The sequence below is a fragment of the Erwinia psidii genome, from assembly GCF_003846135.1.
GTDB lineage: Bacteria > Pseudomonadota > Gammaproteobacteria > Enterobacterales > Enterobacteriaceae > Erwinia > Erwinia psidii.
Window position 1 is genome coordinate 57,672 of sequence record NZ_RHHM01000002.1, and the last position, 115,343, is coordinate 173,014.

112 protein-coding genes and 2 pseudogenes (1 of these 114 only partly in view) are annotated in these 115,343 nt (G+C 54.1%); 68 read left to right on the top strand and 46 right to left on the bottom strand.

Annotated elements, in window-relative coordinates; all coding sequences use genetic code 11:
- From cyoB to EB241_RS02925, 5 genes are all read left to right on the top strand, one after another.
- Positions 1-911, top strand: partial view of a cytochrome o ubiquinol oxidase subunit I gene (cyoB, locus tag EB241_RS02905; protein WP_124231726.1) — the final stretch only. It extends 1,081 nt beyond the left edge of the window; the window shows 911 of its 1,992 coding nt (coding positions 1,082-1,992); the start codon falls outside the window, past its left edge; its stop codon occupies positions 909-911.
- Positions 901-1,515: a cytochrome o ubiquinol oxidase subunit III gene (locus tag EB241_RS02910; RefSeq protein ID WP_124231727.1), complete on the top strand. Its 615-nt coding sequence runs from the start codon at positions 901-903 to the stop codon at positions 1,513-1,515. Before cyoB ends, EB241_RS02910 begins: the two co-directional genes overlap by 11 nt.
- Positions 1,515-1,844 (top strand): cytochrome o ubiquinol oxidase subunit IV, encoded by a 330-nt coding sequence (locus EB241_RS02915; RefSeq protein ID WP_016190676.1) that lies wholly within the window; start codon positions 1,515-1,517, stop codon positions 1,842-1,844. Before EB241_RS02910 ends, EB241_RS02915 begins: the two co-directional genes overlap by 1 nt.
- Positions 1,845-1,858: 14 nt before the next feature.
- Positions 1,859-2,746 carry a heme o synthase gene (cyoE, locus tag EB241_RS02920; RefSeq protein ID WP_124231728.1) on the top strand — a complete coding sequence of 296 codons (888 nt, stop codon included), beginning with the start codon at positions 1,859-1,861 and terminating at the stop codon, positions 2,744-2,746.
- Positions 2,747-2,872: 126 nt separating this feature from the next.
- A complete protein-coding gene (locus EB241_RS02925) occupies positions 2,873-4,234 on the top strand; it encodes an MFS transporter (RefSeq protein WP_124231729.1) in 1,362 nt (453 codons plus the stop codon).
- Between the two features lie 77 nt (positions 4,235-4,311).
- On the opposite strand, the gene EB241_RS02930 is transcribed toward EB241_RS02925, so the two are convergent.
- Positions 4,312-5,250 carry a LysR family transcriptional regulator gene (locus EB241_RS02930; protein ID WP_124231730.1) on the bottom strand — a complete coding sequence of 313 codons (939 nt, stop codon included), beginning with the start codon at positions 5,248-5,250 and terminating at the stop codon, positions 4,312-4,314.
- Positions 5,251-5,378: 128 nt separating this feature from the next.
- Here EB241_RS02930 and hpxD point away from each other — a divergent pair, with 128 nt between their 5' ends.
- The gene (gene hpxD, locus EB241_RS02935) at positions 5,379-6,410 is read left to right on the top strand and encodes a molybdenum cofactor-independent xanthine hydroxylase subunit HpxD (protein WP_124231731.1); all 1,032 of its coding nucleotides are present in this window, start codon (positions 5,379-5,381) and stop codon (positions 6,408-6,410) included.
- 11 nt (positions 6,411-6,421) lie between these two features.
- Positions 6,422-7,390, top strand: coding sequence for a PDR/VanB family oxidoreductase (locus tag EB241_RS02940; protein ID WP_124231732.1), 969 nt, complete (start codon positions 6,422-6,424; stop codon positions 7,388-7,390).
- 4 nt (positions 7,391-7,394) lie between these two features.
- On the opposite strand, the gene EB241_RS02945 is transcribed toward EB241_RS02940, so the two are convergent.
- Genes EB241_RS02945 through EB241_RS02955 form a run of 3 tightly spaced genes read right to left on the bottom strand, consistent with a single transcriptional unit; the run spans position 7,395 to position 9,287 of the window.
- Positions 7,395-7,901: a DUF1543 domain-containing protein gene (locus EB241_RS02945; protein ID WP_124231733.1), complete on the bottom strand. Its 507-nt coding sequence runs from the start codon at positions 7,899-7,901 to the stop codon at positions 7,395-7,397.
- A gap of 13 nt (positions 7,902-7,914) precedes the next feature.
- Positions 7,915-8,556, bottom strand: a complete 642-nt coding sequence (locus EB241_RS02950; RefSeq protein WP_124231734.1) for a LysE family translocator — start codon at positions 8,554-8,556, stop codon at positions 7,915-7,917.
- Entirely contained in the window at positions 8,553-9,287 is a 735-nt protein-coding gene (locus EB241_RS02955) for a YqcI/YcgG family protein (protein WP_233592523.1), read from the bottom strand. The genes EB241_RS02950 and EB241_RS02955 overlap by 4 nt, the downstream gene beginning before the upstream one ends.
- A gap of 165 nt (positions 9,288-9,452) precedes the next feature.
- Here EB241_RS02955 and EB241_RS02960 point away from each other — a divergent pair, with 165 nt between their 5' ends.
- The 4 genes from EB241_RS02960 (at position 9,453) to EB241_RS02975 (ending at position 13,045) form a co-directional block, all read left to right on the top strand.
- Positions 9,453-10,358, top strand: a complete 906-nt coding sequence (locus EB241_RS02960; RefSeq protein ID WP_124231736.1) for a LysR substrate-binding domain-containing protein — start codon at positions 9,453-9,455, stop codon at positions 10,356-10,358.
- Positions 10,359-10,603: 245 nt separating this feature from the next.
- Entirely contained in the window at positions 10,604-11,947 is a 1,344-nt protein-coding gene (gene hutW / locus EB241_RS02965) for a heme anaerobic degradation radical SAM methyltransferase ChuW/HutW (RefSeq protein WP_124231737.1), read from the top strand.
- Positions 11,928-12,422: a heme utilization cystosolic carrier protein HutX gene (gene hutX, locus EB241_RS02970; protein WP_124231738.1), complete on the top strand. Its 495-nt coding sequence runs from the start codon at positions 11,928-11,930 to the stop codon at positions 12,420-12,422. Before hutW ends, hutX begins: the two co-directional genes overlap by 20 nt.
- Positions 12,422-13,045 carry an NAD(P)-binding oxidoreductase gene (locus EB241_RS02975; protein WP_124231739.1) on the top strand — a complete coding sequence of 208 codons (624 nt, stop codon included), beginning with the start codon at positions 12,422-12,424 and terminating at the stop codon, positions 13,043-13,045. Before hutX ends, EB241_RS02975 begins: the two co-directional genes overlap by 1 nt.
- A gap of 80 nt (positions 13,046-13,125) precedes the next feature.
- Here EB241_RS02975 and EB241_RS02980 read toward each other — a convergent pair whose 3' ends face one another.
- Positions 13,126-13,617 carry a YajQ family cyclic di-GMP-binding protein gene (locus EB241_RS02980; RefSeq protein WP_124231740.1) on the bottom strand — a complete coding sequence of 164 codons (492 nt, stop codon included), beginning with the start codon at positions 13,615-13,617 and terminating at the stop codon, positions 13,126-13,128.
- A 165-nt stretch (positions 13,618-13,782) separates the two neighbouring features.
- On the opposite strand from EB241_RS02980, the gene panE reads away from it, so the two are divergent.
- Positions 13,783-14,703: a 2-dehydropantoate 2-reductase gene (panE, locus tag EB241_RS02985; RefSeq protein WP_124231741.1), complete on the top strand. Its 921-nt coding sequence runs from the start codon at positions 13,783-13,785 to the stop codon at positions 14,701-14,703.
- Positions 14,663-15,262, top strand: coding sequence for a protein deglycase YajL (gene yajL / locus EB241_RS02990; protein ID WP_199737303.1), 600 nt, complete (start codon positions 14,663-14,665; stop codon positions 15,260-15,262). Before panE ends, yajL begins: the two co-directional genes overlap by 41 nt.
- A gap of 8 nt (positions 15,263-15,270) precedes the next feature.
- Here yajL and EB241_RS02995 read toward each other — a convergent pair whose 3' ends face one another.
- The 3 genes from EB241_RS02995 to thiI form a co-directional block, all read right to left on the bottom strand.
- Positions 15,271-15,606: a nuclear transport factor 2 family protein gene (locus EB241_RS02995; protein WP_124231742.1), complete on the bottom strand. Its 336-nt coding sequence runs from the start codon at positions 15,604-15,606 to the stop codon at positions 15,271-15,273.
- Positions 15,607-15,676: 70 nt separating this feature from the next.
- Positions 15,677-15,874: a hypothetical protein gene (locus EB241_RS03000; protein ID WP_124231743.1), complete on the bottom strand. Its 198-nt coding sequence runs from the start codon at positions 15,872-15,874 to the stop codon at positions 15,677-15,679.
- Entirely contained in the window at positions 15,834-17,282 is a 1,449-nt protein-coding gene (gene thiI / locus EB241_RS03005; protein WP_124231744.1) for a tRNA uracil 4-sulfurtransferase ThiI, read from the bottom strand. The genes EB241_RS03000 and thiI overlap by 41 nt, the downstream gene beginning before the upstream one ends.
- 334 nt (positions 17,283-17,616) lie before the next feature.
- Here thiI and xseB point away from each other — a divergent pair, with 334 nt between their 5' ends.
- The 4 genes from xseB (at position 17,617) to EB241_RS03025 (ending at position 21,716) form a co-directional block, all read left to right on the top strand.
- Positions 17,617-17,859, top strand: coding sequence for an exodeoxyribonuclease VII small subunit (gene xseB, locus EB241_RS03010; RefSeq protein ID WP_124232018.1), 243 nt, complete (start codon positions 17,617-17,619; stop codon positions 17,857-17,859).
- The gene (gene ispA / locus EB241_RS03015) at positions 17,859-18,758 is read left to right on the top strand and encodes a (2E,6E)-farnesyl diphosphate synthase (protein WP_124231745.1); all 900 of its coding nucleotides are present in this window, start codon (positions 17,859-17,861) and stop codon (positions 18,756-18,758) included. Before xseB ends, ispA begins: the two co-directional genes overlap by 1 nt.
- A gap of 19 nt (positions 18,759-18,777) precedes the next feature.
- Positions 18,778-20,643: a 1-deoxy-D-xylulose-5-phosphate synthase gene (gene dxs / locus EB241_RS03020; protein WP_124231746.1), complete on the top strand. Its 1,866-nt coding sequence runs from the start codon at positions 18,778-18,780 to the stop codon at positions 20,641-20,643.
- Positions 20,644-20,741: 98 nt separating this feature from the next.
- The gene (locus EB241_RS03025) at positions 20,742-21,716 is read left to right on the top strand and encodes an aldo/keto reductase (protein WP_124231747.1); all 975 of its coding nucleotides are present in this window, start codon (positions 20,742-20,744) and stop codon (positions 21,714-21,716) included.
- Between the two features lie 45 nt (positions 21,717-21,761).
- On the opposite strand, the gene pgpA is transcribed toward EB241_RS03025, so the two are convergent.
- The 6 genes from pgpA to nrdR form a co-directional block, all read right to left on the bottom strand.
- Positions 21,762-22,301, bottom strand: a complete 540-nt coding sequence (gene pgpA / locus EB241_RS03030; RefSeq protein ID WP_124231748.1) for a phosphatidylglycerophosphatase A — start codon at positions 22,299-22,301, stop codon at positions 21,762-21,764.
- A complete protein-coding gene (gene thiL, locus EB241_RS03035) occupies positions 22,246-23,220 on the bottom strand; it encodes a thiamine-phosphate kinase (RefSeq protein ID WP_124231749.1) in 975 nt (324 codons plus the stop codon). The genes pgpA and thiL overlap by 56 nt, the downstream gene beginning before the upstream one ends.
- Before the next feature lie 55 nt (positions 23,221-23,275).
- On the bottom strand, positions 23,276-23,695 hold the full coding sequence (nusB, locus tag EB241_RS03040) for a transcription antitermination factor NusB (RefSeq protein WP_124231750.1): 420 nt from the start codon (positions 23,693-23,695) through the stop codon (positions 23,276-23,278).
- 16 nt (positions 23,696-23,711) lie between these two features.
- On the bottom strand, positions 23,712-24,182 hold the full coding sequence (gene ribH, locus EB241_RS03045; RefSeq protein ID WP_124231751.1) for a 6,7-dimethyl-8-ribityllumazine synthase: 471 nt from the start codon (positions 24,180-24,182) through the stop codon (positions 23,712-23,714).
- A gap of 110 nt (positions 24,183-24,292) precedes the next feature.
- Positions 24,293-25,396, bottom strand: coding sequence for a bifunctional diaminohydroxyphosphoribosylaminopyrimidine deaminase/5-amino-6-(5-phosphoribosylamino)uracil reductase RibD (gene ribD / locus EB241_RS03050; protein WP_124231752.1), 1,104 nt, complete (start codon positions 25,394-25,396; stop codon positions 24,293-24,295).
- A gap of 3 nt (positions 25,397-25,399) precedes the next feature.
- Positions 25,400-25,849 (bottom strand): transcriptional regulator NrdR, encoded by a 450-nt coding sequence (nrdR, locus tag EB241_RS03055; protein ID WP_124231753.1) that lies wholly within the window; start codon positions 25,847-25,849, stop codon positions 25,400-25,402.
- A gap of 235 nt (positions 25,850-26,084) precedes the next feature.
- Between nrdR and EB241_RS03060 the strand changes: the two genes are divergently transcribed.
- From EB241_RS03060 to EB241_RS03080, 5 genes are all read left to right on the top strand, one after another.
- Complete coding sequence (locus EB241_RS03060; protein WP_124231754.1) at positions 26,085-26,642, top strand: DUF3251 domain-containing protein; 558 nt, start codon at positions 26,085-26,087, stop codon at positions 26,640-26,642.
- A gap of 537 nt (positions 26,643-27,179) precedes the next feature.
- The gene (locus EB241_RS03065) at positions 27,180-28,415 is read left to right on the top strand and encodes a hypothetical protein (protein WP_124231755.1); all 1,236 of its coding nucleotides are present in this window, start codon (positions 27,180-27,182) and stop codon (positions 28,413-28,415) included.
- A gap of 26 nt (positions 28,416-28,441) precedes the next feature.
- Positions 28,442-29,527 (top strand): HBL/NHE enterotoxin family protein, encoded by a 1,086-nt coding sequence (locus EB241_RS03070; protein WP_124232019.1) that lies wholly within the window; start codon positions 28,442-28,444, stop codon positions 29,525-29,527.
- A complete protein-coding gene (locus EB241_RS03075; protein WP_199737297.1) occupies positions 29,481-30,392 on the top strand; it encodes a hypothetical protein in 912 nt (303 codons plus the stop codon). Before EB241_RS03070 ends, EB241_RS03075 begins: the two co-directional genes overlap by 47 nt.
- Positions 30,393-30,417: 25 nt before the next feature.
- A complete protein-coding gene (locus EB241_RS03080) occupies positions 30,418-30,633 on the top strand; it encodes a hypothetical protein (protein ID WP_233592524.1) in 216 nt (71 codons plus the stop codon).
- Between the two features lie 43 nt (positions 30,634-30,676).
- On the opposite strand, the gene secF is transcribed toward EB241_RS03080, so the two are convergent.
- The 5 genes from secF to queA form a co-directional block, all read right to left on the bottom strand.
- Complete coding sequence (gene secF / locus EB241_RS03085) at positions 30,677-31,645, bottom strand: protein translocase subunit SecF (RefSeq protein ID WP_124231757.1); 969 nt, start codon at positions 31,643-31,645, stop codon at positions 30,677-30,679.
- 10 nt (positions 31,646-31,655) lie between these two features.
- Positions 31,656-33,503 carry a protein translocase subunit SecD gene (gene secD / locus EB241_RS03090; RefSeq protein WP_124231758.1) on the bottom strand — a complete coding sequence of 616 codons (1,848 nt, stop codon included), beginning with the start codon at positions 33,501-33,503 and terminating at the stop codon, positions 31,656-31,658.
- Positions 33,504-33,530: 27 nt separating this feature from the next.
- Positions 33,531-33,863, bottom strand: coding sequence for a preprotein translocase subunit YajC (gene yajC / locus EB241_RS03095; protein ID WP_124231759.1), 333 nt, complete (start codon positions 33,861-33,863; stop codon positions 33,531-33,533).
- 24 nt (positions 33,864-33,887) lie between these two features.
- A complete protein-coding gene (tgt, locus tag EB241_RS03100; RefSeq protein ID WP_124231760.1) occupies positions 33,888-35,012 on the bottom strand; it encodes a tRNA guanosine(34) transglycosylase Tgt in 1,125 nt (374 codons plus the stop codon).
- Positions 35,013-35,168: 156 nt separating this feature from the next.
- Positions 35,169-36,260, bottom strand: a complete 1,092-nt coding sequence (gene queA / locus EB241_RS03105; RefSeq protein ID WP_124231761.1) for a tRNA preQ1(34) S-adenosylmethionine ribosyltransferase-isomerase QueA — start codon at positions 36,258-36,260, stop codon at positions 35,169-35,171.
- Positions 36,261-36,428: 168 nt separating this feature from the next.
- On the opposite strand from queA, the gene EB241_RS03110 reads away from it, so the two are divergent.
- From EB241_RS03110 to EB241_RS03130, 6 genes are all read left to right on the top strand, one after another.
- Positions 36,429-37,010, top strand: coding sequence for an ACP phosphodiesterase (locus EB241_RS03110; protein ID WP_124231762.1), 582 nt, complete (start codon positions 36,429-36,431; stop codon positions 37,008-37,010).
- 191 nt (positions 37,011-37,201) lie between these two features.
- Positions 37,202-37,804, top strand: a complete 603-nt coding sequence (locus tag EB241_RS03115) for a peroxiredoxin C (RefSeq protein ID WP_124231763.1) — start codon at positions 37,202-37,204, stop codon at positions 37,802-37,804.
- Between the two features lie 439 nt (positions 37,805-38,243).
- Positions 38,244-39,503: a histidine-type phosphatase gene (locus tag EB241_RS03120; RefSeq protein WP_124232021.1), complete on the top strand. Its 1,260-nt coding sequence runs from the start codon at positions 38,244-38,246 to the stop codon at positions 39,501-39,503.
- 279 nt (positions 39,504-39,782) lie between these two features.
- Positions 39,783-39,911 carry a hypothetical protein gene (locus EB241_RS21735; protein ID WP_267442995.1) on the top strand — a complete coding sequence of 43 codons (129 nt, stop codon included), beginning with the start codon at positions 39,783-39,785 and terminating at the stop codon, positions 39,909-39,911.
- 49 nt (positions 39,912-39,960) lie between these two features.
- A complete protein-coding gene (locus tag EB241_RS03125) occupies positions 39,961-48,567 on the top strand; it encodes a hemagglutinin repeat-containing protein (RefSeq protein WP_407644248.1) in 8,607 nt (2,868 codons plus the stop codon).
- Positions 48,554-48,811, top strand: coding sequence for a hypothetical protein (locus tag EB241_RS03130; RefSeq protein ID WP_124231764.1), 258 nt, complete (start codon positions 48,554-48,556; stop codon positions 48,809-48,811). The genes EB241_RS03125 and EB241_RS03130 overlap by 14 nt, the downstream gene beginning before the upstream one ends.
- Positions 48,812-48,903: 92 nt before the next feature.
- Here EB241_RS03130 and EB241_RS03135 read toward each other — a convergent pair whose 3' ends face one another.
- Positions 48,904-49,275: a SymE family type I addiction module toxin gene (locus EB241_RS03135; RefSeq protein WP_124231765.1), complete on the bottom strand. Its 372-nt coding sequence runs from the start codon at positions 49,273-49,275 to the stop codon at positions 48,904-48,906.
- A gap of 82 nt (positions 49,276-49,357) precedes the next feature.
- Positions 49,358-49,783, bottom strand: a complete 426-nt coding sequence (locus tag EB241_RS03140) for a helix-turn-helix domain-containing protein (RefSeq protein WP_233592526.1) — start codon at positions 49,781-49,783, stop codon at positions 49,358-49,360.
- A 112-nt stretch (positions 49,784-49,895) separates the two neighbouring features.
- On the opposite strand from EB241_RS03140, the gene EB241_RS21845 reads away from it, so the two are divergent.
- The 4 genes from EB241_RS21845 to EB241_RS03160 all read left to right on the top strand — a co-directional run bounded on the left by EB241_RS21845 (position 49,896) and on the right by EB241_RS03160 (position 53,653).
- Positions 49,896-51,602 carry a CHC2 zinc finger domain-containing protein gene (locus tag EB241_RS21845; RefSeq protein ID WP_199737298.1) on the top strand — a complete coding sequence of 569 codons (1,707 nt, stop codon included), beginning with the start codon at positions 49,896-49,898 and terminating at the stop codon, positions 51,600-51,602.
- Positions 51,589-51,846, top strand: a complete 258-nt coding sequence (locus tag EB241_RS03150) for a hypothetical protein (RefSeq protein ID WP_124231766.1) — start codon at positions 51,589-51,591, stop codon at positions 51,844-51,846. Before EB241_RS21845 ends, EB241_RS03150 begins: the two co-directional genes overlap by 14 nt.
- A 111-nt stretch (positions 51,847-51,957) precedes the next feature.
- A complete protein-coding gene (locus tag EB241_RS03155) occupies positions 51,958-53,436 on the top strand; it encodes a VENN motif pre-toxin domain-containing protein (RefSeq protein ID WP_407644249.1) in 1,479 nt (492 codons plus the stop codon).
- Complete coding sequence (locus tag EB241_RS03160) at positions 53,423-53,653, top strand: hypothetical protein (protein WP_124231767.1); 231 nt, start codon at positions 53,423-53,425, stop codon at positions 53,651-53,653. Before EB241_RS03155 ends, EB241_RS03160 begins: the two co-directional genes overlap by 14 nt.
- A gap of 67 nt (positions 53,654-53,720) precedes the next feature.
- On the opposite strand, the gene EB241_RS03165 is transcribed toward EB241_RS03160, so the two are convergent.
- Positions 53,721-53,936 carry a SymE family type I addiction module toxin gene (locus tag EB241_RS03165; RefSeq protein WP_233592527.1) on the bottom strand — a complete coding sequence of 72 codons (216 nt, stop codon included), beginning with the start codon at positions 53,934-53,936 and terminating at the stop codon, positions 53,721-53,723.
- A 5-nt stretch (positions 53,937-53,941) separates the two neighbouring features.
- Here EB241_RS03165 and EB241_RS03170 point away from each other — a divergent pair.
- The 5 genes and pseudogenes from EB241_RS03170 to EB241_RS03190 all read left to right on the top strand — a co-directional run.
- Positions 53,942-54,898, top strand: a pseudogene (locus EB241_RS03170) (VENN motif pre-toxin domain-containing protein); the annotation flags it as partial.
- A 352-nt stretch (positions 54,899-55,250) separates the two neighbouring features.
- A pseudogene (locus EB241_RS03175) lies at positions 55,251-58,067 on the top strand (toprim domain-containing protein); the annotation flags it as partial.
- Positions 58,060-59,073, top strand: a complete 1,014-nt coding sequence (gene xerC / locus EB241_RS03180) for a site-specific tyrosine recombinase XerC (RefSeq protein WP_124231770.1) — start codon at positions 58,060-58,062, stop codon at positions 59,071-59,073. The pseudogene EB241_RS03175 and the gene xerC, both read left to right, overlap by 8 nt.
- Before the next feature lie 46 nt (positions 59,074-59,119).
- On the top strand, positions 59,120-59,380 hold the full coding sequence (locus EB241_RS03185; RefSeq protein WP_124231771.1) for a type II toxin-antitoxin system ParD family antitoxin: 261 nt from the start codon (positions 59,120-59,122) through the stop codon (positions 59,378-59,380).
- Positions 59,380-59,709, top strand: coding sequence for a type II toxin-antitoxin system RelE/ParE family toxin (locus EB241_RS03190; protein WP_124231772.1), 330 nt, complete (start codon positions 59,380-59,382; stop codon positions 59,707-59,709). Before EB241_RS03185 ends, EB241_RS03190 begins: the two co-directional genes overlap by 1 nt.
- Before the next feature lie 213 nt (positions 59,710-59,922).
- Here EB241_RS03190 and EB241_RS21850 read toward each other — a convergent pair whose 3' ends face one another.
- Entirely contained in the window at positions 59,923-60,144 is a 222-nt protein-coding gene (locus tag EB241_RS21850) for a SymE family type I addiction module toxin (RefSeq protein ID WP_324129213.1), read from the bottom strand.
- A gap of 34 nt (positions 60,145-60,178) precedes the next feature.
- On the opposite strand from EB241_RS21850, the gene EB241_RS03200 reads away from it, so the two are divergent.
- Positions 60,179-60,364: a hemagglutinin repeat-containing protein gene (locus tag EB241_RS03200; RefSeq protein WP_233592528.1), complete on the top strand. Its 186-nt coding sequence runs from the start codon at positions 60,179-60,181 to the stop codon at positions 60,362-60,364.
- Positions 60,365-60,615: 251 nt separating this feature from the next.
- A complete protein-coding gene (locus EB241_RS03205; protein ID WP_124231774.1) occupies positions 60,616-61,188 on the top strand; it encodes an Ail/Lom family outer membrane beta-barrel protein in 573 nt (190 codons plus the stop codon).
- Positions 61,189-61,241: 53 nt separating this feature from the next.
- Here EB241_RS03205 and proY read toward each other — a convergent pair whose 3' ends face one another.
- From proY to EB241_RS03220, 3 genes are all read right to left on the bottom strand, one after another.
- A complete protein-coding gene (gene proY, locus EB241_RS03210; RefSeq protein WP_124231775.1) occupies positions 61,242-62,597 on the bottom strand; it encodes a proline-specific permease ProY in 1,356 nt (451 codons plus the stop codon).
- Positions 62,598-62,649: 52 nt separating this feature from the next.
- On the bottom strand, positions 62,650-63,972 hold the full coding sequence (gene brnQ / locus EB241_RS03215) for a branched-chain amino acid transport system II carrier protein (RefSeq protein ID WP_124231776.1): 1,323 nt from the start codon (positions 63,970-63,972) through the stop codon (positions 62,650-62,652).
- Positions 63,973-64,370: 398 nt separating this feature from the next.
- Positions 64,371-65,474, bottom strand: coding sequence for a cobalamin-independent methionine synthase II family protein (locus tag EB241_RS03220; protein WP_124231777.1), 1,104 nt, complete (start codon positions 65,472-65,474; stop codon positions 64,371-64,373).
- 267 nt (positions 65,475-65,741) lie between these two features.
- On the opposite strand from EB241_RS03220, the gene EB241_RS03225 reads away from it, so the two are divergent.
- Entirely contained in the window at positions 65,742-66,188 is a 447-nt protein-coding gene (locus EB241_RS03225; protein ID WP_124231778.1) for an ASCH domain-containing protein, read from the top strand.
- Here the strand turns inward: EB241_RS03225 and phoR are convergent.
- Entirely contained in the window at positions 66,165-67,478 is a 1,314-nt protein-coding gene (phoR, locus tag EB241_RS03230) for a phosphate regulon sensor histidine kinase PhoR (protein WP_124231779.1), read from the bottom strand. The two genes, EB241_RS03225 and phoR, sit on opposite strands and share 24 nt — an antisense overlap.
- Before the next feature lie 23 nt (positions 67,479-67,501).
- Positions 67,502-68,191: a phosphate response regulator transcription factor PhoB gene (gene phoB, locus EB241_RS03235; RefSeq protein WP_124231780.1), complete on the bottom strand. Its 690-nt coding sequence runs from the start codon at positions 68,189-68,191 to the stop codon at positions 67,502-67,504.
- A gap of 186 nt (positions 68,192-68,377) precedes the next feature.
- Between phoB and sbcD the strand changes: the two genes are divergently transcribed.
- Positions 68,378-69,601, top strand: coding sequence for an exonuclease subunit SbcD (gene sbcD / locus EB241_RS03245; protein WP_124231782.1), 1,224 nt, complete (start codon positions 68,378-68,380; stop codon positions 69,599-69,601).
- Complete coding sequence (locus tag EB241_RS03250) at positions 69,598-73,272, top strand: AAA family ATPase (protein WP_124231783.1); 3,675 nt, start codon at positions 69,598-69,600, stop codon at positions 73,270-73,272. The genes sbcD and EB241_RS03250 overlap by 4 nt, the downstream gene beginning before the upstream one ends.
- Before the next feature lie 70 nt (positions 73,273-73,342).
- Here EB241_RS03250 and EB241_RS03255 read toward each other — a convergent pair whose 3' ends face one another.
- From EB241_RS03255 to EB241_RS03265, 3 genes are read right to left on the bottom strand one after another with little or no spacing between them, the layout of a single operon-like run.
- A complete protein-coding gene (locus EB241_RS03255) occupies positions 73,343-73,996 on the bottom strand; it encodes a DUF799 domain-containing protein (RefSeq protein ID WP_124231784.1) in 654 nt (217 codons plus the stop codon).
- Positions 73,996-74,349, bottom strand: a complete 354-nt coding sequence (locus EB241_RS03260) for a DUF4810 domain-containing protein (RefSeq protein WP_124231785.1) — start codon at positions 74,347-74,349, stop codon at positions 73,996-73,998. Before EB241_RS03260 ends, EB241_RS03255 begins: the two co-directional genes overlap by 1 nt.
- A 15-nt stretch (positions 74,350-74,364) precedes the next feature.
- On the bottom strand, positions 74,365-75,042 hold the full coding sequence (locus EB241_RS03265) for a CsgG/HfaB family protein (protein WP_124231786.1): 678 nt from the start codon (positions 75,040-75,042) through the stop codon (positions 74,365-74,367).
- A gap of 248 nt (positions 75,043-75,290) precedes the next feature.
- Here EB241_RS03265 and EB241_RS03270 point away from each other — a divergent pair, with 248 nt between their 5' ends.
- Positions 75,291-75,710, top strand: coding sequence for a cell envelope integrity TolA C-terminal domain-containing protein (locus tag EB241_RS03270; protein WP_124231787.1), 420 nt, complete (start codon positions 75,291-75,293; stop codon positions 75,708-75,710).
- A gap of 165 nt (positions 75,711-75,875) precedes the next feature.
- Here the strand turns inward: EB241_RS03270 and qhpR are convergent, their stop codons facing one another.
- Positions 75,876-76,943 (bottom strand): AraC-like transcriptional regulator QhpR, encoded by a 1,068-nt coding sequence (gene qhpR / locus EB241_RS03275; protein ID WP_124231788.1) that lies wholly within the window; start codon positions 76,941-76,943, stop codon positions 75,876-75,878.
- Positions 76,944-76,998: 55 nt separating this feature from the next.
- The gene (locus EB241_RS03280) at positions 76,999-78,003 is read right to left on the bottom strand and encodes a phosphotransferase enzyme family protein (RefSeq protein WP_124231789.1); all 1,005 of its coding nucleotides are present in this window, start codon (positions 78,001-78,003) and stop codon (positions 76,999-77,001) included.
- Positions 78,004-78,241: 238 nt separating this feature from the next.
- On the opposite strand from EB241_RS03280, the gene eat reads away from it, so the two are divergent.
- Positions 78,242-79,609, top strand: a complete 1,368-nt coding sequence (gene eat, locus EB241_RS03285) for an ethanolamine permease (RefSeq protein ID WP_124231790.1) — start codon at positions 78,242-78,244, stop codon at positions 79,607-79,609.
- A gap of 132 nt (positions 79,610-79,741) precedes the next feature.
- On the opposite strand, the gene mak is transcribed toward eat, so the two are convergent.
- A complete protein-coding gene (gene mak / locus EB241_RS03290; protein WP_124231791.1) occupies positions 79,742-80,644 on the bottom strand; it encodes a fructokinase in 903 nt (300 codons plus the stop codon).
- A 142-nt stretch (positions 80,645-80,786) separates the two neighbouring features.
- Here mak and rdgC point away from each other — a divergent pair, with 142 nt between their 5' ends.
- Positions 80,787-81,698 (top strand): recombination-associated protein RdgC, encoded by a 912-nt coding sequence (gene rdgC / locus EB241_RS03295; protein WP_124231792.1) that lies wholly within the window; start codon positions 80,787-80,789, stop codon positions 81,696-81,698.
- A 37-nt stretch (positions 81,699-81,735) separates the two neighbouring features.
- Here rdgC and ppnP read toward each other — a convergent pair whose 3' ends face one another.
- From ppnP to aroL, 4 genes are all read right to left on the bottom strand, one after another.
- Complete coding sequence (gene ppnP, locus EB241_RS03300) at positions 81,736-82,026, bottom strand: pyrimidine/purine nucleoside phosphorylase (RefSeq protein WP_124231793.1); 291 nt, start codon at positions 82,024-82,026, stop codon at positions 81,736-81,738.
- A gap of 201 nt (positions 82,027-82,227) precedes the next feature.
- Complete coding sequence (locus EB241_RS03305; protein WP_124231794.1) at positions 82,228-82,893, bottom strand: AroM family protein; 666 nt, start codon at positions 82,891-82,893, stop codon at positions 82,228-82,230.
- Positions 82,894-83,207: 314 nt separating this feature from the next.
- A complete protein-coding gene (locus EB241_RS03310) occupies positions 83,208-83,399 on the bottom strand; it encodes a YaiA family protein (protein ID WP_124231795.1) in 192 nt (63 codons plus the stop codon).
- Positions 83,400-83,552: 153 nt separating this feature from the next.
- Entirely contained in the window at positions 83,553-84,077 is a 525-nt protein-coding gene (gene aroL, locus EB241_RS03315) for a shikimate kinase AroL (RefSeq protein ID WP_124231796.1), read from the bottom strand.
- 304 nt (positions 84,078-84,381) lie between these two features.
- Here aroL and EB241_RS03320 point away from each other — a divergent pair, with 304 nt between their 5' ends.
- On the top strand, positions 84,382-85,077 hold the full coding sequence (locus EB241_RS03320; RefSeq protein ID WP_124231797.1) for a DUF2076 domain-containing protein: 696 nt from the start codon (positions 84,382-84,384) through the stop codon (positions 85,075-85,077).
- Between the two features lie 66 nt (positions 85,078-85,143).
- Here the strand turns inward: EB241_RS03320 and EB241_RS03325 are convergent, their stop codons facing one another.
- The gene (locus tag EB241_RS03325) at positions 85,144-85,599 is read right to left on the bottom strand and encodes a YaiI/YqxD family protein (RefSeq protein WP_124231798.1); all 456 of its coding nucleotides are present in this window, start codon (positions 85,597-85,599) and stop codon (positions 85,144-85,146) included.
- A 488-nt stretch (positions 85,600-86,087) separates the two neighbouring features.
- Between EB241_RS03325 and proC the strand changes: the two genes are divergently transcribed.
- Entirely contained in the window at positions 86,088-86,897 is an 810-nt protein-coding gene (gene proC, locus EB241_RS03330) for a pyrroline-5-carboxylate reductase (RefSeq protein ID WP_124231799.1), read from the top strand.
- A 98-nt stretch (positions 86,898-86,995) separates the two neighbouring features.
- Here proC and iraP read toward each other — a convergent pair whose 3' ends face one another.
- Entirely contained in the window at positions 86,996-87,256 is a 261-nt protein-coding gene (gene iraP, locus EB241_RS03335; RefSeq protein WP_124231800.1) for an anti-adapter protein IraP, read from the bottom strand.
- 438 nt (positions 87,257-87,694) lie between these two features.
- On the opposite strand from iraP, the gene EB241_RS03340 reads away from it, so the two are divergent.
- On the top strand, positions 87,695-88,084 hold the full coding sequence (locus tag EB241_RS03340) for an asparagine synthase-related protein (protein ID WP_233592535.1): 390 nt from the start codon (positions 87,695-87,697) through the stop codon (positions 88,082-88,084).
- A gap of 422 nt (positions 88,085-88,506) precedes the next feature.
- On the opposite strand, the gene EB241_RS21035 is transcribed toward EB241_RS03340, so the two are convergent.
- Positions 88,507-88,656, bottom strand: a complete 150-nt coding sequence (locus EB241_RS21035) for a hypothetical protein (RefSeq protein ID WP_199737299.1) — start codon at positions 88,654-88,656, stop codon at positions 88,507-88,509.
- A 266-nt stretch (positions 88,657-88,922) separates the two neighbouring features.
- Here EB241_RS21035 and EB241_RS03345 point away from each other — a divergent pair, with 266 nt between their 5' ends.
- Positions 88,923-91,997, top strand: a complete 3,075-nt coding sequence (locus EB241_RS03345) for a beta-galactosidase (protein ID WP_124231801.1) — start codon at positions 88,923-88,925, stop codon at positions 91,995-91,997.
- A gap of 235 nt (positions 91,998-92,232) precedes the next feature.
- Here the strand turns inward: EB241_RS03345 and cspE are convergent, their stop codons facing one another.
- Entirely contained in the window at positions 92,233-92,445 is a 213-nt protein-coding gene (gene cspE, locus EB241_RS03350; RefSeq protein ID WP_013200976.1) for a transcription antiterminator/RNA stability regulator CspE, read from the bottom strand.
- Between the two features lie 331 nt (positions 92,446-92,776).
- On the opposite strand from cspE, the gene EB241_RS03355 reads away from it, so the two are divergent.
- The 7 genes from EB241_RS03355 to EB241_RS03385 all read left to right on the top strand — a co-directional run bounded on the left by EB241_RS03355 (position 92,777) and on the right by EB241_RS03385 (position 99,493).
- Positions 92,777-93,448: a MarC family NAAT transporter gene (locus tag EB241_RS03355; RefSeq protein WP_124231802.1), complete on the top strand. Its 672-nt coding sequence runs from the start codon at positions 92,777-92,779 to the stop codon at positions 93,446-93,448.
- A 244-nt stretch (positions 93,449-93,692) separates the two neighbouring features.
- Positions 93,693-93,941, top strand: coding sequence for a biofilm development regulator YmgB/AriR family protein (locus EB241_RS03360; RefSeq protein WP_124231803.1), 249 nt, complete (start codon positions 93,693-93,695; stop codon positions 93,939-93,941).
- Between the two features lie 584 nt (positions 93,942-94,525).
- Positions 94,526-96,094, top strand: a complete 1,569-nt coding sequence (locus tag EB241_RS03365) for an ABC transporter substrate-binding protein (protein WP_124231804.1) — start codon at positions 94,526-94,528, stop codon at positions 96,092-96,094.
- Entirely contained in the window at positions 96,094-97,146 is a 1,053-nt protein-coding gene (locus EB241_RS03370) for an ABC transporter permease (protein ID WP_124231805.1), read from the top strand. The genes EB241_RS03365 and EB241_RS03370 overlap by 1 nt, the downstream gene beginning before the upstream one ends.
- Positions 97,143-97,997, top strand: a complete 855-nt coding sequence (locus tag EB241_RS03375) for an ABC transporter permease (RefSeq protein ID WP_124231806.1) — start codon at positions 97,143-97,145, stop codon at positions 97,995-97,997. The genes EB241_RS03370 and EB241_RS03375 overlap by 4 nt, the downstream gene beginning before the upstream one ends.
- Positions 97,957-98,835 (top strand): ABC transporter ATP-binding protein, encoded by an 879-nt coding sequence (locus EB241_RS03380; protein WP_407644250.1) that lies wholly within the window; start codon positions 97,957-97,959, stop codon positions 98,833-98,835. The genes EB241_RS03375 and EB241_RS03380 overlap by 41 nt, the downstream gene beginning before the upstream one ends.
- Positions 98,828-99,493: an ABC transporter ATP-binding protein gene (locus EB241_RS03385; RefSeq protein WP_124232027.1), complete on the top strand. Its 666-nt coding sequence runs from the start codon at positions 98,828-98,830 to the stop codon at positions 99,491-99,493. The genes EB241_RS03380 and EB241_RS03385 overlap by 8 nt, the downstream gene beginning before the upstream one ends.
- 78 nt (positions 99,494-99,571) lie before the next feature.
- Here EB241_RS03385 and EB241_RS03390 read toward each other — a convergent pair whose 3' ends face one another.
- The 3 genes from EB241_RS03390 to EB241_RS03400 all read right to left on the bottom strand — a co-directional run bounded on the left by EB241_RS03390 (position 99,572) and on the right by EB241_RS03400 (position 102,048).
- Positions 99,572-99,766 carry a hypothetical protein gene (locus EB241_RS03390; protein WP_034933676.1) on the bottom strand — a complete coding sequence of 65 codons (195 nt, stop codon included), beginning with the start codon at positions 99,764-99,766 and terminating at the stop codon, positions 99,572-99,574.
- A 244-nt stretch (positions 99,767-100,010) separates the two neighbouring features.
- Positions 100,011-101,042 carry a methionine synthase gene (locus EB241_RS03395; protein WP_124231808.1) on the bottom strand — a complete coding sequence of 344 codons (1,032 nt, stop codon included), beginning with the start codon at positions 101,040-101,042 and terminating at the stop codon, positions 100,011-100,013.
- A 28-nt stretch (positions 101,043-101,070) separates the two neighbouring features.
- Positions 101,071-102,048 carry a DUF1852 domain-containing protein gene (locus tag EB241_RS03400; RefSeq protein ID WP_124231809.1) on the bottom strand — a complete coding sequence of 326 codons (978 nt, stop codon included), beginning with the start codon at positions 102,046-102,048 and terminating at the stop codon, positions 101,071-101,073.
- Between the two features lie 1,170 nt (positions 102,049-103,218).
- Here EB241_RS03400 and EB241_RS03410 point away from each other — a divergent pair.
- The 12 genes from EB241_RS03410 (at position 103,219) to phnP (ending at position 113,442) form a co-directional block, all read left to right on the top strand.
- Positions 103,219-104,103: an NAD(P)-dependent oxidoreductase gene (locus EB241_RS03410; protein WP_124231811.1), complete on the top strand. Its 885-nt coding sequence runs from the start codon at positions 103,219-103,221 to the stop codon at positions 104,101-104,103.
- A 25-nt stretch (positions 104,104-104,128) separates the two neighbouring features.
- A complete protein-coding gene (gene aepX, locus EB241_RS03415) occupies positions 104,129-105,040 on the top strand; it encodes a phosphoenolpyruvate mutase (RefSeq protein WP_124231812.1) in 912 nt (303 codons plus the stop codon).
- 179 nt (positions 105,041-105,219) lie between these two features.
- A complete protein-coding gene (gene aepY / locus EB241_RS03420) occupies positions 105,220-106,368 on the top strand; it encodes a phosphonopyruvate decarboxylase (RefSeq protein WP_124231813.1) in 1,149 nt (382 codons plus the stop codon).
- Positions 106,369-106,467: 99 nt separating this feature from the next.
- Complete coding sequence (gene phnG, locus EB241_RS03425; RefSeq protein WP_124231814.1) at positions 106,468-106,923, top strand: phosphonate C-P lyase system protein PhnG; 456 nt, start codon at positions 106,468-106,470, stop codon at positions 106,921-106,923.
- Positions 106,923-107,504 carry a phosphonate C-P lyase system protein PhnH gene (phnH, locus tag EB241_RS03430; RefSeq protein WP_124231815.1) on the top strand — a complete coding sequence of 194 codons (582 nt, stop codon included), beginning with the start codon at positions 106,923-106,925 and terminating at the stop codon, positions 107,502-107,504. The genes phnG and phnH overlap by 1 nt, the downstream gene beginning before the upstream one ends.
- The gene (locus tag EB241_RS03435) at positions 107,504-108,592 is read left to right on the top strand and encodes a carbon-phosphorus lyase complex subunit PhnI (protein WP_124231816.1); all 1,089 of its coding nucleotides are present in this window, start codon (positions 107,504-107,506) and stop codon (positions 108,590-108,592) included. The genes phnH and EB241_RS03435 overlap by 1 nt, the downstream gene beginning before the upstream one ends.
- The gene (locus tag EB241_RS03440; RefSeq protein ID WP_124231817.1) at positions 108,585-109,433 is read left to right on the top strand and encodes an alpha-D-ribose 1-methylphosphonate 5-phosphate C-P-lyase PhnJ; all 849 of its coding nucleotides are present in this window, start codon (positions 108,585-108,587) and stop codon (positions 109,431-109,433) included. The genes EB241_RS03435 and EB241_RS03440 overlap by 8 nt, the downstream gene beginning before the upstream one ends.
- Positions 109,430-110,218: a phosphonate C-P lyase system protein PhnK gene (gene phnK / locus EB241_RS03445; protein WP_124231818.1), complete on the top strand. Its 789-nt coding sequence runs from the start codon at positions 109,430-109,432 to the stop codon at positions 110,216-110,218. The genes EB241_RS03440 and phnK overlap by 4 nt, the downstream gene beginning before the upstream one ends.
- Before the next feature lie 29 nt (positions 110,219-110,247).
- Entirely contained in the window at positions 110,248-110,982 is a 735-nt protein-coding gene (gene phnL / locus EB241_RS03450) for a phosphonate C-P lyase system protein PhnL (RefSeq protein ID WP_124231819.1), read from the top strand.
- Positions 110,969-112,105, top strand: a complete 1,137-nt coding sequence (gene phnM, locus EB241_RS03455) for an alpha-D-ribose 1-methylphosphonate 5-triphosphate diphosphatase (protein WP_124231820.1) — start codon at positions 110,969-110,971, stop codon at positions 112,103-112,105. The genes phnL and phnM overlap by 14 nt, the downstream gene beginning before the upstream one ends.
- Position 112,106: 1 nt before the next feature.
- Positions 112,107-112,673: a ribose 1,5-bisphosphokinase gene (gene phnN / locus EB241_RS03460; RefSeq protein WP_124231821.1), complete on the top strand. Its 567-nt coding sequence runs from the start codon at positions 112,107-112,109 to the stop codon at positions 112,671-112,673.
- Between the two features lie 4 nt (positions 112,674-112,677).
- Complete coding sequence (phnP, locus tag EB241_RS03465; protein ID WP_124231822.1) at positions 112,678-113,442, top strand: phosphonate metabolism protein PhnP; 765 nt, start codon at positions 112,678-112,680, stop codon at positions 113,440-113,442.
- 424 nt (positions 113,443-113,866) lie between these two features.
- Here phnP and EB241_RS03470 read toward each other — a convergent pair whose 3' ends face one another.
- Positions 113,867-114,769 carry a LysR family transcriptional regulator gene (locus EB241_RS03470; RefSeq protein ID WP_124231823.1) on the bottom strand — a complete coding sequence of 301 codons (903 nt, stop codon included), beginning with the start codon at positions 114,767-114,769 and terminating at the stop codon, positions 113,867-113,869.
- Between the last annotated feature and the right edge of the window lie 574 nt (positions 114,770-115,343).

Below are 115,343 nucleotides of genomic sequence, written 5' to 3' on the forward strand. Positions count from 1 at the left end.
TTAAAATCTTTAACTGGTTGTTCACTATGTATCAGGGGCGCATCCAGATGCACTCCGCTATGCTGTGGACCGTAGGCTTTCTGGTCACCTTCTCCGTAGGGGGAATGACAGGCGTTCTGCTGGCGGTTCCAGGTGCTGACTTCGTGTTACACAACAGCCTGTTTTTGATTGCTCACTTCCATAACGTAATTATCGGTGGTGTGGTATTCGGTTGTTTTGCGGGCGTGACCTACTGGTTTCCGAAAGCATTTGGCTTTTGCCTGAATGAAAAATGGGGCATCCGCGCTTTCTGGTTCTGGATTATCGGCTTCTTTGTTGCCTTTATGCCACTGTACGCACTTGGCTTTATGGGCATGACCCGTCGCCTGAGTCAGAATATCGACCCGCAGTTCCATCCGTTGCTGGTGGTAGCTGCCTGTGGTGCGGCACTGATTGCCTGTGGTGTACTTTGCCAGCTTATCCAGTTCTGGGTTTCTGTCCGCGACCGTGAACAACTGCGCGATTTGACAGGCGATCCATGGGGTGGCCGTACCCTGGAGTGGGCAACCTCTTCACCACCGCCATTCTATAACTTTGCTGAAGTGCCCGTTGTTAACGAGCGTGATGCATTCTGGGAAATGAAAGAAAAAGGCGAAGCTTATAAGCGTCCTGCGAACTATGCTGAGATTCATATGCCGAAGAACAGCGGTGCAGGTGTGGTTATTGGCGCATTCAGCCTGGTATTCGGTTTCGCCGCTATCTGGCATATCTGGTGGCTGGTCGGTCTGTCGTTCCTTGGCATGATCGTCTCCTGGATAATTAAGAGCTTTGATCAGGACGTTGATTACTACGTTCCCGTTGCCGAAATCGAAAAAATCGAGAATCAGCACTTTGACGAAATTAGCAAAGCAGGTCTGAAAAATGTCAACTGAAACTCTGACTAAGCACCACGACGCCCATGCGGAGCATGGGCATCACGATGCAGGCGCCAACAAAGTTTTTGGCTTCTGGATCTACCTGATGAGCGACTGCATTATCTTCGCTACACTGTTTGCCACCTATGGTGTAATGGTTAACAACACGGCAGGCGGTCCGGCAGGTAAAGATATTTTTGAACTGCCGTTCGTGCTGGTTGAGACCGCGCTGCTGTTGCTGAGCTCAATCACTTACGGTTTTGCTGTCATCAACATGAATAAAGGCAGCAAAGGTGCGGTGACCGGCTGGCTGGCGCTGACTTTCCTGTTTGGTCTGGGCTTTATCGGCATGGAACTCTATGAGTTCCATCACCTGATTATGGAAGGTTTCGGCCCACAGCGTAGTGGTTTCCTGTCGGCATTCTTTACGCTGGTAGGTACACACGGTCTGCACGTCACCTCCGGTCTTGTCTGGATGGCCGTTCTGATGTATCAGATTAGTCGTCACGGCCTGACTGAAACCAACCGCACTCGCGTCATGTGCCTGAGCCTGTTCTGGCACTTCCTCGATGTGGTCTGGATCTGCGTATTCACCATTGTCTATCTGATGGGAGCCATGTAATGAGTCATTCTGTTAACCAACATGGTGCATCACACGGTAGCGTGAAGTCTTATATGATCGGCTTTATTCTGTCGATTATTCTGACCGCAATCCCTTTCTGGATGGTCATGGACGGCACGGCTTCTAAAGCGACCATCCTCGGTGTGGTGCTGGTGTGTGCGGTGGTTCAGGTGCTGGTTCACCTGGTCTACTTCCTGCACCTTAACACCTCTTCTGAAGAGAGATGGAATCTGGTGGCAATTGTCTTTGCTGCCATAATCATCTTGATAGTTGTTGTTGGCTCGCTATGGATCATGTGGAACCTCAACTACAACATGATGGCCAACTAACTGAGCTACCTGTGATGATAAAGCAATACCTGCAAGTAACTAAACCAGGCATTATTTTCGGAAATTTAATTTCTGTCATTGGGGGATTTTTGCTGGCGTCTAAAGGCAGCATTAACTATTCCCTGTTTCTCACCACCTTAGTCGGTGTCTCGCTGGTGGTCGCATCGGGTTGTGTTTACAACAACTTTATCGATCGTGACATCGACAAAAAAATGGAGAGGACCAGGAATCGGGTGCTGGTTCAGGGCCTGATCTCTCCCACCGCTTCTCTGGTTTATGCCACCGTACTGGGTATTGCTGGCTTCGCGTTACTGTATCTGGGTGCCAATCCGCTGGCCATGTGGCTGGCGGTAATGGGTTTCGTGGTTTATGTCGGTATTTACAGCCTGTACATGAAACGCAAATCGGTTTACGGCACACTGATTGGCAGCCTTTCAGGCGCGGCACCACCGGTGATTGGTTACTGTGCGGTGTCCGGTCAGTTTGATGCAGGCGCATTCATTCTGCTGGCGATCTTCAGCCTGTGGCAGATGCCGCACTCCTATGCCATTGCTATTTTCCGCTTTAAAGATTATCAGGCGGCAAATATCCCGGTCCTGCCGGTGGTAAAAGGTATTTCCGTGGCAAAAAATCATATTACGCTCTACATTCTGGCGTTTATGATTGCCACGCTGATGCTGACGCTGGTGGGCTATGCGGGCTACAAATATCTGGTCGTGGCTGCGGCGGTCAGCGTGTGGTGGCTGGGAATGGCGCTTTCGGGATACAAGACGCAAAACGATCGCGTCTGGGCCAGAAAGCTATTTGTCTTCTCAATTGTTGCCATAACCGCACTGAGCGTGATGATGTCGGTTGATTTTATGACACCGGGCTCAAAAGATCTGCTGACTTACGTCTGGTAACCCAAATCTCTCAACAAGGGCGCGATTATCGCGCCCTTTCTTTTTGTTACGACTGTTTAATAAGAAGTATTTTACCCATCCAGCCCTGCCCCTTAAAATACCAGCAGCAGATAAACTGAGGTTGTAATGAACGATAACAAAATGACTCCGGTCGAGCTGCGTGCGACATGGGGTTTGGGAACGGTATTCTCCCTGCGTATGCTGGGTATGTTTATGGTCCTACCCGTACTGACCACGTATGGCATGGCTTTACAGGGGGCAAGTGAAGCACTGATCGGACTTGCCATTGGTATCTATGGTTTAGCACAGGCGGTATTTCAAATCCCTTTCGGCCTGTTGTCGGACAGAATCGGCCGTAAGCCGTTGATCGTAGCTGGGCTACTGGTTTTTGTGCTGGGCAGCGTAATTGCCGCCTGTACCGACTCTATTTGGGGTGTGATCCTCGGGCGAGCCCTGCAAGGTTCAGGCGCCATTGCCGCCGCCGTGATGGCCTTGATCTCAGACCTCACTCGCGAACAAAACCGCACCAAAGCGATGGCATTCATCGGCATCAGCTTTGGTATCACCTTTGCGCTGGCTATGGTGCTTGGCCCGATCATCACCCATACACTTGGCCTGCACGCGCTGTTCTGGATGATTGCGCTACTGGCCACCAGCGGTATTATTATCACGCTGGTGGTGGTCCCCTCCACGACGGATCATGTCCTTAACCGCGAATCAGGTATGGTAAAAGGCAGCATTAAAGATGTGCTGACCAACAGCAGGCTGGTAAAGCTCAACGTTGGCATCCTGTGCCTGCACGTGCTGTTGATGTCCAGTTTTGTGGCACTGCCCGGCGAATTTGAACAGGCTGGTTTTCCGGCGGAGCAACACTGGAAGGTTTACCTGGTCACCATGTTGATTGCCTTTGGCAGCGTGGTGCCATTTATCATATACGCGGAAGTGAAACGCCAGATGAAGCGGGTTTTTATCTGCTGTGTGGCGCTGATGTTGGTTGCAGAAGTCGTCCTGTGGGGCGCGGGCAATCACTTCTGGACGCTGGTGGTGGGCGTGCAGCTGTTTTTTATTGGCTTTAATCTGATGGAGGCAATCCTGCCTTCGCTGGTCAGCAAGGAGTCTCCTGCCGGTTACAAAGGCACCGCGATGGGATTGTACTCCACCAGTCAGTTTATTGGCGTGGCCATTGGTGGCAGCCTTGGCGGCTGGATCTTTGGTCATTTTGATGCCCAGTGCGTATTTCTGATCGGCGCGATTATTGCGGCAGGCTGGCTGGTGGTCAGCATGACCATGCAGGAACCGCCCTACGTCAGTAGCCTTCGGCTCGTCCTCAAGGACAACACCGACAGCAATAAACTGGAAAAGCGTTTAAAATCCCAGCCCGGCGTTGCCGCCGTATTTATCGTGCCAGAAGAAAAAAGCGCCTACATAAAAATTGACAGCAAAGTCACCAGCCGCCCTGAACTGGAAGCGCTGGTCGCCAGCAGCTGAAACCTGAAACGCCACAGACTTCCCGGTCTGTGGCCGTATCGCCCTGCCCCTCTTTTGTCAGTAACCATAAGGTGATGTCACTTTAAGCAATTAACATCGTCGTTCTTCGCCTTACGGTCGAGGGCCTCAATGATTCCACACAGACGCTGAATAACATGCTGGGCAGCGCGTGATAACTGGCGCGAAGGTGCCGTACACAGGGCCAGCGTCAGGGGGCGTAACAGGTTATTTTTCAGCGGCACAAAGCTCAGTTGCTCGCTTCGGACGTCCGCCATGACATCCAGCCAGCTCATGATGCAAATGCCTGCCCCCTGGATAACCAGATTGCGGATCAGGCTGATATCGTTGCAGGAGATGAAGTTTTCCGGGAACTGACCTGACCGCTGGTATAGCGAGATAACCCGCTCATGAACCACCAGCGACGCCTGAGGAATAATATGCCGTTCTCTGTTGAGCTGCCCCAGCGTCAGGCTTTCCCTGGTACTGAGGGGATGCCCGCTCGGCAGGATCACCCCCATCTCCAGTTCAGCAAATGCCAGTACCTCCAGTCCACTCACCGCGCCGGGATCGAGTATCAGTCCAAAATCAACCTCTGAATCACGTATCATTCGGCAGATGGTTGAACTGTTCTCCACTGCCAGTTTTAACGTCAGCCATTCATTCTCACAGGCGACCATTGCCAGCTCCTCGGCAACCTTACCTTCTGTCAATGCCTGCACCAGACCGGCACTAACCTGACCCCGTTTCAGTCCCTGGATATCGTCAAAACGTTGCCTGGTGACGCTGAACTCCCGTTGCCAGCGGACCAAATCGTAGTAAAGCAGCTCTCCGGCAGTGGTCATGCGCATCCCTTCCGGCAGACGTTCAAACAGCGCAATGGCAAAACTTTCTTCCGCCTGCAAAATCTGCCGGTTAATGGCGGAGGCGGAAACATGCAGCTTTTCTGCAGCCTTACGCAAACTGCCAGAGCGCGCGACTTCAACAAAATAGGCAGCAAAACGGGAAAACGGCGTCATAACGTACCTGTCTCTTTTTTTGCAACACATTAGTGAATTAATGATGATGGATTAGAACAGATTAAAGCATTAACAATATCCCGACAAACATAAAGGCAAACGCCGTAAGTCAACGACAGGGCATTTTTATGAACACCATCACTCCTCCCGCACACTGTACTTTTGAGCCTGACGACTGGTTGCGCCTTGCACAGCAATGGCATCCGGTGGCCCGTTCATCAGATATCAGCAATGCACCTGTAAAGGCGGTTCTGCTTGATGAGCAAATGGTGGTTTATCGCCTCAATGAAAACGTCGTGGTGGCGCGTGATGTTTGCCCCCATCGTGGCGTGCCATTAACGCTTGGCTTCCATGATGAAGAAGGCATTGTCTGTCCTTATCACGGACTCCGCTTCGGTGAGGGAGGTAAATGTAACCGCATCCCGTCCAGTCCCGGACAGCCCATCCCCGCCAAACTTAATCTGACCACTTACCAGGTTGAAGAACGCTTCGGTCTGGTCTGGGTGTGCATGGCACCTAACGCGCAAAACCCTGCCGCTCTGCCGCGTATGCCTCACTGGACCGACAGCGGCTTTCAACAAATCAACTGTCCCGGATTTGATGTTAATGGTTTTGCCGGACGCCAGGTTGAAGGGTTTCTTGATGTGGCCCATTTTGCCTGGATACATACGGAAACCTTTGCCGATGCCAATAATCAGGAAGTTCCTCCTTACAACCCGGTGGAAAAAGAATTTGGCTTCGAGGTCGACTACTGGAGCACGGTGGGGAACTATCCCGCCAGCGTTGAGCACCGTGCACCAGAGGGTTTCCAGTGGTTGCGCCATTTCGAAATGCACCTTCCCTTCACCGCCACCCTAACCATTCATTTTCCGGGTGATTCCCGCCTGGTGATCATGAACGCCGCATCGCCCGTATCAGCGAGGAAGACACGCATGTTCGCCCCCATTGCCCGCAATTTTGATCTGCACGTTCCCATAGAAGAGGTACATGCTTTCAATCAGCGCGTATTTGAAGAAGACCGTCTGATGGTAGAAACGCAGATGCCAGAGCGATTACCTCTGGACCTGACGCTTGAGGCCCATATCCCCGCCGACCGCAGTTCGATTGCCTATCGCAGAAGCCTGAAGCGTATGGGTTTTGGTGAATTTTTCCTGGTCTGAAGGAGATGACGATGACTACGCTGTTAAACGTGGTGGTTGATGGTATCTGGCGTCAGGGTCGTCACAACCTGGCGATTAATCTGGTGGCGGAAAACGGACAAGCGTTGCCGGAGTGGCAACCCGGAGCGCACATCGATCTCCATTTACCGGATAACAGGGTGCGGCAATATTCACTGACCGGTCGGGGTAACACATCCCACCAGTATCAAATCTGTGTCGCCCATGATAAGCAATCGCGTGGCGGTTCACGCTGGATACATGAAGTATTACGTCCGGGTCACACCCTTAACATTTCTGCCCCACGAAATCTGTTTCAGCTGAAGCGCGCCGATAAAGTTGTTCTGCTCGCGGCCGGAATTGGTATCACGCCTTTATATGCCATGGCCGAAGCACTGGAAGCCAGCGGCGTCCCGTTTGTTTTGCATTACTATATTAAACATCATGACGATGCCGCTTTTCTTCAGCCCCTTTCCAGAGTGCTGCAACACGGCATTTGCAAAATCTGGTCCAGCAGCGAAGGGCAAAGCCCACGCACGCACATTGCCGATGAGTTGAAAAGCCCGTCAGAACAGAATCACCTCTATTTGTGCGGCCCGGAAGGATTTATGTCACAAATGACAGAAACAGCCTGTCGCGCTGGCTGGCTGGCCGAAAATATTCACACCGAAGCCTTCAAACCTCCGGCTGTGGCAGAGGGACTTAGCGACAATAACAGCTTCACCGTCACCCTGGCGTCCACTGGCCAACAGTGGATCGTTCCGGCAGAAAAATCGATTGCCCATGTACTGAAAGAAAACGGGGTGGATGTGCCTCTTTCCTGTGAGATGGGCATGTGTGGTGCCTGTCTGACCGGCGTTAAGCAGGGGATGGTGGATCATCGTGATACCGTACAGTCGGATCGCGAAAAAAATGCAGAGCAGCAACAGATTGCCCTGTGCTGCTCGCGAAGTCTGTCAGCAAATCTGGTGATTGATCTGTGAGATATCAGCGCCCAATAGGCTGATAGCCCTGCCACTCCGGCGTAAAGGGGGTGCCGTTTTCACAAGGAGTAAGGTGGACATACAGTCCCCCCACCTTCTCCAGTAGCAGGCAGTCATCCACCTCTTTGAGATTATCTTTGTGCTGTTGCTGCGCACCGTTCAACAGGCTGGCCAGGCCACGTGCTTTCGCTTCCTTCGCATCCTTTGCCACAAAGAAATCGAAGGCGTGTAATTCTGCCAGACTTGATGGATGATAGGCACCCGCGTTGACAAACCAGAGTCGCCTGTCGGTGTGGTCTGGCGCTACGTCGCAAAGGCTGATGTTGAAACCATCAGCCCAGGTCAGTCTGGCGTAACCATCAATATGCAGCTTGTCCGCATCGCCAAACCAGGCTTCACGAAGCGCCGGCCAGGCATCTTCTGGTTTCCTGGCAGCGACAAACTGAATGTCGTGAACTTCAATATTCGATTTCCCGGCGTTGCCACCGAGGTAAAAAATATACAAATGCATGTCCACTTCCTGTTCAGAGGGGGCCTTTCGCAATAATCTCAGCTATTGCCAGCACATTATATATTACCCCACCCAGCGCAATACCCAGTAAAACCAGGGAAGAGATCAGTTCAATCGTTTTGCCATAACGGGAAGGCATCCAGCGTTTCACCGTAAGAATGTACAACGTGAGGATGGCAAAATCGAAGAAAATCCAGACCACACACAGCGTCATAATACTGGTGCTGAAGTCACGCGTTACCGCGATGAACTGCGGAAAGAAAGCGATGAAGAACAGAATGTCTTTAGGATTGGCAATCCCGGTCATAAAGCCTTTCAGGAAGCCACCGCGATGACTTGCCGGCACCTTCATCCCTGCGTCGCCTTTACCCGGCGCTGGCAACAAGCTCTGAAGCGCGGCATGGCCGATATAGAGTGACCCGGCAACGCCCGTCAGGTAGAGCCACAGTGGCGAAAGCGAGACCACCCCTTTCAGCGTTAGCGTAGCCAGTGCAATCAATACCAGCGATGCGCCATTGGTGCCGACCGCCGTAGCAAAAGCGCTACGGTATCCGTAGCGGGCTGCGGTTCCCGTAATCAGGGCAACCACCGGTCCCGGCGTCAGCAGTAACATCATCACCGAAAGTATATATGCGCCCAAAAGAGTCAGATTCATCGCGATTTTTTTTCCTTATGTATGTGGAGTGGGCAGCCTGAAAAACTGGCCGAACCGGGTTCATTCAACTGATACTGTTTCCATTCGAGGCTGTCTTTATCGCCATAAAAACCCAGCTCGGCGGGAACATGGCCATGATTGTAATCACTGACTCTTGCGCGGATTTTCTCACGGATCCTGATACCTTTCGGATCGCGCTGGCTGGCAAGAATGTCGAAATGGGGTCGGGGATTAATGACAAACACCACTCTTTTGCCCAGATTACGACTGCGTAAACGAATGTGACCTGGGCAACTGATATTGATAAACAATTCAGTGCCGCCAAAACAAAACGACCAGGCGCTGTCACCGGGCGAACCGGGAATATGCTCCGGCCAGGGGTGAGGATCGTGGTCATGCAACATCTGTAGCTGCTGCCATGCAAACCGATGGGCCTGGGCCAGAGAGGAAAATTCGCTTTGCTCAAAAATCACGATCAGTGGGCTGTAGAGGCGCTCCTCTTCCGGCAAGCTCTGAGTACGCCGGACGAACAGATCCATCACCGAAAGCATCTCACTGGTGGTTTGCTGCTGGCTGATAAAGCCAAACAGGAGCGATTCCGATTTCCATGCGTGACGGGCGAAAAGACAGGGAAAATGGCGTTCTTCCAGCCTGGCGGCAATATCGCTAAAGCCATCAAGCTTCCAGCCATAACGCACGGCCGGGTGGGCTGTGTCTCTGTGTAACATCATCAAATCGGACTGCCTGAGTATTATCCCGTTACTGAGTAACCTGTCTCCCATCTCGTTTCTCTTTTAAAGCCTGATTGCCGCACGGGATTATTCATTTACGGACAGGTATTGAAAAACGGATAAAACTCGCGCTTAATGTGATTAAAAATCACAATGAGAAAAATAATGTCACTTCCACCACTCTATGCATTGCGAGCTTTTGAAGCTGCGGCCAGACTTGGCTCATTCAGTAAAGCAGGAGATTTACTCAACGTTACACCTGGCGCTATCAGCCGGCATATTCGTACGCTGGAAGCCTGGTTTGACTGCGAACTTTTCCGACGAAACGGCCCGCGCATTATCGTCACCGATGCCGGTCGCGTATTGGCGAATCAACTCACCGAAGGTTTTTTTTGTATAGAACGGGCCTGCTTTGCATTTCGCAGTAATAACCATAATCTGCGTCTCAAAGCGCCATCCACGCTGACCATGCGCTGGCTGCTGGATGTGCTGAATGCTTTTCGTGAAAACAACCCAACGCCGCATATTGAAATCACCAGCGTCTGGATGGACACCGATGTGGTGGACTTCAGCTTTGAGCCTTACGATTGTGCCATTCTGTTGGGAAACGGTAACTTCGGCGAAACAGCAGCAAGCAGCCTGCTGTTTGATGAATGGCTCATTCCGGTTTGCACACCGAAGCTCAAAACTGCCGCACAGACCAACCTGGCGGAATGTGAGCTGATCCATCCTTCACCTGACCGGCGTGACTGGCGAAGATGGCTGAAAAAAACCGCCAAATATCCGGGACTTAACCTCTCAGGGGGGAAAGTCTTTGACACCCTTGAACAGGGGAATCTTGCGGCTATCAGTGGCCATGGTATTTCTGTCGGGGACCTGCTGCTCAGTCTGGAAGCAATCAACAGCGGGCTGCTTTCCCTTCCCTTCGAAGAGGCCGTTGCCACAGGCGACGGTTACTATCTGGTCTGGCCGGTAAACTCACCACGGCTAAGAAATATTGAGCTGCTTTTTGACTGGCTTAAAAAATCGGTGCCTTTATTACCGCAAAAAGGGATCCTTTATAAGGACTGATTTGCAGGAAAACCGCTCCACTCAGGTCGGAATGCCCTGAAGAGGCGGTTTTTCGGGAGCCGCCTTTCCTCCCTCCTCCGGGTATACCGCCGTTTTACTGCGCACAACCGTATGAACAGTCTGAACTTATCCTCTTTCCTTCACCATTCTTGACTTAAATCATCGCAGCCACCGGACGCTTTGATAAATGATAATGATTATCTTTTAAAGCGTTCTATTCTACGCCTGCCTCATGGAAAAGGACTATGCCGATAGATTTAACCCCCTGGTTTGCACAGGCTGGCGTTCAGGCCTTTGCTGCACGTCGCGCGGCAATGCCGTGGCGTAACACCACACCACTACCCGCTGAAGCCGTTCAACCTGCCTGGCAAAAACTGTTACAACAACCCTCACCACCGCGTAAACGGCTGGTCTATCTTCACGTACCGTTCTGCGATACACGCTGTACTTTTTGCGGCTTTTATCAAAATAAGTTTCAACCTGATGAGGCTGAAAAATACGTCCGCTACCTGCTTCGGGAAATCGACATGGAGGCAGACAGCACGTTACATCAGTCCGCACCGATACATGCTGTGTATTTTGGCGGTGGTACTCCAACGTCACTTTCGGCACAGAGCCTGCACCACATCATCAGCCGACTGCGCACCAGACTGCCCCTGGCCCCGGATTGTGAAATTACCATTGAAGGACGCATACTTAACTTCGACGATGAGCGCATTGATGCCTGCCTTGATGCCGGTGCCAATCGTTTTTCCATCGGTATCCAGACGTTTGACAGCCGTATTCGTAAGCGAATGGCACGCACCTCTGATCGTCAGCAATCGGTGAGTTTTCTTGAGAAACTCTGTCGCCGCGACCGGGCTGCGATCGTGTGCGATCTGATGTTCGGCCTGCCCGGCCAGACAGCAGAAAGCTGGCAACAGGATCTTGAAACGGTCAGGGATATCGGCCTGGATGGTGTGGATCTCTATGCCCTGAACCTGCTACCCAGCACGCCGCTGGCAAAAGCTGTCGAAAACCAACGCACCGCACTACCGGATGTCAGCGAACGCCGCGAGCTTTATCTTCAGGGGGCTGCGTTACTGGCCGACTACGGCTGGCGACAGTTAAGCAACAGCCACTGGGCCAGAACCACCAGAGAGCGCAACATGTATAATCTGCTGATCAAGCAGGGTGCCGACTGCCTGGCGCTGGGTGCCGGCGCGGGAGGGAACCTGAAAGGTCAGGCGTATATGATGCATCGCCAGTTGGACAGCTACTACCGCATGCTGGACAGTGGTCATAAGCCTATCGGTATGATGACCTCCGAAGCACAGCAGCCACAATGGTGGCGGCACGCATTGCAGGGAGGAATTGAAGCCGGGCGTCTGGACCTGACCGCACTCACCCCGGAGGCAAATCAACTCCAGCCCCTGATCGATCAGTGGTATCAGTCAGGACTGCTCACGAACAATACGCTGTGCCTGCGCCTCACCGACAGTGGCCGTTTCTGGGCCAATAATCTGATGCAGTCACTGGCAGAAATCCTTATGCAGCTCACCGCAACCCCATCCGAAAAAGGAAGTCACTATGCAACCCACCCTCTCTGAATTTATGCAAACCAGCCCGGACATCATGCTGGAAGAGATTGCCCGGCGCTATGACGTCAGCCTGCAAATGGTCATTGAAGCGCTACCGGCGAAAACCCTGATTGACGGTAAGCATTTTGATGCCGTCTGGGACAGCGTTACCCGCTGGGGAGAAGTGACAACCCTGGTGAATAACCAGGATATCATTCTGGAGTTCCACGGAGACCTCCCTCCGGGACGTTACGGCCACGGCTATTTTAACCTGCATGGAAAACAAGGGCTGAGCGGCCATATTCGCGCCAACCACTGCCAGCGAATCGCTTTTGTTGAGCGTCCTTTTATGGGAATGGCAACCGCGTCAGTCATCTTCCTCAACGCGACCGGAGAGGCTATGCTGAAAGTCTTTGTCGGTCGTGACAGCCATCGTCAGCTGCTGACCGATCAGCTCACGGCTTTCCGCCAGCTGGCGGAAAGCCTGCAACAGGGAGAAAACTAATGGCAACGTGGCTTATTCTGGGCGCTGCCCGTGGCACTGGCGCCGAACTGGTGAACTACGCGGTTGCCCATCAACAGCCGGTGGTGGTGTTGGTGCGTAAGCAGGAGGATGCAGAGAGACTGGCTGCCTGTAACCATGTGCAGGCTTTTGTCGGGGATGCCTGCGATGTCAGAAGCGTGATACAGGCCTGCGAAGCCGCCGGCCCGGATGCCGTTATTATTTCCACTTTAGGCGGTGGCGGTCAGGATTACACCGCTCACCGTAATGTCATTGACTGTGCAGAACTGACAGGAATAACCCGGATGCTGATGGTCACCTCGCTTGGCTGCGGTGACAGCTGGCCAACACTGTCTGAGCGGGCCAAACGCGCCTTTGGCCAGGCGGTCAGGGAAAAATCGCTGGCGGAAAGTTGGCTGCAAACCAGTCGCCTGGCATGGACTATTATCCGCCCCGGCGGTTTGTTAAATGGCGAGGCCACCGGCAAAGGCCAGCTGAGGCAAAACGCAGAAGTTCACGGCCTGATACGCCGTGCAGATGTGGCGTTGGCCATTGTGGCGCTGGTGGCACAACCGCTGAATAACCAGATCTACAGTCTGGTTGAACCTGGATTAACCGCCGGATAACGCCCGCAATCCGGGAAGCAATAATAGCGTCAGGTGCTAAGGTTGCAAAAAAACAGGGCGAAAACACTCGCCCTGTCTGATTAATCACGGAAATTTTTAAACTGAAAAGGCTGGCCAAGATTGCCGCCACGCACCAGTGCCATCGCCCCCTGCAAATCATCACGCGACTTACCTGTCACCCGAACCTCTTCACCCTGGATTTGCGACTGCACTTTCAGCTTGCTGTCTTTGATAAGCTTTACCAGTTTCTTCGCCACATCGGTTGGGATGCCTTTTTTCAGTTGCGCATCAACAGCCCAGGTTTTACCGCTGTGTTCTATCTCTTCGGGAACCTCCAGCGCTCCCCCCTCAATACCGCGCTTGAGCAGCTTTTCGCGCAGAATATCCACCAGCTGTTTCACCTGGAAATCGGACTCGCTTAATACCTTTATTGACTCATTCTTCTCATTAAGCTCGTAGCTGGCCGTAACGTTGCGAAAGTCGAAACGGCTCGACACTTCGCGGTTGGCATTCTCAACGGCATTTTTCACTTCCTGCATGTCAATTTCTGAAACAATATCGAAAGATGGCATGGTCCTGTTCTCCTGATCCTAAAGTAGCAGGCATAATACCGACTTAGCAGGCTTAAAAAAACCACCCGTGTGGAAGGCTATAATGGCAAGAGTAGCCAACCACAGCGAACAGCAGTCAACTGACGGCAACGCAAAATAATCTCAACCGGTATGCGGAGAGGATGAATGAAGATTACCGTCTTAGGATGCGGTGCTTTAGGGCAAATCTGGCTGGCAGCCCTTGATGCCCAGGGACATGAGGTTCAGGGCTGGCTGCGAGTGCCGCAGTCCCGGTGCCGGGTGAATGTGATCACGCCAGAGGGCGCATCCATCAACAAGACCTTCATTGCTAACGATTCAGCATTTCTCAGGCAGAGCAATTTGTTGCTGGTGACGCTGAAAGCCTGGCAGGTCTCTGAAGCGGTGAAAAATATACAGTCGGTGCTGCCAGAGTCGTGTCCGGTTCTGCTGGTGCATAATGGCATGGGCACGCTGGAAGAACTGAAATCACTCAGGCAGCCACTGCTGCACGGCATTACCACTCACGCAGCCAGACGCGACGGCACGCTGGTTGTACACGTGGCTGGCGGCATCACCCACATTGGCCCCGCTTCGCCAGACGGGGCGAGTCTCAGTTCGCTGGCAGAAGTGCTGCAACAGGCCCTGCCCGATGTGGCATGGCATAATAACGTTGCGTCTGCCGCCTGGCAGAAACTGGCGGTAAACTGCGTAATCAATCCACTGACGGTGAAGTATGACTGCCTCAATGGCGAACTGCTCGAGCACCAACAGGAAGTGACGCTGTTGTGTAACGAAGTTGCCACCGTAATGGAGCGGGAAGGCCAGCATACGTCACGTAAAGCGTTACTGGCCTACGTGATGGATGTCATTCATACCACCGCCGCCAATACCTCGTCGATGTTGCAGGATATTCGCGCCGGACGACGCACCGAAATAGACTACATTACCGGCTATGTTATCCGTCGTGCGCGGGCACAGGGCCTGACCACGCCGGAGAACAACCGGCTTTATGAACTGATTAAGCATAAGGAACAAAATGATGGGCGTGAACGCATCGGTACTGGTTTGCCTGGCCGCTGGCAGTGAAGAAATGGAAGCCGTCACCATTATCGATCTGCTGGTGCGGGGAGGCTTATCGGTCACTACCGCCAGCGTAACTGAAGATGGCAGTACGGAGATTTGCTGTTCACGCGGCGTGAGGCTGCTGGCCGACGCACCACTGATTGAGGTGGCGGATAATGATTTCGCGGCCATTGTGCTGCCTGGCGGTCTGAAAGGTGCTGAAGCCTTCCGTGACAGCCCGCTGCTGGTGGAAACGGTTCGTCAGTTTCACCTCTCCGGGCGTATTGTGGCGGCGATCTGTGCCGCTGCCGGTACCGTACTGGTGCCGCACGATCTGTTTCCCGTCGGCAATATGACCGGATTTCCTGGCCTTAAGGAAACTATCCCCGACGCAAAATGGATGGACAAGCGGGTGGTATGGGACCCACGGGTCAATCTGCTCACCAGCCAGGGGCCGGGGACAGCCATCGACTTTGCCCTGAAACTGATCGATCTGCTGGCAGGAAAAGAGAAAGCCCACCATGTCGCCAGCCAGTTGGTGCTGGCTGCCGGTATTTTTGATTACCGCGAATGGGTGGAATAAGGCGACCGCTAAGGAAAATAAAACCAGGCGGTGGCAATAAGATTATCTTTCACTTCAAAGACCGCAACACTTTCCAGCGGTTCAGGGGACAGACCATAAATAAGCTCGTGATCGAAAACCTTATTTCCCAGAACAATTCTTGAGAGAAGCTCGGCCCGGAGTTCAGGATTATTAAAACGATGATTGAGGTAAAACGCGCGTAACGAAGCCTTACCCGTCGTTGAGGGTGATTCAGCAGGCATTCGGTATCCTTTGAAATCATCCGTGAAACATGACAAAAAGGCGTCAATATCATGGGCATTGTATGCTGCAAACTGCGCCTTAACCGGTATATCTGCTGACATGGCAACCTCAAGAGAATAAATAAAAATTCATTTTACGAGTATATATATTCAAAGCTACCAGGCAAGATCTTCATGCCACACTAACGGTTTTGCCACCGTTCACCACCGCACCCTGTTGGATACCGGTCTTACCGGACAGCAAAACGCGCTTATGGGGTATCTTACGCTGGGCTAAGGCAGGGACGTTGAGGGCAGGAAAAAAAGGGCGGCGGGCGCCGCCCTCTGGTTTATGGACGGTAAACTTTAACGTTGGTAAAGCCTTGCTCATGCAGATACAACGCCTGCAAACGGCTCATCACGCCGCGATCGCAGTAAAGCAGCCAGCTTCTACTCTGATCGAGATTGCCAAACTGGCTGCTGAGTTTATAAAACGGCAGGCATTTTACCGCAACGCCGTCCAGCGACAGCGGACGGTCTTCCTGCTCGTCGGGTGAGCGGATATCCAGCACCACGTCGTTGTCACTGAAAGAAACCACGGTTTCCACCTCCACCACTTCCTGCTGCGTCTCCTCAGCAATCTGGCGGATATCAACGTTGGTCGCTTCCGCCACAACACGCTCAAGGATGGCGAAATCGAAATGCTGCTCTTCCGCTTCAATTTTGGCTTTCACTGCCTTAACGGTTGGGCTTTTGGAGATCACACCACAGTATTCCGGCATGGTACGGGCAAAATCTTCTGTACCAATTTCCCGTGCAATATTGATGATGTGCTCTTTATCATGAGAAATCAGCGGACGCAGGATCAGCGTATCCGAAGCATTGTCAATCAGCCGCAGGTTGGTCAGCGTCTGACTGGAAACCTGACCAAGCGCCTCACCGGTGACTATCGCCTGCACGCCATAGCGTTCAGCGATGGTTGACGCCGCACGGACCATCATCCGCTTCAGCACCACGCCCATCTGGCCGTCTTCCACTTTTTCAAGGATCTCGCCTACCACTGGCTCAAAATTAACCGCCACAAAACGAACTTTGTGCGAACGGCCAAAACGCTGCCATAAGTAGTGAGCTACCTGACGCACGCCAATTTCATGCGCCGCACCGCCAAGATTAAAGAAACAGTAATGTACGCGGCAGCCACGGCGGATCAACATATAGCTGGACACCCCGGAATCGAAACCACCAGAAATTAGCGACAACACTTCTTCCTGGGTCCCAATCGGAAAACCACCGATACCGGCAAAGCGTCCGGTCACCAGCAGCAACCGCTCGTCATCAATCTCCAGATTAACCGTCACCTCAGGATGATTCAGCTTCACCTTTGCGTTGGCAACATGCTGGTTAAGCCCACCGCCCACATAGCGCTCGACATCCTGCGAGCTGAAATCATGACTGCCACGTCGTTTTACGCGAACACAGAAGGTTTTCCCTGCAATCCTGTCCCGATTCAGCTCAAGCGTTTGTTCAAAGATATGGTGGATATCGGTGTAAACACGGTCTTCGACTGCCAGAACGTGGTGAATGCCTGGAATACGGGTCAGCTCATCGACAATATTGCGGCGCTGACTTTCGTCTTTGGCACGGACCTCAATATGGTCCCAGTGCCGTACCACGGCTAACGCATCATCGTACTGTTTCAGCACGTTGCGAATATTCGTGGTGAGAATTTTAATAAAGCGCAGACGAACGGACTGACTTTTAATGGTAATTTCGGGAAATAACTTGATAATAAACTTCATGGTGACACTGGCTCAAAAGGCAATAAAGTGCTGAAAATTCGGCACTCAGAGAGTAAAATCGTCGTGGTCAACCGGCTTGTCGAATGCAAGCAGTCGGACAACACGGGCGACAGTAAGGCAGCCTGGCGTATTTATGCCCGGATGTTCACCCAGCAAAGTTCCGGTATGTATGCACACTTCAGACAGGCAGAGTGCATCAGGCACGCAAGTGTATCACAGCTCTGCGGCAACTGCTTCTTCATCTGTAAATGGCACCATTATTTTGCTAAACAATTTGAGTCAGCTACCATGAGCGTTTCATGGTGAAAAAAAAATGACTGAGCCGATAGCCATTATGCCGAAAAAAGCCGAACAGCCTGCCAGCTTTGAAACCTCGCTTCAACAGCTGGAGCAAATAGTATCGCGTCTGGAAAGTGGTGATTTACCGCTGGAAGAGGCGCTCAGTGAATTTGAACGTGGGGTGCAGCTTGCCCGTCTGGGACAGCAAAAATTACAGCAGGCGGAACAGCGCGTGCAAATTCTGCTCAGTGATGACAAAGATGCCTGTCTGAAGCCTTTCACCCCGGAAAACGACTGATGGATTTTTGCGATCTCCTTACCGCGCATCACGCGCGGGTGAACCAGGCTTTGCAACATTTTATTGCACCGCTACCGTTTCAGAGTTCTCCTCTGGTCAACGCGATGGAATATGGTGCATTGTTGGGCGGTAAGCGACTGCGTCCCTTTTTGGTCTATGCCACTGGAGAGATGCTCCATGCTGACAGTAGCGCTCTGGATGCGCCTGCCGCGGCGGTCGAATGCATCCATGCTTATTCGCTTATTCACGATGATTTACCCGCCATGGATGATGACAGCCTTCGTCGCGGTCAGCCTACCTGTCATATTAAATTTGGCGAGGACACGGCTGTTCTCGCTGGAGACGCCTTGCAGACGCTGGCCTTTACCATCCTGGCTGATACCCCAATGCCTGGCGTGGGAGCGTCTGACAGAATTGCGATGATCTCAGAGCTGGCAAAGGCCAGCGGCGTCGCTGGCATGTGTGGCGGCCAGGCGCTGGACCTGGCAGCAGAAGGTCGTCAGGTGGATCTGAGCGCACTGGAACAGATTCATCGCCATAAAACCGGCGCGTTGATCCGTGCCGCGGTGAGATTAGGGGCGCTGGCAGCCGGTAGTCGTGGTGGTGAGGCAATGCCTGCGCTGGATCGCTACGCGGATGCCATCGGTCTTGCCTTTCAGGTACAGGACGACATTCTCGATGTGGTGGGTGACACCGCCGTTATCGGCAAGCGACAGGGAGCCGATCAGCAATTAGGAAAAAGCACCTATCCGGCGCTGTTAGGGCTTGAGGGTGCACGGGCGAAAGCCCAGGATCTGCACCAGGAAGCATTAAGCGCTCTTGAAACACTTGCTTCGCAATCCTTTAACACTGCATCATTACAGTTGCTTGCAAGTTACATAATTGAACGTAATAAATAACGCCCACAATGAGTCTCTGATGAGTTTTGATAATACAAAATATCCGGTGCTGGCCCAGGCGAGTTCGGTACAAGAATTACGTACGCTTTCCAAAGAAAGCCTGCCAAAACTCTGTGACGAGTTGCGCCAGTATTTACTCGACAGCGTCAGCCGTTCAAGCGGCCATTTTGCTTCCGGGTTGGGAGTGGTGGAGCTGACTGTCGCACTGCATTACGTTTACAATACCCCTTTCGATCATCTGATATGGGACGTGGGCCATCAGGCTTATCCCCATAAAATCCTGACCGGGCGCCGCGACCGTATTGGTACCATTCGTCAAAAAAATGGCCTGCATGCTTTCCCCTGGCGGGATGAAAGTGAATATGACGTACTGAACGTTGGCCACTCATCCACCTCAATCAGTGCCGGTCTGGGTCTGGCCGTGGCGGCGCAAAAAGAAGACAAAGGACGTCGCACCGCCTGCGTGATTGGTGACGGCGCAATCACTGCGGGTATGGCCTTTGAGGCGATGAACCACGCAGGCGATATTAAGCCGGACATCCTGGTGATACTTAACGACAATGAGATGTCGATTTCCGAAAACGTCGGCGCACTCAATAATCGCCTGGCACAAATCCTGTCCGGTAAGACCTATTCCCGGCTGCGCGAAGGTGGGAAAAAAGTGCTGACCAACCTGCCGCCGATTAAAGAGCTGGTCAAACGCACAGAAGAACACCTGAAAGGCATGGTGGCACCCGGTACGCTGTTCGAAGAACTGGGCTTTAACTATATCGGACCGGTTGACGGCCACGATGTACTGTCACTGGTGCACACCCTGAGCAACATGCGCCAACTGAAAGGCCCACAGTTCCTGCACATCATGACCCGCAAGGGCAAAGGCTACGCACCGGCAGAAAAGGATCCTATCAGCTGGCATGCCGTACCTAAATTTGATCCCGCCAGTGGCCTGTTGCCGAAAGCGGCTGAAAGCCTGCCCAGCTATTCGAAAATCTTTGGTCAGTGGCTGAGCGAAACCGCCAAAAACGATCCTAAACTCATGGCGATCACGCCAGCGATGCGTGAAGGTTCTGGCATGGTCAGCTTTTCCCGCGATTATCCCCAGCAGTATTTCGACGTGGCGATTGCAGAACAACATGCGGTGACCTTCGCTGCGGGTCTCGCTATCGGTGGCTATAAGCCCGTTGTGGCGATCTATTCCACCTTTCTGCAACGTGCTTATGATCAGCTGATCCACGATGTGGCGATCCAGAAACTGCCGGTGCTGTTCGCCATCGATCGCGGCGGGATCGTGGGGGCTGACGGTCAGACGCATCAGGGCGCCTTTGATATCGCCTTCCTGCGCTGTATTCCTACCATGATTATCATGACGCCAAGCGATGAAAACGAATGCCGACAGATGTTATACACCGGCTATCACCACCACCACGGACCAAGTGCGGTGCGCTATCCACGAGGCACCGGCACGGGAGCAGAGCTGACGCCGCTGGCCATGTTGCCGCTGGGCAAAGCGGTAGTGAAACGCCAGGGGGAAAAGCTGGCGATCCTTAACTTTGGTACGCTCCTGCCGGAAGCGACGAGCGCGGCCGAATCGCTGAACGCGACGCTGGTGGATATGCGCTTTGTTAAGCCACTGGACGAAACGCTGATCCTGACCCTCGCCGCCAGCCATGACGCCCTGATTACGCTGGAAGAAGGGACAATCAAAGGAGGGGCAGGAAGTGGGGTGATTGAGCTGCTGATGGCAAAACGTCGTTGTGTACCGGTATTGAATATCGGCCTGCCGGATGAGTTCATTCCGCAGGGCACGCAGGGAGAGATTCGCCATGACTACCAGCTGGATGCCGAAGGCATAAAGCAACAAATCAGCCGCTGGCTGGCCCAGTAATTCCGCACCATGCTCCCCGTTTGGGGAGCCTTTCACCTGCTATGCTTAACGGACATATAACCGGCTGATATGTAATTGGCCGACCAGCAGGAGCCTGCATGAAAACCATCAAATTAGGCAACACCGACCTGACCGTTTCCCGCCTCTGCCTGGGTTGCATGACCTACGGTGAACCCGTGCGCGGTAACCATGCCTGGACGCTGCCGGAAGAAAGCAGCAGGCCTTTGATCAAACAGGCGCTGGCTGCCGGGATCAATTTTTTCGACACGGCGAACAGTTATTCCGACGGCAGCAGCGAGGAGATCGTTGGCCGGGCGCTGAAAGCGTATGCCCGACGGGATGAGATTGTGGTGGCCACCAAAGTTTATTTCCCGATGAGTAACCTGTCCGGCGGCCTGTCACGCGCCACTATCCTGCAATCCATTGATGACAGCCTGACCCGTCTGGGGATGGACTATGTTGATTTACTTCAGATCCACCGCTGGGACTATGACACGCCGCTGGAAGAAACGCTCGAAGCCCTGCATGACGTGGTGAAATCCGGCAAGGCCCGTTACATCGGTGCATCCTCCATGTATGCATGGCAGTTTGCCAAAGCCCTCTACACAGCCGATCGCTACGGCTGGACGCGATTTGTCACCATGCAGGATCAGTACAATCTGATCCAGCGTGAAGAGGAGCGCGAAATGCACCCGCTTTGCCAGGCAGAAAACATTGCCGTGCTGCCCTGGAGTCCGCTGGCGCGGGGACGGTTAACACGTCCGTGGGGCGAAACCACGGCCCGTTCCGTCTCCGACGAGTTTGGCCGCACGCTTTATAACAATATGGAAGAGAACGACAGCGCGATTGCTCAGCGCGTGGCAACCATCGCAGAAGATAAAGGTATCAGCCGGGCACAGGTTGCCCTCTCATGGCTACTGGCTAAGCCAGCCGTCACCGCGCCTGTTATTGGCGCATCGCGGGCTGAACAGCTGGATGATTTGGTCAAATCGGTGCAGGTCACACTGACTGAGGAAGAGATTGCCGAGCTGGAAAGCGTTTATCAGCCACACCCCGTGGTTGGCTTCGCATAACCGGCTGAGGACATGGCGCGGACAGCAGCGCCATGCCCGTGCGGGCTAAATAAACAGATAATGGCCGGCGGTATAAAGGATGCCGGCGGAAATAATCCCGGCAACGATATCATCAACCATGATCCCCATACCGCCATGAACGTTGCGATCAAACCAACGGATTGGCCAGGGTTTCCACATATCCAGAATGCGGAAAATCACAAATCCCGCTAATACCCACTGCCAGCGGTTTACCGGGATCGCCATCAGCGTAATCCACATACCGATAAACTCATCCCAGACAATACAGCCATGATCGTGTACCCCCATATCCTTCGCGGTGCGGTGGCAAAGATAAACACCGATACAGATGCCGAACATCACCACCAGGGAATAGACATCCGGCGGCAACCCTGTCATCAGATACCAGAACGGAATCGACGCCAGTGAGCCAACGGTGCCGGGCAGATAAGGGCTTAAACCACTACCGAAACCGGTTGCCAGCAAATGCCAGGGATTACTCATTTTCAGGCGACGTTTCGCCACATCGTTATTTGCCGGCAAAATGATCGAATCCCTGCATCGTGTTCTCCACGGGTTTGCCATTCTTTAACAACACCAGGCCCTCGCTTTGCGGCGCAATCTGCCCCACGCAGGTAAAGGGCACACCAGAGTTACCCAAAGCCACATCCAGTGCGCCCCGGTTAATCTCAGGCACGGTAAAGCAGAGTTCGTAATCTTCACCACCGCTCAGCGCCCAGCATAACGCCCGATCGGGCTCAAAGTGCTTTAGCACCTCTGACAAAGGCAACGCCTCAAGGTTGAGGCGTGCGCCGCAGCCGCTGGCAGACAGAATATGACCAATATCTGAAATCAACCCGTCAGAGATATCGATAGCAGAACTGGCGAGATCGCGCAGTGCCTGGCCCTGCAACACCCGTGGCATCGGACGCAGGTGACGTTTGATCAATGCTTCATGGACTGACGGATCGTTAATTTTAATGCGGTGCTGTAACAACGCCAGACCGGCAGCACTGTCTCCCAGTGTGCCGGTGACATAAATCCAGTCGCCAGGACGGGCACCGGAACGTTTCAGCGCCCTGCCCTGTGGCACCAGACCATGTATGCCGAGCGTCATACTCAGCGGTCCACGCGTGGTATCACCACCGATCAGCTGCATATTATAATAGTCGAGCAGCTCAAACAGGCTGTCACTGAACGCCTTCAGCCAGGGTTCATCCACCGCGGGTAGCGTCAGCGCAAGGGTCAGCCACGCCGGATCGGCTCCCATTGCAGCCAGATCGCTCAGATTAACCGCCAGCGCTTTGTAGCCGAGATCGGCCGGATGGATATCACGCAGAAAATGGACACCTTCCACCAGCGTATCGGTACTGATCGCCAGGGTCTGCTTTTCCGGCAAGCTCAGTAATGCGCAGTCATCGCCGATGCCTTTTTCCACATCGCGACGGGAACTGGTCACACGGTCAAAATACCGGGAGATCAGTTCGAATTCGCCACAGGCCATACACGTTATTCCGGGTCTGAAAATGAATGAGGCCGGTTAAACCGGCCTGGCAGGATTACTTTCTGTTGGGACGTATTTGCGGTGCGGCTTTATCCAGTACGCCATTGACAAACTTATGGCTGTCTTCAGCACCAAATACTTTCGCCAGCTCAATCCCTTCGTTAATGGCGACTTTATAGGGAACATCGGCACGCTTGCTCAGCTCATACAAAGACAGGCGCAGAACGGCTTTTTCTACCTGACCCAGCTCATCCAACTGGCGGGAGAGGTAAGGCTTCATCAGACCATCCAGATACGCGCTGTGGGTTGCAACGCCGCTCAGCAGCTCACGGAAATAGCTGATATCGACATCTTTGACATCTTGCTCCGCCAGAAACTGGTATTCGACATCTGCGATGTCGTTATTAGACAACTGCCAGGAGTAAAGCGCCTGGACAGCACATTCACGGGCGCGGCGACGAGCAGCAGGTTTCACGACATTCCCCTTAAGATCAGGCTTTAACAGCTTTCAGTACGTTAATCATTTCAAGTGCGGTAAGAGCAGCTTCCGCCCCTTTATTACCCGCTTTCGTTCCGGCACGTTCAATGGCTTGCTCGATGTTTTCCGTGGTCAGCACACCAAATGCAACCGGTATGTCGCTGGTCATGGCGACACTGGCCAGACCAGAGCTGGCTTCACCTGCGACGTATTCAAAGTGTGCCGTACCACCACGGATCACCGTTCCCAGCGCCACAACCGCATCATGTTTACCCGCTTTTGCCAGAGCACGTGCCGTGACAGGCATTTCATAGGCACCCGGCACCCAGACCACGGTGATATTTTCATCTTTCACCTGGCCGATGCGCTTTAATGCATCAATGGCACCGCTCAACAAACTGTCGTTAATAAAGTTGTTGAAACGGGCGATAACAATGGCCACGCGCGCATCAGGAGTGGCAACAGCAGCTTCAATCACGTTCATAATTTTCCTTTCAGGATTCGGTTATGGCCCGCAGGGGGGCGGATTCTATCACATTTATAAACGATCTGCCTGCCAGATTACGCCGACGTCCGGGCGATATTTTTTCGCTGTTATTCCGGGGTCAGGGTAAGGCGCACGTCCGGCCCTACCTGACGAACATCGCTAAACGTAAACCGAGGGGCTTTCGCCAGCTGTTCCAGTCCGGGCAGATGGCACAATCCGTGCGCCGCGTCGCCAAGCAGCTTAGGGGCCAGGTAGAGAATTAACTCGTCGACCATGCCCGTCATCAACAGCGCGCCCGCCAGCGTTGCGCCGGCCTCAACCCATACGCTGTTGATCTGCCGCTGTCCGAGCAGCAGCATCAGCGAGACTAAATCAGCCCGCTGATTGTGTTGTGGCAGAGCAAGTTGCTGCACATTATCCGGCCAGGGGAGTCCATCGGGCTGCTGACGGGCCAGCCAGGTTTCTCCGGGCTGATGAATCAGGCGGTGCTGTGGTGTCACCCGGTTATGGCTGTCAATCACCACCCGCACCGGCTGACGCAAAGGTTCCCGCGGGCAGGCAATTTGCGTGTCGCTGTTTAACTCATTCCAGCGTACCGTCAACGACGGATCGTCGGCCAGCACGGTGGCACTGGTGGTGAGAATAGCCGAACTTTGCGCCCTCAGTCGCTGAACATCACGCCGGGCTTCAGGTGAGGTGATCCACTGACTTTCACCACTCGCCATTGCCGTGCGCCCGTCCAACGACGCCGCCATTTTAAGCTGAAGCCAGGGAAAACCGGTGCGCATACGTTTGAGAAAACCACGGTTCAGCGCCTCGGCTTCCTGCATCATCAGCCCGTGACTGACATCGATGCCAGCCTGTTGCAAACGGTACAGGCCGCGCCCTGCCACCTGCGGGTTGGGGTCTGGCATCGCGGCGACCACCCGGCTAATGCCTGCGGCAATTAATGCCTCGCAGCAGGGCGGTGTGCGTCCGTGGTGGCTGCAAGGCTCCAGTGTGACATAGGCTGTGGCCCCCTGCGCTCTGTCACCCGCCATGCGCAACGCATGAATTTCAGCGTGAGGTTCACCGGCGCGCAGATGATAGCCTTCCCCGACCATGTTGCCGTCACGAACAATGACACAGCCGACCTGAGGATTTGGCATGGTGGTAAAGCGCCCACGACGGGCCAGTTCGAGTGCGCGAGCCATCCAGATTTCATCTTGCATGGTTCAGTCCTGTAATCTGGCGATCTCTTCGCCAAATTCACGAATATCCTCAAAGCTGCGATAAACCGAGGCGAAGCGAATATAGGCCACCTTATCCAGCTTTTTCAGCTCGTCCATCACCAGATTGCCGATCATTTTACTGGTCACTTCACGCTCGCCGGTGGAGCGGAGCTGCGTTTTAATATGACTGAGGGCATTTTCCACATCATCCGAATTGACAGGCCGCTTCTCCAGCGCTTTCAGCATACCGCTGCATAATTTGTCTTCGTTAAAGGGTTCACGAATGTCGTTGCTTTTGACCACCCTGGGCATGACCAGTTCTGCCACTTCAAAGGTGGTGAAACGTTCATGGCAAAGCAGGCACTGACGACGGCGGCGCACCGAGGTGCCTTCCCCCACCAGACGGGAATCGATCACTTTGGTATCCACAGCGGAACAGAACGGGCAATGCATGATGTTTCCTGACAGTGCTGGAAATGGGTATACAGTGTAACGCGAAGTCACTGTTAACAAAATAACGGGCTGGCCATTTGATGACTCCCCACAGAGAAATACGACGGTGCTTTTGCTTCAGAGGGTTACAGCAATTCAGACAAATACACTATGATATGCCGTCCTGAAGCCTTTTCATGTATAGCCGGGACCCGTTTACCTTTATCTGTCATCGTTTGCAAGGAGCTGACTGGTAATGACCAGAGTAAGAATAAGAAAAAATCTGTTGCTGTCTGTCGCGCTGCTGGCCGGTTGCGCTTCGCCCCCGCAGCAGGTTGACATGGACAAACTGCATAATCAGATAGGTCAGTTAAAGAGTGAAATGCAGCAACTGACCGTGCAGACCACCGCACTGCATCAGCAAAACATGCTTAACTCGAATTCCACTGAAGGTGCATGGCTGCTCCCCGCCGCTGACACGCCGGTCCTGCTAAACAGTGCAGTCGGTGAGATTCGCCTGTCTCTCAGTCAGATTACCGCCAGTGACCGCGGGAGCCAGGCAACGCTGAAAATCCGATCCGTTGCGGCAACCGCGCTTCCTGCGTTTACCGCTCAGGTTGAATGGGGTGAATGCGATCCCACAACGGGTAAACCACTTCAGATAAATAAACAGCGTCAGATCGTCCGTGCTGACAGCACACTGCAACCGCAAAGCGAGATAGCGATACCGCTTCTGCTCAGCAACACCACGCCAGAACAGACAGGCTATCTTCGCGTGCAGGGTATTACTATGGTTGCACGTCCCCAGCGCTGAAATTTTGCTTACCATGCATGGGCGAAAAGGGGGGACTGCTCCCCCTTATCCGGCCACTCACAGTGCCGAACGGATATTATTTTCGAACGACGCCTGCAAATCTGGTTACGTTAAAAATTTTTATCACACCGCAGCTTTCATTAGAAAACTTTAATGCACATCAAAACACCCCGAAAAAATAACTGATTAAAATCATAACATTATTTATCAATAAACAATCAATATCACATTTTTATTGAAATTTACTCGCAACATCCTTGCCAGTCACACCATTTAACATTAACATCATTAACGTATCAGAGACGCACATTCTTTAATTATCCACTATCTCCTTTTGAGGGAGTTATAATGTCTCATTGCATCCATTTTTTTTATCAGTTGATTATTTCTCAGCGCAACAATAGCGCCGTTGGCACTTTTTATTTAATCGCTGCACCTACTTAATTAGCAATTCTGACTGGCATTTTTATGCACGGTTTATTACCGCGTAGAATTTGCTGCCTTAAATTAACTTATCCTCATAAAACATGGTGAATCATGGTGACTTCTGTTTCCCTAAATTTAGGCGATCAGGGTTTACTTACCCAGTCCCTGTCTTTATCTTCGTCGGCTTTATTACAACAAAGCTACGGCAATCTTTTACTTACCCAGCAATCTTTCGACGCTGGTAATATGGATGCGGGTCTGGCAACCAAAATTGCCGCCTATCAGCGACAGATGTACAGTCAGGCGGGTTATTTTAATCAGCAAAGCCTTCCAGCAATTATCAATATGATGTTATTTGGTTCTAATTTTTCGGCACTGGTTAATGCCTTTAACTCTATTTTTTTATCAAAGAGTGATGACGAAATAGTAAGCCAACTCAGCCAGCTCAACAGACAGCTGGAGTCGCTCTCCGACCAGGCGCAAAGCTATGGTGTGATTGCTCAGTCACTGAACAGCAAGCTCCAGGTTGCATGGAGCTCTCTGGCTCCCCTGATGAAAAACTATCAGGCGCAGCTGGATCTGGCAGAAAAAACATTGAGTAAAGAGGCTGTCCAGTGGGCCGACACCATCAAAACACTCAATACCACCATTGCCGCTAACATCCAGAGTATCGTTAGCGAAGGCAATAAGGCGGGCGATGGGGTTAAATTGCTGGCCAAGGGAATTATTACCTCTTTACAGGTTGATAATAATACCGATAACGGCACTGATAAAAACCCAGATAAAGATGCTGGAAAAGATGCGGATAAAAAAGAGGACCCTTCAACCGAAGCGGAAAAGAGTGAAGACGGCAGCGAAACGGAAAGTAAACCGCAGGAGAACAGCGGTAGCGGAACGGATAAACCTGAAACGCCTTACAACGATGAATCAGTGGAATATATGATTTCCGGGATTACGGCGATTTCGTCCGGCACACAAGGCTCAAGTCAGGCGGCAAAAGATTTAATTGCCAATACGGAAAAAGTGGCCAAAGCGTATCAGGCCCTGGCTAAAACAAATTCCGTGCTGGCAGTGGCTAAATCGATTAATGCGCAAAACCAGTTATTTGTTGAAAATTACACTGGCGTTGCACAGGCAGCGGCAACCTTCCCGAAAATATGGAATGACATTGCCGCTGCCTATCAGGATTGCGTGACTCAGGTAAATAACCTGAAGAGCGAAGATGATATATGGCAATTTAAACGCGCACTGGCAAAAGATACGTTGCAGTGGCAATTACTTTCGCAACAAATCGACAGCATCAAAACTGTTTACGCAGGCAACGGCACGCTTCCTGACGCCTTCTGATTAACCATCACTTACAGGTATTTATGATGACCACAGCAACCGATGTTTCAATGGATACAAGCATGTCCGGCCAGGCGTCACAGGCACTGCAAATTCAGAACTACTGTAATAGTGTCAGGCAGCAGATCCCGGTGGATTTCAGTCAGTTTCCTAATCTGGCAAACATCCAGACTGAAATAAATGATGGGCTGAGTACCGCCAAGGATCATGCGAATAATTATCTGGACACCATCCAGCCGCAAATCATCACCAATATCAGCAATATCTCAAACTATTTTGCTCTACAGAATGCGGTACCCGCCACTTTACCGGTTGGCTCAACCAAAGAGCAGTGGTTAAGCACCCTCAGTATGATGAGAGATCAGGCAACGGAATATCAGGGGCTGTCAGTCAGCACCAAAGGGATGCTGGTGAAACTTAACGGTGATCTGGTCATCGATTCGCGCAGTTTCCAGAAAATCGTCGTTGACCTCAACACCCAGGTAAACGGCGATAATGGCGTGCTGGAACAGCTGAACAGCGATATTGACAGTATTAACTCGGCTATCGATGGGGCTATCGCCGGTATTGTGGTGGGGGGCCTACTGGTCATTGGCGGCGCATTCGTTACCGCCATTGGTGCCGTCGCAGACTTTGTTACCGCCGGAACCTCAACGCCGGTTGTTATTGGCGGAGTGGCAATGGTGGTCGCCGGTGCAGCGGGTATTACCGCCGGATCGATTGTGCTGCACAACTCACTGAATGCCCGTGAAGATCTTTATCAGAAACGCAGCTCGCTGAAGAGTGAAGTGCTGACCGCCACCCAGATTGGCAATGGCTATAAAGGGCTGCAAAATCAGGCGCAAAACGCGGTGAATGCGGCCACTCAGATGGCCAATGCCTGGGACTCACTCACCAGCGATTTGGGCAGCCTGATCCTCGATCTGAATAAAGGTATTACCAGCGGTGACGCTATTCGCCAACTGTGGCTGACGGCCGCGGACACCACGGTGAAAACCATCATTACCGACGTGAACATTATCAAAGGTCAGATGGCAGGCGTCAGCCCCATGAGCGTACCGCAAAATGTCACGCTGGCCAGCTTTATTAATCAGCTGGCTACTGCGGCCTGATGTTGCAGCCAGAGGCGGGTTTCTTCACCCGCCTCTCTCCCCCTTCCCTTACGGAGATCGTCCCGTGGAAAATGGCATGTTGTCACAGGCTATTATTAATATTGAACAGTTGAAAAACACCCTTAACGGCTTCAGCGGGTTGCCAGCACAAGCGGTTGAAATTCAGCAGAACACCTCAGCGATGTTGAATGATCTTCTGCCGACGTTGCAGGGAATGCAAAAACAGGTGCTGACAACAGGCCAGACGTTACAAACGCAGTTAAATCAGCAGCTGGCAACACTTAACACTGAAACACCGGAACAACTCCGTGCGGCTATTTCACAGTTGCAGGAAGAAGTTTCGCAGGCGGCACAACCGGCCAGTCAGGCACTGACAGCCGCCAACGCCGCTAATAACAAAGTCACTCAGAACAACCTCGCGCTGCAACAGATCGATGTCTCACTGCAAAACGACATCGCCGGACTGCAATCCAACCTGTCTGGCGCTACTCAGGAGCTGGACGCACTGAACAAACAGAAATATTACTGGCTGGCACTGGGTATTCTTGGCGTGCCTGGACTTATCGCCATGGCGGTCGAGCTGAACCAGGCGCAAAACAAGGTTAACGACCTTCAGGGCCAGGTTAACCAGATCCAGCAACAGATCCAGAGCCAGCAGGGATTTTCGACGCAAATCAAATCACTTTCCGCCAACTTCAGCACCGCCGTCGATAAACTGAGCGGGCTGGACAATACCATCAACTTCCTTAAAGGCGATATGGGCAATATCTCCCAGGATATTGGCACTGCGTCACAACAACAGCTACAGCTGTTTTTTACCGCCGCCTTAATGGAAGTCAACACCTTGGTTAACGACGCATCCTGAAGAGAGAATTCCCATGGCAAAATACATGACTCAATCAATGAGTTCCGGCACCTTACCCAGGGTCACTTACTACCGGGCTCAGTCGCAGCCACATGTTTCCCACGCGGAATCCGGTAAGTTCACCGCAGACGCGATAGCAAAATACGCCGCCGACCATCATATCGCCGTTGACGCAGTGGAAAAGGGAAGCTTCAAAAGTAACCAGGGGGTGCCCACCGGGGGCCAGACTGAGGAAATCTGACGGATAAAAAAAGGGCCGCATTCGCGGCCCTTCAGAGGTCAACCTAAGGCAAAATCGAGGGCTGATCGGCCCCTTCTTTTTCAACCTTCTGCTGCAACAGATGTTCGCGTTTCATCCCCAGCTTCAGCGCCAGCGCAGAAGCGACGTAGATAGATGAGATGGTCCCAATCGATACACCAATCAGCATCGTTAATGAGAAACCTTTCAGCAACGCCCCGCCGAAGATAAACAGCATCAACACCACCACCAGCGTGGTGGCAGACGTCATGATGGTACGGCTCAACGTCTGCGTCAGTGAGACGTTGAAGATTTCGTAAGGCGTACCGCGGCGGATCTTGCGGAAATTCTCACGAATACGGTCCGAAACCACAATACTGTCGTTCAGGGAGTAACCGATGACCGACATCAGCGACGCGATAATGGTCAAATCAATCTCTATATGGAACAGAGACAGAACGCCCATGGTGATAATCACGTCGTGCGCCAGTGCCAACACCGCGCCTAACGCCAGTCGCCATTCAAAGCGGAAACCAACGTAAATCAGAATAGCAATCAGCGCTGCCAGCAACGCCATACTGCCGGTCTGAGCCAGATCGCTGCCCACGCTGGGCCCGACAAACTCAATACGCTTCACGGTGGCATTTTGCTGGCTGACCTGGTTAATGGTGGAAACCACCTTATTGCCCAGTTCCTGGCCTGCATCGCCCTCGTGAGGCGACAGACGCACCAGCACATCCCGGCTGCTGCCGAAGTTCTGGATTTGTGGGTCGACAAAGCCGGATTTCTGCAACGCAGCGCGCAGGTTTTCCAGCTCGGCGGGTTTCTCCAGGGTAATTTCAATCACCGTACCGCCGGTGAAATCCAGACCCCAGTTAAACCCTTTCATGCCCATTATTACAAACGAGGCAATCAGCAACAGCCCCGAGAGGGTAAAGGCCACTTTATCCCAGCGCATAAAGTCATAGACTTTGCGCCCGTAGTTCAGTTGTTCAACGCTATAGTCCTGTGCCACAACGCACCCCTCAGATAGACAGCTTGTTGACGCGTTTGCCGCCGTACAACAGATTGACGATGGCGCGTGTACCGACAATGGCGGTAAACATCGATGTTGCCACACCAATAGCCGTGGTGATGGCGAAACCTTTAATGGAGCCGGTTCCAACGGCGTAGAGGATCACCGCCGTGATAAGCGTGGTGACGTTGGCATCGACAATACTGGAAAACGCACCGTTGTACCCTTCATGAATCGCCTGTTGAACAGAACGTCCGTTCTTCAGCTCTTCCTTGATACGTTCGTTAATCAGTACGTTAGCATCGACAGCCACCGCCAGCGTCAGCACGATACCGGCAATACCAGGCATGGTCAGCGTCGCCCCCGGTAACAGAGACATAATGCCAACAATCAGCACCAGGTTAGCCACCAGCGCCGTCGTGGCAATGACCCCAAACTTACGATAGTAAACCACCATAAACAGAATCGAGGCGATAAGCCCCCACAGGCAGGCTTCCAGACCCTGAGTGATGTTCTGCTGGCCCATGGTTGGACCAATGGTACGCTCCTCAACAATCTGGATCGGCGCAATAAGCGCACCGGCACGCAGCAGCAGAGACAGCTGACGTGCTTCGGTTGGATTGCTGATACCGGTAATACGGAAGCTGTTACCCAGTCGGGACTGGATATTGGCCACGTTAATCACCTCTTCCTGCTTCGCCAGAATCGCCCGGCCATTGGCATCTTTCTTACCGCTGTCTTTGTACTCCACAAACAGGGTTGCCATTGGCTTACCGATATTGTCCTTGGTGAAGTTGGACATGATATTACCGCCAGCGCTGTCCAGCGAGATGTTGACCTGCGCCTGGTTGTACTCATCCTGGCTCGAAGTGGAATCCGTAATATGATCGCCGGTGAGGATCACCCGCTTGTACAGCACCACAGGCTGACCATCACGGGTGTTTTTCACTTCCGAGTCGCCAGGCACACGGCCATTAACCGCGGCGGTAGTATCCACAGAGGTATTCACCAGACGGAATTCAAGCGTTGCCGTCGCCCCCAGGATCTCCTTCGCCCGCGCCGTATCCTGAATGCCCGGCAGCTCAACCACAATGCGGTCAGATCCCTGACGCTGCACCAGAGGTTCCGCCACACCCAGCTGGTTAACACGATTACGCAGAATATTAATATTTTGCTGCACCGCGTATTCACGGGCTTCACTCAGACGGTCATCGCTCATGACGGCACGCAAAAGATTGCTGCCACTGCTGCTGATGACCAGTTCACGGTGACGCGACGTCAGCCAGGCCGACGCATCGTCACGCGCCTGGCCGTCGCGAAAGCGAATTTCCAGACCGTAGTTATCCGTTTTGCGCACGTTGGTGTAAGGAATATTTTTGTCACGCAGATCGCTTCTGAGGCTGTCAATATTCTGCTCCTGAAGCTTGCCCAGTGCGGTATCCATATCCACTTCCATCAGGAAGTGAACACCGCCACGCAGATCGAGACCCAGTTTCATCGGCTCTGCGGACAACATGGCCAACCAGGCAGGCGTCGCGGGCGCGAGGTTCAGCGCAACAACAAAATTTTCCCCCAGCACCCTGGTCAGGGCATCACGGGCGCGCAATTGCACATCGCCGTTGGCAAAACGCGCCAGAATGGCACCATTTTCCAGCGCGATAGATTTGCTCTGAATGTTTTCTTGTTTTAATGCTTCCTGGATGTGGCCCAGCGTCTGCTCACTGACGGCGCTTCCACGCGCGCCAGTGACCTGAACGGCCGGATCCTCACCATAGAGGTTAGGAAGTGCATACAACAGGCCGACGACCAGGACGACCATCAGCATGATGTACTTCCACAAAGGATAACGGTTTAACACGGCAGTTCCCTTAGGGAAAACAGAAAATTACAGCGCCTTCATTGTACCTTTCGGCAGAACGGCAGCCACGAAATCACGTTTTACCACCACTTCCGTGGTTTCATTCAGCGCGATAGCCACGTAACCGGTTTCCGCGACTTTGGTCACCCGACCAACCAGACCGCCGGTGGTTAACACTTCATCGCCTTTGGAGATGGAATCCATCAGCTTTTTGTGATCTTTTGCACGCTTTTGCTGTGGACGCAGGATCATAAAATAAAAAATCAGGCCAAACACCACCAGCATAATGACCAGTGAATATGGGCTTGACTGTGCCGGTGCTCCCGCGGCCGCCACTGCGTCAGAAATGAACAAGCTCATTAATTTTCCCTCATTGTTTAATTATCAGACGTTTAGCGGCGGAACCGCCTTCCCCGTCCGGTCATAGAATTCGCTAACAAAGTGCTCTAATCTACCCGCTTCGATGGCCTGGCGCAAAGCCGCCATCAGACGCTGGTAATAGCGCAGATTGTGGATAGTATTCAGACGCGCGCCCAGTATTTCGTTGCAGCGATCCAGATGATGCAGGTAGGCACGGCTGTAATGGCGACAGGTGTAGCAATCACAGTCAGCATCGAGCGGGGACGTGTCATCTTTATACCTGGCGTTACGGATTTTCACCACGCCGTCAGTGACAAACAGATGGCCGTTACGCGCATTGCGGGTTGGCATTACACAATCGAACATGTCAATTCCGCGCCGAACCCCCTCAACCAGATCTTCCGGCTTACCAACGCCCATCAGATAGCGTGGTTTGTCCTGCGGGATCTGCGGACAGACATGCTCCAGAATACGGTGCATATCTTCTTTTGGCTCCCCGACTGCCAGCCCGCCCACAGCGTAACCATCGAAACCAATCTCTACCAGTCCTTTTACCGAGACATCGCGCAAATCTTCGTAAACACCGCCCTGGATAATGCCGAACAGCGCATTTTTATTACCCAGCGCATCGAAACGATCGCGGCTACGCTGTGCCCAGCGCAATGACATTTCCATTGAGCGTTTGGCATAATCCCAGTCCGCCGGATAGGGCGTACATTCGTCAAAGATCATCACAATATCGGAACCGAGATCGAACTGGATCTCCATTGATTTTTCCGGGTCGAGAAAAATCGCATCGCCGTTGATCGGATTACGAAAATGTACGCCAGCTTCGGTGATCTTACGGATATCGCCGAGGCTGAACACCTGGAACCCGCCGGAATCGGTCAGAATCGGCCCCTTCCACTGCATAAAGTCATGCAGATCGCCATGCAATTTCATGATTTCCTGGCCGGGACGCAGCCACAGATGAAAAGTGTTGCCAAGAATAATCTGTGCGCCGGTCTCCTGCACTTCTTCTGGCGTCATGCCTTTGACCGTGCCGTAAGTGCCCACGGGCATAAAGGCCGGGGTTTCCACCACGCCACGCTCAAAGACCAGACGACCACGGCGTGCGCGCCCGTCGGTAGTATCTAATTCAAACTTCACATTGCCTCCACCAGAGAAACAGTCTGATGATTGATAAAATGTGGCGCATTCTAACAACCATGTCAGTCGCTACACAAGCCAGCCTGCGAGACCCGCGTCGATCAACACGGAACGGTTTATGCTTTGTTATGGCAATACGCTGACCGTTTCTGTCATTTACTCATGACGGGCAGAAAGCGATGTGCCCACCGGCTCATTCACCGCGTCAGGATTGCGGGTGATAAACATTGCGTCGCCGTAGCTGAAGAAACGGTAGCGTTCGGCGACCGCCTGCCGGTAAGCCCGCATCGTATTACGGTAACCGGCAAACGCCGATACCAGCATAATCAGCGTCGATTCCGGCAGGTGAAAATTAGTCACCAGCGCATCGATCACCTGATACCGGTAGCCGGGATAGATAAAAATTTTGGTGTCACCGAAGAACGGTGCAATCAACGCCTCACCGGCAGCCTGGGCGGCGCTTTCCAGCGAACGGACGGAGGTCGTTCCCACCGCGACCACACGATTACCGCGCGCTTTACACGCCAGCACCGCCTCCACCACATCCTGCGGCACCTCAGCGTATTCAGCATGCATAATGTGGTCTTCAATGCTGTCCACCCGCACCGGCTGGAAGGTGCCCGCGCCCACGTGCAGGGTGACAAAAGCGGTTTCAATCCCTTTATCACGCAGCGCGTCCAGCAGCGGCTGGTCAAAATGCAGGCCGGCGGTAGGGGCCGCCACCGCGCCGGGGCGCTGGCTGTAAACCGTCTGATAGAGTTCACGGTCAGAGGCTTCATCAGGCCTGTCAATATAAGGGGGCAACGGCATATGGCCCACCGCATTGAGGATATCCAGCACCGCACGTTGATCGTCAAAACGCAGCTCAAACAGCGCATCGTGGCGGGCGACCATCGTGGCCTTTACGCTCTCATCGTCGCCAAGCAGCAGCTCCGATCCGGGCTTAGGCGCTTTCGATGCCCGCACATGCGCCAGCACCCGGCAATCGTCAAGCACACGTTCGACCAGTACTTCAATTTTGCCGCCGCTGACTTTGCGGCCAAACACGCGTGCCGGGATCACCCGCGTATTATTAAACACCAGCAAATCACCCGGAGTGAGAAAATCCAGCAGATCCGTGAACACGCCATGCGTCAGCTCACCATCCGCACCGTTCAGGGAGAGCAAGCGACATCCGCTACGCTGGGCCTGTGGATAGTGGGCAATCAAAGATTCGGGTAACTCAAAAGAAAAATCAGCAACGCGCATGGTCATTCACTGTCAGGGAAATCAGGGCGCGTATTCTAGCTGAAAACCGCTCATATCTGAACCACCTCATCACCGACGGTGCCGAATATCAGCCTGTGCATGGCGAGAGGCATAAATTTACCCTGACCGGATGTGCTGGCAACGGAGTAAACCGATATACTTCCCATTATGAATTTTCTCGCTCACTTACATCTCGCCACGCTGGCTGGCAGCTCTCTGACGGGTAACCTGATGGCTGACTACGTTCGCGGCAATCCCCACGGCATGTGGCCGGAGCAGATTGCACAAGGCATTCAACTGCACCGCCGCATTGATGCGATGACGGATTCACTGCCAGAAGTACGGGCGGCACGGGCGTTATTTCGTGGGCAAACCTGGCGTGTTGCCCCTATTGCGCTGGACATTATCTGGGATCATTTCCTCGCTTTACAGTGGAATACCATCCAGCCGGAAATATCCTTGCCAGTTTTTCTGGCAGATTGCCATTCTGTGATCCACCGCGAATTGCACACCACCCCGCCGCGCTTCAGAACGCTTAATGAACACTTATGGACCGAACGCTGGATGGAAAAATACGCCGATGTGGACTGGCTGAAAAAGGTATTCAGCGGCATTGCCAGCCGCCGTCCACGGCTGGCCGCGTTGACAGAATCACATCAGGATTTCACCGATAACTATCAGAACTTAAGTGAAATTTTCTGGCAGTTCTATCCCACCATGATGAAACAGGCCGTCCGCCGACAGCTATAAAAGCTACAGCCCGTTTTGTTATTGCCATCAACCGGGTAAGGCTAATAACATCAGTGCTGCTGTCGGTTTTGCTGCGCTTTCATAGATGTAACCTATCTGAACAATCGGCAACGCAGGCTGGTTCAGGTATCAACATCACCCGTATACTCAGGTTCTTGTTTTTTTATCTAACTACTATTACAGGAGTGAATATGGTCCTGGTAACCCGTCAAGCCCCTGATTTTACCGCCGCAGCCGTGCTGGGCAATGGTGAAATCGTTGAAAACTTCAACTTTAAAAAACACACCGCTGGTAAAGCCACCGTTGTGTTCTTTTGGCCAATGGACTTCACTTTCGTCTGTCCTTCAGAACTGATTGCTTTCGACAAGCGTTATGAAGAATTCCAGAAGCGCGGTGTGGAAGTGGTGGGCGTTTCTTTCGACTCAGAATTCGTTCACAACGCATGGCGTAAAACCCCTATTGATAAAGGCGGCATTGGCGAAGTGAAATACGCTATGGTTGCTGATATCAAGCGTGAGATCCAGAAGTCATGGGGCATCGAACACCCGGAAGCGGGCGTTGCCCTGCGCGGTTCATTCCTGGTTGATCAGGCCGGTGTGGTTCGCCATCAGGTGGTTAACGATCTGCCGCTGGGCCGTAACATTGACGAAATGCTGCGTATGGTTGATGCGCTGCAATTCCACGAAAAACACGGTGAAGTGTGCCCGGCACAGTGGGAAAAAGGCAAAGAAGGTATGGGCGCGTCGCCGGATGGCGTGGCAAAATACCTGTCTGAAAACGCCGCTAAACTGTAATTTCCCTTCAGGTAAAACTGAAACGCTCGCACCAGCGCTGGGTAACAGATATCCCGTTACCGTTGATCTGGCGAGCTAATCAGGAGCGACATCCCGTGTCGCTCGTTTTTCTGTCAGCGGGGTGTGTCGCAGGACATCCCCCGCCGCTCTCAGACAACGACCCAGCCAGTCCACCTGATGCCTCACAGGCACAGGCAATCCCTCATTTTTTTCCGGCAGTCACAACACCATCATTGTCAGCCTGCAGCTCTTATGCACCAACATCAAGCCCCCACTGACACGTTCACTTTTACCGTTACGCACACCTCCGGCTGCTGCATCGCATAACGTTGAATAAGGCATTCTGATGGGCTTTTCTTTGCGCCGCGAAGCGCACCAGGGCATGCTGGACACTCTCTTATTTCGCAGTGCGCCAGCTAAAACGGCGCAAAGGGTACCCATGCGTGAATTTAGCAAAGGTTTACTGCTACTGATCCTGGCCCTCTCCGGCCAGCTGGCGTACGCGCAACATTACACCCTTGAAAAAGTGGTGGAGGTCAGCCGTCACGGTGTCCGGCCGCCCTCCCCTGATAACCGTCAGATGATCGAGTCCGGCTCAGGACGTCGTTGGGCAGACTGGCTGACCGCCGACGGTGAGCTGACCGGGCACGGCTACACCGCCGCCTGGCTGAAAAGCCGCTATGAAAGCCAGCGCTACCGCCAGCTTGATTTGCTAAAACAGGGCTGTCCGGGCAGTGGCGATGTCTACATTCGCGCCAGCCCGCTACAGCGCACCAGAGCAACGGCAAAAGCCCTGGCCGACGCTGCTTTTCCGGGCTGTGAGGTGACCATCCATGCCGAAGGGCAAGCCGACCCGCTTTTCCAGTACCCGGAAGGGAAAGCCACGCCAGACGCAGCAGAGATCAACCGCCAGCAGGCCATTCAGGCTGCGGGCGGCTCTCCGGCAAAGCAACAGCAACGGCTACAGCCGCAGATCGCCGCGCTGAAGCAGGCAGTGTGCCAGCCAGAAAAGCCCTGCCCGGCGTTTAGCCAGCCGTGGCAGCTGATGGTCTGGTCAAATGGCACCATTGGCATCCAGGGGCTGGATACGCTGGCAGCGATGGCGGAAACTATCCGGCTGGAATACAGCGAAAACCAACCGCTCTCTCAGGTTGCGTTTGGCCATGTCCGTTCGGCAGAAGACGTTGCCAGACTACTGCCGTTACTGAGCGTCAAATATGATGACAGCAACGATTTACCAGGCCCGGCGCAACGCGGCGCGTCCGTGCTGATGGATCAGATCGCCAAAGCGCTACAGCAGGGCCTCACCCTGCGGCAAAATGCCCCACCTGACGTGCGCTGGCTGTTATATGTCGCGCACGATATTAATATTGCCTGGTTGCGCACCCTGCTTGGTTTTCACTGGCAACAGGGGTTGTATCCACCGGGCAATATTCCGCCCGGCGGTAGCCTGGTTTTCGAACGCTGGCGCAACGATCGGCAGCAACATTTTATCCGCATCTATTTTCAGGCGCAGAGCCTCGATCAGCTCCGGCGTCTGACGCCGCTCAGTGAGCGTCAGCCGCCACTGGTAACAGAATTCCACTTTCCCGGCTGCCAGCAAACGACCGCAGGCACCCTGTGCCCCTATCACCTCACCCTGCAACGTATCAGGCAGCATATTATTCCGCCCACCGTGCCGGTGAGCTATCCGCCATAATGGCAACCTGCCGGGCGCTCAGATTTATCAGAGCGCCCGGCAGGAAAGTATTTCATTTACAAAAATAATTTATTCAATTAACACAATAAGATAAATCGCAAAAATAATGAATTTCGTATTGATCGGGTAAAAAAGGTAACTTAGTATGTCTCGCGTCCGGCGTTAAACCACATAAATTACCCTGTTTTTTTGCAAGTTATCGTTAATCGGCAAAACGGCGCACAGCAACCAGAAAAATAACTATCTAAATTTAATCAATTTAATGACAAGGATTTGTCAATGTCAGCTGCTCATCCTGTTCGATTCGGTGACACCACAACGTCTTTCCCGCAGATCAACGCTCCTGTACGGCACCGTGCCGTCTCTGGCAAACGCCAAAACGGCGCATCCACCGGCAACCTCAACTGAAATAACGGTCATGTTTAGCAGGGAATAAATAACCAAAGGAAGCAACGCAGTGAACAGGATGTTATACCGTATTATTTTTAACAAAGTTCGTGGCATGCTGATGGTCGTGGCCGACATTACCCGCGCCTGTTCAGGTTCGCCTTCCTGCGCTATCTGCCCACGCCCTTCACGCCTGGTCGGCAAAATCAGCGCCATCAGCTTCAGTCTGTGGCTGGCAACAGGTGCGATACAAACGGTCCGGGCGTCGATTGTCGCGGACCTTTCCGCTCCCGGTAACCAGCAACCCACCATTATCCAGTCGGCGAATGGCACCCCCCTGGTGAATATTCAAACCCCCTCCGCCGGAGGCGTATCCCGCAACGTCTACAGCCAGTTTGATATTGACCAGAAAGGCGCGATCCTCAATAACGCCAATACCAACACCAGCACCCAATCTGTCGGCATGGTTGCCGCAAACCCCTGGCTGGCTGGGGGGCAGGCAAAAATAATTCTGAACGAGGTCAACGCCCGCGATCCCAGTAAACTCAACGGTTTTATCGAGGTCGCCGGGCAAAAAGCCCAGGTGATTATCGCCAACCCGTCCGGGATAACCTGCGACGGCTGCGGCTTTATCAATGCCAGTCGCGCTACCCTGACCACCGGCGCGGTACAAATGCAGAATGGCAGCATCACCGGCTATCGGGTGGACAACGGCGACATCATCATCAGTGGCAGCGGCCTTGACAGCTCGCGTCAGGAACACACCGACATCATCGCCCGTGCAGTCAAAATTAACGCCGCCCTTCATGCCAAAGATCTTAATATCACCACCGGACGCAACCAGGTGGATGCGCTGCACCAGCAGATCACCGCGCTGGAAGAAAATGGTGGCGCAACGCCACAGTTCTCCCTCGACGTCTCGCAGCTTGGCGGCATGTACGCCGGTAAAATCCGCCTCAGAGGCACCGAAAACGGCGTGGGCGTCCATAATGCCGGAAACATCAATGCCGCCGCCGGTGACGTAGCGATCGACGCCAATGGCATCCTTGGCAACAGCGGCAGCATCACCGCCTCGGAAAACCTGCGGCTGGACTCTCAGGGCCAGTTGGACAACAGCGGCAAGCTGTACGCTGCCGCCAACACCGCTATCACCGTCGCCGGGATGTTGAGTAACAACGGTATGATTGCCGCAGGCAACGATACCTCACTGAGCGCGGCCTCCGTGGTAAGCAGCTCAGCCGCCGCACTGGGTGCCGGTATCAACAGTGACGGCACGCCGGGTGCCGCCGGTAATCTGACCGTCACCAGTCAGCAGGCGGTGGGCATTCGCGGTCAGGCCATTGCGGCAGGCGATCTGGCGGTAACCGGCACCGCACTGGATCTCAGCGGCAGCCAGACCGTTGGCAACAGCATCCTGCTTCAGGCTGACGCAGGCAGCGTCAACACCACAAAAGCCACCGTGGTGGCCACGCGGCAGCTGACCGTCTCAGCCCGCGATACCATCGGCAACGATGGCGGCATCCTCCAGGCAGAAAAACTGACGCTGAACGCACGCGCCCTCTCCAGTCAGCAGGGCCAGATCCGACAATCCGGCACTGACGATCTGCAGCTGTCGTTCGCCGATGGCCTGAATAACACCGGCGGAGAAATTGCCAGCAACGGCCGGAACCTGACGCTGGACACCTCAGTATTCAGTCATCAGCAGGGTTCATTGCTGCACACTGGCAATGGTGAACTGAACATTTCCGGCAAAGCGATCGACAGCATGGCCGGATTGCTGTTGAGCAAAGGTCGCCTGCATTTGAACGCCGGAGCGCTGGTTCTCGATGACGCAGTGGTGCAGGCGGAACAGCTGTCGGTAACGGCGGATTCCCTTTCTCACCGTCGTGGCAACACCTTGCAAACCGGAAACGGCGATCTCTCCCTCACCATCGGCGGCATACTGGATAATCAGCAAGGCCAGATTGCGGCTAACGGCAACATTCTGCTGACCGCGGCAGGCCTGAATAATCAGCAGGGCAAACTGATTGCCGCGCAGAGCGGCGCGTTACGGGTCAAAACCCAGCAACGGCTTAACAATCAGCAGGGGGTGATGGCCGCCGCGGGAGATCTGTCACTGCACGGGAATGGCCTGAACAACGCGGCAGGGCTGCTCCAGTCCGGGGCGGATATGGCGCTGGCGGTATCGCATGGCAGCCTTGATAACCGTGACAGCGGCAGTGACGGCGGTATTGTCAGCAAAGGGTCACTGGCGATTGAAGGTGGCAATGCTGATAATACCGACGGCTTTATTGCGGCCGTCGGCGAGGCCTCACTGAACCTACAGAACCTCACCAACCAGCGGGGCACGCTGGCAGGCGACGCGGGCCTGAGCCTCACCACTGGCGCAGTGGACAACCGGTCCGGCCTTGTTCAGGCGGCAACCCACCTCAGCCTCAATACCCAGGGCAATACGCTGACCAACTCCGGTGGCCTGTTCAGCGCGGGCCAGACGTTGCGGCTACTGACCGGCGTACTGCTCAATTCGTCAGGACGGGTAATCAGCGCTGGCACACTGTATCTCAGCACCCAGCAGCAGTTGCTGGATAATAGCGGCGGCACCCTCAGCGTATCCGGCGAGGCGCAGCTGGACAGCGGAACGCTGTTAAACGTCGGTGGGCAGATACAGATAGTGGGAGACGCGCGCATCGACACAGGCGGCGCCACGCTGGATAACACCGCCGGGCTGATCCGGGGAGGTGAAAGCCTGTCGCTCACCGCCGCTCTGCTGAACAATCGCGATACCCTGAGCGATAATCGCGGCATTGAGGGCCAGTCGGTTACCCTCACCAGTGCATCGGTCGACAACGCAGGCGGGGCAATCAGGGCCAACGACCCGCTCAGTATCAGCAGCAGCACCCTGAATAACAGCGGCGGCCTGATCTCATCAGCGGCCAGGCTGGATGTCCACGGCGGTAACGCACTGACGTTCACCAACACCGCAGGCACGCTGATTGGCGGAAGTGCGCTGAACCTGAGCGCGTATTCGCTGAGTGGTGATGGCCGGGTGCTGTCGCAGGATGCCATGCGGCTGGCGCTGCAACAGACTTTTTTCAATCAGGGCGACGTTATCGCCAATGGCGATATGCATTTCACCACCGCCGGCGAGCTGGTAAATCAGGCACGGATTAGCGCCGGGGGCGAACTTAACCTGTATGCCACGGCGCTGGATAATCAGCACCAGGCGGACATCAGCGCCGGAGAAAATCACCTGTGGATCACCGGCAGCCTGACCAACCGGGGCCTGATTGATGGCGGCCTGACGCACATTTCCTCATCGGTACTGACCAACACGGGCACAGGGCGCATTTATGGCGATCGTGTCGCGCTGCAAACCACCACCCTGAACAACCTTGCGGAGAACGGCACTGCCGCAACCATTGCGGCCCGCCAACGCCTGGATATCGGCGCCGGGGTTATCAATAACATCGGTCACGGGCTGCTTTACAGCACCGGCGATATTGCCATTGGCGGGACACTTGACGCCAGCTGGCAGGCCAGTGACAGCGCATCGGTTTTCAACAACCACAGCGCCACGCTGGAGTCCGGCGGGAATATGACGCTCAATATCGGCGAGATTAACAACATTAATGACCACCTTGTCACTGAAGAGGTGGTGGTTGAGCAGTCTTATCATCACGAGGCGGTACTGAAAGGCCACACCACCCGCTTTAACTGGGACGACATCGATTTCAGCTATAAAAACAAATACGGCGTTCGGGATGCGATCATGCCGGACGGCACGCGCGACAACACGTTCTACGAATACAGGTACCAACGCACCATCACCGAAACGCAGGTCACAGAGAGCGATCCGGGGCAAATCATGGCAGGCGAAAATCTGACCATCAACAGTCACCGGCTAAACAACCACGACAGCCGTATCGTCGCCGGTGGCCTGCTTGGCGGCATCATTGGCGAGCTGAATAATATCGCCACGCTGGGTAAACGGGTGATCGCCGACATCGGCACCCAGGTTCGCTGGTATGCCAAAAAATCCAGCAACAACGGCGGTGGCACCACGACGTCGCAGGGTAAGGACAGCAGCAAATACACCCCGGCGGACGTTATTCAGACGGTGGACCTGCAAACTCTGGTATGGCAGGAAAATGCCCCCCTCAGCGGCGGCGAAACCACGATTACCGATCGCCGGGTTTCAGGAACAGAAGCCATTATCATCGCTGCCGGTACTGTCACCGCAGATACCGGGCAAACGCCGGTGACACCGCCATCAGGGCAGCTGGTTCAGCTCGTTCTGCCGGACAATGATGGCGATACCGTCATAAAGATGATCGTCCCCGATACCCGACTGCCGGACAGTAGCCTTTACCTGGTGCATCCCGCCAGCGACGCGACGTTCCTGATTGAAACCGATCCCCGCTTTACCGACAAAAAGCAGTGGCTGGGCAGCGATTATATGCAGGATCGGTTCACCCAGGACCCGAACAACGTGCTGAAACGTCTGGGCGATGGCTTTTACGAACAGCAACTGATTCGCCAGCAGGTGGTGGCGCTCACCGGCAACCGTTATCTCAGCGGCTACGACAGTGATGAAGCGCAGTTCCTGGCGCTGATGCAGTCCGGGGTCGCCTTCGGCAAAGATTACAACCTGACCCTTGGCGTGGCACTCTCCGCTGAACAGATGGCGTTGTTGACCAGCGACATGATCTGGCTGGTAAAACAAACCGTCACCCTGCCCGATGGCACCACGCAGGAGGTACTGGTACCCCAGCTTTATGCCCGTGTCAAAGCCGACGCTCCGGACGGCAGCGGCGCACTGCTGGCGGGCAACAGCGTTGCGCTCAGCGTCAGTCAGGATCTGACCAACAGCGGACATATCAGCGGCCGCGAGGTGACGCAGCTGACGGCAGATAACCTGAACAACAGCGGTTTTATCGCTGGCGACACCGTCGATATCCGGGCGCGTACCGATATCAATAATATCGGTGGAACGCTGCTGGGCAACAGCAGCCTGCTGGCGATGGCTGGCCGGGATATCAACAGCACCAGCACCCTGAGCGGCAGTCCGGCCAGCCTCACCCTCGATCGCCCGGCGGGGATCTACGTGCAGAACGACAACGGCACCCTGGATCTGCGGGCGATAAATAACATCAGCCTCACCGCCACACAGCTCAGCAACGCCGGTGAAGGCGGCCAGACCCGCATCATCGCCGGAAACGATCTGAACCTGAATACCGTCACCACCACCCACAGCGAAAGCGCCCGCTGGGGGAAAGGTAACGATCGCACCCTGACGCAACGCAGCGAAACTGGCACACAGATCACCGCTAATGGCGACATATTGCTGTCGGCAGGCCACGACCTGAATGCCAGAGCGGTCACGGTCAGTGCCGCCGACGCGTTGACCGTGACCGCAGGCAATGACATTAATATCCTCAGCGGTGACGCCTCATACCATCTGACAGAGAACAGTCATCAGAGCAGCAGCGGACTGCTGTCGAAAAAATCGGTGACCACCCACGATGAGGTGCAGTCCCACTATGCAATAAGCAGTCATTTCGATGGCGACAGCGTGATGATGCAGGCAGGCCACGACCTTAATCTCACCGCAGGCAACGTGGCAGGCACCAACAACGTGGCGCTGGCGGCCGGCAATAACCTGACCATCGGCACGGCGGAGGAAACCCTCCTTGAAAATCACCGCCGCCGGGAGACGAAAAGTGGGCTGTCCGGCACCGGCGGCATTGGCGTGACCCTGGGCAGCAGCGCGCTGAAAATCACCGATGAAGGGGCGACCCACAGCAGCCTGGGCAGCACCGTCGGCAGCGCACAGGGTAACCTGAGCCTGAGCGCCGGTAACAGCCTGACGGTTAAAGGCGCTGACCTGCTCGCCGGCCGTGACCTGAGCCTTACCGGCAGCGAGGTAAACATCCTGGCGGCAGAGAACCACAGCAGCCAGACCCATACCGTGGAGCAGAAGCAGAGTGGCATCACCCTCGCCCTTTCCGGCACGGTGGGCAGCAGCATTAACGCAGCCGTGACAACCGCTAACGAGGCAGGCAACGAAAGCAATGACCGGCTGGCCGCGCTGAAGGGCATAAAAGCCGCGCTGACCGGCGTTCAGGCTTACCAGGGCGCGCAGCTGGCCGAAGCAGGCGGCAGCGAAGGCAGCATGGCGGGGGTCAACCTCTCCTGGGGCAGCCAGTCATCCACATCCAGCCAGACCGCCACCCGCACACAACACGAGGGCAGCACCCTCACCGCCGGCAACAACCTGACCATTAACGCCACCGGCACCGATATCAATGTGCAGGGCAGCCAGATTCAGGCCGGTAACGATGCCAGCCTGAGTGCCGCACGGGACGTGAATCTGGTGTCGTCCGAAGACAGCCACACTCTGGACGGGAAAAATGAGAGCCACGGCAGCTCCGTTGGCGTGGGCATTAACTTCGGTCAGGGGGCGAATGGCCTGTCGCTAAACGCCAGTGCCAATAAAGGCAAAGGCGCTGAAACCGGCAACGGCAACAGTCATGTTGAGACCACCGTTAACGCCGGTAACCATCTGACCCTCAGCAGCGGCCGCGACACCACGCTGACCGGTGCGCAGGTCGGCGGCGAGACGGTCCGGCTTGACGTGGGTCGCAATCTCACCCTCTCCAGCCAGCAGGACAGCGATAACTACGACTCGAAGCAGCAGAATGTCAGCGCGGGCGGCAGTGTGAGCATGAGCGGCGGCAGCGGTTCAGTCAACCTGAGCCGGGACAAAATGCACAGTACTTACGAGAGTGTGCAGGAGCAAACGGGTATCTTCGCTGGTAAGGGTGGCTTTGCTGTCTCGGTGGGTGAACATACCCAGCTCAGCGGCGCGGTTATCGGCTCGACGGCAACGGCAGAGAAGAATAAACTCGACACAGGCACAATCGGTTTTAGCGATATCCACAACCGTGCAGAATACGAGGTTGAGCACCAGAGCGTGGGCATCAGCACGGGCGGTAGCGTGGGCGCTCAGTTTGAAAGCAACCTGATGAGCAACGTGCTGGCCGGCGTCAGCGGCAGTGACAGCGCCGCTTCCACCACCCGGTCTGCCGTGAGCGACGGCACAATCACCGTCCGCGACCGGGAGAAGCAGCAACATGATGTTGCAGAGCTGAGCCGCGACGTTGAGGGTGCGAATCCGGGCCTCGCGGTCATCTTTGATAAGGAGAAAGAGCAGCAGCGGCTGAAGGCCGCGCAGCTGATAGCGGAGATTGGCGGCAAGGCAATGGATATTGCGCGGACGGAGGGCCAGATAGCCGGTGAGAAGGCGAAGAAAGACCCACAGTCGCTGGCCGCAGCTAAAGAGGCGCTGGCAGGCAAAGGTAATCTGAACCCGACCGCCGACCAGATAGCGGAGCAGGCGTACAACACGGCAATGGCCCCTTACGGTACGGGAAGCGCACTCCAGCAGGGACTCCAGGCGGCCACGGCGGCGATACAGGGGCTGGCCGGTGGCAATATCGGTCAGGCTATCAGCGGCGCGGCAGCGCCGTATATCGCCGGCATTATCGGCAGCAGCGGACTGGATGATGCCGGTAAGGTTCTGGCCCATGCTGCGGTTAACGCGGCACTGGCAGCAGCCCAGGGCAACAGTGCCCTGGTCGGTGCGGCCGGTGCGGCCACGGCAGAAATGGCCGGGATGATCGCGCTGGAGGTCTATGGCAAAAGCGCTGGCGAGCTGAGCGAAACCGAGAAGCAGACGGTCAGCGCACTGGCAACGCTGGCGGCGGGCCTGGCGGGCGGCCTGACTGGTGACAGTACGGCGGATACCGTGGCCGCTGCACAGGCCGGGAAGACGACCGTGACCAATAATCTCCTTGGGGCTACCTCCTCCGACAAACTCGACAAAGCCGTTGAGAAAATCAGACAGGGTGACAAATCCCTCGCCGCGGCGAATGAGCTGATTAAGCTGGAAAACGCCGACAAACGCAGTGATGCCCTGGTGGATAAATTCACCCGCGACCCGTCGCAAATGAGCAGCACCGAACAGGCCGAGCTGGCGGGTTATCTGCGGGTGTATGCGTCTGAGATGGAAAAGGAATATGGTGCAGCCGTGTCGCAGGAACTGGTTAAAGGACTGCTGTCCGGGCAGGATTATATCAAACGTAATCCTGACTCAGAGGCGATGGCCAGCGCTCAGCAAATATTAAATACCTGGGGCTATCATAAATCGAATGCCAGTATCGGGGACTCTGCGCTGATATTTGGGAGCAGTGTGTTGGGCACCACGATAAAAGAAGGGATGGCGCTTAATGCGGCAATCGGCGTGGGAGTTAATACGGTATCTCAGTTGTCAGGAAATGATCCGTTCAGTTATGTGGATGCGATTATGGCCGGGGTAACAGCGGCTGCTACAACAGGAAAAGGCATTCTTCCTTCAGCTGGCATCAATATGGGTGGCGCTGCAATCGGAAGCGGAATTAAAGGAGAAGATCCTACCAACTCAGTCATTGGCGCTGGCTTCGGTAGTGCAGCTGGTAGCATTGGCGGCAAGGTAATTACTGATAAAGCGGCAGGCATAGTTAAAGATACTACAGCAGATTTAACAGGCGCTGTTGGTGGTTCCATTATAAGTGAAGTATTCGGTAACGGAACAAAAGAGTTGCTTGATCAGGCAGGTGAAAAAGATGAAAAGAAATAAAATTACCCAATTATTTGTACTTATTGGGTGTAACGTCTTTATCTTTTTTATCCTTGTTTTTTTAGGGCGATTGCTGGCTACAGCTTTTGTATATTTTAAAGTTGGTTCTTTCTTATTTGACTGGAAAGAAACTATGCTGCTCTCGCTAAAAAAAGGCTTTGTTATCGGCTTAACTCTTGGAGTAGGTCTCTGGATAAAAGCCCGGCTACAAGAGCACAAGCACAGTAAAAAAACAGACCAGTAAGCTGACAAATCCCAGCCCTGCGGCTGGGATTTTACTTTATAACCAGTCGGTTACCTCAAATCGGCCACCATTCCACTTACCTGCCGCGCCGGTCACTCACCCGGCGCAACCTTCCCCAGCCCTTCCCGTATCAACAATGCACTGACCAGCGTACAAAGCTCCTGCCGGGCCTTGTCGGGCAGGGCTTCGGTACGGTTCAGCATCTCGCGGGTTAACGGGATCTGCGGCGACTTCGGCTTCGTGGTGATCACCAGACAGTCCTTCATCACCCGCACATCAACCGGCGTGTCCGTCTCAAACCCTGCCTCTTGCAGCCAGTTACCCCTGAGGTTAATGCTGGGACAGCGGCTGTAACAGGTGGTCATATCATTACGATCCGCGTGACGGATGCTGGTATATCCCACCTTCAGCTGCCGTAATCCTTTGGAAATACTCGCTTCTGGCTTAGTATCGTGTTCAGCCATGATCAACTCCTGCTTAGTTGGTTGTGGTCAGCGGGCTGTCGGTGTTGGTAGCACCTTCATCCCGCGCTAAAAATCCTTTCGTTTAACAGCTCGTCTCCTGCTGCTGTGCCTGTGCAATCACAGCATCCAGCATCTCCGAAACCATCTTCTGCCGGGCCTTCGGTAACTGGCCGATAACCTCAATCTGCTGCTCCAGTCGCGAAGCCGGACCACGCTTGCGTGGTGTGCGCTCAGCTTCTTCTCCCAGCAACCCTTCCAGAGAAACCGAAAGTAACTTCGCCACAGCAGGAAGTGCGGATATCTGTATCCGCCGTCTGCCAGCTTCCCAGGACTGCACCGCCTGCTGGGAAACATCAAGCGCCTGCGCCATCTGTGCCTGTGTCATGCCGGAAGCCTTACGGAGTTCTGTCATACGCTTACCCAGCGCGGCCATAAATATCTGTTCTTCTGTGGAAACGGGAGCGGCCATCGTCTTTTTTACCAGTATTGTTCGTGACTGAATGACCATAATCTACCTCCTGTTTTACATCTTACTGTTGTTCATACTACTAACTGTAGTATATTGTTGTCGAGTTATTTTTATACAAACCCTATTGACAGGTCTTTGCAGGAGGCAGGGAATGGGCAACGGACGCATGACCCCGGCAGAGCTGGAACAGCTGAAGCGCAACGTGTCGCTGGTTGAGGTAGCGCAGTCGCAGGGCCGCAAACTGCGTAAGCAGGGAAAGGACTTCGTGACCCTCTGCCCGTTCCACCGGGAGAAAACGCCTTCCTGCGTGATCAGCCCGGCCAGAAACCTGTATCACTGCTTCGGCTGCAACGCGGGCGGGTCGGTGCTGGACTGGCTGCAACACACTGAACGGCTGACTTACCCGCAGACCCTGGTTCGCCTGCGCGATCTGGCCGGATCTTCCTCTTCGCTGCCTCCTGCATCCGGCACCATGCCTGCCGCTTCCTCACGATCTGCTTCAGTCTCCGTTGCACCATCCCCTTCTTCGTCGCCTGCCCGTCAGATCCTGACCGACCTGGATGATGACGGTCAGGCGCTGCTGTACCAGGTGACGGACTGGTATCACCGCAATCTGCTGAACAGCCCGGAAACCCTGGCATGGCTGGAAAAACGGGGGCTGAACCATCCGGATCTGGTCAGTCACTTCCGGCTGGGGTTCGCCGGGGCGCACGGCGTGGCGGGCGCGTTACCCTCGCCGCACTCAAAAGAGGGGAAAGCGTTACGTTCCCGGTTAACGGCGCTGGGCGTGATCCGCGAAAGCAACCGTCAGGACCACTTCCGGGGCTGTCTTACCGTGCCGGTTACCGGCTGGGCTGAATGTCATGACCCGGCGTCGCGCGGGCGGGTGTTGCAGGTGTACGGGCGGCGCACCATGCCGGATCATCAGATAAAAAAAGGCTCGGCCAGACACCTTTACCTTCCGTCGCCGCTGTGTGGCGTCTGGAATGAAGCCGCGCTGGTCGCTGCTTCTGAGGTGATCCTGTGCGAGGCGCTGATCGACGCGATGACCTTCTGGTGTGCCGGTTATCGTAACGTGATCGCGGCTTACGGGGTGAACGGCTTCACCGCGTCACATCTGGCGGCGTTGCAGTATCACGGCGTGAAGCGGGTAATGATCGCCTTCGATCGCGATGAGGCCGGGGATCGGGGTGCGGAAACGGTGGCCGCCGAGCTGGCGGGCTATCTGCGGGTGTATGCTGCGGAGATGGAAAAAGAATACGGTACAGCCGTGTCGCAGGAACTGGTTAAAGGTCTGCTGTCCGGGCAGGATTATATAAAACGTAATCCCGACTCGGAGGCGATGGCCAGCGCTCAGAAAATAATGAATACCTGGGGCTATCATAAATCGAATGCCAGTATTGGAGATGCGCCGTTGATATTTGGCAGCAGCGTATTAGGCACCACGATAAAAGAAGGAATGGCGTTAAATGCGGCGATTGGTGTGGGGGTTAATGCCGGTGTTCAGCTCAGCGGAAATGATCCGTTCAGTTATGTGGATGTGATTATGGCGGGCGTGACAGCAGCAGCCACGACGGGTAAAGGGATCATAACCTCAGCCCCTATCAATATGGGCGGTGCTGCGGTTAGTAGCGGGATTAAAGGAGAGAATCCGGTCAACTCTGTGGCTGGAGCGGCGGCTGGTACTGTTGTTGGTGGTATAGGAGGCGAAATAATAAAAGGGGCCGCCTCAAAACTTGGAAAAGACGCCATATCTGATTTAACTGGTGCGGTTCTTGGTGGTTATATCAGTGAGAAAACAGGAAATGCTGTAAAAGACCACCTCGATGAAAAGGATGATGCCAATGCTAAAAAATAATTTTTTTAGCCTAATCAAACTGATATTGAGTTGCCTGATTTTATTTTTAATTGCTGATGTTGTATCTGAACTCCTTGCATCATCGATTATATATTTCAAAAAAGGCTTTTTCCCGTTCAGTTGGAGTGATGTATTTGCCTCTTTCTTTAAGTCTGGATATGTCGGTGGCCTTATTCTAGGCATTGGGATCTGGATAAAAATCAAGGTAAGGGAAAGAAATGAAAGTAAAAAATACATTAAATAAACTCATGAACCCCAGCCCTTAGCCGCTGGGGTTTTTTGTCTGTTACTCGACCAGCTGATAGGTGAGATAGGTGTTCAGGTCGGGGATATCGCGAGGACACAGGGTCAGATAGTGGCGACCAAAGCCGCCAATGAGAAAATGTCCGGAGCCACCCAGAGCGACCGCGACAAAGCCTTGGCTGACCTGAAAAAGCAGGACCCGACGAAGCAGTACAGCGACGAGGATGTCAACAAACAGGTTTACAATAACTTCTACAACCAGGCGTTTACAGAGAGCAGGTTCGGGACGGGCGGCAAGGTTCAGCAGGCTATCCAGGCGGCTACCGCTGCGGTGCAGGGGCTGGCGGGCGGTGACCTGGCAAAAGCGATAGCCGGAGGTTCAGCACCTTATATTGCCAGCGTTATCGGCAACAGCGGCTTTGATGATACAGGGAAGGTACTGGCCCATGCGGCGGTCAATGCAGCACTGGCAGCGGCAAAGGGTAACAGTGCGTTGGTTGGTGCGACAGGCGCGGCCACGGCAGAGCTGACCGGGATGATCGCCGTAAATGCCTACGGTAAACCGGTCAGCGAACTGAGTGAAACCGAGAAGCAGACGGTCAGTGCGCTGGCCACGCTGGCGGCGGGCCTGGCAGGTGGTCTGGCCGGAGACAGCGCGGCGGATGTGGTGGCTGGCGCGCAGGCGGGTAAAACAACAGTTGAATCCAACTATTTAAGCTCGAAAGAAGCCCGGCAGCTTGATAAAGAGATGCAGGACTGTAAGGCATCAGGCGGTGACTGCGGTAAAGTTGCTGAGAAATACATTGAAATCAGCAACAAGAATAGCAAAGAACTGGTTGAAGCCTGTACCGGTGGCGGGGTTGCCTGTGTAACCTGGCAGGAACTGATACAAGGAGCCACGAATGTAGCGAATGATGCCCACCCGTCACAAATCCGGCTGGATGAAAAACTGAAAGATCCAAGTGCGGCAGCACTGGTTAATTATCTCAATGGAACTGATCTGAAATTCCTGGAGGATAATATAACCACAGGTGACCGGGTATTATCGGTAATAAGCGATCCAACCTCCTGGCCGGTGGCAATAATGAGTGGAAAAGCAATCATTACCAATGCGGTGAATAATACCAAAGAACAGCTTATTGCTGTGGGTGTTAGTACCGGATTGGGTGCAGGTATTCAATATGGCACAACAGGCGAAGTAAAACTGTCGGATGTAATTGGGATGGGAGTTATCAGTGCTGTCACAGCCGGTAAGGGTTATAACCCAACGGTGACCTGGAATGCGGCAGGTGGTTATTATCAGGCTGAAATTAGTGGTGACGATCCGTTCATGGCGGCATTAGTGAGCAAGGCGGGTGCTTCTGCTGGTTATGCAGTAGGTAACGTTATCAAAGTACCAATGGATAAGGTTCTTAATCCAGTATCAAAGCAATATGAATGGGTTCCAACAGGGGTTTGGACAATAACCAGACCAGCACCACAAACCTCTGTACCATCAATCATGGGTAATTTAGGAGATACTTTTGTTTCAGGATTAACCGGTGATGTTTTACAGAAAACTATATCTGGGGATAAAAATGAAACTAAATAGCCCCAAAAAACCGATATCGGCATTGTTTTTTATGTGCTTCCTAATGTGTATAGCATTAATTTTTTTAGGGATTTTTTCATATCTTTTAAAAGGATGGCTTGTTTGGGATTTTAATAAACCTTTCCCTTTTGGAAAAGCAGAGATCGTTACGATCCTAAAAATCAGCCTGCTGGGTATTCCTACCGGTCTGGTCTTCTGGATATTCGATGTTCGTTAATCTGTACCACTGCTGAAATATCCCGGCCACTGAGCCGGGATTTTTACTTTATAACCAGCCTGTTACCTCAAATCGACCGCCACTCCACCGTTCCCTCCGGGATCTTGCGTGGCCGCTTCTGCGGCGTGGCAACCAGGTCAATAAACGCCGCTATCTCCCGCTGTTTACGGTCAGACAGCTTCTTACAGACCCGCTTCAGGGTGGTGACAACTTCCGGTTCAGGGGGTGGTTCCGGCTGCGGCTCCTGCGCGGCCAGTATCAGACAGCCCGGTAAAACCCTCACCTCCAGCGCCGTACCTGGCAGAGCAAATCCACAAAATGGCACGGACGCAAAATAGCGAAGCCAATCTGATGGCCCATGCGGTGGTGGGTGCGGTAACGTCTTACGCGGCAGGAAACAGCGCATTAGCAGGCGCCTCCGGCGCGGTGATGGGCGAGTTTATCGCGCAGCAGATGTATCCGGGGATCCCGCGCGATCAACTCAGCGAGGCTCAGAAACAGACTGTCAGCGCACTGGCAACACTGGCGGCAGGCCTTGCGGGCGGCGTGACCGGAGGCAGCACGGCGGATGCTGTGGCGGGCGCGCTGGCCGGGAAGAATTCTTCCAATAACAACAATCTTGGCGGTCTGGGCAGTTACGACCAGGCGGCAGCCTCTCTGGGGACCTCTATGATCGAGGCCGGAGCGACAGCGGAAGAAATCAGCGCGGCGCTGAGTAAGAATGCGAAAGGCGATTTGCCTGCCAACCAGAACCCGGCAACCGGCTTATTAACAGCGTGGGGTGCAGGTGCGACCACGGTTGTGGCACCTGTTCTGTTGCCAGCTACAGCAACAGCGGGAAGTGTCATCGGGGCAGGTGCAATTGGTGGTTCCGCAAATGTCTTTAACCAGCTGAACAGCAGCGACCCTTTCAGTGCCACCGATGCGCTTATCGCGACTGGAGTCAGTGCCTTAACACAAGGTAAAGGGTTCTGGTTCACTGAAGTTGCGAGTGTTACGGGTGCTTATGCGGGAGCTAAATTACAGGGGAAAGATTCTACAGCTCCGATGATCGGTGCAGGCTTGGGAACTCTTGGAGGCGCTACGATAGGAAAAGGTGTGGAGCGATTACAAACTACAGTTCCTCAGTTTAATATCCCTAAACTCACAGGAGCTGTGGCTGAATCTGCTGGTTCTGAATATCTTGGAAGCTCCGCACAGAACCTGGCCGAAAAGGTTAAACAGAAATTAGAGAAGGGACAATGATGTCAAGTAATAGATTTAAGTTGCTGTTATTAATAACTATTTATTGGGTAGTTGGCCTTTTCATTATTCTTGTAGGCGGTCAATTACTTATATCCTTAGCCTCATATTTTTTGGTTGGAGATTTTGATTTTGATAGGAATAATCTAATCAGAGGAACTGAAATATCAGTCGGATGTGGAATTATTATTGGTATAGGACAGTGTCTTATGTCGAAAGAGAAACCAGCACCACCATCTAAGCATTCCTGATGATCTTAAATATCCCGGCCAAACCTGGGCCGGGATCTCTTTACCCACCAATCACTCCTCAGCCAGCCGGATGATCAACTGCCCGTGTTCAACCACCACCTTAACCGCCTGCCCGCCAGACGCTTACCGATCTGGATGATGACGGCCAGGCGCTGCTGCATCAGGTGGTGAACTGGTATCACCAGAACCTGCTGAACAGCCCCGATGCGCTGGCCTGGCTGGAGAAGCGCGGGCTTAATCATCCCGAACTGGTCAGCCACTTTAAGCTGGGGTTCGCCGGGGCGCATGGTGTGGCCGGAGCGCTGCCCTCGCCTTACTGCAAAGAGGGCAAGGCGTTACGCACACGCTTAAAACAGCTGGGCGTGATCCGTGAATCCAACCGTCAGGATCACTTCCGTGGCTGCCTGATGGTGCCGGTGACGGGCTGGTCAGAGAGTTACAATCCGGCACAACGTGGCCGGGTGTTGCAGCTCTACGGGCGGCGCACGATGGCCGATCACATGATATTAAAAGGCTCGGCAAAGCATCTTTACTTACCCTCACCGTTGGCCGGGATCTGGAATGAAGGAGCGCTGAAAGCCTCTTCTGAAGTGATCCTGTGTGAAGCACTGATCGACGCCATGACCTTCTGGTGTGCCGGGTTCCGCAACGTGATCAGCGCTTACGGGGTGAACGGCTTCACGCCCGACCAACTGGCGGCGTTGCAGTATCACGGAGTCAAAAAGGTGATGATCGCCTTTGATCGGGACGAGGCCGGGGATCGGGGTGCGGAAACGGTGGCTGAAGCGTTGAGCGGCGCGGGGATCGACGCCTGGCGGGTACGCTTCCCGGCCGGACTGGATGCGAATACTTACGCGGTGAAAAGCGGCAATGCGGAAAGTGCGCTGGGCCTGGCGCTGGAGCAGGCGATCAGAATGGCAGCGGCCACATCCGGCAGCGCAGACGCCCGGCTGCAAAGCGACCCTGCTGTTACATCCGAAACCGTGACCGGCAGCAATGAAATTATCCCTTCCTTAGCTGCCGGACAGGATGTCCCAATGTCGCGGGCGCAGGGATGCGCAGGAGCGACCGCCCGACCGGCCCCACAGGCGGCTTCTCAGCCCGCTGCAACCTCCCTTATCGCCTGCGAAACCACGCCCGCCGGTGAGCTGCTGTTACGCTCCGGCCCGCGCGTGTAGCGGGTGCGTGGCTGGCAGAAGAACACGCTGTCAGAAGTGATGAAGGTTAACGTGCAGGTGCTGGACGAGAGTACTGGCGCGTTCCACGTGGACAGCTTCGACATGTATCACGCGAAGCAGCGGCAGGCGTTCGTGAGCGGTGCGGCTAACGAGCTGGCCTGTGAGCTGAGCGTGATAAAGCGCGAGTGTGGCCGCCTGCTGTTATGTCTGGAGCAGCAGCAGGACGAACAGCGCCGCTCAGCGGAGGCGGAGCAGGCAACCGGCACGGTGACGGTCTCCGGTGACGACGAAGCGGCGGCCCTGGCACTGCTGAAATCCCCGGACCTGGCAGAACGCATCGTGGCGGACCTGGCCGCCTGTGGCGTGGTCGGCGAGTCGGCCAACCTGTTGACCGGCTATCTGGCGGCCACCTCGCGCAGGCTGGATAAACCGCTGGCGGTGTTAATCCAGTCTTCCAGTGTTGCCGGGAAAAGCTCGCTGATGGATGCGGTGCTGTCGCTGATACCGGAAGAGGAGCGGATACAGTACAGCGCGATGACCGGGCAGAGCCTCTACTACCTGGGCGAGACCTCGCTTCAGCATAAAATCCTGGCGATAGCGGAGGAAGAAGGTGTGCGTCAGGCGGCCTACGCGCTGAAGCTGTTGCAGTCGGACGGTGAGCTGAAGATAGCCTCAACCGGCAAGGACGAGCAGTCCGGCGAACTGGTGACGCGGGAATATAAGGTTCAGGGGCCGGTAATGCTGATGCTGACCACCACGGCCAGCGATGTTGATGAAGAGCTGCTGAACCGCTGCCTGGTGCTGACGGTGAACGAGTCGCGGGAACAGACCGAGGCGATACATGCGCTGCAACGTAAGAGCCAGACGCTGGCCGGGCTGCTGGCGCAGAGTGAGAAGCAGTATCTGACCCGGCTGCATCAGAACGCGCAGCGGCTGTTACGCCCGCTGAGGGTAGTCAATCCGTATGCGGAGCGGCTGACCTTCCTGTCGGACAAAACCCGCACCCGGCGCGACCATATGAAATATCTCACCCTTATCCAGTCGGTGGCGCTGCTGCACCAGTACCAGCGGGAGGTGAAGCGGGCTGAACACCGGGGGTCTGTTATCGAATATATCGAGGTGCAGCCGTCCGATATCCGGCTGGCCAACCGGCTGGCGCATGAGGTGCTGGGGAGAACGCTGGACGAGATGCCGCCGCAGACGCGGAAACTGTTAATCCTGCTGCGGGAGATGGTCGCCGGGCTGGCCGCGTCGCAGAACTGCCAGCCGTCAGAGGTGCGCTTCACCCGGCGAGACGTGCGGGAGCGGCTTCACTGGGGCGACACGCAGTTAAAGGTCCATCTGGCGCGGCTGCTGGAGATGGAATACCTGCTGCTGCACCGGCGCGGCCTGACGTATGAATATGCGCTGTTATGGGACGGCGGCGACGGCGAAGAGGCGCACCTGTGCGGGCTGCTGGAGGTGGACGGCGCGGAAACACTGGCGACCACTGACAAAGGCGATACGTCCCGGTCGGGGTCTGAATCTGACCGGTCGGAGGAAACGGGCCAGCAGTCGGCCCCCGGTTGGGATGCGGTCGGTGCCCAGCCGGGCAGTGAAAAAGCCGCTTCAGGCCAGACAGCAGAAGGCCTGGCGGCTGAAGCGGTCGGGACTGATGAAAACGCAGTAATCAGGGGCAAAAGAAAAGAGGAGCAACCACCTTTACCTTCGTTAACACCACAGGGAGGAACCACGCATGGGTAAACGTGACAAGCGGCGGCAGGCGCCGGAACCAGTCGGAGACGTCCTTGATAAACGGGCGTTCTGGCCGCGACTGATGCAGTATCAGCGACTGGAAGAAGCCCGGCATACTTCAGCGCGGACCTTACAGACACGGCTGGAGTGCTTAACAGATTTTATCCACTGGTGTGTCGAGCGCGGGTTGCGACAGCCCGCAGAGGTGACACGCCCGGTACTGGAGCAATATCAGCGCACGCTGTTCCTGTACCGCAAGGCCAATGGTGCCCCGTTATCGGTACGCAGCCAGCGGAGCCGACTTGGCTCAGTGCAGGGCTGGTTCCGCTGGCAGATGCGGCAGGGGCTGCTGCTGAGCAATCCGGCGGCTGACCTGCTGTTGCCGAAGGAGCCGTATAAGCTGCCAAAGGACGTGCTCAGTGCAGAAGAGGCGGAGCGTGTGATGGCGGTGGCAGATGTAAGCACGGCGGCGGGACTGCGGGACCGGGCGCTGCTGGAGCTGCTCTACAGTACCGGTATGCGCCGGATGGAAATCTGCGGGCTGGATATCTGGAGCGTCAGCCAGGAGCGCGGCACCGTGACCATCCGCCAGGGTAAAGGCCGTAAGGAGCGCATCGTACCGGTGGGTGCGCGGGCGCTGGGCTGGGTGGCCCGCTACCTTGCAGAAGGCCGTGATGCGCTGTGCCGGGGAAAACGCAGTGATGCGTTGTTCCTGGCGAATGATGGCGAGGGGTTCAGTCCGGGCGGGCTGACGCACCACATTGGCCGCTATGTCAGGCAGTCCGGGGTGAGAGAAAGCGGGAGCTGTCACCTGTTCCGGCACACGATGGCAACGCTGATGCTGGAGAACGGCGCGGACACGCGCTGGATACAGGCAATGCTGGGCCACAGCAGGCTGGAAACCACCCAAATCTACACGCGGGTCAGCATCCGGGCGTTGAAGGAGATCCATACGGCAACGCACCCGGCAGAACAGCGGGACAGGTCTGAAGTTGATAATAAAGAGCAAGCCTGAAATACTAACAGTTATTAACTGATAGTAATCCAGCAGGAGAAACATCATGCCAACCAGCGTGGCACTCAGCCCCTACTTCGAAGCGTTCATCCGTGAGCAGATCGAAAGCGGACGCTATAACAACACCAGTGAGGTTATCCGTGCCGGACTGCGGGCACTGGAAGAACGGGAACAGCAGATGAAACTTGAAACGCTGCAAAAGGCGGTCAGTGCAGGTATAAACAGTGGAGAAAGCCGGAACGCTGAAGAGGTGTTCGGTCGTCTGTCGCGTAAATACCGGCGTATGGCCGAAGGTGGTAAAGCGTAATGAAACTGGGTATATCACCACTGGCAGAGCAGGATATGGAAGCCATAGGTGACTATATCGCGCAGGATAATCCGGTACGGGCGGTGAGCTTCACTGAAGAGCTGTACCAACAGTGCCTGCTGATAGCAGAGTCACCCGTTATCTACAGAGAGAGGCCGGAGCTGGGTCAGAGCGTCAGAAGTTGCGCTTACGGGCGTTATCTCATCGTGTTCAGAGTGCTTGATGCAGAAGTGCGTATAGAAAGGCTGCTGCACGGCTCGCGGGATATTATCAGTCTGTTCGCGGAGCCGGACGGAGCAGCGGAGCAGTCGAAATGGCCGCTGAGTTAGCCGGTTCCCTGTGAGTTGAGTTGTTCGTGCACGGCAGAGCGCGGCGTCCATGCCGCGATCTGCCTTCATCGCGTTCAGTGCCACGCGGGGTAAATGGCCGGGCAGCGGTGCGACATCGCACAATATAATAGCGATGTGCCCGCTGCCCGGCCATTCAACATAATGTGGCATTATACGCAGCCGTCCCGTGTGGTCACGAAGCCCGGCCCGCCCTCAGCGTGCGGGCCGTCTTCGTATAATATGCATTATGTCTTGCGCCCCGCTCACACAGCACCTCAACCTTCTTCCTGTGCCCAAACCCCAAATCCCCATCCAGTGGCCCTTAAGCGTAATCGACGGCGACAGCTGAAACTTCCTCGAATCGCGGATATAACCCACGGTATAACGTAGGGCTTTGGTTGAAACCTGTTCTGACTTATGATGTTGCGCAGCCATAATTCGCTACCTCGCGTAGTTGCATCTGAGCAGCGTGGTTGGTGCCAACCTCTCCTGGGGCAGCCAGTCATCCACATCCAGCCAGACCGCCACCCGCACCCAATGCGAGGGCAGCACCCTGACCGCCAGCAACAACCTGACCATTAAGGCCACCGGCACCGATATCAACGTGCAGAGCAACCAGAAACAGGCCGACAATGATAATTCCGCAATGCATTAACAACCCGCTCATATTTTTAAATAAAAAATCAAAAAAGAAAAAAACTGACAAATAAAAAATATCCCTCATTAAGGCTAAAAGTGGCAAAAGTATTATTGCGTGACACATATCACTTCTTTCGGGTTAATACATTCAAAATATTATTAATATCTTTAGAATAACACCTGCTTTTTCGCTGTAATTTTTATTTTAAAAGTAACAATAAATTTACCATGACTACACAAATGGTCATTAAAATTAAGGATGATATAATGAAAAATATTTTTATCAGCGCTTTTTTACTTTCCTCGGCAGCATTTTCCCCACTGGCTTTAGCTGATAACCATACGGTTTCACTTGGCTACGCACAGAGTAAACTTCAGGCTCTTAATACTCAATTAAAAGGGGTCAACTTAAAATATCGCTATGAGTGGGATTCACCACTTAGCGTTATTGGATCAATGAGCTATTTAAACGGTAACAGTAGCCATTACGGTGATTCCGGTTCAGGAAGCGATGATATTGATATTCATGCAAAAACCAAAGTTTATTCACTTTCAGCGGGTCCGGCCTGGCGATTTAATGACTACCTCAGCGTTTACGGTCTGGTGGGAATAAACCATACCAAAGCTGACGAAAATTATGTCTGGAAGCGTAATTATGTCGCCTTCCTCAGAGAAAGTTACAAAGGAAACGATACCTCTTTCATGTATGGTGCCGGAGTACAAATTAATCCTGTCGATAATATCGCCATTGATATTGGCTATGAAGGAACCCGCACAAAATTTCCTGGCGGAAACTTCGCTATTAATGGCTTTAACATCGGTGTCGGTTATCGTTTCTGATAAAAATAAGCACAATAAAAAAGCCGGATTATTCCGGCTTTTTTATTGTGCGGTCAGGCACCGGCTTTCTTACGTACAAACGCCCAGCTGGCAGTCAGCAACACCAGCCAGCCGGCGCCCACATAAAGTGACACACGGGTATCCGGGAACCAGCCAATCAGGCCGATAATAAAGAACAGAAACAAAATGCCAACGATCGCGGTGAAGGTTCCGCCCGGCATGGCAAATTTCAGGGATGTTGTCTGCTCGAGACTGAGGCCGCGACGGAAACCAATCTGCGCGAACAGGATCATAATCCACACCCAGACCGTGGCAAATGTTGCCAGTGACGCAATCACCAGGAACACTTTTCCCGGCATCAGGTAGTTGAGATAAACCGCCACCAGCATGGCGGTCATCATCACCAGCGTGGTTACCCATGGAACGCCGCGCCGCGAAACGGCCGCGAATACTTTTGGCGCATGCCCCTGCTCTGCCATTCCGTGCAGCATACGCCCTACGCCGAACACATCGCTGTTAATGGCCGACAGCGATGCGGTGATCACCACAAAATTCAGTACCGCGGCGGCGGCGGCAATGCCCATATGCTGGAAGGTCAGCACAAAGGGACTGCCCTGAGTGCCCACCTGATCCCACGGGTAGATCGACATAATAACGAACAGGGTGCCCACGTAGAACACCAGAATACGCAGAGGAACGGTGTTGATGGCACGCGGAATGGAAACCGCCGGATCTTTCGCCTCACCGGCGGTGATACCAATAATTTCGATACCGCCATAGGCAAACATCACTATCTGCAACGACAGCACCATCCCCATCACACCGTGCGCGAAGAAACCGCCATTGCGCCACAGGTTACTGATGCCGGTCGGCTGCCCTCCGTTACCGATCCCCCAGACAATAATGCCGATCCCCGCGATAATCATGATAATAATGGTGGCAACTTTAAACAGCGACAGCCAGAACTCCACTTCACCAAACACTTTCACGGTAGCCATATTGATCGCGCCAATGATCAACACCACGCTCAGCACCCATATCCAGTGCGGCACATCCGGGAACCAGACGCCCATATAGATGCCAAATGCGGTGACATCGGCAATCGCGACAATCAGAATTTCAAAGCAGTATGTCCAGCCGGTGATATAACCGGCCAGCGGACCAAGGTAATCCTGAGCATAGCGCGAGAAGGAACTGGCCTGAGGGTTATTAACCGACATTTCACCCAGCGCCCGCATAATAATATAAGCAATGGCACCACCGATGATGTAGGCAAGGATCACGCTGGGTCCGGCCATTTTCATTGCATCAGCCGAGCCGTAAAACAGCCCGGTACCAATAGCCGATCCCAACGCCATAAAGCGAATATGACGGGTACTCAGTCCTTTTTTGAGTTTATTTTCAGTCATTTTTCCGTCTTCATAATCTCTGTTTTTCCTGCCGGAAACGCTATCACATTATTTATTGCTGTGGGACGCCAACCTGCGGCTGACCCATCGCGCGGTCATAAATCGCCACCAGCACCAACATTGCCAGCGATGGCGGTACCCATGCCAGCCCCTGATCCGCCAGCGGTAAATGCGCGGTAAAATCAGGCAGAAACGCCGCAAAGTGCGTGGTTTTAACCGCATCTATAATGCCAGCGAGCAGGCTGACCAGCATGGTTGGCGCAACAATGCGGCTGCTTTTTTTCCACCAGCCCAGGGTAAAGCTCAACAAAACCAGCACGATGCACGGCGGATAAATCGCAGTCAGCACCGGAACAGAAAACTGGATCAGATGGCTCAAACCCAGATTAGAAACCAGCATTGAAAACAGGCCCAGAATAAACACCAGCTGGCGATAGCTGAGCGGCAGATACTGTTCAAAAAACTCAGCACAGGCACAGGTCAGTCCCACTGCCGTGACGATACAGGCGACGAAGATGAGCACGGCAAGGAAAAGGCTGCCCATACTGCCAAAGGTCTGCTGTACATAAGCGTGCAGGATCGTCGCCCCGTTGGCGCTCTGCGCGGCGATTGAGGCGCTTTGCGAACCCAGTTTAAACAACGTCAGGTAGACCAGCGTCAGACCAATACCGGCAATCAGGCCGGCAATAATGGTGTAGCGGGTAAGTAAAGCCGACTCGCTAACGCCACGGGAACGTGCCGTGTTGACAATCACAATGCCAAACACCAGCGCGCCCAGCGTATCCATGGTCAGATAGCCATTAACAAAACCGCTGGTAAACGCGGCATGTTGATACGCCCCGGTCGCCGGGGCAATCTCGCCAGCAGGCCACATCAGTGCGGCAGTTCCCAACACCGCCAGCGCCACAATCTTCAGTGGTGCAAGAAAGTGGCCGACGGTATCCAGCAGTTTGCCAGGATAAAGAGAGATGCCTATCACCAGCACAAAGTAGACCAGACTGTAGATAAACAGAGGCAGCGGACTCTCACCGGTGAGAGGCGCAATGCCAACTTCGAACGACACGGTGGCGGTACGCGGCGTGGCAAATAACGGTCCAACGGCGAGATAGCAGACCGTCGCCAGCACCATTCCCGCCACCTTGCCAACAGGAGAACTGAGTGCATCAATACCACCGCCCACGCGGGCCAGCGCAATAACGGTGATCACCGGCAGTCCTACGGCAGTAATCAGAAAGCCCAGTGCGGCAACCCAGACGTGCTCACCAGACTGAATACCCACCATTGGCGGGAAGATAATGTTACCGGCACCGACAAACAGGGCAAATGTCATAAAGCCCAGTGCGATGATATCTTTGAAGGTTAAACGATTAGTCATAAGCCGAGAATTAGCCTGTTACGGGTGTTGGTGAAATCGTCATATCAGCATTGTCCCCTTGTCTGCACGAAACGTTGACGCCCGGCCGGTGGCAGAGAGCAATCTTCTGGTCAGATGCCGTATATCAGCGGATTTGCGCTGATTACGATCTTTTTTCAGGGGGAAACGAAAAAACGGCGCTAAGTAAACCGTTAATAGCGGAGAAAGACAAGACAGGATCGGTAATGCAGCACAATATAGCGCAAAAAACACTACAGCCAGTTTATCACTTTGGTTTAATCGCCGTAGCCATCAGAAGATATGTATTTTTTTTGCGCACTTCAGGAAAGATATGTGCAAAAACACGTTGCTGTATGCGCAAAAAGCGCGCGTCCGCGCGCTTTCAGGCAGCATTCTGGTCACCAGATCTCGTTAGCCAGCTCCGTCACCAGCCGTAGCTTCGCCCACTGCTGTTGCTCGCTGAGGCTGTTACCTTCTTCCGTTGAGGCAAACCCACACTGTGGGCTGAGGCAAATCTGTTCGGGGTGGACATATTTTGCTGCTTCCGCAATCCGTTTTTTGACGCTGTCCCGATCCTCCAGCTCCCCCACTTTGGTGGTAATCAGCCCCAGCACCACCTGTTGCTTACCCGGTTTAATAAAGCGTAACGGCTCGAAGCCACCAGAACGCTCGTTATCATATTCGAGGAAAAACGCATCGATATTCACGCCGCCAAACAGGATTTCGGCCACCGGCTCGTATCCCCCTTCCGCTATCCAGGTTGAGCGGAAATTGCCGCGACACACATGCAGGCCAATAGTCAGATCGTCCGGTTTGCCCTCAATCGCTTTATTCAGCACCCGGGCATAAGTCGCGGCCAGCGCCTGTGGGCAGTCGCCGCGATCCCGGATCTGTCGCTGTTGATCTTCAGAACAGAGATAAGCCCAGACGGTATCATCCAGTTGCAGATAGCGACAACCGGCATCGTAAAAAGCGTGGATCGCCTTGCGCCAGGTCAGCGCCAGGTCGTCGAAGTAGGTTTCCATATCAGGATAAACCGTGGCGTCAATCGTCTTACGTCCACCACGAAAATGCAGCACGCTTGGGCTGGGAATGGTCATTTTAGCGATGGCGTCACCGCTGATGCTTTGCAGATAGCGGAAATCTGCCAGCATGGGATGATCGCCAAAGCCAAGCTTGCCGGTGACTTTTACCCCGCGCGCTTTGGTCTGGACACCATTGAACTGAATCCCCTGCTCTGCTTCATACGCCTGCACCCCTTGCAGGCCCTCAAAGAAATCAAAGTGCCACCATGCCCGGCGGAACTCACCGTCAGTAACCACTTGCAGTCCGCAGGCTCGCTGTTGCGCCACCACATCGCGGATAGCTTCATCTTCAATACGCCGCAGCGTCAGCGTGTCAATTTCACCCCGCTGAAACTGTTCACGGGCCTGCTTAATGGCTGCCGGGCGAAGGAAGCTGCCGACCACTTCGGCACGATAGCGGGCTGAATCTCTCTGCATTTCTGTTCACTCCTGCCTGCTCACGCCAGGCACCAATATTGAAATAGTTTCTCAGGGTTACATTAAGACTTATGGATGTCTGTATGGCTGAAAGGGAGCATGTCACCTGTGGGCTTTATCAGCAACTGAGTATATTTCATTAAACATGAAAGAAACTCATATATTGATGTCACCGAATGATGCTGGCGAAAAAGATGTATGCCTGTCTCCGCCAGCGTCATGTCCCGTGTTAATTTTATCTGCTAACCAAGGTTACGGAGCCTGAGCATGGATCAGACAGCAACGCTTGAAAAAAAATACCCTGGCGCTATCGCCTGGTCGTTTGGTGACAGCCACGAACTGGCTGACGAGCTGGCAGACCTCGTTATCAGCGGGATAAAAACCGCGTCATGCAGTTCATTCTGTTGTTTTGAAAAGGAAGAAAATCCGCCAGCCATTGGTGGCTACAGCATTATCCTTAACGGTGATGCTCATCCGGTATGCGTCATCCGAACCCTCTCCCTGCGGCTGATGCGTTTTAATGGGGTGACAGAAGAGCATGCAAGAAAAGAGGGGGAAGGCGATCTCAGCCTTAACCACTGGCGACAGGCCCATCAGGCCTTTTTCCGGCGCGAAGGCACCTGGTCCGACAGCATGGAGGTGGTGGCCGAAGAATTTGAACTTATCGAAATCGTATCGCCTTCACTGCCCTCACCACGCCGCACTGTCAGATAACGGCTCACTGACAATTAACCGGGGTGGAAGGGTAAAACTGAAACAGGTCTCTTTTCCCGGCTGGCTGCGAATTTCCAGTCGGGCACCGTGATGACTGAGCGCGTGTTTAACAATAGCCAGCCCCAGCCCGCTGCCGCCGGTATGACGTGAGCGCGCTTTATCAACGCGATAAAAACGTTCCGTCAGACGCGGAAGGTGTTCCGGTGCAATGCCGGGTCCGCTGTCACGCACGCTGAATGTCGCCCCCTGAGACGTTCTCTGCCAGCCAATGGTGATACGCGTTCCTTCAGGGGTGTGATTCACCGCGTTATAAACCAGATTGGCAATCGCACTGTGCAGCTGTTCATCATTACCAAACACCCTGAGGGTGTCATCATTGCTGAAATGAATCTGATGACGCCCCTGACTGAGCGCCTCCGCCTCACGCTGCAACAGCCTGAGCATCAGCGGCACATCAACCTGTTGCTGTAAATCCAGCGCCGGTGCGGCTTCAATACGCGAGAGCGTCAGCAGCTGATTTACCAGGCCATCCATACGGCGGGTTTGCTCCTGCATGGTATGCAGGGCTTTATCACGCTGTGCCTCTTTCATCCCGCTTTCAGCCATCATCTCCAGATATCCCTGCATAACCGTCAGCGGCGTACGCAGCTCATGGCTGACGTTGGCAAAAAAGCTGCGGCGCGAACTCTCCAACTGATGCATCTGAGTCATATCCCGCGCCACCAGCAGATACTGACCTTCACTGTATGGCATCACGCGAATTTCCAGCTGGCGTTGGTTATTCAGCACCAGCGTCAGCGGACGGGAAAAATCGTGCTGACGCAGATAACGGGCAAACTCCGGGTAACGCAACAGGTTGAGGATATTCTGTCCGCTGTCTTCCGGCCAGCGCAGTCCCAGCAGTTGCTGTGCCAGACCGTTACACCAGAAAATAATCCCATCTTCGGTGGTCAGCACCAGCGCATCAGGCAGCGACTCCGCACCACTGCGAAAACGTTTGATCAGATGGCTCAGCTCACGGCGACGGCGACGGTTTCGTATCTGCATCTGATGTAAACCATAAAAGAGCGGTTCCCAGCTGCCACACCCGGCAGGCGGAGTCATGCTGCGGTCAATCCACAGCCAGTGAGATAAACGCAACAGGTTGGCAAAATGCCAGCCCAGCAGCAGCAGTACCGCGAGCAGCAGCAGCCAGGGCAGATAACCTGTCACCAGCCCAATCAGCAGCGCGGGCAGGCAGACCAGCATCAGCTCCAGCAGTAATCTCTTCCAGGAGAGGCGTTCCAGCAAGGTAAAAACTCCAGTACGAACGTTCAGAAACGTGCGGAAAAGCGGTACCCGGTCCCGCGGACCGTTTGCACCATGCGATCGTGCCCACTGACTTCAAGTGCTTTGCGCAAGCGGCGAATATGCACGTCAACGGTACGATCTTCGACATAAACGTTAGTGCCCCAGACATGATTCAGCAACTGTTCACGGCTGTAGACCCGCTCCGGGTGGGTCATAAAAAAGTGCAGAAGTTTGTATTCCGTCGGCCCCATCTCCAGCGGCTGAGTGGCAGACATGACGCGGTGGGAAGAGGGATCGAGACTCAGTCCCTGCACCTCAATAACGTCTTCCACCGCCATCGGTGAAATGCGGCGCATCACCGCTTTAATGCGGGCAATCAGCTCTTTCGGTGAGAAAGGTTTAATCATGTAATCATCCGCCCCCACTTCCAGGCCACGCACGCGGTCCTCTTCTTCGCCACGCGCCGTCAGCATGATCACCGGGATATCCCGCGTCATTGCTTCGCGCTTCAGATGTTTAATAAACTGAATGCCTGAACCGCCTGGCAGCATCCAGTCAAGCAGGATCAAATCTGGCCAGGGTTCAATCAACCGGCTTACCGCACTGTCATAATCTTCCGCTTCAACAGGTTGGTAGTCATTTTGCTCCAGAACGAAACACAACATCTCACGGATTGGGGCTTCATCTTCAACCACCAGAATGCGCTTGGCCATTATTGCTCCTGCTACGGTGACGGGATATCACTGGATTTGCGGCGTCAGTATGCGTCAGTTTTATGACAATTTTATGAAAAAAGCACCCTTCACAACGCAGTTTACCCGCCAGAGACCATTCACGCTGGGGTTTTTGCCCGGTCGGTTTATAATCGTCAACCATGCGCTCCGCACAGAAGGGATCCCATGCGAATAATTCACACCGCTGACTGGCATCTGGGCCAGTTTTTTTATACGAAAAGCCGGGCTGCTGAACATCAGGCCTTTCTAGACTGGCTACTGGCACAGGTGGCAGAACATCAGGTGGAGGCGATTATCGTCGCCGGGGATATTTTTGATACCGGATCGCCCCCCAGCTATGCCCGCGAACTGCTTAACCACTTTATCGTCACATTGCAGCCGACCGGTTGCCAGCTGGTGATACTGGGCGGCAACCACGATTCGGTGGCGGTGCTAAATGAATCACGGGAACTGCTTGCCTGCCTGAATACCCGGGTCATCGCCGCCGCTACGGCGCATCCCCGCCAGCAGGTCCTGCAACTCAACGACCGTGATGGCCAGCCGGCGGCGCTGCTGTGCGCCATTCCCTTTCTGCGCCCGCGTGATATCACCACCAGCCAGTCCGGCCTGTCCGGTAACGAAAAGCAGCAATCGCTGTTGCAGGCCATCGCCCTTCACTACCAACAGTGCTGGCAGGAAGCAGAAAAACAGCGCGAGACACTAAAGCGGAGGCTACCGATCATCGCCACGGGTCATCTGACCACCGTCGGCGTAACCAAAAGCGACGCGGTGCGCGATATTTATATCGGCACGCTGGATGCCTTTCCCGCACAGGCTTTCCCACCCGCCGATTACATCGCCCTGGGGCATATCCACCGCGCCCAGCAAATAGCCGGAACAGAGCATATCCGTTACAGCGGCTCGCCCATTCCGCTCAGTTTTGATGAACTGGGCAAAGCGAAAAGCGTCTTCCTGGTGGATTTCACTGACGGCAAGCTGCATCGCGTCACGCCTCTGACCATCCCACAATTTCAGCCAATGCAGATGATCAAAGGCTCGCTGGAACAGATAGCCCACCAGCTGACGACCCTTCCGCCACCGCCGGACGGCAAAGTCGTCTGGCTGGACATTGAGGTGGTCACTGACGCCTGGCTGAACGACTTGCAGCGTCGTATCCAGGAGATGACGCTCAGTCTGCCGGTGGAAGTGGTGCTGCTACGCCGCAGCCGTGAACAGCGGGAACAAATCCTCGCGCGACAGCATAACGAGACGTTAAGCGAACTTAGCGTGCAGGACGTTTTTGACCGACGTCTGGCAATGGAACCGGGTACGGAGCCACAGCGGCTGGCCCGTATTGCCGCACTGTTTCAACAGACGCTGGCAGAAATTGATGACGGGGAACAATCATGAAAATCCTGACGTTACGCTTTAAAAACCTTAACTCGCTGAAAGGCGAGTGGAAAATTGATTTCACCGCCGAGCCATTCGCCAGCAACGGCCTGTTTGCCATTACCGGCCCAACGGGGGCAGGCAAAACCACCCTTCTGGACGCCATTTGCCTGGCGCTCTACCACGAAACGCCCCGGCTGGGGAAACTGTCACACACACAAAATGACCTGATGACCCGCGACACGGCCGACTGTCTGGCCGAAGTGGAATTTGAGGTAAAAGGCGAGGCCTGGCGCGCCTTCTGGAGCCAGGGCCGGGCGCGCGGTGCGGTGGACGGCAACCTGAAACCACCGCGCGTGGAACTGGCGCGCTGTGCCGACAATAAGATCGTGGCGGATAAAGTGAAAGACAAACTGGAGATGCTGACCGGGCTGACCGGGCTGGATTTCGGGCGTTTCACCAAATCGATGATGCTGTCGCAGGGGCAGTTTGCCGCCTTTCTTAATGCCGATGCCAACAGCCGGGCTGAACTGTTGGAGGAGCTGACCGGCACCGAGATCTATGGTCGTCTGTCAGCCAGTGTGTTCGAACGTTATAAAAACGCCCGCCAGGGTCTGGAGACGCTGCGCGCCCGTGCGGGTGGCATGGCGTTGCTGGATGAGGAGCAGCGAAAATCACTGGGCCGCCAGCTTTACGCACAGGTAGCAGAGGAGCAGGCGCTCACTACCCGCCATCAGCGCCAGCAACAGTTATTACAGTGGTATCAACAGTTACTGAGCGAAAATGAGGCCGTCACCGCAGCACAACGGGAGCACCGTCAGGCTGACACTGCATGGCAACAGGACAAACCTCAACTGGACAGGCTGGCCCGCGCCGAGCCGGCGGAAAAACTGCGGCCACTCTGGCAGCAGTACCAACAGCAGCAACAGGATTTGCAGGTGCTGGAGCAACAACAACAACGCCTGGCCGCAGAGCGGCAACGGCAACAGCAGCAGCTGGATGCCGCCAGCGTTCAGCTGAAAACAGAAGATGAGGCGCGTCGTCAGCACGAAACCTTCCGCCAGCAGCAGGAGACACTGATCGCAGAGAGTGTGCTGCCACTGGATAACCGCATCGACACCCTTACGCAACAGACGGTCGCGCTGGCAAAAGAAGTAAGTGAGTACCAACATTCACTCGGCGAACATCAGCGCGCACTGGAAAAAAACCGGCAGGCACAGGAAGAAAAACGCACGCAGCAGCAGCAGCATCAGCAGTGGCAACAGCAGAATCCGCATGTTGCCCACTGGGGAGCAGCCTTGCCACTGTGGCAGGCCCGCTTTGAGCAGCTGCAACAGAGTGAAAACACGCGGCAAAGACAACAGCATCAGCTCACGGAACAACAGCAACGCCTGACGCAGTTGCAGCAGCAGGAAAGCCAGCTCGAACAGCAGGCCAGCCCCCGACGACTGGCGCTGGAACAGGCTCAGCAACACTACGCCGAAGCGGAAAAAAAGCAGCTGGCCCTGCAGCAGCAGCATACAGAAATACAGTTGCAGGAACGGCTCACCCGCTTTAACCAGCAGCGACCACAAAGGCAGATGCTGGCGTTGCTGATGCCGCAATGGCAGCAGCTGATGCAACAGCGTGAGCGAGTGCTTACCAGCCAACAGGAAACCGCAGAGCAACTCCGGCAGGCCGGGCAGCAATTGCTTATCCTGCGTAACGACTGGAAAGAAAAATACCAGCATCAGCAGGATGTGGAAAAACGTCACCAGCTTGAGCAACGCATCGCCGATCTGGAACAGCACCGCGCACGGCTGGAGCCGGGGCAGCCGTGCCCGCTCTGTGGTGCCTGTGAGCATCCGGCGGTCAGTGAGTATCAGTCAGTCAGCCCGTCGGAAACCCAGCAGCGTTTACTGACGCTGAAGGCTGAAGTGGAAAAACGCAAGGACGAGGGCATAGCAAAACGTGAACAGCTGAAGAACCTGCAAAGCCAGCTGGAGAAATTGCAGCAGGAGCACAGTGAAAGCGACCGGCAGAAAACCCAGCTGCAAAGCCAGTGGCAGGCAGCGCTTGACGCACTGGCGCTGGATTTCGCGCCGGATCGGCAGCAGCAGGTCAATGCGTGGCTGGAAGACCAGCAGCAGCAGGAAAACAACGCCCAGGCACAGCTGTTACAACTGCAACAGAGCGCCCAGGCGCTGCAACACAGCAAGGATCTCCTTGCCCAACGCCAACAGGAACTGAACGAACTTCAGCAACAGCAACAGCTGACAGGTCAGCAACGACTTACTCTCAGCCAGGGCATTGGCGATATGCAGCAACGGCTGACCGAGCAGATCCAGGGGACAGAACAACAGCGCGACCTGTTGCAGAGCACCCTGACTGAATATGCCCTGACGCTACCGGCACAGGGTGAACATGACCGCTGGCTGGCCGCCCGGCAGACTGAGTGGCAGCAATGGCGACAGGCGGAGCAGGCACTGACGGAGATACTTCCCCAACTGACCGCCCTGCTCACACAACAACAGTCGCTTAATGAGCTTATCGCCAGCGAACAGCAGCGGCTTGCCGCACTGGAACAGCGTCTTGCCACGGAACAGAACAGCCTTACCGACCAGCGCCGACAGCGGCAGGCACTGTTCGGTGAACGGATCGTGGCCAGCGTGCAGCAGCAGCTGCGAACGCTGTCACAACAGCACGCGGAACGGAGCGAAGCGCTGCAACAACAGTGGCAGCAGCAGCAGGACCAGCTAAATACCCTGAACGGACAACTTCACTCTCTCACCGGGCAGGCAGACACGCTCAGGCAGCGGCTGGAGCAGACCCGCGACGCCTTTACCACGTCGCTCGCCGCCAGCGACTTCCCTGACGAGACACATTTTGTCGCCGCCCTGCTTGATGAGGCGCAGTCCGCACAGCTGAAAGCGCTGCAAAAACAGCACGACAGCCGTCGCCAACAGACCGCCGTGCTGTTGGAACAGGCGCAGAAAACCCTCGCTGCACGGCAACAGCAGCAGCCGGAAGATGTGCCAGACGACCCCACTACCCTGAACGAAACGGTGAACGCACTGGCGGAACAACTGCGGGAAAATGCCCGCCAGCAGGGGGAGGTACGCCAGCAACTGCTCAGCGATGACGCACAACGTGAGCAACAGAAACAGCTGTTGGCGCAGATTGCCGCGGGAGAACAGCAGGTGGAAGACTGGAACTACCTGAATCTGCTTATCGGCTCGAAAGAAGGCGATAAATTCCGCAAGTTTGCTCAGGGACTGACGCTGGATAATCTGGTGTGGCTGGCCAATCAACAGCTGAAACGGTTACACGGACGCTATCTGTTGCAGCGCAAATCTGATGAGGCGCTGGAATTGCAGGTAATGGATACCTGGCAGGCAGAAACGCTGCGTGATACCCGCACCCTCTCCGGCGGCGAGAGCTTTCTGGTCAGTCTGGCGCTGGCGCTGGCGCTCTCCGATCTGGTCAGCCATAAAACCCGCATTGAATCGCTGTTTCTTGATGAAGGCTTTGGCACGCTGGATGCACAGACGCTGGACAGCGCGCTTGATGCGCTGGATGCGCTTAACGCCAGCGGGAAAACCATCGGCGTGATAAGCCATGTGGAGGCGATGAAAGAAAGGATCCCGGTACAGATTAAGGTAAGGAAAATCAACGGACTGGGCTACAGTAAACTGGAAACGCCGACCGCCTGACCGGCAACCGGCAAAACATGCCGCTGAACACGCAGCGGCACCGCCACAACCGGCACGGTGCCGCTGTCGGTTAGCGTATCGCTGTTTTCGCACGTGGGCCAGGCAGGATACCCCCGTTGGTGTTGGCACTCAGCAAACGATCGCTGGTCAGCGCCGCAACATCGTGGGTTTTATCAGTGATGTTACTGGTTATCTGTTTCACCGCTGCGTTGACCACCAATCCCAGCAGACCCTGAGTTCCGTTGTGGTTGCTCTCGTTGTCAGTCGCCGTCGCCGCGCCGCTCCAGACAGTCTTGCCGGTACGCAGATCCACCAGCTTCGCCGTGGCGGTCACCTTTGTCATGCTGTCCACGACGATGAACTTCGTGCCGTATTCCGTGATGTCGATATACAACGCCGCATCCGCATTGAAAATGCCGTGCAGTTTTGCCGCGCTGACGTTACGAATGTCGCTGGCACTGGTCAGACCGTTCTGCTTAAACGTCTCCTCCACCACCGCGACAGGAAAAACATAGTAGCCAGACTCCGCCAACGGCTGGGTCACCAGCGAGGCAAAGCTGTGCGCCGCGTTGATGTCGGTAGCGTGGTTTTCCGCCGGCAGCACCAGAATCGAAGCCGGTTTGCTCTCACGGAAGGCGGTATAATCATAAGGTGGCGTTTTTTTCGCACAGCCGGTCAGCGTCACTACAGCCAGCAGGCCAACGATGGCTAAGAAATTTTTCATTATTTAGCACTCTGCTTATTACGCATCAGGAAATCCATATAGGACGCGGATTCAGGGAAAGCCGTTTTCTCGGCGGTAAACTGCTGGAAAGCCAGCTCAGAATGACCGCTATTGGCATACAGCAACCCAAGCTGAGCATGCAAGCCAGGCGCAACAGGTTTATTCCGGGCGTGTGCTTCCTGAATAACCTTATTGAGGTTTGCAATTTCTTTTTCCGACGACGAGGTATTTTGATAATAGCGATATATAGAAGACTGATAATCGCCCCAATAATAAGTAGTGGCTGGTTTTTGCGCACAGGCGGCTAACAGCAACACGGCGGAAGCTGCCAGAATAGATTTTATGTGGTTCATTAATTATTCCCGTTATTATTTAACCGGTCGCCATGTGCCGGACTCAATACCACTGACCAGATGATTAACCGCTTCACGGATCGCCAGATCCATCACCTTACCGTTTAATGTGGCGTCATAGCTGGCGGTGCCACCAAAGCCTACTATTTCACGGTTAGATAATTTATATTCCCCAGCACCCTGCACGGAATAAACCACGGACGAGGTGACCACATCGACGATATTCAGGTTAACCTTTGCATAAGCGACCTGCGTTTTACCGCGTCCCAGGATCCCCCATAACTGCTTATCGCCCACTTCTTTACGACCAAATTCGGTAATATCGCCGGTCACGACATAATCGGCCCCTTTTATACTCTGGCCGGTTTTCCTGTAGCGCGCTTCCGCACTGAGTTCATCAAGATTGGCACGGTCCAGCACGTTAAAACGCCCGGTCTGCTGTAGGTGGGTAATAAGGATAGTTTTGCACTGGTTTCCCAGGCGATCGACACCATCAGAAAAGATACCATTCAGATAAGACGAACGGTTATCAAACTTTCCAATGGCAATCGGACTTTTCACGCCCGTGTAAGTCGGCTGGCTGGCGGCAGTGACCTGTGGTGCATCAATGGAACGGGAAGATTCCGTTGCGCATCCCGTAATAACACCACAACAAAGCACTATGCCAGGCAATAAATTATGCGGATTTTTCATTACTTTTTCTTGTCCATGAATAAAAGTATCAGTGAATACAGCGCAGGCCGGAGTATACAAGTCCCCCGGAATAATGTCATGTACAGGGCGCAATGCGTTATTGATAAAAAAACAGTCATGTTGCACAAACTAATTACAGGTAAATAATCTGTAATTAATGCTAAGCGTCATGGTTAATCTGTCACCCTGCAAATAAGCCTGTAAACTATGACTGTCAGGAACAATCCTTTTATCATCCCGGAGAATAAATGACAGCGAACAGAAAAAAAATGGGCGCTATACTGTTGAGCATATTGCTGACAGCGTGCCAGGCAGGCAGGCACCCATCGCAAGAGGCAAAGAAGCTACCGGCACCCACGGCGGCACAAATACAGCAGGCGGCGGAAAAACAGTGTCATACCTCGGACGCAGCATCGCGTGATGTCTGCCTGTATTACGCAAAGATGCAGTACGGTATTCAGCGTAATTTTTACCATGCGGCGCATTATAAAGGTCGCGAGTGCGCGGTCACCATTACCTGGCAAAATGGCCGTTACAGCGTGCTGAGCACCGCAGGCGATGAGGCGCTGTGCCTGAAAACCTGGAGCGTCATCAGCAGTGCGGAAAATTTACCGCCGCCGCCGAAGCAGATCCCACCAAAAATGGTTATCGACTTCAAACCGCAATAAACCGCAGCGAGAGACGATCGTAATGGTCTGGGCCAGCGTGGCTTCGCCCTTTCGGCGCCAGAGAGGCGGCATTGTCACTATCTGATAGCGCGACATCAGTCATCTGCAACACTGACAAAACGCAAAGCAGCACAGGCCAGCTGCCGCGAGAGCAGACGACGCGATTCAGCTGGCTATTTCATGCTGTCGCCACTGGCGCGGGCTGATGCCAAACCAGCGTCGGAACGCACGGGAGAAAGCGCTGACTTCGGAATAGCCCAGCAACAGCGCCATTTCCGAAATGGGGATCTGTTTCTGTTGCAGGTAATGGGTGGCCATTTCACAGCGGACTTTATCCACCAGCGCGGTAAAACTGAGGTTTTCGTCACGCAGACGGCGCTGCAAAGACCAGCTGGAGAGGCCCATCCTGTCTGCCACGTCTTCCAGTACCGGCTCCCCTTTCAGCAACACCAGGTGTACCTGGGCGCGGGCCTGATCGACGATATTTTGCTGCGGCGCAGCGCTGTTAAGACGGCGGATCGCATCCTGCATGACCATCAGCAGCATGGGATCGCTGTCCGGCATGGTGCGGGTCAGATCGCGTTTGGCGATCAGCATCGAGTTGAACGGCTGATCGAAGTAAACCGGTGCGTCAAACACTTTACAATGCTCATGCCACTGCGCTGGACGGGGATGCTCAAAGTGTACCTCTCGCGGCGCCCAGTTTTTCCCGGCCACGTGGCGGACAAGATTCATAAACATCCCCAGCGTCAGCTCCGCATCCTGACGGCGGCTCAGAATAGCCCCGTGGCGCACCTGATAGTCCAGCCGCCAGCAGTCGCCTTTGTCCACCAACCGCGTCAGGGTGTCATGCTGATGCCAGGGAAAAGCATTGACCACGTTATGCAACGCCTGCTCAAGCGTAGCGGAGCACAGGCCAACATAGCCAATCAGACCTAATGACTGTGGTTTAAACTGCTTACCGTAGTGCAAACCGAAGTTATCAAAACCTGAATAACGTGCTGCTTCTTCCATGACACGGCAGTAGTTAACCAGCCCCAGACTGAGCGTCGGGCTGGCCAACTGCTCAGGATCGATACCGCTAATGCCAAAAATGCGGTCGGCATCGCCACCCTTGTCGCAGATAAACTCACTTAATCCGCTGGCAGCCGCGGCCAGCACGCCCCGGTTGCAGGCAAAACTGGTATTGAGCGCCGCCGCCACGTCTGGCTGTTTAATTACACCGCTTTCCATCGTTATCGCCCCTGTTACAGAAACATCGCATAACAGCAGCAATTTTCATACCAGGTCAGACACCCACCGGCAATTCAACGCCCTCCAGATAGCGACGGCAGAGACGAACCGAGTGGTCGGCCCACTGTGGCCCCAGACTGATTGCCATCTCGGTCTGCGCATGGGAACCGACCCAGGCCAGCATCTGAATGCGGCGCTGAATCAAAAGCGTGGGTACCAGCGCCATCTCTTCGTCACTGATATGTGACACCTGTTCATAGCCTTTGATCCAGTTCTCCACCCAGTCGGCTGCACGAGGATGGTGCTCGACAAAACTTACCGCTGCTGCAAGATCGTGCAAATACCATCCCATACCGCAATCGTCAAAATCGATCACCCGCGTTTCGCCGTGGTGCAACAGCAGATTGGTGAGACGCAGATCGGCGTGGATCAGTCCATAGCGGGAAGTGTCCTTACCGAACCGTTGCAGCTCGCCGTCAACGCGGGCAATGACCTCCTCCACCAGCGGGCGATCCGCCAGCCGCAGGTTGGGAGCATCGCGCCAGTCTCCCCAGTGCCCCTGTGGGCTGACCATGCTGTGGTGATCCCAGATAATGCGCTGAAATCCCAACGGTTTCTGCCACTGTTTACTGTGCTGATGCAAACGGGCGGTAATATGCCCCAGCTGCTGAAAAGCACGCGGATCCACGTCGGTGGTCGGCATCTCGCCATCAATCCAGTGAAACAGCACCGCATGACGCACGCTGCCATCCTCCAGCGGCAGGTTCAATACCGTCTCCCCGGTGACATCCGGTACCGCCTGAGGTACCACAATGCCGGTTTCACGCAGCGCATCCAGCCAGTGCAGCTCGCTTTCGATATCTGCACGCTGGTGATAGTTACCGCGATGCAGGCGCAACGCATAGCGTTTACCGTCGGCTTCCAGCAAAAAGGTGGCGTTTTCAGAGCGGCAAAGCAGGCTGAGTTTCCCCTGTTGCGCAAACGGGTAACAGGTGAGGGCACGCTGCGCAAGCTTCAGCAGTGACGCGTTATCGAGATCGTCATATTGTCTGGCGGTCATAATCTGGCTCCGTAAGGTTGGCAGGTCGGTTATCCGCTTCATGTGTTACCAGCATGGCGTTGCTGACCATCAGCGGCTTGACCGCAGACGACTCTGTTTTAACTTCAGAATACACCTGGCACTTTTTTTGCCTCGGAGTTGACTGCAGAACACAAAAAACAGTACGCCAGCGTCAAGTTTCCCCCTGACACCGGCTGCATTATCGACTGACAATAAAATTGATGACGGGGATATCGGTATGACAAGCAAGCTAAAGCCCACCCTGGGCACGATCCATTTGTGGGGCATTGCGGTAGGCCTGGTGATTTCCGGTGAGTATTTTGGCTGGAGCTACGGCTGGGGTGTGGCGGGCACGCTGGGATTTCTGGTGACCACGGCGCTTATCGCCACCATGTATACCTGCTTTATATTCAGCTTTACTGAGCTGACCACCGCCATCCCACATGCCGGGGGACCGTTTGCCTACAGCCGTCGTGCCTTTGGCGAAACCGGTGGCCTGATTGCCGGGATGGCAACGCTGATTGAATTTGTCTTTGCCCCCCCGGCGATCGCCATGGCGATAGGTGCCTATCTGAATGTGCAGTATCCGCAGCTAAACCCGAAATACGCCGCAGTGGGTGCCTACATTGTCTTTATGGCGCTGAACATTCTCGGTGTGAAGCTGGCGGCGATGTTTGAACTGGTGGTCACCGTGCTGGCAGTTATGGAACTGCTGGTGTTTATGGGCGTGGTTGCACCGGGCTTCAGCGTGGCCAATTTTGTTGCCAACGGCTGGTCGGGCAGTGAGCACTTTGGCTTGCCTGCCGTTTCCGGTATCTTCGCCGCCATCCCCTTTGCCATCTGGTTCTTCCTCGCCATCGAGGGTGCCGCCATGGCCGCCGAAGAGGCGAAAGATCCCAAACGTACCATTCCAAAAGCCTATATCAGCGGTATTCTGACGCTGGTGGTTCTGGCCATCGGCGTGATGCTGATGGCCGGTGGCGCGGGTGACTGGCGCAAACTCTCCGATATTAACGATCCGCTCCCTCAGGCGATGAAGATGATCGTCGGCGAGCACTCGAACTGGATGCATATGCTGGTGTGGATCGGTCTGTTTGGCCTGATTGCCAGCTTCCACGGTATTATCCTTGGCTACTCCCGCCAGTTCTTTGCCCTGTCACGCGCCGGTTATCTGCCCGCCAGTCTGGCAAAACTCTCCCGTTTCCAGACACCGCACCGGGCAATTATTGCCGGCGGGGCGATCGGCATTGCCGCCATCTTCAGCGACAGCTGGATTAACCTCCAGGGCATGACGCTGACGGCGGCGATGATCACCATGGCAGTATTTGGTGCCATTGTGATGTATCTGATGAGTATGCTCAGTCTGTTTCGCCTGCGCCGCACCGCTCCCGAACTGGAGCGCACGTTCCTTGCACCTGGCTATCCGCTGGTACCAGGGATTGCGCTGGTGCTGGCTTTCGTCTGCCTGATTGCCATGCTGTGGTTCAATGCGGTGATCGGCGGGCTGTTTGTCGCCTTGATGGCAGCAGGCTATCTCTATTTCCTGATGACTAAAAAACAGCGTGACAGCGCGCCACGTGATGCCATGCTATGGGGTAACGAATAAAAGGCCATGTTGCCTGCTCATCAACGGGTGGAGCAAAACCCCGCCAGGAAAGCGTTGACGGTTACCTGAGAAGCGACAAACCTTATTACTCACCACGCCCACGGGCGTGGTTTTCAGTAAGTACGCTCTGCGTCACTGTGGCCACAGCCACGCCGCCCCGCGCACCCCACTTGAATCACCATGCACCGCCTTACGAATCGGGGTCTGGCACTCCCCGCCAAACACCCATTGATTAATCAGTGTCGGCACGGTCTGATAGAGTCGATCAACGTTGCTCATGCCGCCGCCCAGCACAATCATCTGTGGATCGAGAATATTGACGATCTGCGCCAGTGATTTCGCCAGCCGCAGTTCGTAGCGGCCCATCGCCTGTTCGGCCAGCGGATCCTGCTGCATGCGTTTGATTATCTCCGCGCCGGACAGGCTCAGCCCACTTAACCGACCATAATCGGTGGCAAAACCGGTGCCGGAAATAAAAGTCTCAATACAGCCCGCCTTGCCACAGTAACAGGACACTTCATCACCATAGCGGCGTTCATCCTCATCCATCCAGGGCAATGTATTGTGGCCCCACTCCCCTGCATTGCCATTACCGCCCGCATATGACTGACCGTTAAGAGCCAGCCCGGCCCCGCATCCGGTACCGATCACCACGGCAAACACCACTGATTTTCCTGCAGCAGCACCATCCACCGCTTCAGAGACGGCCAGACAATTCGCATCGTTGGCGATACGCACTTCCCTGCCCAATATTTTTTGCAGATCTTTATCCAGCGGCTGACCGTTCAGCCAGGTGGAATTGGCATTCTTCACCAGCCGGGTATAGGGCGACAGGGTGCCGGGAATGCCAATGCCGACGCTGCCCCGTGCGCCGGTTTCCTTCTCTGCCAGCCGCACCAGCCCGCCAATGGCCGCCAGCGTCTGCTGATAATCATTGCGCGGCGTGGGCACCCGATGACGAAACAACGTGGCACCATCGTTTGCCAGTGCAATCACTTCCGTTTTTGTGCCGCCTAAATCGATACCAATGCGCATGGGATGTGCCTCATTATTTTTCTCCGTCCACTACCTTAAAAGGCCAACGGTGGAAAGGCAATGAAACCCCGCTGCCAATTCGCTATCATGCGCGCTGTCGTTGAATTAGCGCATCTGATACGCGCCGGAGAGGGAAAGCACCATGCTGTGGTTTAAAAATTTGATGGTATACCGTCTGAATCGTGAGCTGTCGCTGGCGGCAGACGAGATGGAAAAACAACTGGCCGCATTCACTTTTACTCCCTGCGGCAGTCAGGATATGGCAAAGACCGGCTGGGTTTCCCCTATGGGCCCACGCGGCGATGCGTTAACCCATATCAACAATGGGCAAATCCTGATTTGTGCCCGCAAGGAAGAAAAGATCCTGCCATCACCGGTAATCAAACAGGCGCTGGAAGCCAAAATCGGCAAGCTGGAAGCAGAGCAGCAGCGCAAGCTGAAAAAAACCGAAAAAGACGCCTTGAAAGATGAAGTCCTGCACAGCCTGTTGCCCAGAGCCTTCAGCCGTTTCAGCCAGACTTTTCTCTGGATCGACAGCGTTAACCATCTGATCATGGTCGATTGCGCCAGCGCCAAAAAAGCAGAGGATACGCTGGCGCTACTGCGTAAAAGCCTGGGCTCGCTGCCGGTGGTGCCGCTGACAATGGAAAGTCCCATTGAGCTGACCATGACCGAATGGGTTCGCTCTGGCGAAACGCCTGCCGGTTTTGCGCTGATGGATGAAGCCGAACTGAAAGCACTGCTGGAGGATGGCGGGGTGATCCGCTGTAAAAAACAGGATCTGGTTTGCGATGAAATTGCCAACCATATCGAGGCGGGAAAGCTGGTGACTAAACTGGCGCTGGACTGGCAGGAGCGTCTTCAGATGGTGCTGTCTGATGATGGTTCGCTGAAACGCCTGAAGTTTGCCGATACGCTGCGTGAACAAAATGATGATATCGATCGGGAAGACGTTGCGGCTCGCTTTGATGCCGACTTTATCCTGATGACCAGCGAACTTGCCGCCCTGATTAGCAATACCATCGAGGCCCTTGGCGGAGAAGCACAGCGCTGACCGTGTTGTCGGGCCGCTAACACGGCCCGACAACAGACTAGCCTTTCAGGTAACGACACAGATACGAGGAAGGCTCCGCAACCTGAAGATGAAACTCGCTGTGGCCCGGAACGTTGAACACCGCACCCGGCTGACAATGTTTCCACTCTGTTTCGCCCGGCAGCAGCACCTTCAGCGAGCCACTGACCACGGTCATCTCTTCCGGCTGCCCTGTGCCAAACGTATATTCACCCTCTGCCATCACCCCTACACTAGCGCGTCCGGTGCTGGCACTGTCAAAACCAATTGATTTCACTTTTCCGTCGAAATACTCGCTGACGTTGAGCATATAGATATCCTTAGAATCAGAGATAAAGAGTAAGCAGCTGGCCTCAGCCAGGCCCGTCGGGCGTTATTTTTACAGGCAATCCGGGGATGGACAATAAACAGCGCGACGGCAATGCCTGGGATGCTGTATACCGCCTCAAACCATACTGGCAAATAAAACTGCCCCGCGGAACAGGCTCTTAAGGTAGCGGGATTCCCTGATTTACACCAGCAGTTCCGCTGCCAGTTTGGCAATCAGCGTATGCGAGAGCAGCACCGGGATGCCCAGCAGTTTTTGTAAAAAATCACCATGCCGTTGATGGTAGCCAAGGCAATCCAGTACCAGCACATCCGCGCCCCTTTCCTGCAGGGTCAGCGCCGCATCAATCAGCTCGTCCTGACTGGCCTGCCAGGGGCTGGCCACCGCAAAATAGGGCTTCAGCGCCAGACTGCGCCATTTCCAGGCCTGCTGGTTAAGATACTCTTCGCGCGCCACCATGATCCCCACCTGATTCCCCCCGGTAATCGCATTCACCAGCGGCGGCAGAACACGGTAAGGCTCCAGCAGGACCGCGCGCTCAGCGACCAGCTTGTTATATTCACCGGCGCATAAAATCAGGATAGTGGCAAAGCCCTGATCTTCAAGCTTTTTCACCAGCGCCTGCAAAGCATCACTGACTTTGAGCGCTGACAGGCTGATAAAGGAACCCTCTTCGGTATGCGTCATGAGCACGCTTTCATCCGCAGCGGGCGCGTATCGCTGCTCAATCTCAGCCGCTGACAGGCCATTAAACAGGCAAAAATGGGCAATCTGCGCTTCCGGGACATACTCCCGCAGCAGCCCCAATGGACCAGTGCAAAGTGTGACAGTCGCCAACGTGTGCTTCATCGATTTACTTTCCGCAAAATTCACCATCGTAGACCGCGGGCCAGGTTTTCATCAGCCAATTTGAGATAAGATCTCAGCGTAGCATTGGTTCCTGAAAAGAATGGTGAGTCATCTTGTGGAAGTAAGCTATTCAGAAAATTGGCCAGTGGTCTGTCCAGTTGTGTTCTGAGGAGGCAGTGCAGACGATTAAATATTGGTACAGTGCGGTGAAAATAAGGAAAGGAAAGCGTCCGGCCAGGCGCAATCGGTCAGCGTATGGTTATCAACGGAAAAAGGTATCGCAGGGGAAGGTCAGGCATCCCTGCCATACAGATTTATTCCTTTTTGTGGTCTTCGTAACGGTCTTTGGCATCAATGGCTTCCTGCTCAGTTTCATGCTCACTAATCAGAGTGTCTGGTGCAGGATAGTCGGCGCGCAGTTCATACCAGGTGACTGATTTACCGGGGGTGCCTTTTTCCACCGGTTTGATACTGGCGACACGCGGATAAGGTGGTTTGCCTGGCATAATTTTTCCCTCAGTTAAGAAACAGGTATCTGTCCGGCACGGTGCCCGGACAGCGAGCGAGCCTTAAGTATAGACAAAGGCTGAAATTTCTCAGAACAGAGGCGTAATTCGTTACTGTCATCGCCGTATCACACTGAAAAAAACGCGGCGGACTCAGCTGGCGCGCGCCAGCGAAAGCAGAGTGATAATGTCATTTACCACGTTAACCGGGTGCTGCATGGCATTAATGACATAATGAGATACCTGCTGATACAGCGCATCGCGCGCGGCCAGTACCTCAACCATTTCATCCGCAACAGGACGGCCGGTCAGCGTGGGACGCTGGTCCTGCTCAGGATAGGCTTCCAGACGCGCGGCCAGCACCCCTGCTTCAGCACGCAAATAGATAACCCGTCCGTGATCACGCATAAACTGGCAGTTGCTGCCCGCCAGCACCATCCCGCCACCGGTGGCAATAACCGTTCCCGACGCCGTTACCGCCTGCAGTGACAGCGACTCCCGCTGTCGGAACCCTTCCCACCCCTCTTGCGCCACGATTTCCGCGACGGTTCGCTGGGTGGTTTGCCAAAGGTGATGATCGGTATCACTGAAGGCATAGCCCAACGCATCGGCCAACGCCTGACCTACGGTGGTTTTACCACAGCCCCGTGCACCGACCAGATACAAAGGTAACGACATAACAGCCACTTTCCTCAGCCCTGCAGTCGTCTCTGGCGACGGCTGGCAGAGCAGATAATGATTGAATTTGCGTCGCATCATACCGATTATTTTTTTCCATCACCACAAGTAACTTTTTCTTTACAGCGAGGAGAAGGATTTGCGGTGTTATGTCAATGTTTTTAACAGGATACGCACCGTAAAACAAAATTTACAATACCATTTTATTCAGTACAAATCAGCAACATTTACTTACCCGAACCCCGTTTACTTTCCCCTTTTTTACCCCAAAATAGTCACTGTGCCCGTTTCAGAGGATTATTTCATGCAGAGCGAAGAACAACAGTTAATCGAAAACCTGTTCGGCCGTTTAAAACAGGCAGAAAGTCAGTCTGCCCCGCGCGATGCCGCGGCGGAAAAACTGATTCAGCAGCATGTACAGCAGCAGCCGGGTGCGCCTTATTACATGGCACAGGCAATTCTGATCCAGGACGCCGCCATGAAACAGCTGAACAACCGGGTCAGCGAGCTGGAAGCGCGATTAGCGCAGTCACAGCAGCCTCAACAAAGCAGCGGCGGCTTTCTCTCCGGCTTATTTGGTGGCGGACAGCGCCAGCAACAGCCACCGCAAAATCTGCAATCTCAGCCATCTTCTCCGTGGGGTAACGCACCGACTCAGCAACAGCCGAACTGGTCTGCACCTCCTTCGTCAGCCCCTGCGGCAGGCCGGGGCTTTTTGGGTGGCGCACTGCAAACGGCGGTAGGCGTTGCGGGTGGCGTGGTGATGGCAGATATGCTGACCAGCATGTTCCATCATTCGCAGCCGGAGGAGATCGTCAATATTATCAATGAGCCTGCGTTACCACAGGAAAGCTTTGATAATAATCTCGATACGTTTAATAGCAGCGACCACAGCCAGTTCTTCAGCCAGGATGCGGGTTTTCAACAGGACGACGGTAACGGCTTCGGCAGTGACGGCTTCGACAGCAACGATTTTGGTGACGACGACAGCTTCATTTAAGCTGATGCAGGCCAGGTAAATGCGTCCTCCGCACCTGGCCTTATCCGGCACTTAGCATCCTGCCCGTCAGTTTTTTCCTTTCCGGGACTGTAACCATTTATCCAGTTCATTAGCGAACAGCTGACGGTCACGCTGACTGAGTGCCGGTGGTCCCCCTGTCTGTACCCCACTTGCCCGCAGGGTATCCATAAAGTCGCGCAGGGTTAAGCGTTCGCGGATGGTGGCCTCGCTGTAACGTTCACCCCGGGGATTAATCGCCACTACTCCTTTTTCCATCACCTCCGCCGCCAGCGGAATATCTGCGGTGATCACCAGATCCCCGGCTTCAGCGCGACGCACGATCTCATTATCGGCCACATCGAATCCGGCAGGCACTCGCAGCGTACGTAAAAAACGCGAGGGCGGCACACTGAGCGACTGATTGGCAACCAGAGTGACCACCATCTGTTCACGTTCGGCGGCGCGGTAGAGCACCTCTTTGATCACCTTCGGACACGCATCGGCATCCACCCATATCGGCATGACGGTTTCCTGTTTTGTCAAAATAATACGTTAAGAGCTTGTCCCATCAGGGGTAACTGTCGCTGGCCGTTTGGACACGGACAGCGCGAAGACAAATGCCTGCATTGTAACGCCCTACAGGGCAGCCCCGAAGGGGTGAGCAGCGCGCAGAAACCGGAACGTACACCGGGTACGTGAGGATTTCGGGCACTGACCACGGCCAGAATGGCAAGTAAACCCGCCCTGATGGCATAAACTCTGAGTGACTCTGAATGCCGTCCCGTATCGTGTCTTAAGGCGGTTGCAGGAAAAATCCCCTAACAGAGCAGAGCCAGTGCTTATGTTAACAGCAATATTGTGAAAATATCAGCCGACCGTTTGTGTTTACCGGCGCATTCGGCGCGCAATAAAAAGCGTAAAGCACAATGGCGTTGCCGATACTGATTTTGCTGTTCTTTTCGGGTTAAGCTAGCGACAGACAAATCCTGAAGACAACAGAGAGCATGACGATGGACAAAAAAATAGGCTTTATTGGCTGTGGCAATATGTCAAAAGCAATTATTGGCGGTCTGGTGTCTGCCGGTCAGATAACGCCAGAAGATATCTGGGTATATGATCATAAACCCGCGACCAATCAGGCCATGCAGCAGCAGTACGGTATCACCCCCGCCTCAAGTGCAGAAGAGGTGGCCAAAGCGGCAGATATTCTGTTCGGTGCCGTTAAACCCGGCGTGATGCTAAACGTCCTTAAAGATATTTCCGGCAGCCTGAACAAAGACACCGTGGTGGTTTCTATTGCGGCTGGCGTAACGCTGGACGCCCTCGCCAGCGTACTTGGCCACGATCGTAAACTGGTCCGAGTCATGCCCAACACGCCGGCGCTGGTCAATGAAGGGATGACCTCGGTCACGCCTAACGTGCTGGTTACCAAAGAAGAAGCTGATGAAATTGTGTCCATTTTCAAGGGATTTGGTAAAGCTGCGCTGGTGCCGGAATACCTGATCCACGCCGTTGTCGGTGTAAGTGGTTCCGCGCCTGCCTACGTCTTTATGTTTATTGAGGCAATGGCTGATGCCGCCGTGCTGGGAGGAATGCCCCGGGCTCAGGCTTATCAGTTCGCCGCACAGGCGGTAAAAGGTTCGGCACAGATGGTGCTGGAAACGGGCAAGCACCCGGCTGAGCTGAAAGACATGGTTTGTTCCCCTGCAGGTACCACCATTGAGGCGGTCAGAACGCTGGAAGAAAAAGGATTTCGTTCAGCCGTTATGCAGGCGATAGCACAGTGCATGGCCAAATCGGAAAAGATGAGCAAGGCTTAAGAGGTTCAGACCCTTTGCCATTGAGAACACAAGTGGGCCAGGGCCGGCCCGGCAATGATTGACGCATCTCAGGCGGATAACGCCATAAACGGGCAATATCAGGGGCGAGGAGGGGTCAACAGACGTTGAATATAGCTGTTGAGTAGTACTGAATCGCCCACATTGTGTGGTTGCATCTTTGAGGCTGCCGCCATTGCCGCACTGATACCGTCGGTGATTTGTTGCAGTTGATCGCCGTCCAGCTTACGCAGTAATGCGGTGAGCACAACGCCCAGCGCCTCAACCTGTACCCTCATTTCTCTTGACTCAACTTCTTTTTCCGCCAGCCTGACTAACAGTTCTGCAATAAGGTTTTTCATGCGTATATCCCGGCGAGATAAAAAAACAGACGTTAACATTGAACCCACCAAAAGAAAACATAACAACAGCATTTACAGGACCTGTTAATCATTCTGTGTCGCTGCCAGCCCGCTATAGACGATCGCTCAGGCAGTGACCGAACTGGCTGACGGAGCCACCGATCGTCAGTCGCCAGTTCCCAACCGGCATACTCCATTTTTACAACGGTGGTCCTCGCCGTTGGTCACCATCGTATTCAGTGACGCTATTCCGCCAGCGGTGTTCAACGTCCTGCAGACACCGACCTTTACTGACGTTTTGCCAACGGACAAGCCAGCCCCGGCATACTTGCCGGGGCGATGATCTCACGCTGAAGATGACCGCTTTGCGCTGCCATGGAATATGGCGGCAATCACTGGATGCAGGAAGCGCAGAGGGTCAGGGTGGACATTGGCTCAATGGCCAATTGGCTTGAGATTCGCGTTACGTACCCGGATAAGCAGGTTGTCGGGTTTGGCAGCTGCTTACCCGCGCGACGTAAACTCAATGCAGGTAAAGAGAAATATTTATTGGAGTGTTTGGCACTACGCTATCTTCCCGACCATATAGTTAATCGCAAAAAACAGGAGCTGGCAGTGCCGCTTGAACCGTGGATGGTGTCGTCAATGAAAACACGCATCACCGAAACGCTAACCAGCGTTCGGCGCTGTCACCCAGGTTTTTTTATCCTGACAGACTGCACCAAGTGGTCAGCGACTTTAACGGTGGCAACAGCTATGCGCTGTGGACCCTCTGTATGTTGGAGAAATGGTATCAGCAGTTTGTTGATAATCAGAAGTGATGAATGACGGATCGAGCAGATATCTGTCAGGCGTATTTTTTCGTTGCTGCATATTTTCATCGCCTCGACGCAGAGCATGATGTTGAACATCTGGCTGTTTGCCGTGAATGTTTTTTTGATTGTCGGCCTGAGTTTTGTGGTGGTGACCGTGGTGTTTGCAACCCCGTTGTTTAACCTTCACCCCCTATTCAGCCCGGTGTTGTTTACGATGATCATGAGGATTGTCAGCGCATCGCCAGTGTCGATGGTCTGTGACACGCGGCAAATAAGGTAAAGCGGGGCCACGCCAGCGCCCGTTTCTATTTTTGTTATGGTGTTTTAACCCCTGTGCCTGCCGGTAGACCGGTGACACGCTTCACCATCAACATCGGCAAAAGTGCCTGCCGCTTTCGCAGCATGCCGGGGGATGGCTCCCCCGGCACAGAAGACTCAGAAACCCGGCCCCTGGCTGAATCCACCGCGTGGACCGCCACCACCAGGGCCGCCACCGCCACCGCCGCCACCCGGAGGTGGGAACAGGCAACCACTCAGCGCGGTAATCAGCGCCACCACACTCACAACTTTGATCAATCGTTTCATCGTTACCTCCTTATGGTAAGGTTGGCGCTGATAGTAAGTGCCCGCCGGTATGCATGACAATGCAGAATACTCTGTTTCAAATCCGTTTTTACCGGGCGTAACCGTGCTTAACAGTTCCATAACATGAATCAGTAAAAATCTAATTATTACCAGAAAACCTGTTGCCCGGCACCGACGGCAATTTATGCAGGGTGCGGCGGTTATCTGCTTTACAGCTACCACGTTTCAGGCCACTGTGAGCAGATCCTATTTCAGAGAGCCCGCAGATGCGTACTTCCCCTGTTTTAAGCCTGCAACAACAGTTAAGTCGTCGCGACTGGGAAAATCCGGTGGTGACCCAGATTAACCGGCTGCCCGCACATCCGCCTTTTTACAGCTACCGTAATGAAGAAGATGCCCGTGACGAGATCCCCGACAGCCACCGTCGCCATTGTCTGAACGGTGAGTGGGCATTCAGCTATTTTCAGCGACCGGAAGACGTGCCTGAAAGCTGGCTGCAACAGGACCTGCCTGATGCCCGCCCTCTCACCGTTCCGGCGAACTGGCAGCTGGCAGGCTTTGACGTCCCCATTTATACCAACGTTCAGTACCCCATTCCGGTGGAACCGCCTCGCGTCCCGGAAATGAATCCTACTGGCTGTTACTCGCTTACCTTTACTCACCATGAACACCAGCAGCTGACCCACATTCAGTTCGATGGCGTCAGTTCCGCCTTTTATCTCTGGTGTAACGGTGAGTTTATCGGCTACTCACAGGACAGTCGCCTGCCTGCGGAATTCTCTCTGACCCAGGCCGTGCGTCCGGGGCAAAATCGTCTCGCCGTGCTGGTGTTGCGCTGGAGTGATGGCAGCTATCTCGAAGATCAGGATATGTGGCGGATGAGCGGTATTTTTCGCGATGTCAGCCTGCTGCATAAACCCAGGCTGCATTTGCGTGACGTCCGCATTGAAACCCACCTCAGCCCGGAATATCACTCTGCACGCCTCCAGGTGCTGGCGATCTGTTCACAGCAACAGGCCAACGGTTGTGAGGTGGATGTCACCCTGTGGCAGCAGGATCGTTGCATAGCACGCCATCGCCAGCCGCTGACCAGCCAGATCATCGATGAACGCGGCTATTACAGCGATCGTAGCACGGTAAACCTGACCGTCGTTCAGCCGGCGCTGTGGAGTGCGGAGACGCCACACCTCTATCGGGTCACCGTTTCACTGTTCGATGCCGGAGGGCAACGGATGGAAACCGAAGCCTTTGACGTGGGCTTTCGCAGGATAGCTATCGATCAGGGATTGCTGAAGCTGAATGGCAAGCCGCTGTTGATCCGTGGTACCAATCGTCACGAACATCACCCGGAGAACGGCCAGGTGATGGATGAAGCGACGATGATCCGCGATATTCAGCTGATGAAGCAGCATAACTTCAATGCGGTGCGCTGTTCTCACTACCCAAATCATTCCCGCTGGTATCGCCTGTGTGACCGCTACGGCCTGTATGTGGTGGATGAGGCAAATATCGAAACACACGGTATGACACCGATGAATCGCCTGTCGGACGATCCGGTCTGGTTTAATGCATTCAGCGAACGGGTCACGCGCATGGTGCAACGGGACCGCAATCATCCCTGCATTATTATCTGGTCACTGGGCAATGAATCCGGCCACGGCAGCACCCATGATGCCCTTTATCGCTGGGTCAAAAGCCACGATCCCACCCGCCCGGTCCAGTATGAAGGCGGCGGTGCCGATACCGCGGCCACCGACATCATTTGTCCGATGTATGCCAGAGTCGACCAGGATCAACCTTTTGCCGCGGTGCCCAAATGGGCCATCAAAAAGTGGATCGGCCTGCCTGAAGAAACCCGTCCGCTGATCCTGTGTGAATATGCCCATGCCATGGGTAACAGCCTGGGTGGCTTTGCCAGATACTGGCAGGCTTTTCGTGAGTTTCCCCGGTTACAGGGTGGTTTTGTCTGGGACTGGGTGGATCAAAGCCTGACCCGCTATGATCAGAACGGCCAGCCCTGGCAGGCTTACGGTGGTGATTTTGGCGATAAACCTAACGATCGCCAGTTCTGTATGAACGGGCTGGTCTTTGCCGATCGCACCCCTCACCCTGCCCTGTTTGAAGCACAGCGGGCGCAACAATTTTTTCAGTTTTCACTGCAAAGCAGCAATCCGTTGCGCATCGTTATTCGCAGCGAATACCTGTTCCGCGCCACGGATAATGAACAGCTTGACTGGCGGATCGAGCACAATGGCCGGACGGTCACCGGCGGCAGCCAGCCACTGATGCTGCCCGCAGAGGGCAACATCGTCGTGGATCTGGGAGAACTGCCGGTGCTGAGCGATGAGCTCTGGCTTTGCGTGGCAATCACCCAGCCACAGCCCACGTCATGGTCAGAAGCCGGACATCGCGTAGCCTGGGACCAGTGGCGGTTGCCCGCCCGGTTGCAGGCACCCGCGCCCTCTCCCGCAGGTGAAAAGCCACTGCTCAGTGAGGGTGAGACAGAGATAACCGTCAGCTGTGGGCAGCAGCGCTGGCACTTCTGCCGTCAAAGCGGCGAGCTGGTGCAGTGGCTGAAGCAGGGCAACGCCCTGTTACTGTCGCCATTACGGGATGCCTTTGTTCGTGCGCCACTGGATAACGATATTGGCATCAGCGAAGTGACCAACGTTGACCCAAATGCATGGGTGGAGCGCTGGCAACGGGCAGGCTTTAACCAGTTAAGCAGTGAGCTTGCTGAACTGACCTGTGACCAGCTGAGCCACGGCGTACAGCTGACCACCGTGCAGATCTGGCAGCATGACGGCAACATTTGTTTCGTCAGCCGTAAACAGTATCATTTCAATGCACGTGGCGAGATGAAGCTGGAGGTGGAGGTCACCCAGGCCGCCGGTCAGCCCGCACCGGCAAGAATTGGACTGCGCTGCCAACTCAATCAACGTGACGGCACGGTAAGCTGGCTGGGGCTGGGGCCACATGAAAACTACCCGGACCGCTGTCATGCCGCCCAATTTTCCCGCTGGTCACTGCCGCTTGATCATCTCTGTACACCGTATGTGTTCCCCAGTGAGAACGGCCTGCGCGGCGGCACCAGGGAATTAACTTTCGGCGCCATCACCGTTACCGGCGATTTTCATTTTTCGCTCAACAGATACAGCCTTGAGCAGCTGCGCGACGTCAGTCACCGGCATCAACTCAGGGAGGAAGAAGGCTGCTGGCTACATGTGGATGGCTATCACATGGGCGTCGGCGGTGATGATTCCTGGAGCCCCAGCGTCAGTCAGGAATTTCTTCTGACGGCCTCTCGCTACCGCTACGCCGTCACCCTGAGCGCATCCTGAGCGGCCATGACTCAGACGCGACTGTCACCCTGTGCCGTGCGGCAGGGTGACAGTCGTTGACGGGTACGAATTGCCCCCTTGCGGCCGTCGCGGACAACCTGAAGCACGCAAAACGTTACGCGTAGCACACGGGGAAAAGTAAAAAGAGCAGGTGTTTTCGCGGAAAAAAAAACGGCCCTGAAAGGGCCGCTGGTATTAACGCTGGTGCCACCACGAAGGCAGCACATTCTCTGTCTTACAGCGCGGTTACGTTAGCCGCTGCAGGGCCTTTCTGGCCGTTTTCGATAGAGAACTCAACTTTCTGACCTTCTTCCAGGGTTTTGAAACCGCCGTTCTGAATGGCCGAGAAGTGTACGAAAACGTCTTTGCTGCCGTCGGTTGGAGAGATAAAGCCGAAACCTTTCTCAGCGTTGAACCATTTTACTAAACCAGTCATTTTGTTAGACATATCTTTTTCCTTAATAAGTATTAACCCACTATGGGCATGGGGGGTTTGTCAACAGGCTGTACTTATGGGGCACTTAAGAAGGAAGTCAGGAAGAAGAGATATCAGAGATAACGCTTAAACTGAAAACTGCTTTACTAAAACTGCTCGCATACGCTGTCTGTTTCAAAACCGACGATGCATTTACTCATAACCAGGAGCACAGTACAAGCCCTGATGAGAAAAAACAGAAAATACACGGTAATTTATCTTAACAGTGTTTCAGAAGCTGATAACAATTCGGCATTATGATGCGCTGTTTGCACAATGACTCACACCGAAAGGGAAATAAACCATGCTCGAACTTTTTCAGGCCGTTGGGCTGGGGCTGGTGGTACTGCTGCCGCTGGCAAATCCGTTAACCAGCGTCGCGCTGTTTTTGGGTCTGGCCGGGGAGATGAGCTACGCCGAGCGTAGCAGACAGTCTCTGCAGGCTTCAGTCTATGTTTTTATCATCATGACCGTGGCGTTTTATGCCGGCAACGCAGTGATGAACACCTTTGGCATTTCCATTCCCGGCCTGCGCATCGCCGGTGGGCTAATCGTGGCCTTTATCGGCTTTCGTATGCTGTTTCCCCAGCAGCAGGCCGGACATTCCGTCGAGGCCGAGCAGAAACTGGATGAATTAAGCGAACACCGGACGGTGAATATTGCTTTCGTGCCGCTGGCCATGCCCAGCACGGCCGGCCCTGGCACCATCGCCATGATTATCAGTGCCGCCTCCACCCTCCATGACCGTACGCCGTTCTCTCCCTGGGTGTTAATGCTCGCGCCGGTACTGACGTTTTTTTCCATCAGCGTGATTTTATGGCTTTGTCTGCGAAGCTCCGGTGCCATTATGCGCCTGGTGGGCCAGGGCGGTATTGAGGCTATTTCCCGCCTGATGGGATTTTTGCTGGTCTGTATGGGCGTACAGTTTGTTATTAACGGTATTTCTGAGGTGATCGCCACCTGGCCTGGCCATTGACTGTCCGCCTGTTCACCCGGCGCGGCGCGGGTCAGTGGGGGCGTCAGAGCAGAATCAAAAAATATCGCTGACCGCTGCTGTAATTTCGTCTTCCCCCATCTACAGTAAAAAAACTCCGCCTGTGCATTTTGCAGGCACCGTGATGATTTGCTGTTCTGGCAGACTCAACCGCATACAGAAACATTATCATTCAAACCCCGACGGTCAGCCGCCGGGCGATTATTGGGGTTTTCGGAGGGTTCATATGGTTCATTATGATGCGGGGGCAGGCAGAGCTATCACCGATTACTTCAACAGTCCGGCTTTTCAGGCCCCCAAAGAGGTTGAACTGTTGGCGGTTACCATGACTGAACTGATGCGCCGTGGAAAACCGGCCACCAGTAAAGCGATTATCGCCAGAGCGATTTCCCGGCTGGAAAGCGACATGGACAATGTGCAGTTGCAGGATTATCGCCATTTACTCAATCAACTTTTGCAAGAGATGCCACCCTGAAGAACATCCCCTGCGACGGCCCGGCATCGCTACCAGATGGTAAGGCGGTCTGCACACAGACAGGCGAATGATGCCACCACGGCAAAGGCTATCGTGGGGAAACCAGTAAATTCAGACGTAGCGCGCCTCTCCCATTGCGCCGGTATCGGCCAGGGCAAGCTGATGCGGTCAGTAGCTGTGCTGATAAGGCTGAAGCCTCCCTTTCTGCATCGCGCCGCGTCTGATTTTAATCCGTGCTGACTGGCAACCGGTCAATATAAGCCGCAACGCAACCCCTGCCATAATCCCCGCTGATGTTCTGCGAATCATCGCTGTCAGACAGCACCATGAGGATATGTAACCTGTGTCAGTGCCGCTAATGGTTTCATATTCCTTTTGTATGATTCAGTAAAGCGTCAGCCCCCCGGAAGCCACGCCAGAAGTGAGCACTGTCCCTGTCCCGATAAATTGCCTGTTATTGTTAAACGTTTATAACCAATACCTTTTTTTATAACGTTTTTACATATTGATAGCGAATAATCTACTATTTATCTGGCGGGAAGCTCATTTAAACTCGCGAAAACATTTAAAGGTAAGGAAACGTCATGAAACTTGCAGTTCCATCTATGATTGCCGTGGCGCTGGCCAGTTCAGTCTCCGCTTACGCTGCGACACCACCCGATACCCTGGTGATTGCTCAGTCAATCGATGACGCCAGCAGCTTTGATCCGGCAGAAGGCTTTGAACTGACGTCAGTTCAGGCTTTTACCAATCTTTATCAACGCCTGGTACAGTCCGATCCGCAAAACCCCACAGACCTGAAGCCAACGCTGGCCTCGTCATGGCAACCCGGCAGCGATAATCGCAGCATGACCTTTACGCTGCGTGACGGGGCAAAATTTGCCTCTGGCAACCCGGTTCGCCCGGAAGACGTGATTTTTTCACTCAGCCGCGTGGTCAAACTGAATCTCGACCCGTCATTTATTCTGACCCAGCTGGGCTGGAACAAAGATAATGTCGATGCACAGCTGAAAAAGATTGACGATACCCATGTGCAGATCAGCTGGACCGCGAACGTCAGCCCAACCTATGTGTTAAGTCTGCTGGCGGCACCGGTGTCGTCTGTGGTCGATGAGAAAACCGTCTCGGCAAACGCCGGGAAAGGTGATTTCGGTAATAAGTGGCTGGCGACGCATTCCGCCGGCAGCGGCCCGTACCAGATCCGCAAATATATTCCGCACGAGGTGGTGTTGCTTTCCGCCAATCCCGGCTCTCCGGCAGGCGCACCAAAACTGAAGAACGTGTTGATCAAAAACGTGCCGGAGCCAGCAGCCCGCCGCCTGCTACTTGAGCAGGGCGACGCGGATATTGCCCGTAACCTCGGTGCCGATCAGATTGCGGCACTGAAGAACAAACAGGGTGTTACGCCGCTGGCGATCCCAATGGCATCGCTCTATTACCTCCAGTTCAACATTGATGCCAACCCGGTGCTGAAGAATCCGGCGCTGTGGCAGGCCTCCCGTTATCTTTTCGACTACCACGGTATCGCTGATGACCTGCTGAAAGGACAGTTCCAGGTTCATCAGTCATTCCTGCCGCAGGGTTTCCTCGGTGCATTGAATGACAACCCGTTCAGCTATGATCCAGAGAAGGCCAAAGCGATCCTCAGCAAGGCCGGACTGAAAAACGTCAGCTTCAGGTTGAGCGTCAGCAACCAGCCGCCTTATCTCGACATCGCTCAGGCCCTGCAGGCCAGCTTTGCCAAAGGCGGTATCAAAGTGGAGCTCATCCCGGGCTTGAGCAGCGAGATTGCCACCTCGGTGAAAGCGCACAACTATGAGGCCACGCTGAATGCCTGGGGAGCGGATTATTTCGATCCCAACACCAATGCCGCCGCCTTTGCTTACAACCCGGAAGATGGCAGTAAAACGCTGGCCTGGCGTTCCAACTGGCACATTCCTGAGCTGAACAGGCAAACGCTGGCCGCCACGGCAGAGAGCGATCCGGCTAAACGCGTCAAGCTCTATGAAGCGATGCAGCGCGAAGTGCAGCAACATTCCCCTTATGTCGTGGGATTGCAGGCACGCAATCTGCTGGCACTGAGAAGTAACCTTAAAGGCTACGTGCAGGGGATCAACCCGGATATGGTCTACTACAGCCAGGTCACCAAGTAATGGCAAGATTGGCTGCAAAAGCCGGGTCCGCCCGGCTGTTATGGCTGCGCGGCGGGCAGATAGCGACCGGCTTGCTGTCACTGGCGGTGACGCTGCTTGGCCTGCTGGCATTTACCTTTATGCTTTCCCATCTGTCGCCGGTCGACCCGGTATTACAGATTGCAGGCGATCACGCCAGTGAATCGACCTACGCACAGGTGCGTCGTGAACTGGGGCTGGACCAGCCGATACTGATGCAGTTTTGGTATTACCTGCCCCATCTCGTTCAGGGTGACCTGGGCATTTCCCGCCTTACCAGTCAGCCGGTGGCCAGTGATTTACTGCGAACCTTTCCGGCCACCATCGAACTGGCAACCTGCGCGATGTTTTTTGGTGCTTTTTTCGGCATTCTGCTGGCCCTGCTGGCCGCCTGGAAACCGGGTAGCCTGCTTGATAACCTTGCCCGGCTGATTTCACTGCTGGGTTACTCCGTGCCAGTGTTCTGGCTGGGGCTGTTGGGGCTGTTGCTGTTTTATGCCGTGCTGCACTGGTCCGCCGGTCCGGGACGGCTTGATGATATCTGGGTTTACACGCTGGAGCCAAAAACCGGTCTGCTGCTGGTGGACAGCTGGCTCTCCGGTGACCCGGAGATGTTCCGTAATGCCCTTGCTCATCTGTGGTTGCCGGTGGTGGTGCTTGGACTGCTGTCGATGGCCGGTATTACCCGCCTGCTTCGCGCCGCGCTGCTGGAAGAAAGCAGTAAAGAATATGTCACGCTGGCGCGGGCGAAAGGCGCGGGCCGTGGCCGTATTCTGCTGCTGCACGTTTTGCCAAATGTTCGGGGAACCCTGATTACCGTGCTGGCGCTCTCTTACGCTTCGCTGCTGGAAGGATCGGTACTCACCGAGACCGTCTTTGCCTGGCCTGGCGTGGGCCGCTATATGACCACCGCGCTGTTTGCTGCCGATACCCCGGCTATTCTTGGTTCCACGCTGCTGATTGGCGGCTGCTTTATCACCCTGAATGCGCTGGCAGATGCGTTAACCTGGCTCACCGATGCGAGGACCCGATGACGCAACATTTAACTGAACGTCAACCTGCGCTGCGCCGCCGCCGTGTGCGTGTTACTTCGCTGACCGTCGGTGGCATACTGGTGGCAATACTGGTGATCACCGCCCTGCTGGCCCCGCTGCTGGCCCCTTTTGATCCGAATGCACAGATGATGTCTGCCCGCCTGCTGCCGCCTTCGTCAGCACACTGGCTGGGTACCGATGGTTTTGGTCGCGATCTGCTCTCACGGGTGATCTACGGCGCGCGTCCCACCCTGCTGTTGGTATCGTTGATCCTGCTACTGACCATCCCGGTGGGCATGCTGATTGGTATTTGCGCTGGTTACCTTGGCGGCTGGACGGAGCGGCTGCTGATGCGTATTACCGATATTTTCCTGTCACTACCCAATCTGGTGATTGCGCTGGCGCTGGTGGCGATGCTGGGACCGGGGCTGTTGAATGGCGCACTGGCGCTGGCGCTGACCAGCTGGCCGCCTTTTGCCCGCCAGGCGCGGGCGGAGACGCTGGCACTGCGTCGCAGTGATTACCTTGCCGCCGCACGAATGCAGGGCATTAACGGCCTGCGCCTGATGTTCGGCCACATTTTACCGCTGTGTCTGCCCAGCGCGGTGGTGCGTGCGGCACTGAGCCTGGGCGGGATTATCCTGTCAGCGGCCGGGCTGGGTTTTCTGGGGATGGGGGTGCAGCCGCCCACCGCAGAATGGGGTTCAATGGTGGCCGAAGGAAGCAAAGTGATTTTCGATCAGTGGTGGGTTGCCGCCGCACCGGGTGGCGCAATTCTGTTTGCCAGCCTGGCCTTTAATCTGACGGGCGATGGCCTGCGTGACCGACTGGATAGCCGAAATGCCAACTGATACTTCCCCCGCGATCGTGGCGAAAGATCTGACCATCACCAGCGCCACGGGGGCAATTCTGGTCAACAATATCAGCTTTACCCTGGGGCGTGAGCGCGTGGCGCTGGTGGGTGAGTCCGGTTCCGGTAAATCCCTCACCGCACGTGGCCTGATGGGGCTGCTCTCACCCGCACTGCATTTGCAGGCCACCGCACTCAGTGTCGCCGGGGAAAATGCGCTTAGCCTCAGTGAACGCCGCTGGAGCAAGCTGCGCGGTAGCCAGCTGGCGATGGTGATGCAGGATCCCAAATACGCCCTTAATCCGATGCGTACCATTGGCTGGCAGGTTGCGGAGCCGTTGAAACTGCACGGCAGCCTGAGCCGGGCTGAGATCAAAGAAAAGGTCTGCGAAATGCTGTACGCAGTCGGCCTGCCCCGTCCCGCTGAACTGATGCAGCATTATCCGCATCAGCTTTCCGGTGGCATGGGACAAAGGGTGATGCTGGCCATCGCCCTGATCGCCGATCCGCAATTTCTGATTGCTGATGAGCCAACCTCCGCTCTCGATCACGCCATGCGCGATCAGGTGCTGGCGCTGATCCGTCGTCTGGTAGAACAACGGAATATGGGACTGTTGCTGATTAGCCATGATTTACAGCAGGTTGCTGAACATTGTGAACGCGTAATGGTGATGTACCAGGGCAGGATCCTTGACACACTGCCCGCCAGCGAACTGCCGCAGGCAACACATCCTTACACCCGCACGCTGTGGTCCTGCCGTCCGGGCAAAGCCACACATGGCAAGCCGCTACCGGTGCTGGATCGCGTGGCGCTGGAGACATACCGTGAACATGATTGAGTTGCAGACGCTGAGTGTTTCTCATCGCCAGGGGTATGAACAGCGGACCGTGGTCCACGATATCTCGCTCAACGTGGCTGGCGGAGAGTGCTTTGGCCTGGTCGGTCCTTCCGGCTGTGGTAAATCCTCGTTGCTGTGGGTAATAGCCGGGCTGAATGCAAACTGGCAAGGCAGTATGACGCTGGCCGGACATCAGGTAACGCCGGGGCGGCCATTCACCGGTCAGCTGAGACGGGATGTACAGATGGTATTTCAGGACCCTTACGCTTCCCTGCACCCACGACATCGCCTGCGCCGTACTCTGGCAGAACCGCTGAAGCGACTTAAGGTTGAGAACATCAATGCGCGAATTGACAGCGGCTTTCGCCATGTTGGCCTGGACCCCACCCTGGCCGATCGTTATCCCCATCAGCTGTCCGGTGGCCAACGGCAGCGCGTAGCCATCGTGCGGGCACTGCTACTGGAACCCAAAATTCTGTTACTGGATGAACCCACCTCAGCACTGGATATGTCGGTACAGGCAGAGATCCTCAACCTGCTTAACCGGCTAAAGCAGCAGGATAATCTGACCATGGTACTGGTCAGCCATGACCCGGATGTTGTCGATCATATGTGCGATCATGCGGTACGAATGGAGAGTGGGTATATTGTTGGCTGATCCCTGAGCGGTTGGGGCATTGTGCCTGTCTGGCGTATGATCAGACCGTCACCGGTCTGATCATTCATGCCATGTGCCTCAGGAAATCGCAGAATCAGCGGATTTCTTCTGTTTGTCGGCCTCAAAATGCGCTTTGAACTGTTCATAAACAGAGATCATATTTGAGGCATCTCCCTGCAGCGGGCTAAGTTTACCTGCCCGAACCAGCTCAATGACCAGTTGGAGAGCAGCCTGTTTCGGGCTGCTGGATGGATGAGAGATATCTGATGACATAGCGTAACGGCTTCCATGAAATTGAGTAAGTGTTAACTTTAACAACTTTCTCTGTTGCCGGGGAACGTTTTCCGTTTTCCCCGCAGCATGAGTCACGTTATTTTCTCACTTGCTTCAGCCCGTAGTAGCTGCATCGGATCGATTTGCGTCTGCGGCACGTTGATAATGGCCGCCGGGCTCCGTCGCCGACGTCACTTTGGCGACGGACCCGGTGTCAGAACATATCAAACTATCGCGGTATCAGTTACCGGGCCATCAGCTCTTTGCGGACGATTTCAGCGCCAGCGCTTAGCGCATGTAGTTTGTCCCGTGCGACCTGACGGGATAACGGGGTCATGCCGCAGTTGGTGGAAGGATAGAGCTTGTCGGCATCGACAAACTGCAGGAGTTTTCGCAGCGTATCGGCGACTTCCGCTGGTGTCTCAATAGTGTTGGTTGCCACATCAATGGCCCCCGCCATCACTTTTTTACCGCGAATAAGTTCAATCAGATCCAGCGGAACACGGGAGTTGTGGCATTCCAGCGAAATGATATCGATATTGGATGACTGCAGCTTTGGAAAAATTTCTTCATATTGCCGCCATTCTGACCCCAGCGTTTTTTTCCAGTCAGTATTGGCTTTGATGCCGTAACCGTAGCAAATATGTACAGCGGTTTCACAGCGCAGCCCTTCAATTGCCTTCTCAAGGGCAGCCATCCCCCAGTCATTCACCTCATCGAAAAAGACATTAAACGCAGGCTCATCAAACTGGATAATATCGACGCCGGCAGCCTCCAGCTCCCTCGCTTCCTGATTGAGTATTTTGGCGAACTCCCAGGCCAGTTTTTCACGACTTTTATAGTGGCTGTCATACAGCGTATCAATCATCGTCATCGGACCTGGCAATGCCCATTTAATGGGTTTACTGGTTTGCTGACGTAAGAATTTTGCATCTTCAACAAAAACAGGCTTCTGGCGGCTCACCGCATCAACGACCGTGGGGACACTCGCATCGTAGCGATTACGAATTTTAACGATTTCACGTTTTTCGAAGTCCACGCCGTTAAGGTGCTCAATAAAGGTGGTGACAAAATGCTGCCGCGTTTGCTCACCATCACTGACGATATCAATGCCCGCGCGCTCCTGGTCAGCCAGGCACAAACGCAGAGCATCCTTTTTACCTTCGATCAGTTCTTCGCCTTCCAGTTTCCAGGGCGACCACAGTGTCTCTGGTTGTGCCAGCCAGTTGGGCTTAGGCAGGCTGCCCGCGGTTGAAGTGGGTAACAAAATTTTCATAACAGATGACCTTATATTTTTTAATTAATCAGAGAACGTAATTAGCAGACCATTGCTCAAGAACCGTTCGGTACGGTTTGATGAAGTGCTCCTCGGTGAACTTTCCCTGCTCAACGGCCAGACGGCTTCGTTCTTCTCGGTCATAAAAAATTTGCGTTAATGCATAATCCTGGTTATTCAGGTCGGGTTGATAATCTTCACCCGCGACCGCATTAGCATTGTAAATCTCAGGTCGGTAGATCCTTTGAAAGGTTTCCATCGTGCTGATGGTACTGATAAGTTCCAGATCGGTGTAATCGTTGGTTAAATCACCGGAAAAATAAAAAGCCAACGGCGCAACGCTGTTTGCCGGCATAAAGTAGCGAGCCCGCAGCCCCATTTTGTTGAAATAGTGGTCAGTCATTGATGGTTTATCTTGCTGATATTCAACGCCCAGTACCGGATGCTGATGAGTGGTGCGATGGTAAATGTTTTTACTGGAAACACTCAGACAGATCACCGGCGACTTACTGAAATGGGCCTTGTAAGCATCTGAATTAACAAAACATTTAAACAACTTCCCGTGCAGGTCACCGAAGTTATCTGGCGTGGTAAAGTCGGGTTTGTTCTTATTGTGATCCAACAGCACTACGCTGAAGTCATAATCACGCACGTAAGAGGAAAAATTATTCCCAACAATACCTTCAACGCACTCGTTGGTTTCATGATCGATAATGTTTGTTTTTAATATTTCGATCACCGGAAAGGTATCGCCCTTGCCTTCAATATCCATCCCGACGGAAATAATTTCCAGCTTGACCGAATAACGATCTCCTTTAGGATTATTCCAATTCGCCAGGCTATTGAAACGATCGTCAATCATCGTTAAGGCATTGCGCAGGTTCTCCTGACGTTTGTTACCTCTGGCTAAATTAGCGAAATTGGTTGTAATGCGCGTATTTTCAGAAGGGTTGTAGTTTTCGTCAAAGGAGATGCTTTTAATCGTAAAGTTAAATTCGTTATTCATCGCGATGTTGTATCCTGGTTTCTGATATAAAACCTAAATTTTCCCCTGCTTTTTCAGCAAATTAAAACTTTTTTGCGGTTTTATTGTTCAGTTATCTTCATATTTTCTGGAACTCATAGCACTGCATACTTTATGCCAGAGTCGCTGATTGAGTAAAAGTGATTTAATTTCACCGGAACATGAGCCATCTTCATGATTTGCCGCAGGGGTGAGTTGCTCTGCCGCAGGATCCACAGGCGCACAATCGACTGAGGCTGAAAGCAGTCCATCATGCCGCTGTTTTCAGCGGATTTAAAGGGTGATAAGCCCGTTTTTCGCTCTGCTGGTACTTCGCCCCTGTTCAGGCAATATGGCTTACGTTGACATGACGTTATCGCCAGTCGTTCTCTTCGCAATGTCAATGGCTCCGGGAACGATGCCAGCCAATGCACGATACCATCGCTCCCGCCATCAGGATGTGGCGTGGTGACGGTATCGTGCACTGGCTGGGCGCGGATCAGGGAATGCGCGGATAAGGACCCCTTGAGTTTCATGCACGTTTTCAGATGCCGATATCAGGGTTTGCAGGAACGTATGTGGTTTCCGCCACCGTCCTGTGGTTTACCACCTTCAGTGGACGTCCTGTGCAGGCAACAGAATTGTCTCTCTGTTCGCTCAGTCACGATCGGTCGTCCGGCTCAGGGCCCCCACACTGCCAACCTGCCGGGATCACAGCCGTGTGTACGGCAAGCTTCAGTACCAACATGATTTAGGTTTCTGTCCGCTTCCACGCCTTTTAGCTCGGCAATAAGTCAGATGCTCGTCACCACAGGCGTTGCAGATGACACTCTCCTTATATAGCGAAATATGCCGTCAGTCTCCCGGAAGTGAATGACGACATTATGCGGGATGGTGACAGAGATTGACGATCCCAGACGGCCATTTACCAGACCTGGGTAGAACAAATATCTGCTAACAGCTAAGAAATGCATTTAAAACACCTTATGAACTGGAAAGATTTATTTTATGTAATTAAATTAATAGCCAAGCAGGAAAAATAATAATCATGAGTAAAAGTGCTAATCTGAATAACTATTTTCCCCTTTCAAAGATAAAAAAAACATCTATCTTGAAATAGTTATCTGCATATTTAATTCCGTTATATTTTCACCAATAAAACTGAGTAAAAAAATGAAATCAGAGATTAAAATTGTTGGCACGGGATCATTAGGATCGGCGCTGGCAAGAAGGTTACTTGATTGTGGCTATCCGGTAGCGGCATTCAACCGGACCGCCAGTAAAGCCGAGGCACTTGTCGGTTATGGTGCAAGGGTCATTACTGATGTGAATAAGGTTTTTGATGACCATCAGAGTATTGTTATCGTCTGTTTAAAAGATGCAGACAGTATCATATCTACCTTTGCGCCACTGTCAGCGCACAGTGATAAACAGAATAATAAAATCCTCGTCATGAATACCAGTACCCTTGGACCCTCAGAATCTGTTCGTGTTGAAGCATTTATGCGGACACTTTCTGTTGAATACGTGGAACTGCCTGTTTCCGGTGGGCCGGAAGGCGCCATTCAGGGTCGACTGGTCGCTTATATCGGCCCGGTGAGCGACAGTTTTCGGGCGGACATACTGGATATCGCCTCCCTTCTCTGTCATTGCTATTCATTAATGAAAAGCAATTATCATGCGCAGGCAATGAAAGTGATCAATAACTACTGTGAAGCCATGAATATGGCGGTGGCGTCTGAAGCGGTTTATTTTGCTGAAAAGATAGGGCTGTCGAAAGACGACATTTGCAAAACGTTACCCATGGGAAGGGGCCGTTCTGTTTATATGGATGTCCTGCTGGATAAATATCAGCGAAGCGACCACAGTATCTCTTTCCCGTTGGATCTTCGGGTTAAAGATCTGAAGTTAGTCGCTCAAATGTTTGACGATACAAATGTCCGAAGTTTTTTTTATTCACAACTCTCCTCTGCCTATGACAAAGCGTTAATGGCCAACCACAGTCGTGTTGATCAGAGTGCCTACCTTAATTTCTTCAAAAATTATAACAAAAATTAATTTATTCACCCAACAGGAAATCATCATGAAAAAAGACCAGTATATTACCAGCATTACGCCTGATAAGCGCCGCCATGCCCTGAAACAGGCGCTGGAAAGTAAGCAAAGTATCCGGGTTATGGAAACCCACAGCCCACTGGCTGCGTTGTTGGTGGAGCAGGCAAATTATTATCAAAACGGACAATCAATTGAATTTGACGCCTTTTGGTCCAGTTCATTAACCGACTCAACCGTGCGCGGCAAACCTGATATTGAACTCCTGTCATTAACCAGCCGTTTAAATAGCATTGCGGAAATTTTTGACGTAACCAGAAAACCGTTAATCCTTGACGGTGATACCGGCGGACAGGTAGCGCATTTACCTTATCATATTAATGCTGCCGAGAAATTAGGCATATCTTCGATTATCATTGAAGATAAAACAGGTCTGAAAAAGAACTCGCTGTTCGGCACGGAAGTAAAACAAATGCAGGATGATCCCGTCTGTTTCGCTGAAAAAATAGCGGCGGCCAAAGCGGCACAGCTCACCGATGACTTTATGGTTATCGCCCGCGTGGAAAGCTTAATTCTGGATGCAGGAATGACCGATGCTGTCGACCGGGCATTGCTCTACGCTGAAGCGGGTGCAGATGGCATCATGATCCATAGCCGTAAAAAAGATCCTAAAGAAATTATTGAATTTTGTAGTATTTTTAAAAAGTCATCACCCAACACACCGCTGGTCTGTGTACCAACCAGCTTTAACGATATTACCTTTGATCAGTTAACAGACTACGGTTTTAATATCGTTATTTATGCCAATCATTTACTTCGCGCGTCTTATCCTGCCATGCGAAATATCCTTGAAGATATATTAAAAAATGGCCGAACGCTGGAAATTGAAGACAGGTGTATGCCAATAAAAGACATTCTCGAACTGATCCCCGGAACAAAATAAGACAACAAAAAATATATTGATTTTAATTTCCGTTTGACTATTTAAAAACCTGGTCCACCGGGCGTCATTGTCGTGGCCAGAGCGGACAAGGCCATCAATGTGTAGAACCGCAGGTCAGAATAATGGGCGCTGCCCGGCAAATAAAAAAGTCTGATGGGCCAGACGCTGAGAGAGATATTATGATTACGTCAACCGACCTTATTGCATTATTAAGCAGTCACGGTGTGAATTTTTATACCGGGGTGCCTGATTCACTGTTAAAAGAATTTTGCCAGACGATTACCGTTGCCGGAGAAAATATTACTCATGTCATGGCCTGTAATGAAGGCGCGGCAATGGGGATTGCTATCGGCCACCATCTGGCTACCGGCCATATTCCGGCAGTCTATTTACAAAACTCAGGACTGGGCAATTTAATCAATCCCTGTTGCTCGCTGGCTGATACCCATGTCTACGCCATCCCGTCCCTGCTGATTATCGGCTGGCGTGGCGAGCTGGCAGACGACGGCAGGCAGCTACATGATGAGCCACAGCACGTTAAACAAGGCAAGGTAACGCTGTCGTTACTGGAAACGCTGGATATTCCTTATGTGGTTATTGACGCTAAACAGGATAACTGGGCAGCCCGCGTGGCGGCCCTGCTCAGGCAGGCACAGCAGGAGCAGCGCCCCGTGGCGCTGGTATGCAGAAAAAACACCTTTGCGCCAATGCCCGGTGGCAGCCATCCCGACAATCCGGTGGCGGAAAAAGCAGTGATGACCCGTGAAGAGATCGTCGCCTGCTGTCTGGAAATGCTGCCGCCTTCGGTTCCTGTCGTCAGCACAACGGGTATGTTGTCGCGTGAACTGTTCGAATTGCGTGCACAGCAACAGCATGGTCATGAAAAAGACTTTCTTACCGTGGGCGGTATGGGCCACGCCTCCCAGATCGCGCTGGGCATTGCCTTAGCCAGTCCGCACAAGCGGATCGTCTGTATAGACGGTGATGGTGCGGTACTGATGCATTTAGGAGGACTGACCAACACGGCGCGCGCAAACAACATACTGCATATTGTCGTCAATAACGGGGCGCATGCCTCGGTGGGTGGCCAGGTCACTATCGCCGCCGATCTGTGTCTGTCGGATATCGCTCGCGCTGCCGGTTATCACCATGCCGAAACCGTCACCACGCCGGCGGAATTAGCGCTTAGCCTGACCAACGCCTTATCACAGCCCTACAGCACCTTTATCGAAGTGTGTTGCCGTACCGGACACCGGGCCGATCTTGGGCGGCCAACGCGCACGCCCATCGAAAATAAAACTGACTTTATGCAGTTTGTCCAGGCCTGACCCGGCACACCCGCCGCGCTCTGCCGGCAAAGGTGTGAGACCAACCGGGTCGACAGCGCAAAGGCATTCACCCGCTATCAATGTTGACAGGACAGGCAAATGATTAATACATCCACTCGCCAGCACTGGATGTCAGTACTGGCCCACAGCCCGGCATCAGAACTAGCCAAACGGTGGCAGTCGCTCCACCTGGACGTCGGATATCATCTGATCAGGCCGCCGGAGATCGGCCTGATACAGGTTCAGGGGCGTATGGGCGGTGAAGGAAACCGCTTCTTGATGGGGGACGTCACCGTTACGCGCGCGGTGGTTCAGCTTGCCGAACGTGAGAGCAACGACTACGGCTACAGCTATGTTATCGGTCGTGATAAAGCCCACGCCGAACTCAGCGCGCTGATTGACGCGCTGCTGCAACAGCCCCCGCAACATGAATTACTTCAGACCAGGCTGATCGCCCCGTTAGATAAACAGCTGAACGCCAGACGGGCGCGGCGGGCACAGGACGTTGCCACCAGCCAGGTCGATTTCTTCACGCTGGTAAGGGGAGAAGACTGATGGAGCTGCTGAAAGGATTTTCCGATCCCGTTGCCGATGCGCAACGTACATTCCGCCTGGTGTTGAAGGCGATGAGCGAACCCGGCCAGATAGTCACCTTCACCGACTGTCCTGACTGGCAGCCGCTGTCTCCAGCCATTTGCGCCGCCTTGCTGACGCTGGCCGACCGGGATACCCCGCTCTATCTGACCCCGCTGCTATGCAATGAGCAGATTTGCCATAACCTGCGTTTCCACACCGGCGTGACGCTGACAGAGCAGCCCGCTGAGGCTGAACTGGCGGTACTGGATGAGGCGTTTCCCGCCCGGCTGCTGGAGGCGTTTGCCTGTGGCAACAGCGAATCGCCCCATAACAGCACCACGCTGCTTATTGATCTGCCCACCTTTACCGATGCGCCGCCGCTTCGCATCAGCGGTCCCGGTATTGAATTCCCCCGCACCGTTAATCTTCCACTCCCTGAGGCTGTCAGGGGCTACCTTCTTCAGCGGCCGACCCCCTTTCCTCTGGGGCTGGATTTTATTTTTACCCGTGGCCGGCAGTTACTGGCCATTCCACGCACAACCCATGTGGAGGTGGACTAATGTATGTTGCAGTTAAAGGCGGCGAAAAAGCGATTACCGCCGCACATCGCCTGCAGGCTCGTCAGCGACGGGGCGATGAAACTGAGAATGAACTCGCCTGCCAGCAAATAGAAAACCAGCTGGAACTGGGCGTACAACGGGTGATGAATGAAGGTGGCATCTACGATCCGCCGCTGGCGGCGCTTGCCATTAAACAGGCCAGCGGCGACCTGGTGGAAGCGATATTCTTACTGCGGGCCTATCGCACAACGCTGCCGCGATGGATGGCAAGCTCACCGCCCGATATGGCAAATATCAGGCTGGAGCGGCGTATCTCCGCCATTTATAAGGATCTGCCCGGCGGCCAGCTTCTTGGGCCAACCTACGATTACACCCATCGTCTGCTCGACTTTACCCTGTTGGAGCCCCACCGCCCGGCACCGCAGAGCCCGCCCGACGAGCCGGGTGACACTGCGGAGGCCACCTCCTGTCCACGCATTTTCGCCATGATGGCCCGCGAAGGGTTGATTGTTGCCGAACAGGATGATGGCAGTGAACCCGACGATATTACCCGCTATCCCATCAGCTATCCCTGTAGCCGTTCAGCCCGCTTACAGCAGCTGGTCAGAACCGATGAAGGCTTTTTGCTGGCATTGGGTTATTCCATCCAGCGCGGCTATGGGCGTAACCACCCCTTTGTCGGCGAAATCCGCACGGGCTATGTCAGTCTGAGCTGCATACCGGAAGAGTTGGGGTTTGCGATTGCAATCGGTGAAATCCTGCTGACCGAATGTGAAATGATCAACAACATCAAAACCGACGACACCGGGCGTCCCCACTTTACCCGCGGCTACGGCCTGGTGTTTGGCAGAGCGGAGCGTAAAGCGATGTCCGTGGCGTTGGTCGATCGCGCGTTGCGGGCCAGTGAATATGGCGAAGCGATCGCCAGCCCGGCCCAGGATGAAGAGTTTGTGCTTTCTCACGCCGACAGCGTGGATGCTTCAGGATTTATCTCTCACCTGAAACTTCCTCACTATGTCGATTTCCAGTCTGAAATGGATCTGCTCAGACAGTTGCAGCGTGACTTTGAGGAGCAACGCCATGAATGATGACAGATTAACCGGCTACAACATGGGATATCTCGACGAACAAAGCAAACGGATGATCCGTCGGGCGATCCTCAAGGCCGTCGCCATCCCCGGTTTTCAGGTGCCCTTTGCCGGCCGCGAAATGCCCATGCCTTATGGCTGGGGCACCGGTGGCATTCAGGTCACCGCCAGCCTGATTGGGCATGAGGATACGCTGAAGGTGATCGACCAGGGGGCGGATGATACCACCAACGCGGTTTCCATCCGCCAGTTCTTCCAGCGGGTGGCGAATGTCGCCACCACAACCCGCACCAGCGAAGCCAGTCTGATTCAGACCCGACACCGTATCCCCGAAACACCGCTGCGCGCTGACCAGATTATGGTTTATCAGGTACCGATCCCTGAACCATTGCGCTTTATCGAACCACGTGAAACGGAAACGCGAAAAATGCACGCGCTGGAAGAATATGGCGTGATGCATGTGAAACTGTATGAAGATATCGCCCACTTCGGGCATATCGCCACCACTTACGCCTATCCGGTGCTGATCAATAACCGTTATGTGATGGACCCCTCGCCCATCCCCAAATTCGATAATCCGAAAATGAATATGGTGCCTGCATTGCAGTTATTTGGCGCCGGGCGGGAAAAAAGGATCTATGCCCTGCCGCCTTTCACCCCGGTGAAAAGCCTGGATTTTGAGGATTATCCTTTCGCCATACAGCAGTGGAATGAACCCTGTGCGCTCTGTGGCGCCGAAAACAGCTTTCTGGATGAGGTGGTGCTCGACGACCAGGGGAACCGCATGTTTGTCTGCTCCGACACGGACTATTGCCAGCAACAACAGGAGCAGAGAGGATGAAAACAGTATCCCTACCGCAGCGTCCTCTGCTGCGCGTCAACAACCTGAGCCACCTTTACGCACCCGGCAAAGGGTTCAGCGACGTTGGTTTCGAACTCTATCCCGGCGAAGTATTAGGCATCGTCGGCGAGTCCGGTTCAGGTAAAAGTACCTTACTCAATGCACTGTCCGGGCGTTTGCCACCGCAACAGGGCCACATTACCTACATCGACCGCAATGATGCAGAGCTGGACGTCTACGGCATCAGCGAGAACCGTCGGCGGCAGTTACTGCGCCATGAATGGGGCGTCGTTTATCAGCACGCGCTTGATGGCCTGCGTCCGCGCGTTTCCGCTGGCGGCAATATCGGGGAGCGGCTGATGGCCGTCGGACACCGTAATTACAGCCATATCCGCCAACAGGCAGAGCACTGGCTGGAGAGCGTTGAGATCCCTGCCGGGCGCCTTGATGACATCCCCCTCACCTTTTCCGGCGGTATGCAGCAACGCCTGCAAATTGCCTGCAATCTGGTGACCTCGCCAAAATTGATCTTTATGGATGAGCCGACCAGCGGACTGGATGTCTCTGTCCAGGCTCGCCTGCTGGATTTGTTGCGCAATCTGGTGAGGGAAATGGGCCTGGCGGTGATTATTGTCACCCACGATCTTGGCGTGGCACGGCTGCTGACCCACCGACTGATGGTCATGCAGCGTGGGCGCATTGTGGAAAGCGGCCTGACTGATCGGGTACTTGACGATCCGCTTCATCCCTACACCCAGCTGCTGACAGCATCGGTCCTGATGTAGCCAGACAGTCACTATACAGAGAGCAACCTATGCATCATTCAACATCCCGAATACAGGTGGCGGTAGAACACCTGTCTAAAACTTTTGTTCTGCATAATCAGTTTGGCATCCGGCTGGCGGTGTTGTCGGATATCAATCTCCAGGTTGAAAAAGGCCAGTGTATGGCACTGCATGGAGAGTCCGGCTGCGGAAAATCCACCCTGTTGCGCACGCTCTATGCCAATTATCAGGCGGATGCCGGCCATATCTGGATCAACCATCATCAACAGCCGACAGATATCGTCACCGCCAGCGCACGCACCATTTTTGCTATCCGTCGCGAGACGCTGGGTTGGGTAAGCCAGTTTTTACGCGTCATTCCGCGTATCAGTACCTTAAATGTGGTGATCCAGCCGCTACTGGAACAGGGCGTGGAAAAAGCAGAATGTGAGGAAAGAGCAAAACGGCTACTGTCCCGGCTGCATATCCCGTCACGCCTGTGGTCCCTGGCACCCTCGACGTTTTCCGGCGGCGAGCAGCAGCGCATCAATATCGCGCGGGGCTTTATTGTCGATTACCCGGTTCTGCTCCTTGATGAACCGACCGCATCGCTGGACGATAAAAATCGTCAGACCGTCGCAACGCTGATTGAAGAAGCCAAACAGCGCGGCAGCACCATTATCGGCATCTTCCACGACAGGGAAATCCGCGAACGCGTGGCAGATACCCTGTTTACCCTGCCGATTTGTGTGGCAGAACAGGAGAAAAGCCATGATTATCAATAACGTTCATATGGTTCTGCAAGAGGAAGTTCTGTTTGGCTCACTCGAAATAACCGACGGGATCATTCGCCATTGTTCTGCAACGACCAGCCGTCTACCGCAGGCGCTGGATGGTGAAGGTGGATGGCTGTTGCCGGGTCTGATTGAACTGCACACCGATAATCTGGATAAACATTTTACCCCACGCCCTGGTGTCAGCTGGCCGGCGGCTTCCGCCATGAAAAATCATGATGCGGCCATCATCAGCAGCGGTATCACCACCGTGCTGGATGCGGTCGCCATTGGCGATGTCCGGGCAGGCGGCGACCGCCTGGATAATGTACAAAAAATGATCGACGCCATCCGTTACAGCCAGCAACAACACCTGAACAGAGCCGAACACTTTCTGCATTTACGCTGCGAGTTACCTCATCCGACAACGCAGACTCTCTTCAGTCAGTTGAAAAAGACGCCGGAATTACGCCTGGTTTCATTAATGGATCACTCTCCGGGCCAGAGGCAGTTTGTTTCAGCGGAAAAATATCGCACCTATTATCAGGGGAAATATCACCTCAACGACGGCCAGATGGATGAGTTTACCCGGCAACAGCTTGCCTTTGCTGAACGCTGGTCACAGCCAAACCGCGAAGCGATCGCCGCGCAATGTCGCCAGTTGGGGCTGACCTTATCCAGCCACGATGACGCAACGGTCGCACACATTGACGACGCCTGTCGCTCAGGCGTGGTTATCGCCGAGTTCCCCACCACCCCGGAAGCCGCGCAATCGGCACAGCAACACGGACTGCAGGTGTTGATGGGCGCACCTAACGTGATCCGCGGCAAATCACACTCCGGCAATGTATCGGCCAGGGCACTGGCCCAGAGCGGGTTACTCACCATGCTTTCATCGGATTATTACCCCGGCAGCCTGCTGGATGCGGTGTTCAAACTTGCCGATGATGAAACCATCCCCTGTTCCCTGCCGCAGGCGGTCGCGATGGCGTCCCTGACACCCGCAGGTGCGCTGGGGCTTGACGATCGCGGCACCATTAATGAAGGAAAACGTGCCGATCTGGTACTGGTACGGGAATGCAACGGCGAACCCCACATTCAGAGGGTGTGGAGCCGTGGCCGGAGGGTGTTTTGATATGGCCAGACTGATCTACCTTATCGGCGCGTCCGGCTGCGGCAAGGACAGTCTGCTCAGGGCGCTGCGCGTCTCGCCCGGCGTCAATATGCTGGTTGCCCATCGCTATATCACTCGCCCGGCAGCGCCGGGTGATGAAAACCATATCGCGCTCAGTGAGCGTGAGTTCAGGTTTCGTGACCACCACGGGTTATTTTGCTTATCCTGGCAGGCGCATCAGTTGCATTATGGTCTGGGTATTGAAGTCGATGCGTGGTTGGCAAAAAACATTGACGTGGCGATAAACGGTTCACGCGCCTACTTATCGCAGGCCACCAAACGCTATGGCGATCGCCTTCTTCCCGTTTGCCTGACCGTACCACAACCTGTCCTGCAACAACGGCTGATCGCCCGTGGCCGGGAAAATGAACAACAGATTGCCGAACGCCTGCGCCGTATGCATGACTATCAGGAAACGGTGCCAGCGACCTGCCCGCGCCTGCACAATGCCGGGCCATTAGCGCAAACGGTGCGTGCTTTCTGGCAGCTCCTTGCGTCTGCTGAAACCTCCAGACTCGCCGGGAGCTGAGATAATGACCCATCCCGCAACATTTACCCTGACCTTTACCGGCACCGGTGGCGTTCGTGCCGCGCCACTCTTTGGCTGCCAGTGTCCCGCCTGCCAACAGGCCAGAGAGCAGGAAAGCTGCCAGCGTCGCCCTACCGGGGCGCTGATCCAATGTGAAAATGAACGGACGCTGGTGGACGCGGGCGGCGATAATTTATCTCAGCGTTATCAGCCAGGTGAATTGCAGCGTATTCTGCTCACCCATTACCACATGGATCATGTTCACGGGCTGTTTCCCTTGCGTTGGGGAGTCGGGGATACCCTTCCCGTATTTTCGCCCCCCGACCCGGCAGGCTGTGATGATTTATATAAACACCCTGGTATGCTGGATTTCAGGTTTCTTGAACAGCCGTTTACGGTATATCAAATGGGGCAAATGAAGGTTACCCCCGTGCCGCTTACGCACTCAAGGCCAACCTGGGGTTATCTGTTCGAATGGCGCGGCAGAAAAGTAGCTTATCTGACGGATACCAGCGGACTGCCTGCCGATACCCTGCATTTTTTGCAACAGCAGCAGGCCGCTGTCATCATTATTGACTGTACTTATCCGCCTGGAGCAAACCACAATCACAATGATATTGATGAGGTTGTCAGGCTGTATGATGCATTACGCCCGCAGCAAATGCTGTTGACCCACATCGATCATACCCTGGATGCCTGGCTGATGATGCACCCGCTGCCGGCAAACATCACCTTAGCTCAGGACAACCAGACCATTTCGTTGGGATAGCGAAGCCTGATAGTGTCACACCCGCCGTTAAATAGCCTGTCTCAATCGGTATCATCCCCCGCTTCCCGCGCCGACTGGCAGCGGGAAGCGCCCAATTCCCTGTACAGCAGGTTGGTTCAGAAACAGAATGCGATGAAGCACAACTAAAACAGCGGCATCTTGACACAGGCTTAAGACACTGCCAGTCAACAGCACAGCGTTATCCGGTGGAGAATGACCCGTATTGATCGGCAAAAACGACTATTCCGGTTAGCTGTCGTTTCTGCGAATGATGGCAAATAAAAAATGTTCGTAATGGCATTGTCAGAAAAAAAAGTGTCCGCATGTGCACACTCACGCCACTCAATGTCAAATCATAAAAATTATAAATGGGATTTACCTTGCATTATTTCCGAAAAATGGCCAATGGATTATTCAATATAGTTTATATTTTCCAACTTTTTTCAATAACTGACTTTTTCAGATAGTCATTCATCATCGCGATATATCTGTTGCCAGATTTTATTTCTGGCCAGACAAAAAAATAACTGTCGCCTGTTCTGACGGCAGATCTTACGGGGCATATTAATGTCTTATTGTTAATTTCTCTCCTCACCATATTTACGTCGACAATGGCAATACCTAAACCCTGTACGGCCGCACTGATAGCGGCGTCAATGGTATTAAACTCATAGCCATTTTGTAGATGATGTATCTTTTTACCCAGGGCACGTTCGCACCATAAAAACCAGTTACTTGCCTTGGACCTGGAATACAGAATATTATAGTGACCATTAGTTATATCTTCATATTCAGATAAAACACCAGGTGCACAAACGGGGATCAGCCACTCACTCAGCAAACGCGTTGCCTTGCAATCCTGTGGGAAATTTCCGTTACCAAACTGAATGGCACAGTCGTATATATTTTCATTAAAATCAACAACTTCACCATTAACACCATTACCATCGAGTCTAATCAGCCCCTGCCCTTCTTCGCTCTGAAATTTGTTAACCACCCCGATAAACCAGCGTAGTGAAAAAGTGGTGGGTGCTCTTATACGAAGCTTTTTTTTCTCACTAAAAAAATTACCACAGGCAGTATCCAGTGAATTAAATATCATCTGAATTTCTTTTGAAAAATACTCTCCCTCCTGAGTTAACTTTACTTTCGGCCCATTGCGTATAAATAATCTACAGTCCAAAAAACCTTCGAGTGTATTTATGTGTTTACTGATTGCACTTTGCGTAATTGATAATTCATTCGCAGCTTTAGTGAACGATTGATGACGAGACGCCGCCTCAAAAGCTTTCAATGCATATAATGGTGGATCTCTCATTGTTTCCATAAATTAATACCCCTGGGAAATTAAAATTATCTTTTATATATGTAATAATTTCCATAATGAGAAAAAAACAATCCATAAGATTCATCCCAAAAACATTAAATAACATTAAGTTAAAGGGCATAAAAAATACAGATATAATTGCAAAGTTTGACCTGAAACATAATTTTCAGCAATATTTTCTGTGCCAATGTTCATTAAAGTTTATAGAAATAAGTAATGATGAAATGGTTAAAGACCACTCAGACGGCCCGGTGGAAAACAGGCACGGTTACCGCTTTCATCGTTTCACAGATTGTGGCGGATAATATACATCCACGGCTGATCTGGCGCATTTCGTCCCGTGGGAACAGCGCCACCTGGCCTTCACGCAGGTCGCACTCACCTGAGCGGCCTACCCCGCGGTTGATCATCGCATGGTACTGATTGTTCGTTTCGGACCGCCTGTCAGACCAGCGCAGCCTCTCAACGTTCAGCACTGCCCGCCCGCGTGTGTCGCTATCAGCTCCGCTTTAATCATCCACCGGATTTGCCCTCGCGTGATACTGCTCAGCCTTTTCCCGGAAAACGCCAGGCG

Bases quoted from the DNA above. Each gene is read 5' to 3' on its own strand.
- EB241_RS02910 (WP_124231727.1), top strand. From the start codon at position 901: ATGTCAACTGAAACTCTGACTAAGCACCACGACGCCCATGCGGAGCAT.
- EB241_RS02915 (WP_016190676.1), top strand. From the start codon at position 1,515: ATGAGTCATTCTGTTAACCAACATGGTGCATCACACGGTAGCGTGAAG.
- cyoE (WP_124231728.1), top strand. From the start codon at position 1,859: ATGATAAAGCAATACCTGCAAGTAACTAAACCAGGCATTATTTTCGGA.
- EB241_RS02925 (WP_124231729.1), top strand. From the start codon at position 2,873: ATGAACGATAACAAAATGACTCCGGTCGAGCTGCGTGCGACATGGGGT.
- EB241_RS02930 (WP_124231730.1), bottom strand. From the start codon at position 5,250: ATGACGCCGTTTTCCCGTTTTGCTGCCTATTTTGTTGAAGTCGCGCGC.
- hpxD (WP_124231731.1), top strand. From the start codon at position 5,379: ATGAACACCATCACTCCTCCCGCACACTGTACTTTTGAGCCTGACGAC.
- EB241_RS02940 (WP_124231732.1), top strand. From the start codon at position 6,422: ATGACTACGCTGTTAAACGTGGTGGTTGATGGTATCTGGCGTCAGGGT.
- EB241_RS02945 (WP_124231733.1), bottom strand. From the start codon at position 7,901: ATGCATTTGTATATTTTTTACCTCGGTGGCAACGCCGGGAAATCGAAT.
- EB241_RS02950 (WP_124231734.1), bottom strand. From the start codon at position 8,556: ATGAATCTGACTCTTTTGGGCGCATATATACTTTCGGTGATGATGTTA.
- EB241_RS02955 (WP_233592523.1), bottom strand. From the start codon at position 9,287: ATGATGTTACACAGAGACACAGCCCACCCGGCCGTGCGTTATGGCTGG.
- EB241_RS02960 (WP_124231736.1), top strand. From the start codon at position 9,453: ATGTCACTTCCACCACTCTATGCATTGCGAGCTTTTGAAGCTGCGGCC.
- hutW (WP_124231737.1), top strand. From the start codon at position 10,604: ATGCCGATAGATTTAACCCCCTGGTTTGCACAGGCTGGCGTTCAGGCC.
- hutX (WP_124231738.1), top strand. From the start codon at position 11,928: ATGCAACCCACCCTCTCTGAATTTATGCAAACCAGCCCGGACATCATG.
- EB241_RS02975 (WP_124231739.1), top strand. From the start codon at position 12,422: ATGGCAACGTGGCTTATTCTGGGCGCTGCCCGTGGCACTGGCGCCGAA.
- EB241_RS02980 (WP_124231740.1), bottom strand. From the start codon at position 13,617: ATGCCATCTTTCGATATTGTTTCAGAAATTGACATGCAGGAAGTGAAA.
- panE (WP_124231741.1), top strand. From the start codon at position 13,783: ATGAAGATTACCGTCTTAGGATGCGGTGCTTTAGGGCAAATCTGGCTG.
- EB241_RS02995 (WP_124231742.1), bottom strand. From the start codon at position 15,606: ATGTCAGCAGATATACCGGTTAAGGCGCAGTTTGCAGCATACAATGCC.
- EB241_RS03000 (WP_124231743.1), bottom strand. From the start codon at position 15,874: ATGAGCAAGGCTTTACCAACGTTAAAGTTTACCGTCCATAAACCAGAG.
- thiI (WP_124231744.1), bottom strand. From the start codon at position 17,282: ATGAAGTTTATTATCAAGTTATTTCCCGAAATTACCATTAAAAGTCAG.
- xseB (WP_124232018.1), top strand. From the start codon at position 17,617: ATGCCGAAAAAAGCCGAACAGCCTGCCAGCTTTGAAACCTCGCTTCAA.
- ispA (WP_124231745.1), top strand. From the start codon at position 17,859: ATGGATTTTTGCGATCTCCTTACCGCGCATCACGCGCGGGTGAACCAG.
- dxs (WP_124231746.1), top strand. From the start codon at position 18,778: ATGAGTTTTGATAATACAAAATATCCGGTGCTGGCCCAGGCGAGTTCG.
- EB241_RS03025 (WP_124231747.1), top strand. From the start codon at position 20,742: ATGAAAACCATCAAATTAGGCAACACCGACCTGACCGTTTCCCGCCTC.
- pgpA (WP_124231748.1), bottom strand. From the start codon at position 22,301: ATGGCAAACCCGTGGAGAACACGATGCAGGGATTCGATCATTTTGCCG.
- thiL (WP_124231749.1), bottom strand. From the start codon at position 23,220: ATGGCCTGTGGCGAATTCGAACTGATCTCCCGGTATTTTGACCGTGTG.
- ribH (WP_124231751.1), bottom strand. From the start codon at position 24,182: ATGAACGTGATTGAAGCTGCTGTTGCCACTCCTGATGCGCGCGTGGCC.
- ribD (WP_124231752.1), bottom strand. From the start codon at position 25,396: ATGCAAGATGAAATCTGGATGGCTCGCGCACTCGAACTGGCCCGTCGT.
- nrdR (WP_124231753.1), bottom strand. From the start codon at position 25,849: ATGCATTGCCCGTTCTGTTCCGCTGTGGATACCAAAGTGATCGATTCC.
- EB241_RS03060 (WP_124231754.1), top strand. From the start codon at position 26,085: ATGACCAGAGTAAGAATAAGAAAAAATCTGTTGCTGTCTGTCGCGCTG.
- EB241_RS03065 (WP_124231755.1), top strand. From the start codon at position 27,180: ATGGTGACTTCTGTTTCCCTAAATTTAGGCGATCAGGGTTTACTTACC.
- EB241_RS03070 (WP_124232019.1), top strand. From the start codon at position 28,442: ATGACCACAGCAACCGATGTTTCAATGGATACAAGCATGTCCGGCCAG.
- EB241_RS03075 (WP_199737297.1), top strand. From the start codon at position 29,481: ATGTCACGCTGGCCAGCTTTATTAATCAGCTGGCTACTGCGGCCTGAT.
- EB241_RS03080 (WP_233592524.1), top strand. From the start codon at position 30,418: ATGACTCAATCAATGAGTTCCGGCACCTTACCCAGGGTCACTTACTAC.
- yajC (WP_124231759.1), bottom strand. From the start codon at position 33,863: ATGAGCTTGTTCATTTCTGACGCAGTGGCGGCCGCGGGAGCACCGGCA.
- queA (WP_124231761.1), bottom strand. From the start codon at position 36,260: ATGCGCGTTGCTGATTTTTCTTTTGAGTTACCCGAATCTTTGATTGCC.
- EB241_RS03110 (WP_124231762.1), top strand. From the start codon at position 36,429: ATGAATTTTCTCGCTCACTTACATCTCGCCACGCTGGCTGGCAGCTCT.
- EB241_RS03115 (WP_124231763.1), top strand. From the start codon at position 37,202: ATGGTCCTGGTAACCCGTCAAGCCCCTGATTTTACCGCCGCAGCCGTG.
- EB241_RS03120 (WP_124232021.1), top strand. From the start codon at position 38,244: ATGCGTGAATTTAGCAAAGGTTTACTGCTACTGATCCTGGCCCTCTCC.
- EB241_RS21735 (WP_267442995.1), top strand. From the start codon at position 39,783: ATGTCAGCTGCTCATCCTGTTCGATTCGGTGACACCACAACGTCTTTC.
- EB241_RS03130 (WP_124231764.1), top strand. From the start codon at position 48,554: ATGAAAAGAAATAAAATTACCCAATTATTTGTACTTATTGGGTGTAAC.
- EB241_RS03135 (WP_124231765.1), bottom strand. From the start codon at position 49,275: ATGGCTGAACACGATACTAAGCCAGAAGCGAGTATTTCCAAAGGATTA.
- EB241_RS03140 (WP_233592526.1), bottom strand. From the start codon at position 49,783: ATGGTCATTCAGTCACGAACAATACTGGTAAAAAAGACGATGGCCGCT.
- EB241_RS21845 (WP_199737298.1), top strand. From the start codon at position 49,896: ATGGGCAACGGACGCATGACCCCGGCAGAGCTGGAACAGCTGAAGCGC.
- EB241_RS03150 (WP_124231766.1), top strand. From the start codon at position 51,589: ATGCTAAAAAATAATTTTTTTAGCCTAATCAAACTGATATTGAGTTGC.
- EB241_RS03160 (WP_124231767.1), top strand. From the start codon at position 53,423: ATGAAACTAAATAGCCCCAAAAAACCGATATCGGCATTGTTTTTTATG.
- xerC (WP_124231770.1), top strand. From the start codon at position 58,060: ATGGGTAAACGTGACAAGCGGCGGCAGGCGCCGGAACCAGTCGGAGAC.
- EB241_RS03185 (WP_124231771.1), top strand. From the start codon at position 59,120: ATGCCAACCAGCGTGGCACTCAGCCCCTACTTCGAAGCGTTCATCCGT.
- EB241_RS03190 (WP_124231772.1), top strand. From the start codon at position 59,380: ATGAAACTGGGTATATCACCACTGGCAGAGCAGGATATGGAAGCCATA.
- EB241_RS21850 (WP_324129213.1), bottom strand. From the start codon at position 60,144: ATGGCTGCGCAACATCATAAGTCAGAACAGGTTTCAACCAAAGCCCTA.
- EB241_RS03205 (WP_124231774.1), top strand. From the start codon at position 60,616: ATGAAAAATATTTTTATCAGCGCTTTTTTACTTTCCTCGGCAGCATTT.
- proY (WP_124231775.1), bottom strand. From the start codon at position 62,597: ATGACTGAAAATAAACTCAAAAAAGGACTGAGTACCCGTCATATTCGC.
- brnQ (WP_124231776.1), bottom strand. From the start codon at position 63,972: ATGACTAATCGTTTAACCTTCAAAGATATCATCGCACTGGGCTTTATG.
- EB241_RS03220 (WP_124231777.1), bottom strand. From the start codon at position 65,474: ATGCAGAGAGATTCAGCCCGCTATCGTGCCGAAGTGGTCGGCAGCTTC.
- EB241_RS03225 (WP_124231778.1), top strand. From the start codon at position 65,742: ATGGATCAGACAGCAACGCTTGAAAAAAAATACCCTGGCGCTATCGCC.
- phoB (WP_124231780.1), bottom strand. From the start codon at position 68,191: ATGGCCAAGCGCATTCTGGTGGTTGAAGATGAAGCCCCAATCCGTGAG.
- sbcD (WP_124231782.1), top strand. From the start codon at position 68,378: ATGCGAATAATTCACACCGCTGACTGGCATCTGGGCCAGTTTTTTTAT.
- EB241_RS03250 (WP_124231783.1), top strand. From the start codon at position 69,598: ATGAAAATCCTGACGTTACGCTTTAAAAACCTTAACTCGCTGAAAGGC.
- EB241_RS03255 (WP_124231784.1), bottom strand. From the start codon at position 73,996: ATGAAAAATTTCTTAGCCATCGTTGGCCTGCTGGCTGTAGTGACGCTG.
- EB241_RS03260 (WP_124231785.1), bottom strand. From the start codon at position 74,349: ATGAACCACATAAAATCTATTCTGGCAGCTTCCGCCGTGTTGCTGTTA.
- EB241_RS03265 (WP_124231786.1), bottom strand. From the start codon at position 75,042: ATGAAAAATCCGCATAATTTATTGCCTGGCATAGTGCTTTGTTGTGGT.
- EB241_RS03270 (WP_124231787.1), top strand. From the start codon at position 75,291: ATGACAGCGAACAGAAAAAAAATGGGCGCTATACTGTTGAGCATATTG.
- qhpR (WP_124231788.1), bottom strand. From the start codon at position 76,943: ATGGAAAGCGGTGTAATTAAACAGCCAGACGTGGCGGCGGCGCTCAAT.
- EB241_RS03280 (WP_124231789.1), bottom strand. From the start codon at position 78,003: ATGACCGCCAGACAATATGACGATCTCGATAACGCGTCACTGCTGAAG.
- eat (WP_124231790.1), top strand. From the start codon at position 78,242: ATGACAAGCAAGCTAAAGCCCACCCTGGGCACGATCCATTTGTGGGGC.
- mak (WP_124231791.1), bottom strand. From the start codon at position 80,644: ATGCGCATTGGTATCGATTTAGGCGGCACAAAAACGGAAGTGATTGCA.
- rdgC (WP_124231792.1), top strand. From the start codon at position 80,787: ATGCTGTGGTTTAAAAATTTGATGGTATACCGTCTGAATCGTGAGCTG.
- ppnP (WP_124231793.1), bottom strand. From the start codon at position 82,026: ATGCTCAACGTCAGCGAGTATTTCGACGGAAAAGTGAAATCAATTGGT.
- EB241_RS03305 (WP_124231794.1), bottom strand. From the start codon at position 82,893: ATGAAGCACACGTTGGCGACTGTCACACTTTGCACTGGTCCATTGGGG.
- EB241_RS03310 (WP_124231795.1), bottom strand. From the start codon at position 83,399: ATGCCAGGCAAACCACCTTATCCGCGTGTCGCCAGTATCAAACCGGTG.
- aroL (WP_124231796.1), bottom strand. From the start codon at position 84,077: ATGTCGTTACCTTTGTATCTGGTCGGTGCACGGGGCTGTGGTAAAACC.
- EB241_RS03320 (WP_124231797.1), top strand. From the start codon at position 84,382: ATGCAGAGCGAAGAACAACAGTTAATCGAAAACCTGTTCGGCCGTTTA.
- EB241_RS03325 (WP_124231798.1), bottom strand. From the start codon at position 85,599: ATGCCGATATGGGTGGATGCCGATGCGTGTCCGAAGGTGATCAAAGAG.
- proC (WP_124231799.1), top strand. From the start codon at position 86,088: ATGGACAAAAAAATAGGCTTTATTGGCTGTGGCAATATGTCAAAAGCA.
- iraP (WP_124231800.1), bottom strand. From the start codon at position 87,256: ATGAAAAACCTTATTGCAGAACTGTTAGTCAGGCTGGCGGAAAAAGAA.
- EB241_RS03340 (WP_233592535.1), top strand. From the start codon at position 87,695: ATGGCCAATTGGCTTGAGATTCGCGTTACGTACCCGGATAAGCAGGTT.
- EB241_RS21035 (WP_199737299.1), bottom strand. From the start codon at position 88,656: ATGAAACGATTGATCAAAGTTGTGAGTGTGGTGGCGCTGATTACCGCG.
- EB241_RS03345 (WP_124231801.1), top strand. From the start codon at position 88,923: ATGCGTACTTCCCCTGTTTTAAGCCTGCAACAACAGTTAAGTCGTCGC.
- cspE (WP_013200976.1), bottom strand. From the start codon at position 92,445: ATGTCTAACAAAATGACTGGTTTAGTAAAATGGTTCAACGCTGAGAAA.
- EB241_RS03355 (WP_124231802.1), top strand. From the start codon at position 92,777: ATGCTCGAACTTTTTCAGGCCGTTGGGCTGGGGCTGGTGGTACTGCTG.
- EB241_RS03360 (WP_124231803.1), top strand. From the start codon at position 93,693: ATGGTTCATTATGATGCGGGGGCAGGCAGAGCTATCACCGATTACTTC.
- EB241_RS03365 (WP_124231804.1), top strand. From the start codon at position 94,526: ATGAAACTTGCAGTTCCATCTATGATTGCCGTGGCGCTGGCCAGTTCA.
- EB241_RS03370 (WP_124231805.1), top strand. From the start codon at position 96,094: ATGGCAAGATTGGCTGCAAAAGCCGGGTCCGCCCGGCTGTTATGGCTG.
- EB241_RS03375 (WP_124231806.1), top strand. From the start codon at position 97,143: ATGACGCAACATTTAACTGAACGTCAACCTGCGCTGCGCCGCCGCCGT.
- EB241_RS03380 (WP_407644250.1), top strand. From the start codon at position 97,957: ATGGCCTGCGTGACCGACTGGATAGCCGAAATGCCAACTGATACTTCC.
- EB241_RS03385 (WP_124232027.1), top strand. From the start codon at position 98,828: ATGATTGAGTTGCAGACGCTGAGTGTTTCTCATCGCCAGGGGTATGAA.
- EB241_RS03390 (WP_034933676.1), bottom strand. From the start codon at position 99,766: ATGTCATCAGATATCTCTCATCCATCCAGCAGCCCGAAACAGGCTGCT.
- EB241_RS03395 (WP_124231808.1), bottom strand. From the start codon at position 101,042: ATGAAAATTTTGTTACCCACTTCAACCGCGGGCAGCCTGCCTAAGCCC.
- EB241_RS03400 (WP_124231809.1), bottom strand. From the start codon at position 102,048: ATGAATAACGAATTTAACTTTACGATTAAAAGCATCTCCTTTGACGAA.
- EB241_RS03410 (WP_124231811.1), top strand. From the start codon at position 103,219: ATGAAATCAGAGATTAAAATTGTTGGCACGGGATCATTAGGATCGGCG.
- aepX (WP_124231812.1), top strand. From the start codon at position 104,129: ATGAAAAAAGACCAGTATATTACCAGCATTACGCCTGATAAGCGCCGC.
- aepY (WP_124231813.1), top strand. From the start codon at position 105,220: ATGATTACGTCAACCGACCTTATTGCATTATTAAGCAGTCACGGTGTG.
- phnG (WP_124231814.1), top strand. From the start codon at position 106,468: ATGATTAATACATCCACTCGCCAGCACTGGATGTCAGTACTGGCCCAC.
- phnH (WP_124231815.1), top strand. From the start codon at position 106,923: ATGGAGCTGCTGAAAGGATTTTCCGATCCCGTTGCCGATGCGCAACGT.
- EB241_RS03435 (WP_124231816.1), top strand. From the start codon at position 107,504: ATGTATGTTGCAGTTAAAGGCGGCGAAAAAGCGATTACCGCCGCACAT.
- EB241_RS03440 (WP_124231817.1), top strand. From the start codon at position 108,585: ATGAATGATGACAGATTAACCGGCTACAACATGGGATATCTCGACGAA.
- phnK (WP_124231818.1), top strand. From the start codon at position 109,430: ATGAAAACAGTATCCCTACCGCAGCGTCCTCTGCTGCGCGTCAACAAC.
- phnL (WP_124231819.1), top strand. From the start codon at position 110,248: ATGCATCATTCAACATCCCGAATACAGGTGGCGGTAGAACACCTGTCT.
- phnM (WP_124231820.1), top strand. From the start codon at position 110,969: ATGATTATCAATAACGTTCATATGGTTCTGCAAGAGGAAGTTCTGTTT.
- phnN (WP_124231821.1), top strand. From the start codon at position 112,107: ATGGCCAGACTGATCTACCTTATCGGCGCGTCCGGCTGCGGCAAGGAC.
- phnP (WP_124231822.1), top strand. From the start codon at position 112,678: ATGACCCATCCCGCAACATTTACCCTGACCTTTACCGGCACCGGTGGC.
- EB241_RS03470 (WP_124231823.1), bottom strand. From the start codon at position 114,769: ATGGAAACAATGAGAGATCCACCATTATATGCATTGAAAGCTTTTGAG.